This is a genomic window from Methanoregula sp., from assembly GCF_049690535.1.
Lineage (GTDB): Archaea > Halobacteriota > Methanomicrobia > Methanomicrobiales > Methanospirillaceae > Methanoregula.
In genome coordinates, this window is record NZ_JBAVMX010000111.1 from 53,355 (window position 1) to 158,898 (window position 105,544).

The window sequence follows — 105,544 nt, forward strand, 5'->3', positions numbered from 1 at the left end:
GTTATACTCCCCCCGTTCCGGACTCCCCTCTGTTCACAAAACCGGTTTCATGATCGAACTGTAGTGGAACCGGCCTAAAAAAAGATGCGACCTGCCGGTGAAGAATCTTACCGGAAAAACATGTGCAAAAATGCATGGGCCCGTCGAGATTCGAACTCGAGATCTTCGCCGTGTGAAGGCGACGTCATAGCCAACTAGACCACGAGCCCTCATGCATCGACCGGGAATTGAACCCGGGCTATAGGCTTGGAAGGCCTAAGTCATACCACTAGACCATCGATGCACTGTGCTCTACAATTTTGGCGGGGAGGTGTATTAATGCTTACTTATCCCGGTCTGATCACAGTTTCCGACCCTGATCGTACATTGTGTTGGTTTTTCCCTCGTTTGGGGGTACCCTTTTCTCCTTTTTAGTATCTGGTAGCGAAAATGCACCTCCCCGCACCGTGGGAAATTCAAAATGAAAAAAAGCCCGAAAAACGTTCGTGCAAAAAAATGTTAGTTCAGTATCCGTGAAGTTCGATCTCAATTTTTTCAAGAGCGGCAATCCGCTTCTCTGTCGCCGGGTGTGTCGAGAAGAGTTCCATGATCCGGTTGCCCGAGAGCGCCGGGATGATGAAAAATGCATTCGCACCCTCGACTTTTGCCTTTGCCTGAGGGGGCACAATTTCCATTCTGCCGGTGATCTTGTTTAAAGCCGAAATAAGCGCCCGGGGATTTCTCGTGATAAGCGCGCTTCCCCGGTCTGCCGCAAACTCGCGGTACCGGGAGAGCGCAAGCATCAGAAGGGTGCTCAGCGCGTAGACAATGATCGAGACAATCCAGACAATGATCCACCCCGAACCTCCCTCACGATCATTGCCCCCAAAGAGCGCAGAGAAGAAGAAACTCTGCATGATCATCGAAGCGATCATCGCGATGAAACTCGCCATGGTCATCGTGAGAATGTCACGGTTCTTTACATGCGAGAGCTCGTGGGCGAGCACTGCCTCCAGCTCATCCTGTGTCAGGAGGCGCATGATCGAATCGGTGCAGCAGACCACCGCGTGCTTCGGGCTCCTTCCCGTAGCAAACGCGTTTGGCACCGGGCTCTGCATGACGGCAATCTTTGGCATAGGCAGATCGGCCTCATGGCACAATTTCTCTACTGTATGGCGAAGTTCCGGGTATTCGTCATCTGTTATGATGCGCGCACCCGTACTCCAGAGTACCAGCTTGTCCGAGAAGAAATACTGGACAAGTCCCATGACAACCGCCAGACCGACAATCAGCAGGATGCTGACGCTGGGGAAGAACACCACCAGCACGGTCATGAACACGAGGTAGAGGAGGAACAGTAAAAATCCTGTCAATAATACCCGGGCTGTCAGGCCCCAGTCTCTTTTCCATTCCATAATTGGTATTTTTTTGCTGCCTGCACTCTTAAATCATTCGAAAAAGACAGCAGAAGACTCCTGTATTCCCTCGATTTCACAGGTTACCGGCCCCGGAATTTTTGCACCCTCTCCGCTTTTGTGCGTTCCATCCCCGGCCCAGCATTCAAAGCAGAAACTATTTTTCGGCAGAACACCGGACGGGTACAATATGGACGAAGTCGATTCCGAGGCTCTGGCTGACGTGGCATACGGTATCTTCGATCACCTTCTCACCAGAAGACTCCAGACGCAGGGCAAGTATCTCTGTGCGCTCGTTGAAGGAGGCGTTGACTTCACTGCAGACCTGAACGATAGCTTCGGGCAGCTCACCAGCGAATACCCGCAGCTTGCCGAGGCGCTCCTTGCACGTTTTGGTTCTGTCAATACGATCTACCGGATGCTCTGCGAGGGTGAAGGTGTCCTCCCCTCAAAGACGACGCAGATGTACTGGATTGTTCAGGATGCACCGGGCAGCGCACCCGAGGCCATTGAAGATGAGCATGCCGGCAAGTGGCTGATCTTCCAGGAGCCCGATGTGGCAGATGACGCATGGAAGAAGGTGCGTGATGCAACCGTCGCACACGATTTGGGCATCTCGGCAAAAGTCAGCACGGCAAAACCCAACCCTGACTCCCGGGACAGCCGCAGGGTCATTTACGTCTATACCAAGGATTGGGCAGATGAGCCGGATGTGATGCGGGTCCGGGAGAACCTCCGCACATTAGGGTTTGTTGACCGGATCGGGTACAAGCGCAACATCGAGACGTTTGCCGGCGAATATGCACAGAAAGGCAAACGTGTCACGTACTATTCGTCCTGATTTCTCTATTATAAAAAACCAAAAAAAGAAAAACAGTATTGAAAAATTCAATTACGCTTTTCGTTCCTTGTTTTTCGGGCGCAGGTTCTTGTAACCGCACTTGCGGCATGTTGTTGCGCGGATTGCATTGCGTGCATTGCAATGCATACATACCTTCACGTTGAGTAAACGGGCTTCGGCTTCTGGGAACTTTGCCATGAATATACACTCCTGTCTGCCCTTATAACAATGTTCTTCGATCTTTTAACCGTTTCGCGTAACCCCGTAATAATTTCAGGCTGGCCTTTTCACAAACCAGTCCCGGAACGCAGTAAGTGCGCGGGCGCGATGGGAGATGGCGCTCTTCTCTTCAAGCGGGATCTCGGCAAGGGTCTGTCCTCCGACCTCGAAGATCGGATCATACCCGAATCCCCCGGTGCCCCGGGGCGCTGTTATGATCCTGCCATCAATTGTTCCGGTGAACACTTCAATACCGGTTTCATCAGCAAATGCGATCGCGGTGGTGAACCTGGCATTACGGTCCGGGACATTATCCATCAGCCTGAGGATGCCGGTGTTGCCAATTGATTGGAGCACGTATGCCGCGTACGGCCCCGGGAACCCGTTGAGTGCATCGATGGAGAATGCAGTGTCATCAACGATAAGCGGCATATGCAGGTGATTGTATGCATACCGCGCTTTCTCCCGTGCGATCTCTGTTACATCATCGGACCGGAGTTCCGGGATGTCGAGTGCCACATGCCTGACTTCAAGAGTTCCGCCAAAAAATGCTGCGACCTCTTGTGCTTTGTGCACATTGCTGGTGACGATCGTCAGACTCCGGCTCACAGGTATCTCCCCCGGAGTTCAATCTCCTGCTCCCGGGCCAGCACCTCGTCTGAGCCGGAAAACGTTTCCGCGTACCCTTGGGCAAATGCCGCACTGAATACGCCGGCCTCTTTCGGGTTGGTACTTTTAAGTGTCTGGAACATGACGTGGAGATCAACGCCCCTCTGCTCGATCTCCGAGGTCACCTGCGATAAGCCGAAATCGATCAGCACGCACCTGCCGTCACCTTCGCGCAGGATTATATTACTGGTTGTGAGGTCCCCGTGCATGATGCCGACCGCGTGCAGCCGACCGACAATTCGTCCGGCCTCATTGCAGTGTGCCTCAGTGAGTGCTCCTGTAAGAAGCGTGCCGGCCACCTGATCCATGACAATGGAGTCGTGGGTGACATCGCGTATGACCGGTGTGGGGACGCCCCCCTTCCGTGCCATGTGTATGAGCCGGGTCTCGGCCCGTGTCCTTTCCGCGATCAGTTTTTTGTCGAGAGCGGGCACCCGGTACCGTTTGGATACCCGTTGCTTGATCGCGGTCCCGTCGCTGAAAGAGACAAGGGCCTCTGCCCCCCGTTTCTGCCCGGTGTTGCCATATTGTCCGTGGTCCGGTGCATGCGTGACTTCGTATTTCCAGGTGACCTCGACCTCGTCCGAGCGGAAGGACGGGTTGACCTGAGAATCCTCAATGGCAAGCGACTGGCTGCTCTCGAGCATCAGTTTTCCTGTATAAGCAATCATCGCGCCGTTGTCCCCAAGGTACTTTCGCTCGGGCACAAAGAACTGTGCCCCCCGCTCCTCGCACATGACACGAAGCATCTCCTGCAGCCGAGTGTTTGCCCCCACGCCACCGACAAGGAGCACTTCGTCTTTTCCGGTGAGCGAGAGCGCTCGTTCTGTTACCTCGACGCACATCGCAAATGCCGTCTCCTGCAGGCTGCAACAGACATCGGGCAGCGGTTCTTTTGCATCCTTTGCCGCGGAGACCAGTCCCGAGAATGCGAGATCCATGCCCTTGACCGTATAGGGAAGTTCAAAATAATGACCGGCTTTTGCCTGCGCCTCGATCAGGGGCCCCCCGGGATGCGGGAGATCTTTTGCCCGGGCAAACTTATCAAGCGCGTTTCCTATACCGATGTCCAGCGTCTCCCCAAAAATGCGGTATCTCCCGTTGAGATACCCGATCACCTGTGTGTTTGCTCCGCTCGCGTACAGCACGACTGGGTCCCGGCAGCCGGTTGCCCAGCACCCGATCTCTATATGGGCAACGCAGTGGTTCACGCCAACAAGCGGGACGTCAAGCGCAAGTGCAAGGGATCGCGCTGCGGTCGCAACCGTCCGCAGGCATGGCCCAAGTCCCGGCCCTTGCGAGAAGGCAATCCCGGTGACCTTCTCCGGTTCCTGCAGAACCGCAGAGATAACATCTTTTATCACTGATGCATGGTGCTGTGCCGCCTCGCGCGGGTGGATGCCGCCATGGGCGGGAGAGTACGGGCGCGAGCACAGTGAGATAAGATCCCGGTCAAAAAGAGCAGCACTGAGGTTCCAGGCTGTCCCCTCAATGCCAAGTATCTGCCCAAATGTAGGCATCAGTGTTTATTTCTTGAATTCGGTGTATCCGCACTTTCCGCACGCAACACGATCCTTGTGGTCGGCCATCATGACACCGGGGCCACAGCGGGGGCAGTACTTCTTTGCCGTGGTAACCTTTTCACCTTCGACCTTGAAGAATGCACTGCGTGAAGGCCCTTTTGCCGCTGCTTTCTTTGCCGCTGCCGCCATGGTTATGCCGCTCCTTCCTCTTTGGGCTTTGGCATGCCGCGTGCTGACAGGTACGGGCGTTCAGTCTTCTTCTTTGCGTCTTCAGTATCGTACACGCGTGCTTTTCCGGTGACTACGGTCTTGCCGAAATTGCTTTTCAGACTGTCGAGTACAACCTGTGGCTCTTTTGCATTGAGCAGGGCGCACAGTTTGCCGATAATCTGCATGCGGGAGGGTGTAGCACCATCGTATGTGAGAGTAAACTGAATCTCTCTTCGTGATAAAAGTTCATTCCTTTTATCGCTCTCGATTTCAAAGTCCATCGATATCCTGTAATTATTGGGAACCGTGTTATTTAAAACCAGAACCCTACATGAGAAAACGGCAGAATAAATCTAAAAAATCAAATAAAGGCAAAATATTCTGTTTTTTTATTGTTATGCGCCGACCCGGACAAACTGCATAAGAAGTTCGTTTGCGGCAGTTTTTGCACCGGCATCTATTGTGCGGAGCACGACACCTTTGTGCGGCTGGCCATAGAGCACGACGGCACCTTCCGGCGCAGCGATTACCAGTGGGATCACGGCGAGGTCTTCCTCTCCGTTTACCATGATGGTAACGGGGGAATGGTCAACCGCGTAGCTGAGTGCTTTAACCAGATCATCGGTGATGGTGCCAGGCGGATTATCCACACGGATACATTCACCGGAGAGCTCCGGCATCCGGCTGCACGGTGAACGCATCGTCTGGCCATCCACCACGGCGATTGCGGGAGTGATCCCGTTTTTCTGGAGGTTATGGGTCACAACATCCCCCACCGAATAAACCACACGCCCGGCAAGTTCCGGGAGCACCGTGCTGAAATCCCGGTGGAGTATTCCGAAAGGGTCCTTGAAGAGCTTGCGCGACTCTTTGGGGAGCACGAGCATTCTAGCGGACCTTCAGCGCGTACCGTCCGGGAAGATTGATATTCATCCGTTTTGCTACGTCTGAATTCTCCGGGTCGATGATGACAAGATAGCCCGACCAGTCATCGCTTAAATTTGCCGTTCCGCAGATCACGCAGTTCTCGCCTTCAACCACCCGGTGGCAGTCCCGGCAGACCTTGCCCTGTTTTTTCTTATTCATCGGCGGCATGTTCTTTCCTCTTGCCTTTGGCCTTCTCCGGTTTATCCTTCGGTGTGCCTGTAGTACCGGCTGCAGCTCGTTCCTTCTCTTTTTCGATCTCCTCTTCAAGCCAGAGTGCTGTACCGAGGCCGGCCTGCCGCATGGTGAGCCCGATCTTGCTGTCCCGTGGCTCGCGCTCGTTTAAGGAGAGCGTCACTACGCGGACCCTGACCGTGTCGCCGACACCGATGAATCGTTTGGATTCCTGGCAGATGAGGCGGGCGTTCTTCTCATCGAAATTTATGTACTCATCCGAGATCTGGCTCACGTGCAGCATGGCATCAATGGGCCCGAGACTCACAAATGCCCCGAAACTCGTGGTCTCCACGACAAGGCCCTCGATAACTTCCTGCAGGGCAAGCCTGAGTACGAGCCCCTCAAACTTGACATCGTAATACACACCGCCATCGCCGGGTACGATCTCGCCTTCGCCGACGTGCTCTACCCTTGTCACAGCAATGAAAATCCCGAGTTCCTTATCGATGCTTCCTTCGAGTTGCTCCTGAAGGACATCTAAAAGAACCTTGTCCAGTTTTTCGCCAAGCCGGGTGGGGGGCACCCTGACTTTGTCTTCCAGCATCATCTTGTAATACATAACCCACCTACCTTCGCAATATCTCTAGTTTTTTCTGTTTTCTCATGGATATAACTCCGATACCCTTCATGAGTAGTGCATCCCTGACCCGGCGGTCGTTGGTCGCAACCAGGCAGTCGTTGGCTGATGCCCAGGCAATTACCTGTTCATCTACCGGAACCGATGAAACGGTACCTCCCGCAATCGTGCACTGTCCCGCAAGCGCAAGGCCGAGCCGCGCGGCAGCCCCGTCATTGCCCTTTGCCCGGGACAACCCGGTGAGTTCCTGCACCACACCGGGAAGAACCACCGGTTCGAAGTTGCCGAGCAGTTCACGGATCTCACTGAAGAGATCGATCCTGAACTGTGCCGGCATCATGAGTGCGTTTGCATCCAGCAGAACTTTCACTCGCTCAGGATACCCATCCCGATTAACCGCCAGCGTGCTCCCACCTGCCGGCTGATAGCGATCCGGGCTCCCTGCTCTGCACAGACCGGACGCTTCAGCTGAACTTCGACTGCCTCTTTCTTGGTGCTTGTGACCACGCCCACAGTGACCGCGGTACCAACGGAGAGCATGAGCGGCTCATTGAATTTCAGGGGTTCGATGACAAGTTCACTCGTTGCACCTACGACTCTTTCCATCAGGGTAACCTGGCACTTGATCTTTTCCCAGACCGGGGGCAGTTTGCCCACATGGCCGACGACCTGACCGGCCAGAGCATCGCTCTTGGTGAGCGCCGGATCAAGTTTTGTTCCGACGCCGAGAAGCCCGCCCGGGGTAGCTTCTTTTACGGTATCTGCACCGGCATTGATTGACGTAACCTCAGTGGTGATTGGTATCCACTTGATCCGGTTCTCGACCTGCGTCTGCCTGCCGGGCCGGATCTCAATAGCGTCGCCTTCGCGGAGGATGCCCCGGATAAGAGATCCCCCGACAACGCCACCTTTTACCTCCTTCCAGTTACAGCCGGGTTTGTTGATATCAAAGGAACGGGCAACGAGCATCACCGGCTCGGCGGCAGGGTCGCGCACCGGCTCTGGGATGGTCTGGTCCAGTGCCTGCACCAGCGCTCCCATATTGATCCCTTTCTGGGCCGAGACCGGGATGATGGGGGCGTTCTCGGCTACGGTTCCTTTCACGAACGCCTTGATCTGCTGGTAGTTGTCCATCGCCTCTTTCTGGGAGACAACATCGATCTTATTCTGGACGATTACGATCTTCTTGATACCGACAAGTCCCAGTGCCATGAGGTGCTCTTTCGTCTGTGGCTGCGGGCATTTCTCTGTGGTGGAGATGACCAGCATCGCCCCGTCCATCAGTGCTGAACCTGACAACATCGTCGCCATCAGCGTTTCGTGCCCGGGAGCATCCACAAAAGAGATGGACCGGAACGGTGTTCCGGTTCCACCGCATACCGGGCAGACCGGCTTTGTTGAGTAAGCGTCCGGGCCTTCGCAGTGTCCGCACTTGTAGAATGTTGCATCCGCATAGCCCAGCCGGATGGAGATACCCCGCCGCACCTCTTCGCTGTGCCGGTCTGTCCAGGTACCGGTGAGCGCATTAACAAGCGTGGTTTTCCCGTGGTCCACATGGCCCACAACCCCGATATTCACACTGGGTATTGTCACATCATGCAAATGAAATCGAACCTCCTTATCCTATTACTAATGGGCATACTTATACATAACCTGTAACGGCCGGTTTTACCGCATTATGATATTTTTAACCGGGTCCGTGTTTGTGCGAAGGGAAAAAAGCCCCATAGCCGAGAATAAAAAGTTGAGGGGGATTAGCCCCCGCCTTCGCAGCTCTGGTCAATATTTTTCAGAGCTTCCTGGAGTCCCGTTCCCCCGGCAAACTCCCGTTCACGCCGGATCACTTCTTTTGCGTCTTCTGTTATGGTGGTAACTGAATCTTTTACGTGTTCTGCGGGGATCAGCTGGTCGGTACGATAGAGAAGGTGCGTACTGTCCAGTTCGGCAAAACTGTTTCCCTGTACCTGTTCCATCCGGACCACAGCACCGGTGGTTCCGGTACGCGGGTACCGCACCCTCATCCCAAGGGCGATCTCTTCAGTAAGCATACATGAGAATGAGTCTGTTCCTAGTATAGAAATACTATGTCCGTCATGACTCAAACCGGGGTGTCCATGTGTCATGCAAAGATATTTTTTATTGGATTACACGTTTGGGATTACACAAAATCAAGGATGGCGAACCTACTATTTTTCCTGACTCTGGTGGACTTTAAAAATATTAATTAATGGTCAGGCCCTGCATGACTGCGGATTCGGGCACGTCAAACGTCGTCCCGGTGGTTCCCACAATCTGGTATTTCCCGTTGGCCTTCACATCGTAGGGATTACCGGTTGTGGAATAGGGCACGACAAATTCCCCGTTCACGCTCTGCTGGCTGTAGGTAAAGTTCCTGCCGGTGTTTGTCACGAGTGAGATCTCGATTATACCGGATCCCTTTATGTGGGCGCCTTTGACGTATTCAAAGATCTTCACGTACTTCACATCGATCGTATTCGAATTGAACACATTTGTCGACGATTCATGGACAAGACGATAGTGCTGCAGGGCAGGAACATCCGTGATCGGCAGCACGACGGAGGCACTGAGTACTTCCGCATGATATCCGGCCGGGGCGTTCTGGTTATACTGTGCTGCCCGGGTTGCGGCAGCAGATACGTTCATCGCCGCGGCATTGGTGAGAACCGGGTACGATGCATGCGTGATACTCTGATCTGCATACTCGACATAGTATGCCGAGCTTGCCGTTGTCATGGATCCATCGAAATTATGGAGCCGTGAAACCATCGTATCGTAGTAGGGCTGTTCGTTTAAGAGAGCGGATTGATAACTGCTGGAATCCGTCTGGCTTGGGACGAGGAACGTCATCTGGTACGGTGAAGCCGCTGCAGTGGAATTAAACCATGTTGCTATTGCCCAGAATTTTCCGGTGTCCATCTCGATATCAGTGATCACATACCGGGTTCCGTCATGATCAAGGATCGTGTTGGCAGTTGATTCGTTTGTCGCCATGAAATATGCAGCAGCGCCATCGGGACCGCTCACTCCCGCCTGGAACGGGTTGGCGTTGGGGATTCTCTGGGCGATGTACGTGATCATATGGCCGTAGTCCCACCACGACATGACCCCATAGGATGAATTGGGATACGTGAAACTATTTTTGTCATAAATCGTGTAATAATCGACCCCGGTTGCCGGCGTATTGTTTTGCATCCATACAAGGGAGTCCCTCCAGTCCTGGTTCATGGAGAGGGGATCTCCGGATGCATTGACATAACTGTACGATACGGAGGTATACACAAACAGGATGCCAAGACCTGCGGTTATGATAATGAGTCCAATAAGGAAATAATTCGTGGCAGACGGAGCCGTGTTTTTCTTCGGTGCTTTTTTCTGTTTTTTACCTTTTGGTGCCTTATCGTCAGCACTTTCGTTGGAGTTTTCTGGTGTTGACTCAAGTGCGATGCCTTGTGTGAGACGGACAAGATCATTCCATCCCTGTTCGAAGGCAAAACTGATACAGATTGCTGAAAGCAGCGCAACATTAACCGCCAGATAATACTCATACCGGATGTGCTGACAGGTTGAGTAGAATATGACTGCCGTCCATACCAGCGCAAAGATGTCGTGGGGACGATCCTCCCGGAAGGCGTTATACAGGATAACCAGTATGCCGCCGAGCAGGAGAATAAGCCCATAGTTAAATGTGGTCCACGCTGCTGCAATTGACCAGCCGCGGGCCTCCTCAACCGTATCGGTCACCGGTGCCTGCCCGAAAAACTGGATGGCAGCACTGATGAGCTGGTTAAAGAACTGTGGGCTCACTACAGCTAAAATTGCCGAACCAATTACTGCCAGACAGAGGAGTGATATGGGGTAATAATAGTGTGCCTTTTCCTTGAGATACCGGGCGAGAAGGTACAGAACTGCTGTTCCTGCAATTACAGCGATGTAGGCGTAAATATGCCCGATGGAATACGTTGAGAGGTCGATTCCCGGGCTTTTAAACCCGAAAAGGAGAAGTCCGATAATCGCGATAGCAAAAACAATGGTATTTGCCACGAGCAGGTATTCGCCCGATCTGTCGCGGTAAACGATGATGACAAACTGGATGACGGTGAATAGGACAACGATGAGGGCAAATACGATCATCGTCGGCATCAACAGCAGGCCAAGCACATATGCAATTCCGGCAATGACTGACAACAGCGCAGTCCTTTTCCAGGTCGCAATATTTTTCAGATCGATGTCAGCCTCTCTTTCTGAATAGAGGATATGGATGTAGAACAGGCAGAACAGCGTCGAGAAGAGTACTTCGCCGATATGATGATCGAAATACCCGTACAGCGACCGGTAAAAGTACTGTCCTGATACCACCGCGGTAAAACCGGATGCCAGAATGCCGGTCTTCCAGTCCCCGCAGAATTTCCCGACATAGTACATCAGCACGACCGTTACGGCCGCCATGATGGGCGGTACAAGAAGACAGATGCCGATAATCTCGGGACGTGTTGCTGCACCTGCGATCAGGCAGGCAAATCCGGAGATATAGATAAAAAGCGGCCCCCAATACACTGTTGAACCCACCGGATACTGGGTCATCGGGTCAAACCAGGTATACGTGAAATGATTGGCGAGGAGCTGTTCGACCTGGCGCAGGTTGTAGAGCGGGTCATCGCTGCCAACCATCAGGAGAATGTCGGTATGATTCCCTGATAGGAGCAGGGGAATCAGGCGTATCCAGGTGGAAAAAATGACGAAGAACGCCACTATGCCGGCAATATAAAGATTACGGCGATTCATAAAATCCAGTTGTACCATATACCTAACCCATCCTGCCTACTAGGTCAATTTCGGGAGCATTAATAAATTTGTGTGTAACAAAAATTAGTGCAAATTTCCCAACAAATCCTCGAACTGCCGGGCTTTCTCTTTCCAGCTGTATTTTTCAAGGTTAATCTGGAATGTTGCAGGGTTATCCATCAGGGTTTTGACCTGTGCAACAAATTCGTCCCGTGTCCTGTAGACAAAAAGGTTCGGGCCCCCGATACGGGCAACATCGGGTATCGGGCGCATGACGATCGGTTTTCCACAGGCTGAGTACTCAAAGAACTTATTGGGCAGGGCAATATCTCCCCACTGGGGCGGTGCCAGGGGGATCGTGCAGATGTCCATACAGGCGATGTACCGTGGGAGTTCCGCATATGGTTTTGTGCCGGTAAACATAACGTGATCGGCTACCCCCAGATTCCCGGCAAGACCCCGGAGTTCCCGTTCATAATCCGTAAACAGCGAGCCGCCCACAACCAAAAGACGCGTGTTTTTCCGGTACCGGATCAGGGTGGGGAGTGCCCGGATCATTTCATCGATTGCATACCAGCGCTCGATACTCCCCGAGAAACCAATAACAAAATCGTCTGTCCCCATCCCCAGTTCCCGCCGCGTCTCTGAACCGTCCTGCGGCACGAAAAGTTCCGTATTGACACCATTTGTGATCAGATCTGCGGAAAACCCCAGTCTCTTGAGTTTATCGACAAGCGAGGGGGAGACAGTTGTGATCCTGTTACTTCTGGCGAGATTTCTCCTGGTGATCTCCCACACACCTTTCCTGATGCACTGCGCAATACACCGGTTTTTGAAGTATGCCGCTGCAGAATCCGGGAACCAGTCCTTGAGATCGAAAACGACCGGTACCCGATATTTCTTTGCCGCAGAAATGACCGCAGCCCCGGCAAGGACATGGGCCGCAACGACAACATCAATCTGGTTGTCCCGGATGATCTTGTTGAAGATATAGTAATGATAGGGCGTGTTAAGCGTATAATGGAGGAGCGGGTTTTTTACTGAAAATTGAGTTGCCTCTTCCACAATAAGCCGGGTAGGGCGGGTTTCACCCCTGCTGACATGGAAATGCGCCACATGCACCTCATGGCGTCGGGCAAGTTCCTCAAAGATATAATGGTGACGGGAGGGGATGGGATGGTGGATGTAATCCTGTGTTGAGACAAGGAGAATTTTCATGGGTACCTCGTGTTTGCCGGGTCTGATGGTAAAAAAATTATGAGTCCACTATGGAGTCACCGGGACTTCCTTGTTGCGAGAGCAGATGGCAGATCCCGTATCCTTGCCGGTGCACCCACTGCAAGTTTGTGCGCCGGTACATCCCGGGTCACAATCGCACCTGCAGCTACCAGTGCGCCCTCCCCGATATGGATGTTGGGAAGGATGGTGGCATTGGCACCTATGGCAGCGTGATGGTCGATCACCGGCCCCACAAGCCCGCCAATCCCTGATGGCGGATACCGGTCGTTGGTCAGCACTGTATTCGGGCCGATAAAGACATGATCCCCGATTGTGGTATTGGTGGGGATGTATACCATGCTCTGGAGGCTGACATCGCTGCCCAGTCGGGTGTTCCCTTCAATAACAACTGAAGTACCGATAGAGACATGGTCCCCGATCCGGGTCTTTTCACGTATTATGACATTATGCCCGGACTGGAACCGATCCCCGATGATCACATCGCAGTAGATGATGGTGCCTGACCGGAGCACCGCATCCTTTCCAATCGTCGTACCGACAAATCCGGTTTTTCCGATATTTTCCCGGGATGGAAACCCCAGCGTCACCGGTTCAAATACCTGCAGGCCTTCTCCCGTTTTGTTGATCCCGTATTCGATCATTCTACCGTCACGCTCTTTGCAAGGTTTCTTGGTTTGTCAATGTCCCTCTCGAGTGCCACGGCAGTCTGGTAGGCTAGGATCTGGAGAGCCACGAGGCTTGTGAGCACTTGGACAAAGAGATGTGTCTTTGGCAGGGGGATAAACCGGTCGACAATGTCGGGTAGTTCCTGGTCTCCTTCGCACCCGAGCGCGATCACCGGTGCCCCCCGGGCCTTGATCTCCTTGATATTGGAGACCATCACTCCATACGTCTCTCCGGGCATGCAGATAACAATGACCGGGGTTTCCGGTGAAAGGAGAGCGAAGGGTCCGTGTTTTAACTCCCCTGCTGCATAGCCTTCTGCATGGATGTAGGAGATCTCCTTCATCTTGAGGGCACCTTCCAGTGCGATGGGATAAAACGGGCCCCTCCCGATGTAAAAAATACTCTGTGCGCCCCTGCACAACTCAACCGCATCTGTCAGGTCCATGAGGAGTACCGCTTCAATTGCCTGGTGCGCATGCTGAAGAATATCCTCGTACCTGCCTTCTGAACGGGTATCAATGATCTGCATGAGAACTGCCAGCTGGGCAATAAACGATTTGGTAGCTGCGACACTGATCTCGGGGCCTGCACGCATAAAGAGCGTGGCATCGGCAATCCTGCTGGCGGAACTGCCAAGGACATTTGTTATGGCCAGGGTCTGGCAGTTGTGAATCCGTGCCTCCCTGATGGCAGTCAGCGTATCGGCGGTCTCTCCCGACTGGGTGATCCCGATTACGAGACCCTCAACGGGTGGGGGGAAATACCTGAATTCCGAGGCAAAATCCACGCGTGCAGGTATCCCACAGGACTCTTCGAGAAGGTATTTGAAGATAAGCCCGGCATGGTACGATGAACCGCAGGCAACAATGCTTACAGATGAGGACTGACAGACAAATTCAGGGAGAACGTTTTTGTCGACAGCTAGCAGGGTGTTGAAGAATGCCTGTGGCTGTTCGTAGATCTCCTTGAGCATATAATGGGCAAATCCGCCTTTCCTGACATCTTCCGGCGACCAGTCAATAAGTTCAACAGCGCGGCTTACCGGTTTGGCATCCTGGTAAATGTCCACGCTGTCTCTTTTCAGGCAGGCAATATCCCCGTCTTCGAGGAAGATAGCACGCTCAGTATACTCGATTATAGGGGTCATGTCCGATGCGGCAAAATATTCCTTGTCACCTATCCCCAGCACCAGTGGACTGCCTTTCCGTGCGGCGATCAGGCAGTCTTCCCCGGATGCAATAACCAGCAGTGCATACGATCCTGCAAGGTGCGGAAGTACATTCATGACTGCGGAGAGCAGATCCGCCGTTTTTGCAAACTCTTCCTCTATGAGATGGACCACGACTTCAGTATCGGTTTCGGACCGGAAGATGTGTCCTCTTGCAGCCAGCTCTTTTTTTAATTCCGTAAAATTTTCGATGATCCCATTGTGAACCAAGGCGATCCGGTTGTTGCAGTCTGTATGCGGGTGGGCATTTACATCATTTGGGATCCCGTGAGTTGCCCACCGTGTGTGACCGATGCCGATGGTACCGTGCAACCGGATCCTGCCGGAGTATTCGGAGATACGGCCTTTGTGCTTGTCGATTTCAATGTGGCTTTGAAGCGTTGCTATCCCAAACGAGTCATACCCCCGGTACTCAAGTTTTTTCAAACCCTCGAGGATCAAGGGTGCAGCCTGTCGCCTGCCAATGTATCCGACAATTCCGCACACGTCATATCACCAGGGAATTGTCAGGAATTATGCGGGAGATTACCGTCTGGTTTCCTTCCAGCGTGGCATTGTTCCCGATTATGCAGTTCTGGAACCGGGAAAATGAACCGCTTTTCACATTGTCCCCAAGAATAGCGCCGAACTCCGAGCGTGTTGGTGCCCCCTCGATGTCCAAGATACCCCCTGCAGTACCCGTTGAGGTATGATCGGCCAGCATACAGCGTTCACCAATGACTGAATCCACAATGCGGGAGTGCGATGAGACTGTGGTGTCATCCATCACGATCGCATTCCCTATCAGGCTCAGTGGTTCTATAGTGACCCGGGACCCGATGCTGGTGTCGGGCAGGATACAACAGTTCGGTCCGATAGTACAATCGTTCCCGATAATGACCGGACCTGAGATCACCGTATTCGGGCCAATGGTCGTCCCCTTGCCTATGTGGACCGGGCCGTTTATCGTGGCATGACGGCTTGATGTGCCATCTCTCTCCGCAGGGAGATGTTTAAGGAGGCGCAGGTTGAGTTTGAGCAGATCCCAAGGATAGATCGCGTCCTGCCAGTCATCAGCGGTGACTGCGTTTATCCTGGTACCGGCTTCTATCATGCAGGAGATGGCATCTGTGATATCGTTTCCCCTCACGTACCGGAAGAAGTCTTTGTTTAACGAATATATCCCGGTACTGACAAGGAAACTGGGTGCATGGTCCGGCTTTTCCACAATACTGTCGATCTGTCCGTCCCGTATGGTCACCACACCAAAATTCGAGGGGCTGGGGTGTTCTTTTACAAGGATAGCGTTTTTGATATCCTTGATCTTTGCCACCGATTGGGCATCGATATAATTATCGCCGGGTAAGAGCAGGAAGTCTCCCGCAATTCGGGCCTCTGCCTGCAGGAGTGCATGGGCTGTGCCGAGCTGTTTTTCCTGAACAACCACTTCAATGGGCAGGTCGAGCTGGTTTAAAAACCGGGTCACCTGTTCCTTACGATATCCGACAACGACGATGATGTCACGGATGCCGTTTTTTACGAGTGCATCAATCGTGTACGCGATGATGGGGCGGTTTGCCACCGGGATCATCGCTTTTGGCCGGCTCCACGTGAGCGGGCGGACCCGTTTTCCCTCTCCTGCCGCAAGAATAACTGCCTGCATATCATCACCTACCGGATAGTTGCGTTCTCGCCAAAATTTCCCTCAATGGAAGAGTTAGGCGCGAAATTTGCGTTGCTGCCGATCACCGAACCAACGTTGACCGAACAGTTGATCCCAAACCTCACGTTGTCCCCGATAACTGCACCGAACTTGGTGTGTCGGGTATCCCTTCCGCCAACTCTGACCGGGGCATGGTCATGCCTGAGGTTCGCAATTTTCGTACCTGCACCGAAGTTGCATCCGCTACCGATAACAGAATCCCCAACATAGTTGAAGTGGGGGATCTTTGTCCCTGCCATCACAATGGAATTTTTGAGTTCCGTACAATGTCCGATATGGCAATCGTCACCGATGCTCGTTGCTCCCCGGATGTACGCGTGGGGACCGATCCGGCAGTTGTTCCCTATGATGCAGGGCCCCTCGATATAGGTCCCTGATTTCACCACCGTGTCCTTACCGACAACAACGGGGCCTGACAGGTGTACACCCTCCTCTATGGTTCCGTGATTTTCTGAGGAGAGTTCGGAAAGGAGTGCCGCGTTTGCGTCGAGTAAATCCCAGGGATAACCGATATCCATCCACCTCGAGAGGGGAACTGCCCGGAGCCGGTGCTCTCCGATCAGCATCTGGAGGGCATCGGTCAGTTCGAGTTCTCCGCGTGACGAGAGCCCGACCTGTGCCAGCCGATCAAAAATTTCCGGGGTAAACAAGTATGCACCGGCATTTATGATATTGGATTTGGGCTGCTTTGACTTTTCTTCAAGGGCTGTCACCAGATCATTTTCCACCAGAACCACCCCGAAATCCCCCGGGTGATCGGTTGTGCTCGTGCTCATACAGGGGGCCGGCGTCCGGATAATGCGGGCAATGTCTGTGCTCGTAAGGATCATGTCCCCGTTCATGACAAGGAATGGCCCGGTGATGAAATCCTGTGCCGAAAGGAGCGCATCGGCAGTACCCATCTGCTGGCGCTGCGGGGCGTACGAGATATGTACCCCAAAACGTTTCCCGTCGCCGAAATGTCCCCTGACTTCCCGCTCACCGTATCCGACTACAAAGACGAAGTTCGTTATGCCGGTATCTTTGGCTGCCAGCACGAGGTGCTCCATCATCGGGCGGTTTGCCACCGGGAGCATCACTTTCGGGCGCCGGGCGGTGAGGGGACGCATGCGTTTTCCTTCACCGGCCGCCAGCACAACGCATTCCATAGGTACAGCTCATCCTGCAATATTTAAGCAGTTTTCCCCTGCTGAATAAGAGTTTTTGCAGTTTCGAGCAGTTCCTTTGCCCGCGTCTGGCTTTTCCCCTCGGCTGTAATCCGGATCTTGGGCTCGGTCCCGCTGGCCCGGATAAGGTACCACCCGTCTTCCTGTGCCACCCGGATCCCATCAGTTGGGTTTCCTGCGCCAAGTTTTGTTACAATCTCCCGTGCATTATCCATCGGAAGCGATTCACGGAGGATCGGGTAAACCGGCATGGCATCCAGACGCTCAGCAACATCGCAGCCCGATGCAATTTCGCAGAAAAGGGCTGCGGCAAAGGGGCCATCAGGGCAGTATGAGTGGTGAGGGAAGATCCAGGCGCCGCTCGGCTCTCCCCCGAAATCACCCCACGAGATCAGTTCTTCGGACACAAATGCATCCCCCACCGGAGTGCGGTGAACCTCTGCGATCTCATCGATAATCATGGAGGCGTCGCTCGTTGTGACCACTTTTTTTGCACCAAGATGCTCGGCAAAGAGCATGAGCAGGTGGTCGCCGTCAATATACCGGCCCCTGTTGTCAAATGCCATCATCCGGTCCGCATCGCCATCATGGACAACTGCACAGTCGGCCCCGGTCTTTTTTACCATCTCTCCTACGTATCCCAGGTATTCTTTAAGGGGTTCTGACGGCCGGGCAAAATGCCCTGCCGGGTCACAGGTGAGACAGACCGGTTTTACACCGGCCTCTGTCAGAAGGCCGGGTGTCAGCACAGAGCCGGCGCCGTTTCCGCAATCGACGACAACTGAAATCCCCGGTTCGATGGAGACTGCATCAAGGATCGCTTTTTTATGGGGTGTGAGTGCGTCGAAGGCACATTCTTGGCCCTGGTGGCGCCAGTCCGTCCAGTGAGGTCCTTTGAGGAATGCCTCTGTATCTTTCTGCTGGGCCTGCGTGAACGAGGAGCCATTCGGGTTAAAAAGTTTGATCCCATTGTAATCCTCGGGATTGTGGGAGGCAGTGATCATGCACCCGGCCGTTGCGGTGCGGGCGCTGTACGCGACAGACGGAGTAGGGGCGACCCCGGTGAAGCGGGCACGTCCTCCTGCACCAAGAATGCCGGCAATTATGGCACGGGCAAGAGCCGGGCTTGTGGTCCGCGTGTCGGTTCCCACCACGCAATCGGGGAACCGTTCCCCCATGACCGCACCGACAGCAAGTGCGGTTTCCACGAGCGACCGGTCAAACCGCTGACGGATACCCGATGACCCAAAAAGCATGCATCATGGTGGGCGTTTTGTATAAAAAGAGTTTTAGTGCAGCAGTGATGGGTCCGGAACAGAGCCCGGCGTCTGCTGCCCGTACGGGCACCAGTGCTCCCGCTGCTGGAGGCGGGAGACCCCGGCGGTGGATGGCCCGAGAAAAACAATACGTTTTTTCTCTGCCCATTCTGCCATGAGATCCCCTGTCCCCGGTGCAATCAAACCCTCGTTGTTGACCACGAGGACATCAGCCTCGTCAATAGTTGTGGTGACTGATGACCCGAGGGCATGCTCCAGTGCCGGCATGTTCCCGATGCAGAAGACCCGGCAGCCGTTGAGTTCCCCGGCCAGTTCGTGCACGCAGGCAGCGTGCGATGCCGGAGGGCAGGCCCGGCGCACGCGGGTGAGGCAGAAGAATGCCGTGGCAACGTTGATGATGGCACACGCGGCGCTGCGGACGTTCGGGGCCTCAAGCGGCGTCCCGAACATAAATGAGATCTTTGTCATGGCCCGGATCGGATCGTCTGTTACAAATTCCGCGGTCCTGCCCCCGAATGATGCGATCATGCAGGCGCCCCGCTCGTACTCGCAGGTTATTGCGTCTGGATCGACATCAAGATGGACTCCCGTGTCCTCGCAGCCACTGTTTGTGAGGATCTCTTCAAGCCTGTTTACCGAATCCGTGACAATATCCATTAGAAACCACCGTCTTTTTGCATGAGCACGACCCGAGCGGGCGCACCATCAAGGCCGGCCAGTCGCAGGGGCAGGGCTGCCATTTCGTAATCTCCTTCAAGTACCCCGGAAAGGTCGAGGAGTTCGATAATGATGCAGCCGTGGCCGAGAAGTTCCCGGTGCACCGATCCGTCGCACACAAACGCTTCAATTGAGAACGAGTCGATCCCGACAGAGAGGACGCCGTTTGCGCTGAGCAGTCCCGCTGCATCCGATGAGAGGTGCGGGTAATCTTCCCGGAACCGGTGTTCTGCTGAGAACTTCGTTTTCAGGAGGATACGTTTCGAGGTACCGAGCCTGCCGCTGAGGTCAGCTGACGTAATCTCACTGCCGGCACTGCTCACGTCAATGACCCGGCACGGGCCGATCACATGATCCAACGGGATGGTGTCGATAGTATCCCCGGTTTTCAGGTAATGGACCGGGGCATCGATATGGGTGCCCGAATGGCTGTTCATGACAAGATCGCTAATCAGGTACAGTCCTGCATCCCGCTGGGAGAACTGCGGCGGCATATCCCCGGGGTACGAGACGGTTTTGTCTGAAAGCGGGCGCGTGATATCAATAATTTTCATAGTCCTCTCAGTTCTCCCATCCATGTTCTCCGATGAGCGGCACAAACCTGACGCCCCCGTGAAGTTCCTGCGTGAACCGGTCCTGGTGTTTTTCGAGTACGACCAGTTCTTGGATTGCGCGATCGCCGACCGGCGCAACCAGCCGTCCCCCTTCTGCAAGCTGCTCTTTGAGTGGGCCTGGTATTTTCGGGGTTGCAGCAGTGACAATGATGCCGTCGTACGGGGCACCCGGAGGATACCCAAGTGTGCCATCCCCAAGAACGATCTCAACGTTATCTGCACTGACTGCCACAAGGTTGGCGCGTGCCAGCGCTGCAACCTCTTCAACACGTTCGATTGTAATCACCTTTCGCACAAGCGCCGAAAGGATAGCCGCTTGATATCCGCTCCCCGCCCCGATCTCAAGCACGGTGCCTGTGGGTTTCGGGTGGAGCAGGGTGGTCATGAGCGCCACGATATACGGCTGTGAGATCGTCTGCCCGTTCCCGATCGGCAGTGGCGCATCCGCGTACGCATCCCGGTCGTAAGGCGCCGGGATAAAAAGATGGCGTGGCACGTCCCGCATCGCAGCAAGGACGCACTTATCACGGATACCCCGGGCTTCGATCTGCTGCACCACCATAATGTGCCGTTCGTCCGATCGGGGATATGCGGAAGTCATAACGTGATTGTTTGACTCAGAACCCTGCTTTCTCTGCCACATCTATGGTGGCATCGATCTGTTTTTGGAGCGCCTCGGGAAGGCCGGCGATCTTGACATCAAGGAATCCCCTGATGATCGTCGCGGTTGCCTCGTCCTCGGAGAGCCCCCGGGCCATCAGGTACTCTATCTCATCCTGCGCGAGTTTTCCTACAGCCGCCTCGTGCGAAAGCTCAGTCCCGACAACTCTCCCGTCGATCTCCGGAATGGCGTAGATCATCCCGTCTTTGAGGATCAGGCCTTTGCATTCGAGGTGGCCCCGGGTACCTGCGGTCTTCCCGATGATCTGGCCCCGGGAGATGATCGTCCCGCCCTTGGTGATCGCCCGGGTCAAAAGCTCTGCGCTTGCGCCCTTCCCTTCAAGGATCGCCCGCGACCCCACATCGATATACGATGTCGGGGAGGCAATGGCAATCGTGGAGAACCGGGCAACGGAATTCTCGCCTTTTAAGGTAGCGGTCGGGTACATCTGGACTTTCTTTACCGGCTGCATGCAGACATAGTTTGAGAGGAAGACTCCATTCTCTTCAACAATGGATGCACTCCGGGGGAAGACCTCGACGTTCTCGTTCCATGTGTGGATCATGGTAAAGCTGATCTTCGCATCTTTTTTGATGTAAAACTCGGAGACCCCGTAGTGCTTTGCCCCTTCTCCGATATGCCCGCTGCTTGCACAGCCCGAGATCATGTGGAGTTCGGCGCCCTCTTCGGCGATGATGATGTTATGCACGTGCTGGATGGTCTCGCGGCCGAGATACAGGCAGGCCTGGATCGGGAGGATGTTCTTTGACCCTTTGTGGGCGATGATCACGTAGCCCTTCGGATCGGGCTGTTCCGCGACGTATTTTGTGATCTCGTCCTTGTCCTTTGCAACCGCCTTCCAGAGATAATCCTTGAGCCAGGCGTGCTTTTCCATTGCCTTTTTAAACGAAAGGACCTCGATGCCCTCCTGTCGGCACTCGGACTCTACGATGTTCTGGTCCACCTGGAGGTAGCTGCCGCACCGGTTCTCAAGGTTAAAATCGATACCCGATTGGACGATCCGTTCCTGGTCGTCCTTTGCGATCCCTGGCGCGTTCAGTTGCGACGACATTCCCGGCACTCCGTGTATCCTCTCTGTTTGATGTCCTTTAAGATCTCCCGGGGGTTCCCGTGGCAGGTGATCATGCCGTCGCACATCACGTGCCCCTTGTCTGCGTCAACATAATCGAGAATAAATCCCGTGTGGGTGATCACAAGACCGCTTTTCTCCCGTTTTGCCATGCGCTTGTCTTTTTCGAGCAGGTCCCCAATGGCCTTCCCGATGAGCGAGATATTTTCGAGGTCGACCCCGCTCTCGGGTTCATCGAGCATGACAAACCCTGGGTTCTGGATCATGAGCTGGAGGACCTCGCTCCTCTTGATCTCCCCGCCGGAAAATCCCTTGTTGATGTCCCGTTCGAGAAACCCGCCCATGTGTACGGAATCTGCAAGGGCCGGAAGATCGACCGTCTTGTCATGCGAGATTGCGGTGAGGAGCTTACCCAGTTTGAGCCCCGAGATCGTGGGGGGGCGCTGGAAGAGCATCCCGATCCCACGCTTGGATCGTTCGTCGGCGTGCATCGCGGTCACATCCTCTCCGTTGAAGGTGATTGTCCCCTGCGTAATTTTATAACCGGAGAATCCCATCAGCGTCATCAAGAGCGTGGTCTTCCCGGAGCCGTTCGGGCCCATGAGCACATGGGTCTCCCCGGCGTCGATGTGGAGGTTGATGCCATGCAGCACCTCTTTCTCACCGACATTCACATGCAGATCTCTGACATCCAGCATACCGAATCGAATAGTGTATGTCGATGGCTGCATTAAACGCTTTTTACCGTACCATTGGCACGGGGGAGTCGAAGAGAACGGCCCCCTCATTTCCCCAAGGGACTTGATGGAATAGTTATAATGACGCGACAAGGGATCGGGATAACCAAGTAATGTGTTCTTTATCTTGCCCGGTACACCGGTATCATAAAGTGGCGTGATTTGGTGCGGCAGGAAAAAGTCAGGGACAAGGCAGGAAAGGCCCGGGTCCGGAAGGGCTCGAAGGATGCAAAAGAGTCTCTGCTTTCCCGTGAAACTCCTGAGATCGAGCCGTATCTCAACCGGATTATCTGCGGGGATGCAGCAGAGATTCTTGCCGATATCCCCTCAGTGAGCGTCGACCTCGTCATCACCTCCCCGCCGTACAACTTCGGCCACGCATATGCTCATGATCCTCACGACGACACCCATGAGTGGAACGAATACTTCGCCACCCTCAACCGGGTCTGGACCGAGTGCTTCCGGGTGCTCAGGCCCGGTGGCAGGATGGCAGTCAATGTCCAACCGCTCTTCTCGGACTATGTCCCGACCCACCATATCATCTCGAACCAGCTTGCGGGGCTTGGTCTCCTTTGGAAATCAGAGTTTCTCTGGGAGAAGAACAATTACAACGCGAAGTACACCGCGTGGGGGAGCTGGAAGTCGCCGTCCATGCCCTACATCAAGTACACGTGGGAGTTTGTCGAGGTCTTTGACAAGGAGACCCACAAAAAAGCGGGCCGCCGTGAGGACATCGACATTACTGCCGATGAGTTCAAGGAATGGGTGATCGGCCGCTGGACGATCCCTCCCGAGCACCATATGAAAGAGTTCGATCACCCTGCAATGTTTCCCGAGGAACTGCCACGCCGGCTCATGAAACTCTTCTCATACAAAAACGATATTGTGCTTGACCCTTTCAACGGTGCGGGAACGACCACGCTCGTTGCTGCTAAACAGGGTCGCCGGTTTATCGGGATCGATATCTCCCGACAGTACTGCGATACGGCGATCCGGCGGTTGCAGGCAGCGACGGGTTCTTGTCTTCCGATGCCGGATCCCGAAGTGTGATGCCGGTTTCTGATGCCCGGGAACGGATACGCCGATTACACGCTCATTATTGCGGCATGTTCGCTTTCACCCATGCATAGGTGCCTTTCCTGTCGTATGCATGCAAGATGATGTAATTGTAGATACCGGCATAGGCATTACCCTGTGCCACCTCCTGCCGGTACGTGGAAAGCTCTGCGTTATACGCAGATACCATCGCGTTATGGGAGGAGACAAGCCCGTTGTACCCGCCGATATTTCCAGAGCCCCGCAATGATTGCATCCGGCCTTCGAGCTCTGAGATCTGGTCCTGTTTTGCCGTCAGATCGGAAGCGAGGGGCTGAACCTGCGTATTCGTACTGAGTATCTTCTGCTCCGAAAGGGTGGACATATCGTGGATGTATGCGGTCTCTGCCCCGCTGGTGTACAGGGTGGTCCCGTTCCCGATAGGGATGACCAGCGGCTCAGAGGTAAGCCGGACGCCCCCTTCCAGTTCATCGGGAGGGATGCCTGCGTAGGACAGATTGGTTGCTTCGAGGTAGGCATACCCGGTATCCTTGTATAGCGAATCAGTGGAGCCGACCCCGACCGCCATATGTGATTCCGGGGAGAAGAGAAGGAGCGACACCTTGTATCCCTCACGGGAGAGGAGACCGGCAAGGAGTACGCTCTTGTCATCGCAGTCTCCCGCACCCTCAACAACGGTTTCGATCGGGTACTTGGTTGGGTTATCGGGAGTGGTCTCGTAGGTGAGGGACTGGGTATACGCGGCCATCAGTTCGAGGTACTCATCGCTCGAAAGCCCCTCATCATCACGGATCTTGCGAAACTGCGCGATGAGGTTGGCATACAGCTGCTCCTGGGCGGGATCATTAACCATTTCCCGGTAACTGTCCGTCACCCAGACGTTTTCAGTCACGTTACCGTAGATGGAGACCGATTTATCCGTGGATTTTGCCGCGTTATAGACCGCTGCATCAACCGGCACGGTGATGGTGATCTGATTCTTTTCAAAAGGGAAGGTATGAGCAGCCGTTATTGGTGCAGTATCATCGGATCCTACGACGATGTGAGGGACAACGACTGCCTGTCGGGTAGCGTAAAGGTACCCGGCTGCAATGGCGATAACCAGCAGCAGGAAGACGATGACAATGAGGAATCGTTCGGTTCGGGTCATGGTACTGTTACAGGAGTGTTCCGATATCGCAGATGGAGTTTATAATTGCCGCAGGAAGAATAGTGCTTTTTTCGCATACATCTTTTCTGAACTTGCCGGTTCTGACAAGGACGCCCCGTATTCCGGCTCCTTGTGCCCCTCCGATGTCGGTCTGGATATCGTCACCGATCATTACGACTTCTTGAGCGGCAAGTCCCATATCATGCAGCGCAAGCTCGAAAAATGCCTTTGCGGGTTTTCCGATGATCGTCGCGGTCTTTCCGGTTGCAGATTCAAGTGCCGTGACAAACGGCCCGGCTGAAAGCGAGAGCCCGTCCGGAGCCATCCAGTACCGGTCTTTTTCGAGTGCAATGAGGTCTGCCCCCCCCATCAGGCAGCGGAAGGCATGGTTCATGGAAGCATATGTTACCTTGTCCCCCGCATCCCCGACAATCACGTAATCAACGGCTGTTGAGCCGTCATCGGTGCAGGTACCTTCAAAGTCCCGGTCCACATCCCCGGTCGTCAGGAGGTATGCCCGGTGTTTCCCGGTCTCCTGCATGAACCGGATTGCGGCGAGCGGCGGGGTAAAAATTGCGCGTTCGGGAATATCAAACCCGAGTTGTCCGAGTCTCGCTGCTATGGTCGCGCGGCATTTTCGTGTCGAGTTGGAGACGCACCGGAACAGGTAGCCCTCTTCTGTGAGGAATGACAGTGCTTCCAGGGCCCCCGGAATAGCGGTGTCCCCGGTATAAAGTACTCCGTCAAGATCGATGAGAAATCCTTTCACATCCCCAAGATCCATCCTGTTCCCCCCATTCAGATCTTCCAGCCGTTACAGAACGCGTCCATTATTGCGCTGCAGAGCGTGCGGTTTTTGCTCATTTTCTTTTCTGCCTCTTCGGTCATCGCCAGCTGCTCATCATGACCGAGGTCATTTGCCCAGTATGCAATCACAGGGACGGTCACCTCAGGGTGGAACTGGACGCCGAGTGCATGGCCGAGCAAAAACGCCTGGTTGGGGACGATCCTGCCCGTTGCAAGGAGTTCTGCCCCTTTTGGGAGATCGAAGGTTTCCCTGTGCCAGTGGTAGACCTCAAACGATCCCGGGAAAAGCCGCTGCCATGCCGGTGCGCAACCGTGGATTGTCCGCCAGCCCAGTTCTCTCTCGTGGGGATAGACCTTTTCTCCGCACGCGGCTGCGATCATCTGGGCGCCAAGACAGATGCCGAGCACGGTTGAGCCCCGGGAGACTGCCTTTCTCACCAGTGCTTTTTCAGGAGAAAGAAACGGGTACATGCTCTCATCGTTGACGCTCATCTGGCCGCCAAGGACAATGAGCCGGTCGGGCGGATCATCCGGAAGCGTATCACCTTCGTAAAGCCTGAGGATCCGGAAGGGCTCGTTTCGGGCCTCGAGGTAGTGCCCGATAGAACCCGCGGGTTCGTGTTCCCCATGCTGGAGGATCGTGATCATCTGAAAAATGGTGCGCGTGGCAGCATGATGAGGGTTCGCATCACTTTCACCCCCCGCGGCCGGTCTTTAACCATCCGGTCCCCGGATTTTCTGTACAGATGACCGTCATGCAGGCAGAAGTCAGGATCGGGGCGCTCTGGCGGCAGCGGATGGATGCACTGCGGGAGTACGACGTTGTCCGCGACGGGAACGTCTTTCGTGCGGGACTTGCCGGAAGCTGCGTTTTCTCATCAGAATACGACAAGGCCCGTGTCCTGCTCGGCAATCTTGTCGCCCGGTATGACGGTGTTGCATTCGACTCCCTTTTCCCGGGCACGGAGATCACAAATGACGGTGGTTCCTGCACCGCGCTTGAGAGCTGTCACACCCTGTCCGCAACCACTGTCGACAGGGAACGCCTGTCGCAGGAAATGTATTCCGATCTCACTCTCGTGCGCGGGGTGGGTGCTGTATCAGAACGGCACCTGAAAGCGCGGGGTTACCGGACGATCGGGGACCTTGCAGGGCACCCGAAGTTCCGGTCGGCAGCCCGGCAGGTGCTCGAGCGGCTGACCCGTGCGGATCCCCATGATATCATGGACCTTGTCGGCAGCCGGCATGCAAAATCCCACCCGTTTGCCCTTGGGATTGCCGGTTCGTTTGAGCCCGAGGATTACGTGTTTCTCGATATAGAAACGCTCGGGCTCTTTTCCCGGCCGATCATCCTCTTTGGTGTCGGCACCATCGAGCATGAGAATCTTGTTGTCCGCCAGTACCTGCTGCGCGATATCTGCGAGGAGGCTGCTGCCCTCACTGCGACCGTGGAGCAGGTATCGGGGGATCACCCGGCACTTGTGACTTTCAACGGTAAAGCGTTCGATCTCCCGTACGTGCAGGACCGGCTTGCTTACTATGGCCTTGGTGCGATATCCCGAATTCCTCATTTTGACGTGCTGCACTTTTCACGGCGCCGGTGGAAGGGGCAGTTTCCTTCATGTCGGCTCTCTGCACTTGAATCAGAGATCCTTGGGATTGCCCGGGTGGACGATGTTCCCGGCCAGATGGTGCCGGAGTTTTACGAGACCTACCTGAAAACAAAGAACTGCGGCCCTCTCGTCCCGATAGTTGACCACAACCGGCAGGATGTGGTCTCGCTTGCTCTTCTCTTCTTTTACCTGCTGGGGGAGACCTGTGGCCATCGCTGATGTGATCCGGCTCCTAAGGACAAACCCGGTGTACCGCAGCCGGGTAACCTGCCATCAGGTTTTGGACCCGGAACCGGCCCGGTACGGCACGCTTAACGATCCGCTCCCCGGGGCGCTTGATGCTTACCTCTCCAATAACAACATACGGCTGTACTCCCACCAGTGCGAGGCGATCAATGCTCTCCGTTCCGGGAAAAATGTGATCATTACGACACCCACTGCCAGCGGCAAGACCCTTGCGTTCAATATCCCGGTGTTTGCCGGTCTCGCTGCCAATCCCGATGCCCGGGCACTCTACCTGTACCCGACAAAGGCACTCTCAAACGACCAGTATGCAACGCTCAAAGTGATGGAGAAGTTCACCGGCATACCGGCAAAACCGGCGATCTACGATGGTGACACGCCGCAGTCGAAACGGGCGGCCATCCGGGAGAACTCCCGGATTGTTATATCCAACCCCCACGAGATCCACCAGGTTCTGTCGTGGCACGCGAAGTGGAGCCCGTTTTTCTCGAACCTGAAGTTTATTGTGCTCGATGAGGCCCACCGGTACCGGGGGGTCTTCGGGTCCCAGATCGCGCTCCTGATCCGGCGGCTCCTGCGGGTCGCACGATTCTACGGCTCCGACCCGCAGTTTGTCCTCTCGACTGCAACCCTTGCAAACCCGGAGGAATTTGCCGGGCGTCTCGTGGGCCGGCCGTTTGCCCTTGTCGATAACGATGGATCCCCTCACGGCACCCGGCATTTTGTCCTCTACAATCCCTTCTACGATGGGATCGGGGAACGTTCAGCCCACCAGGAGACAAAAGATCTCCTGCTTTCCTGCGTCAAAGGAGATCTCCAGACGCTGTGCTTTACCGGTTCGCGGAAGATGGCGGAGCTCGTCACCATCTGGACCCGGGAAGATGCCCGGCGCAGCTCCGTGCGACTCGCAGAAAGTATTTCTGCGTACCGGGCTGGCTACCTGCCTGAGGAGCGGCGCACAATCGAGCGGCAGCTCAAGAACGGGGAGATACGCGGCGTGGTCTCAACGAATGCACTCGAACTCGGCATCGACATCGGCTCGCTCGATGCGGTTGTCATCGATGGTTACCCGGGTACAATGATGTCAACCCGGCAACAGGCAGGACGTGCCGGGCGAAAAGGCGGGGAGTCGCTTGCCGTGCTCGTAGCGCAGGCCAACCCTCTCGACCAGTACTTCATGCACCACCCGGATCAGTTCTTCTCCCGCTCGCACGAGCACGCGATTATCGATACCGAAAATCCCTACATCGTCTCGGGTCACCTGCTCTGCGCCGCGGCAGAACTGCCCCTCCGTGAAGATACTGATGCCGGGTTTTTCGGGGGATCGTTTGCACCCCTTCTTGCGGAGCTGGCGAAAAACAGCCTGATAACAAAGACGCCACGCGGGTGGGTGTATTCCGGCCGGGGCCGGGCAGCCGATGCGGTGAGGCTCGATGGCATGGCGGCCGAGAGTTTCCGGATCGTATGCCACGGCCAGCTGCTTGAGACCATGGACCGGGCGCAGGCCTATCGGGAGGCACACAAGGGAGCGATTATGCTCCACCAGGGTGAGACCTACGTGGTCAACGAGATGGACCTTGAGACCCACACGGTCCGGGTGACCGAAACGGATGTCGATTACTACACGCAGCCGTTAAAATCGGTGGACCTCCGCGTCATCGAAACGCTGGAGACCCGGGACGTAAATGGCGTGAAATGTGCGTTTGGCGATGTCGAAGTGACCGAGCAGTACACCGCGTACAAGATCAAGAAGGGCGATATGATCCTTGGTGTCGAGCCGCTCAACCTCCCGCCGCTCACGTTCCGGACAAAAGCATTCTGGTTCATCCTGCCGGACCCGGTTGCTACCGCCGTCTCCGCTGCCGGCCTCGATCTCGCCGGCGGGCTGCACGGCGCGGAGCACGCGCTCATCGCGCTCATGCCTCTCCATGTCATGTGCGACCGCTGGGATATCGGGGGATTATCGACTCCCGCATTCGGTGAAAATGGCGAGCCGACAATTTTCGTGTATGACGGATACGAAGGGGGCATCGGCCTTGCAGAAAAAGCGTTCGGTCTCCTTCCTGCCCTCTTTATGAGCGCGTACGAACTTGTGCGCGACTGCCCGTGCGAAAAAGGCTGCCCGTCCTGCATCTATTCCCCAAAGTGCGGGAACGACAATGTCCCGCTCGACAAGGAAGCGACAGCAGAAATTCTCTGCGGACTGTCACGGGTGCCGGAAAAATGTGATGGGATCGGAAGTGTGGCCGGGCCGGAACCTGCCCTGCCGTAGATCTTTTGTATTAGTCCACGAGCACGACCCGGATCTCGGGTTCAGGCTCGTCATCTTCGAAGATAAACAGATCATCAATCGTCGTGTGCAGGGCCTTTGCGACATCGTGCGCCAGCTTGAGGGACGGGTTGTACTTCCCTTGTTCAAGAAAGACGATCGTCTCGCGCCGCACACTTACTTTTTTTGCAAGGTCGTCCTGCGTCAGGGACTGACGGGTGCGGTATTCCTTTATCCTTGTCTGCATATGGGTTCACGTTCCATACGTGTTATTTATTTCTAACACTCTCGGAATATTAAAGTTATCTATTTCTAACATTAACGGGTGAAAAAATTCGGCACGATCAGCCCGTGACGTGATCTTAATGACCGATGGCATCGCAGGTACCGTTACGCATGCCCCGAGTTCCACCGTTCAAGGAGATCATCGCCCGCTCTCCGCTTGTCTTTGTGATTGGCGTCGCTGGTGACAGCGGGTCGGGGAAGACGACGTTTACAAATGCCATCCGCCAGATCTTCGGCCCTGACCTTGTCGCCACCATCACGCTCGATGATTATCATAAGTACGACCGGGAAGAACGGAAACGTCTCGACATCACCCCGCTCCACCCGGATGCGAACAACCTCGCGCAGCTCGAAATGGACGTTGCCCGGTTAAAGGAAGGGTACGCGATCACAAAACCGGTCTACAACCACGAGTCCGGAACTTTCGATCCCCCGGTCCCGTTTGTCTCAAAGAAGATCATCATCCTCGAAGGGCTCCACACATTCTTTACGCCCCGGCTCCGGGAACTCATTGACTTCTCTGTCTTTGTCGACCCGGACCGGGAGATCAAGTACGCGTGGAAACGGCAGCGGGACACTAAAAAGCGTGGGTATTCCCCGGCCGAAGTAGCAGAAGAGATTGAACGGCGCGAAAAAGACTATGAAGAATTTATCGCGCCGCAGCGGTGCCTTGCGGATGCTGTCATCCGCATCAGTGCATCCTGGTACGGAAAGGAGAAAGGGCAAACGGAGAATATCTACCGGATCTCCCTCCTCCAGCACCGGATGAGCAGGGTGATTGCCGATGCAGACCTCACAATCGACCTCAATTCGCTTCTCCTGTTCCACGACCGGGACTTTTCTATCGAGTTCTCGACTGAGGCAGTTGCCTGCGAGCGGATGCGGGCGCTCACCTTCGATGGCGAGATGAACTACGAAACGGTCCGGAAACTGGAGAAAAGCATTGAGCAGCAGACCGGCGTCCACCCGATCGCAATCTTCGAGAACCGCAAAACCATCGCCGCGACCGATCTCGTCCAGCTCATCCTCTCGTGGCGGATCATCCACCGGCGGATTTTTTTGCAGGACCGCAGCTGATATTCCCGGTCAGGTGTGGAATCTCCCTGGAGTGCGGATGTGAAAAAAGATTTTAGTCAGCGAGTGCCGACTTTACTGCTAAAAAGACCGGTCCCCTGACATCGATCTTCTTCTTATTGTCGGTGATTGCCCGCATCGCGTAATCTTCAATCTTCAGGTTGATATCGCTCGGGTGCTTGGCCATCTTGACCTGCACGAGTGTCCCTTTCCCGCACCGGGCGGCCTGCTCGATCTCCGATGCCGCAAACGCGGACGCCGCGGCAAGGTAGGAGATCCCGGTCGCGATGCCGTTTGTCCTTACATCCTTCCACTTCTCTACATCGGGCACGCCGAGGATATTTCCCTCGTGGACAAAGATCTCGTTTGCGCACGCCGGCCCGCAGAGTTTCGCGTTAGCTTCTGTCTCTTCGATTGTCACTTTCACGTGCGTGCCAAAGAGCGTGCCGTCCCATGCCTCAAAAGAGCAGGGCCCCTGTGCCGTGGCATTTGTTGTGGCGACCCGGGCAATCGCGAGTGCGAGCGTCTTTCCTTCCACAGTGACCGGCTCCTCCCTGAGGTGCACGGCCCGTGCGGTCTCACGGTCGGTCAGCGGCCGGGGGAAGAACTGGGGATACGAGAGCTGCCGTACATCGTTTGAATTATACGCGATCATCGCAAGGCGTTCGACGCCAAGGCCGAGGTTCATGACCGGGACACCGATGCCGTACTCTCCGAGCGCGGAGGGGGAGTACATGCCAAAGGTCGCGACCTCGACCCAGCCGTGGACCGGGTGCTTCGCGTAGACTTCGGTCTGTGAGTCTGGCATGTAATACTTGGAGCGCTTGTCATCGGGCTGGAACCGGAAGTCCTCGTACCCGAACGCTGAAAGGAGCGCCTCGCTTACGGCCTTGCCATCGTCGATGGTGACATCCTCGCCCGCAACCACGCAGGACGCGGAGTGGTAGGTCATGAGCCGGGTCGGGCCTTCAGCCTGCTCGCGCCGGAAGCAGCGGTCGACCGAGAAGAGACGGATGGGCAGCGGAGTCTTCTCCCAGATCGAGCCGAGCGTCATGAACCAGCCGCTTGTCATGTGGCTCCGGAGCGTGCTGCGCGAGGACTCGGGAACGAGCGATTTGAATTCGGGGAAGACCGAGTCGAGGATGTGCACCACGTTCCCGTCATCGGTGTCGAGCACTTTTGCGAGCTCGTGCGTGAGTTCATCGCCGTCGATCTCCGACTTCTTGTACGCGTGGAGGGTCTCCCTTAGTTTCTCCTCGGTCGCAGTTGGCATCTGTTTTTTGAGGATCTCGTTGATGGCGTCGAGCTGCGCCCGGGCGATCCCGACATTCGGGCGTGGGAGACCGCCGATGTAGAAGACCCGGTCCAAAACGGCCATTGCTTCGGGGCCGAACTGCCGGTAGATGTCGCTTTCTTCGACGATCACCGGGTTCTCGATCTCATCAAATCCCAAAGAGAGATAAATTTCCCGTAACCGGTTGATGGTCTCGAAGATCGGGTGCGGCTGTGCCCGTTTGTACTGAAGGCGGGGGTATTTTTTGTCTTCGCACGGCGGGGTGACGACTGACGGGCCTTCGTGCCACGCCCCCTCAAAGTTTGCATGCGATTTTTCTTTCCATTCCTGCGGGTTGAATTTCAAGTTTCCTCACGCTCCAGGCAGATGACCCTGCTTAAGGGATTTTCATCCCGGATCTTATAATCGCACGATGCAGTAATTTTTTCGGCAAATGCCCGCACCTGTGCATGCTCCGGCATGTTGTTTCGTTGCAAACGATTTCTACTGTATCCCAGATACATGTATCCTTTTACCTCGACAAATGTTGCTCCCGCGTCCTGGAGGATCCTCGCGTACCCATCAGGATTTATATCGTTGTGCCCTGCCACGAGCGTGATCCGCACGGCAGAACGTTTTGTGGAAAGCTGACCGAGGCTTTCTTTGATCCGGCTCCAGAACCCATCAGCATCACCCATGGGCCGGCAGGTCTTTTCATATGTCTCCAGGTCTGGCGCATCGAGCGATACGTACTGCTGGAATGGCCGGCACCGGGCGAGCACGTCCGGGTTCGTGCCGTTGCTCACGACAAACGTGGTGTAGCCGTTCGCGTTGAAGAGATCAACCAGTTCCGGGAGCCGGCTGTACAGCGTGGGCTCCCCCGAGAGGGAAATCGCCACGTGCTTTGGTGCGAGCGCCTCTTTCCAGCGTTCTTCGGTAACGGTGTTGTCGAGCACCGCGTTGTAGCCGGCAAGCGCCTTTTTCTGGAGCTTGTGCACGCCGGCGAGAATAGTTTCGGGCGGGCATTCCTCAACTTCCGCCATCTCGTGCTCGAACGATCTCCAGCAGAAGAGGCAGCGCTGGTTGCAGCGCAGGGTGGGGGTCATCTGGACACAGCGGTGGCTGTCGATCCCGTAGAACTGGTGCTTGTAGCACATCTCTCCTCCCGTGAGCGCCCGCTTGCACCAGAGACAGGGCTTGAGTGCGGCAGTGGATGTAGGCGAAAAAAAGAGGTATCCCTGTTTATTCAGGGCTTTACATGGTTCGGATGGCATCGATCCCGAGCGTCTCAAGCGATTCTTTTAAGGTATTCTGCACGGCTTTCACAAGAGTAAGCCGGCGGTCCCTGACCTTGCCCTCGCTCTTTAAGACCGGCTCATAGTGGTAGAACGAGTTGAAAGTGTCGGCGAGCTCGTGGGTATAAGTGGCGAGAATGTGCGGGCGGAGTTCTGTAACCACTTTCTCTATGACACCGGGGAACTTTGCGATCTTCTTTGCGAGCGCGATCTCCTGCTCGGTTTCGAGGTCGTAGCACTCGATAAATGTGCCGGCCTTTTCAAGGATGCTGCATGCACGGGCGTGGGCATACTGGATGTAGGGGCCGCTCTGGCGCTCGAAATCGAGGGCTTCCTTCCAGTCAAAGACCGTGCTCTTCTCGGGCGAGATCTTCACGATGTCGTACCGGATGCCGGCAAGGGCGACAGACTTTGCGATACTTTTGCGGTTTTCTTCGTCGAGTTCCGGCCTGCGGGTCGTGACCTCGTCAAAGGCACGCTTTGTGACTTCTTCGATCAAGTCGTCGGCCGAGACAAATTTTCCCGCCCGGGTGCTCATCGAGCCTTCGGGCAGCGAGACAAACTCGAAGTTCACGATCTCCGGGGCTTTCTCACCGAGGAGTTTTAGCGTGCACTGGAGTTGTGCTCCGATCAGCTTGTGGTCGGCGCCGAGCACATCGATAGCGCGGTCAAAATTCACACTTTTCCAGGTATGGAAAGCAAGGTCCCTGGCCGCGTAGACCGAGGTGCCATCGCTCCGCCGGATCACGTACTTGTTGGTAAAGCCGAACTCCGCAAGGTCGAGCGCGAGGAGGGTATCCTCGTGACGTGCCTGTGGGAGTTTCTCGATCTTCCCGATGACCCTCTTCGTGTCGCCGTTCCTGACAAAGTCGCTCTCCCAGACAAACCGGTCGTGCTTCACGTTGAGGTTCTTTAACGTGACCGCGAACCCGTCAAGGCAGCGGGCTACTTCGTTCCGGAATTTTTTTACCGTTTCAGCATCGCCGCTCTCCACCAGCTGCATCAGTTTGTCAACCTGCTGCGTGACGCCGGGGTCCTTCTCGATCTCCCGATTGGCCTCGATATAGATTCGGGCGATATGGGCATCCTCTTTCTCACCCTCGTGTTGCGCATGTTCGAGGTGGTCGAAGCCCCAGGTCACAATCGCGATCTGCCGGCCCATATCGTTTACGTAATACTCGACTTCGAGCCGGTAGCCGGCCTTCCTGAACGCCCGGGCGAGCGTGTCGCCAATGATTGAGTTCCGGATGTGCCCTACGTGGAGCGGACCGTTCGGGTTCGCGCTCGTGTGTTCGAGCACGATCCGGGTCTCCTTTGCCGGGAGCGAGCCGTAACCGGGCCGTGTCGCCGCTTTCACGGCCGCACCCACGTAGGCACTGCCGAAGACGAAGTTGATATACGGCCCTTTTGCCTCGACTGTGATCCCCTGCTCTGCGAGGTCTTTGTTGTTTTTAAGCGCTACAACAATATCCTGCGCTATTTTTACCGGGGCCTGTTTCTTCTGCTTTGCAAGGCCGAACGCGACGGTCGAGGCGACGTCAGCATGCTCCCCGCCATCGATGAGCTGGACATCCTCGGTGCCCGCACATTCGATCAGTGCTTTTTTTATTATTGTCGTGGTGTCAAAAACCATTTAGTATCCCGTCCTGTACCGGAGAATGGCCGCAATTCCGCCGAATGCCGAGAAGAGGATCGACCCCTCCTCGAAGTCGTCCGAGATCAGCTCAACTTTCGCACTTGAAGCATCGGCGAGCTTTGCCAGTTCTTCGATAATATCGATCTCCTCGTCGAGCACGAGCGGCGCTGTGCACTTCGGGCACGAGCCGAACTCAATGTCGCGGACGGTTTTTCCTACCGGCATGCTCACGGTCCGCTCCTCGGTGTAATCGCAGCTCTGGCATTTTATCTTAAGCCGGGACTTTCGGAGGTTCGAGGAGAGGAGGAGCGTGTCGACTGAACCGAGTTCGAGGTTTTTCCTGATGCTCTCCTCCCCGTATGCAGCAAGGCCGTTATTGTCCTTTACCAGTTCTTTTAAGAACTTCTCCATGAGGGACTTCTCTTTGATGACCGTCATGCCCGAGAGCGCGTCCTTTGCGGCATCCACAAGTTCGGGGAGGCCGTCCTCGTTCGTGTAGGCTACATCAAAGAGGCCGATGATCTTTTTCTGGACCTCGTGGTGGAGGAAGTTCCCTGCCTCGAACTCCTCTTTTGTCGGGCTCGGGCCGCCGATTAAAAGACCCTTGAAGCGCTTGAAAAAGTCTTTTTCCCCAAGGAAGATCGCGCTTGACCGCTCGCCGACTTTCGTGTAGAACTCGTTAATGGCGATCTCACGGAGCCGGCCGAACCGTGCCGCCGACTGGCCGCCTTTGCGCATTTTACCGGGAACAGTTGAGGTTGAACCGCCGATGGGTTCGATTCGGTTGCCGCGTAAAAATCCCCAGTACGCCTCCCGCCGGTCAAGTACCAGCAGGCCGTAGACGTACTTCTCCTCGAGCATCTGCTTGAGCGGCTCGAGCTCAAAGTTCGAGCTGCACCGGTACATGTAAAGGTTGAGGGGCTCGGGAGGTTCGATGACCGTGCACTGGAGATCGGTGCGATCACCGTAGAGTTTGACCGTGCCACAGAAGACCGCCATGCCCTTCTCGGGCGGACGCTTGTAGTACTTGAGCCGTGAGAGGATGGAGGAGATGGCGCTCTGGACGTTTGTCCGGGTCTGCTTGCTCTTGATGTTCGCGCACTGGCCGTACTCGTCCTTTAACTGGCCGGTCACATCGTAGATCTGCTTATCGGGGGGGATGTAGAGCGTGATAAGCTCTGTGCCGTCTCCCTCCTGTGCCTCCAGTTTTTCGAGCGTCTTTTTGAACTCGTAGCGCTTGCGCGCGTCGTCCATCTCCACGGGTTCTGTCATGTGCGGAATTCAGCCTCTTTTCTAAAGCTAGTACCTATTCACGTTTGCGTACCATAAATTTGCGCCCATAGTGCTATGAGCCGGGCATCGACATCCGGGTTGATCCCGTGGTCGCCGTTGAACTCTGTGAATGTTTTTGGCTCGTTTGCCGTTGCAAAGAGGGATTTACCCTGGGCAAACGGGATGATCGGATCGGTCGCGTTATGGAACATCCAGACCGGGCGCGGGGAGATTGTCGGTAGATAAGTACTCGGCTCAAGCGATGTGGCAAACCGCAGGATATCCCCGGTCCCGCCCTGCTCAGCCACTGAATCCCTGATCCCCCAGTCGGAGGTGGAGATCCCCACGTACCCGGCAAAGTTCTTGTCAACTCCTGCTGCTACGGCCGCATACCGCCCGCCGTTACTCCCCCCGACCGCGTAGATCGGGACACCGAACCGGGCGGTAAGCATGGCCTGGGCTGACGAGATGTCGCAGATGGTCAGGTAATATTCGGGCCACTCCTTGTTCTCGAAGAGCGTATAGTCCGTCTGTGGGTTGAGCGGGTACCCGGTAGTCTCCCCACCCCGGCCCCGGTAGTCGAGGAACATGAAGGCGTAACCGGCCTCGGCATAGGTTACCATCCGTTCCGCGTGGCCTGAAATTTTCTCCCCGGCGCCCGGTAAATAGAGCATCACGGCCTTTGGATGTGCCGGTGTACTCAGGTACGTGACCACGTCGCCTGTCTGCGTGTGCAGGATAATTTTTGATTCGGTATAGGTCTGGTTTGAGAAGAGCACCGTCTCGTTTGTCGTGACCGGTGCGCAGGTTACCGAGAGGACACCGTTATTATCCACAGAATATGAGGGGGTTGCAGTGCTGCTGGTACAGCCGGCGAATGCGGCAAGCACCACGAGGCAGGCAAGTCCGGCGGCGATGAACGGGACGCGCATCACTCATCATCCCTGCCGCACCGGTGGATCAGGCAGATCGTCTTTGCATCGCAGATAGTGCCGTTTTCTACCATTGCGTCCATCTCGTCTTTTGTGACATCTATCACTTCGATGACCTCGTCAGCATCTTTTTTGAACTCGCTTGAAGGCACAAGGCCCCGGGCCTCAAAGAGCCAGATCTTCTCGTCCGTGAACCCGGGTGTGGTGTAGATGAAGCCCTTCGGTGTCATCGTTGTTGCCGCAACGCCAGCTTCTTCGATGAGCTCGCGGTGCGCGGTCGCTGCCGGGTCCTCGCCGTCTTCCATTGTCCCGGCCGGTGCCTCATAAATGTACTGGCCAATTGCGTACCGGTACTGGCGCAGGAGCTTATACCCGGTTGGAGTGACCGGCAGGATCGCAACCGCGCCTCGCGGGTGCACGATCACTTTTTCCTGTTCGAGGCCGTTTGGGAGCATCACCTTCGTATTTTCTATCCACAGGCGCCTGCCCCGGAAGATCTCCATTACTCCACCTCGTACGGGATCGGGTCTTTCATACCGAGTGTACGAAACGCCTCGCGCCGGAAATGGCACGAGCCGCAGGTGCCGCAGGCCTTATCCTCGTTCTGGTAGCACGACCATGTGTGCTCGTAGGGAACATGGAGGTCTTTACCGACCCGGAGGATATCGGTCTTGGTCATGTGGATGAATGGTGTGAAGAGTTCGATATGCGAGCTCTCTTTTGTCCCGAGTTCGATCACACGCCTGAATGCATCGATGAATGCCGGCCGGCAGTCGGGGTATCCGGAATAATCGAGTGCCTGCACGCCGATAAAGATTGCATCTGCTTCGTTTGCCTCGGCAAAACTGGTCGCGATTGCGAGCAGGTTCGCGTTCCGGAACGGCACATAGGTATTGGGAACATGCGCCCGGGCCGGATCAAACCGGTCGACTGCGATCGTTCTGTCGGTCAGGCTGCTCGCCCCGAACTGCGCGAAATACCGCAGGTCGATTTCGGTAAATACCTGTGCCCCAAGCAGCCCGGCAATCTTTTTCGCGCAGGCCCGTTCCTTCTTCTCTGTGCGCTGACTGTAATTTGCGTGGAGGGCGAGGATATCGTAACCTTTGCTCTTTGCCAGATAGGCAAGGGTGGACGAGTCCATCCCCCCGGATATAAGACAGACCGCCTTCATCATTTCACCCCGAGCACCTTGTGCAGCTGGATCTGGAACCGCACGGGCAGGTTGTTTGCAAGGATAAAGTCCACGAGCGGCTGGTAATCCGTGCCATAGACCGGGGAAAAGAAACACTCGCCGGCAATCGTATGGTGCTCCATCACATCCCTGGCATACCGGCAGTCCTCTTCGTTTGCGACAACAAATTTCACGCTGTCCTCAGGCCGGATTGCAGCGAGCAGCGACAGGTCGCTTTCCTCGCCGGATGACGGACACTTCACATCCATGCAGATGGATGCATACGGCTGGACTGCGGCAAATGCGATCGTACCGTTTGTCTCGATATCGATTGCCGTGCCACGTCTTGCAAGGGATGGGAGCAGGCGGGCGAGTTCATCGATCTGGAGCAGTGGTTCACCGCCTGTGATACAAATCGAGCGCGGGTTCTCGCGCCAGCACTGGTCGAGGATCGCCTCGCAGCTCATCTCCGTTCCCTCTCCTTGCGCGTATGCAGTGTCGCACCAGCGGCAGTGGAGGTTGCAGCCCGCGAGCCGGATAAAGAGGCAGGGTTTTCCCTGGTTTCTTCCCTCCCCCTGGAGGCTTGAAAAAATCTCTGCGATCTTCATTCAACGATCTCGGCAAAACAGTTCGGCGATTCCCAGACCCGGAGCCGTGTTACGTGCGCCGCGATCTGCCCGGCCTTACAGAGTGCTTCAATATCGTCCCTGAAGACTCTCGCGAGCAGTTCACTTGTCGGGTCGCCCGGGGTCGTGAGCACGTGCTGGAACTTCTCAATGGCAGCGACCATCGGGTCGTCGCGGTTGAGGATGATCTGGTGGTCGTACTTTCCGATGACCTGCTTGATCACGTTGTAATCGATCAGGATCCCGGTTGTCGCGTCGGGTTCTCCCTCAACCCAGACCTCGACTTTCCAGCGGTGGCCGTGGAGGTTCGCGCACTTCCCCTTATAGTGGAGCAGCCGGTGGCTGGCATCGATCTGGACTTCCTTATAGATCGCGACGGTCATGGTTGCTAAATATTGGCCGGATGAGGATATAATATTATTACGAGTGAGGGATAATAGTACAAGACAGGCAGGTGGAATGCCACAATTTATAAATCGGTTCCCCGCTTTACTATATATCTCAGTGTGGGTTATCGATAACCACGAAAACAACTGAAATGAGGCTCTTTAATGGGACAGGGTAAATTTGCAGCCAGAAAACTGGTTCGGGACTCAAAAAAATTCCGGTGGAGCGACAAGAATTACGCCCGCCGTGAACTCAACCTCGATGTGAAGTCGGATCCGCTCGAAGGCGCTCCACAGGCGAGAGGTATCGTGCTCGAGAAAGTCGGTGTTGAGGCCAAGCAGCCCAACTCGGCGATCAGGAAATGCGTTCGCGTGCAGCTCATCAAGAACGGCCGGCAGGTCACCGCGTTTGCGGTTGGCGACGGTGCGATCAACTTTATCGATGAGCACGACGAGGTCGAGATCGAAGGTATCGGCGGCCGTCTGGGCCGGTCCATGGGAGATATTCCCGGGGTCCGGTACGTCGTCACCAGCGTGAACAATGTCTGCCTCCATGAAATGGTTATTGGCAGGAAGGAGAAACCGCGCAGGTGATCGTGATGGCAGAAGCAGATGTAAAAGCAAAGACCGAAACAAAACCTGAAGCTGCAACCGAGGCAAAGCCCCTGGCAAAGAAACTGCTCTTCAACAAGTGGGACGTCTCCGAGGTCAAGGTTACCGACCCGAGCCTTATCCGGTACGTGAATCTCACCCCCCAGATCATCCCCCACTCCTGCGGCAAGTACTCCCGCCAGGAGTTCAATAAGGCCAATATGATGATCGTAGAAAGGCTGATCAACGGCCTGATGCAGACCGAGAATAACACCGGCAAGAAGCAGCTGGCAATAGGGATTGTGCGGGATGCATTCGAGCTCATCAACAAGAAGACCAAGAGAAACCCGATTGAAGTCCTTGTCGAGGCAATCGGGAATGCTGGTCCCCGGGAAGAGACAGTCCGCCTGAAATACGGTGGCATCAATGTCCCGAAATCTGTCGACACATCCCCCATGCGCCGTGTCGATTCCGCTATCGGGTTCATTGCCGAGGCAGTCCTGAAGTCCTCGCACAACACCAAGAAGCCCGCGAGCGCGATCCTTGCCGATGAACTGATTGCCGCATCAAAAGGCGACGCAAAGTGTTACTCGGTTGGGAAAAAGGAAGAAAAAGAGCGGATCGCAAAATCCGCCCGGTAAACATCTTTTTTTGAGGTTATTTTCATGGCACGAGGCAAAAAAACGGTTGAGCGCGTAGTAGAGCTCATGAAGGACCCCAAGCATATCAGAAACATCGGTATCGTGGCACACATCGATCACGGTAAAACCACCCTGTCCGATAACCTGCTTGCGGGTGCCGGTATTATTTCTGAGGAACTTGCGGGTAAGCAGCTCTTCATGGATTCGGATGCAGAAGAGCAGGCCCGTGGTATCACCATCGATGCGTCAAACGTCTCGATGGTTCACGAGTACGATGGCCAGGACTATTTAATCAACATGATCGATACGCCGGGCCACGTGGACTTCGGCGGCGACGTGACACGTGCGATGCGTGCGGTCGACGGCGCGGTCGTGCTCGTGGATGCGGTCGAAGGCACGATGCCCCAGACCGAGACCGTGCTCCGGCAGGCATTAAAGGAGCAGGTCCGCCCCGTCCTCTTCATTAACAAGGTGGACCGGCTGGTAAACGAGCTCAAGGTTGATGAGACCGAGATGCAGATCCGGCTCGGGAAAGTCATCGACAAGGTCAACAAGCTCATCAAAGGCATGAACGAGGAGTCGTATAACAACGGCTGGAAACTCGATGCATCGGAGGGCACGGTCGCTTTCGGCTCCGCGCTCTACAACTGGGCAGTCTCGGTGCCGTACATGAAGAAGGGCGGCGTCTCGTTCAAGGACGTGTTCGAGAAGTGCCGTGCCGGCGATATGAAGTATCTCGCGAAGAACAGCCCGCTCTACGAAGTCGTGCTCGACATGGTCGTGCACCACCTTCCGGACCCGCTTGTCGCACAGAAACGCCGTATCCCGGTTATCTGGCACGGCGACAAGGAGTCCAAGGAAGGAAAGGCGATGATGGACTGCGACGCGACCGGTCCTGTCGGGCTGATGGTCACCGATATCTCGTTTGACCCCCACGCGGGCGAAGTTGCCACAGGGCGTCTCTTCTCCGGCAGCCTCAAGCGTGGTGACAGCCTCTACGTCATGGGTTCAGCGAAAAAAGAGAACCGGCTCCAGCAGGTCGGTATCTTCATGGGCCCGAAGCGTGTCGAGGTCGAGGAGATTGTCGCGGGGAACATCGCGGCAGTTACCGGTCTCCGGGATGCGATGGTCGGCTCCACGGTCACTACCCTCATGGAGATGGCGCCGTTTGAGTCGCTCAAGCACTACAGCGAACCGGTCATGACCGTTGCGGTCGAGGCAAAGAACATGAAGGACCTGCCAAAGCTCGTCGAAGTGCTCCGGCAGGTCGCAAAGGAAGACCCGACGCTCGGTATCGCCATCAACGAAGAGACGGGCGAGCACCTGATCTCCGGTATGGGCGAGCTGCACCTCGAGATCGTCACGGGCCGTATCAAGCGTGACAAGGGTGTCGAGATCGTCACCTCCGAGCCGATCGTGGTGTACCGTGAAACCGTCACGGGCAAGGTCGAGAATGTCGAAGGCAAGTCCCCGAACCGGCACAACCGGTTCTACTTTACCCTCGAGCCCCTTCCCGATGAGATTGTCGCCCTGATTAAATCCGGCGATGTATCGATGAACCAGCCGGCCATCGAGCGCCGTGACGTGCTCTTAAATGCCGGCATGGGCAAGGACGAGGCAAAGAACGTCAAGCATATCAAGGGCACGAACATGCTCTTCGATATGACGAAAGGTATCCAGTACCTTAACGAGACGATGGAACTGATCATCGAGGGTATCAATGAGGCACTTGCCGGTGGCCCGCTTGCCGATGAGCCGGTCCAGAACCTCAAGATGACGCTGACCGATGTCAAACTGCACGAGGATGCGATCCACCGTGGCCCGGCACAGGTCATCCCGGCGGTGCGTGGCGCGATCAAGGGCGGTATGCTCATCGCTGGCGACTCACTCCTCGAGCCGGTCCAGAAGATCCAGATCACGGTCCCGATGGACCAGATGGGTGCTGCAACCTCCCAGATCCAGGGCCGGCGCGGCCAGGTCTTTGATATGCAGAGCGAGGGCGACACGATCACAGTGGTCGGGAAAGCCCCGGTCGCCGAGCTCTTCGGGTTTGCCGGTGACATCCGGTCCGCGACCGAAGGCCGTGCAATGTGGAATACCGAGTTCTCGGGATTCGAGCTGGTCCCCAACAGCATGGTAAAAGAAGTCGTCGTCGCTATCCGCAAGAGGAAAGGCCTCAAGGAACAGATGCCGACCCCGGCGGACTACCTGTCCGTCTAATTTTTTTAATTTTACCCGGTCCCTTTTTTTAGAATTGCTCTCCAAGCTAGCTAACCGCTTGGTTCCATGATCAGACCCGCGCCATTCTGGTAATATATATCGCGATATTGCCGACGTTGTAATCAGGCCCTGCCGGACATTCCAGTCTTTCTGGACCCGACACGTGGCCGGAGGCGTTACCACCCCATGACCAATCTCGGCGATGTCGTCCGGCAGGTTGAGGCGGCCCTGTGCGATCCCCGCTGTCCCCCGAGCCCCCACGAGCGAGAAGTGTATGTCCGTATCCTTCACATGGTCTGCACCGGCGCAGTTGAGGCAAAGGGGAGCAGGTAAACAGGATTTTCATGGCCTGACCTGGACCGGAGAGAACAGGAGAGCCGGATCCGGCCACGATAACGCCGGGAACTGTGGTTTTTTACCCGGCTCCCGGCGGCCCCGTGGCATCTTTTGGTATCCCGGATCGTGCCGGTCTTCCCTTTTTCCGTGTATAATATCGATCCGGAATACCGGCAGCCCGTTTTGTACCTGTTCTGTACACCTTCTAACCGTCAGGTTCAATCAGACCACCCCGGCTATTTGTAATTTATATATTACATCCCGGGAAATGTCTGGTTGCAGGCTCACAACGGGCCCTGACCAACCATAAAACCGGAGATGATGAACCTATGAATGCCAGAACATTCCTGATTCCCTGCATCTGTGCCGTGCTCCTCATCGCACTGGTGCTTCCCGCCGGTGCGGATGACACCGCACAGGTAACAACCGTAGCGCCGACAGACAACGTAACCGTGGCAAGTCCGCCTGCCTTTGATCCGTTTGGTGCGATCGAAGGCATCATTGGGCTTCGGCACGAAGACCGAAACCTCACGCAGGACATTAATGCTAATGATCAGCAGATACACCAGAACTGGTGGGACAACATCAACATCTTCAGTTCGATCCTCGGGAACCGCGAGGCCGTCCGGTCCGACCAGCAGGCCGATCTTGCGAACCGGACGCAGGATATCGGGTACCGTGAGGATATCCATGCTGAACGGCAGGACATGAGAAATGATTCGGGCAACCAGAGTGCAGACCAGCAGCAAATCGCGGGGTATCGGGCCGACATCAGCCAGGACCGGCAGGACATAAATACCACACACGAGGATATCCGTGATGAGCGTAACGCGAGCGCGGAAGACCGGGCTGTCATCCACGAAAACCAGCAGCAGGATCTCTCCCTCAGGCAGGACAACAATGCCACGCGACAGGATATCGCTGCCAACCGGGAGCAGATTCGTGACGACCGGCAACAGGTCCACACTGGCCGGCAGGGTGATGGATCGTCTTAATTCTTTTTTTCATCCCGTGCATAAGAGCAAAGATCCGACACGGGTACCGTTGCTCCCGTACATCCATTGTTTCGGAATCCTTTAACTCATCCATGGGAATACATATGGAGTGAGTGGATACGGTGCGGCATCATTGTCTTCTTCACTGCATCGTGCTGGTCTGCCTTGCCGGCGTTCTAATAACATGGGCAGCCCTACCCGTGATGGCGGAGACTGGGGCCGGCTACTGGAATTTTTCCGCATCAGCACCTGTGGAGCCGGGACCGCAAAACCAGACCGGCCATCCGGCGCCGGACATAAATGAGACCATCCTTCCGGGAGACCCGCTCTACGGTCTCAAGCTCTCGTTTGAGCACCTCGACCAGTCGTTTACCGCTAACACCACGGTCCGTGTCGAAAAACAGATGCATTACACGGAAAACCGGCTTGTAGAGGCAGAACAGGCTTTTCGTGCGAACCGGACCGGGGTAGCAGAACAGGCCCTCGGGCAGTACTTACGGGATCTTGATGCAACCCTCAGGACGATTGCCAGCATTAATGCGAGTTCTCCCGACAACGCCCGTGCAAAGGAGGTGGCGGCGCGACACCTTGCTACCCTCAACCGGACCATCGCCCGGTACCCCGGCCGCGTGGATCTCCTTACAGCTTATAACCACACGAGCGAGCTTGCCGGAAAAAAACCGGTGATTGTGAAAAGTGAGACCGGTCTCCGCACTGCCGGGAACAACACCGCAATTAATACCCCAACCGTAAAAGGGCAGAACCTTACTGTGGAGCACCGGCAAAATGCAACAAATTCAACGAATCATACGGCCGCAGGAGAAACCCGGCTGCTGGCAACAAACCTTACCGCGCCTGCCGGAACGGAGGGGAAGACCTGATGCGCCGGTCCCCTTGTGCAGCCTGCATCCTCCTCCTGCTGATTCTCCTGCCGGCCGCGACCCTGGCCGCTGACACGACCCAGGACTATTCCATTGCTTACCTCATCGCCCTCCACAAGGACGGTTCGGCAGTCTGGAACATCGAGTACCGGATCCCTCTGCACACTCCCCAAGACGACGCAGCGTTCGAGCAGAATGCCAATACCTCGTCCATCCTCTCGGAGGCAAGCATCCGGGATCTCATGGCGCAGTCCGCTGCAGAAGACGCAAACGTGACCGGCCGTCTCATGGAAATAGATAATTTTGTCCGGGTCAGTTCGATCCAGAGTATGCCCACGGGGACGTACGGCGTGATCCGGTACACCTTCCTCTGGACCAACTTCACAGAGACCGGCGATGAAATCACGATGGGCGATGTTTTTGTCGGCGGGCTGTACCTGCCGGTGGGCGCGTCGCTGATCGTTCAGCCACCCCCGGGATATGCTGTCACCTCTGCCGGGCCGGCACCGGAGATCGTCAACGGGAACCTAGTCTGGTACGGTCCGGCCTCATTTGACGCCGGCGAGCCCTCGGTTACGCTTGCTCGCGAAGGAATGCCATTTTCCACCCTCATTTTGGTCGGTGTCGCTGTTCTTGTCGCGGGTGTCATTGCCTTCCTTATCATGCGGAGGAAAAAAGAGGATGAGTTCCCGTCTCCTGACGACGAGCAGCAGCTCCTCGGGCCGAAATCACCCCCGGCCGCTGCGGCAGGCCCCGAACTCGGGGACGCGGAAGGGCGGATCCTTGTCCTGATCACAGAATCGGGCGGGGAATGTTACCAGTCCGATATCGTGGAGAAACTCGGCCTGCCTAAGTCCACCGTGAGTGCAGCCATCAACAGCCTGCACATGCGCGGGCTGGTGCAGAAAATAAAGAAAGGGCGGGAGAACCTTATCCGGCGCGTGCCGGAAGAATAATCTCCCCGCCCCGGCTACCTTTTTTTTGTTTTTTCACTTGTCCGCATCCCAAAAACAGCGTGCGGCACCCCGGGGTTCAGGCCCGCACACGGCTCCTGTTTTTTCGCGCGTCGGCTGTTGCCCGGCAATTTCCTGCAAACTATTTGGCTCCGGCACGGCGTTTGACTTTCGGTCTTCACGCCGGCACCGTACTTTATCCAATGGTTTTTCCGGTTCTGTACTGACTTCTGGACGGTTTTGGACAGTTCTGAACCCTTAAACATTCGCGGGCTTTAAGCACGGGCGCCCGCGACCATTCTTTTGTAAAACCAAAAAAGGTGAGACAAAGATGGTCAAGTACTTTAAGACCCTTGCCTGCCTGTGCCTTCTTGTTGTTCTCGGCGTTCCTGCCGTGAGCGCATGGAGCACCGGGCAGTCGTGGAGCGACAACCCGGAGCACATTTCCGCCATGCAGGCGTATGTTGCATATTCCGGTGAACAGTACAATGCAAAGATGGCCGGCGCTATCCAGTACATCAACGGCCTCAATGGGACTACCACATCCGGGACCCTCCAGACCGATGAGCAGCAATTCATTTCGACCGTTGCATCCGTACAGAACATAACTACATCGGACGCGATAACGCAGGCCGAACAGACCGAAAAAACCCAGATCGCACAGTTCCGCACGGATCTTGTTGCTGCCTACACAGCAGATAACGGGAACCTTAACGATCTTCGGGCCGCTGTTAACAGTTCAGTTAGTGCGGATCAGTCTACTATCCAGTCCCTTGAAAGCACCTACTGGACGGCAAGCGAGAAGTCACGGCTCGACGAGTTCACGTACTACGACGGCTACCGGACGTCCACCCTTGCAAACCTTACTGCAAAGGGCGTGGATGTCACATCGGCCCAGCTGATAGAGACCCAGATCCAGGCCCTTGAGCCCAGCCTCAAGGTGGCGCTCGATTCCCATAACGATGCGCAGATCGACGACGTCAACCGGCAGCTGGGCTCGCTCTCGAGCCAGTTCTGGACTGCGGTCAGCAGCCTTGACTGGCAGGCCCGGGAGAAGAGCCGGCTTTCTTGGTTTGACAACCGCACCGCCCAGATGCAATCGGATATCGCAAACCTCTCCGCCCAGCACATCGACACATCGCAGGCAGAGAGCGTATTAGACCAGTTCCAGGCACAGCGCGATCCGCTCAAGGCTGCGTACGACAACCACGACCAGCAGAACCTTGACACACTTATTACCCAGCTCAACACCCTTTCAAAGCAGTTCTATGACCTGACCCATGGTGATGTCTGGTGGCAGACCCACGAGACCGCAGCTCTCGGGCAGTTCGACAACACCACGGCAAAGATGAACGACCAACTTGCAAACCTCTCTGCAAAAGGTGAAGATGTAACACAGGCGCAGGGCATCCTTGACCAGATCGTTGCGGAACGGCCCTCCCTAAAAGCCGCGTACGACAACCAGGACAGCACGGCCTTGAAGACGGTCGATGCCCAGCTCAAAGACTACTACTCGCAGTACACGGCAGCCGTAAAGACAATCAACGGCCTGCAGGCACAGGAAACAAAGCGGCTTGCAGAGTTTGACAAGAACGTTGCTTCTTGGCAGTCAACGCTTGCCACCCTCAAGTCCAATGGTGTTGACGTGAGCCAGGCAGAGGGCATCCTTGACCAGATCTCGGCCGAGCGCACACCCCTTGTAACAGCATACACAAACGACGACAGTTCGGCGCTCGACAGCCTCAATGCCCAGCTCAAGACGCTCGACTCACAGCTCGAGACCCTGATCAAAGGCTACGAGCACCCCCTCTCAGGGAACGGCACAGTAACGACAAACCCGATCCATAACGGGAACAGGACACACTCCTCCTCATCAGCAGTGGGGGCAGTAATTTAGAGGTTTCGGGGATGACCCCCTGCCTCACAATTTACGGAGAGAAATTATGACGAAACTTGCAATTATCGGAACCGGCATCTGTTCAGTCTGCCTGATTGCCTTCCTGCTCATCGCAGGTTGCACACAGGCCGGAGGAGACAACTCAGCACAGACCCCGATACCCACCGCGACCCCGCAGATCACTGCAACACCCGCATCAGCCGACCAGGGATCGGCATCCGCCGACTCCGGTGCGTTTATCGATGACTCACAGGATGTACCGACACCCGCTGACCAGAGCCAGGTGACTCTTGCTCCTGATGAAACCGTTGTCGCGGGCAGCGGTGCGGCAGGGACCAATCTTACCACGGATAGTGCCGATCTCGGGGACATAATGCCCTAAACACCGGCACCGCCACCATTTTTTTTATTTTTTGCCTGCTGCCTTTTTAAAAAAAGGCCTTGGTTTACGGTGTTCCCCTTTGTCCTCAAGACTGATGCAGATCGTGCAGCCGCACCGGGGACAGGTCGCGAGGATCACATCCTCTGCCTGCCTGTGGTCCGGATCTTCAAGCGCCCGACTTATCGGGTACCAGGTATTTTCGGTAAATTTCTGCGCACACCGGGGGCATGACACACCAAGGGTAAGGATGTCGACCATCATGGCCGTGCTCCCGGGATCTTTGCGGGATATTCATTTCCCGACAAAGCTCCCCATGGGGTCTTAACGCCCCGGCCGGGGAGGAAGAGATCCGCCTGAATGGCCGGCACCATTACCTGACTGATCGGCCGTTCTGTGCCGGCCTGTTCCCGTCGGGCCTCTCTCCGCATCTTTTTCCTGAGGCTTTTTACCTGGTCTGTCGCGGCTCTCCCGATGCAGCGGGAGGTAGCGGCAATATTGAGTGCTGCATTGACGTCCGCATGTATCACGGCCCCACATGCGGGGCATTCAAAGCGCTTGCGCACCCGGTGCCCGGTGCACCCGCACTTGCTGCACATCTTTGACGTATTTGCCGGGTCCACGTACGCGACCGGGATCCCCCGGGCCGCTGCACGTCTCTCGACAAGCCGCAGGAGGTGGGGAAACGAGGAGTTCTGGAACGAGAACTCATATTCGCATGTCCTGTTCTTCCGCAACGCGGCATGGTGGCTGAAGAGTTTTTCAAATTTTATTCCCGCACTTGCGGATTCTGCAAACGAGACCACCTGTCGCGCGATTACGACAAGGGCTGACCTGAACTTTTTTTGGTCCCGGGTCTTCATTTTTTTGAGTTTCCACATCTTTCCTTCCCTGAACAGTTTTGTGCAGTCCTTTGTCTGCGAGGTCTGCGTGCCGGCAGGACGTTTTCCCAGTTTCAGTACATGCCCGCTGGAGGGATCGGCTGCCACAACGGCAAAGCCGGTCGTGTTGAGATCAATGCCAATCCACCGGGCGTTCGTGACGAGTGTTGTGTGAATACGGTTCACCTTGAGTACGGATGTGTGTTCATCGTGTCGGGAGCTGCGTCGCGTGCCCGGGCTTTTCTCATATCCCTGATGACCTCCTTGGCAGTGCGGTACGCGTCCAGCGGGTGGAGGAAAACCCGGTGCCGGAGATAGAGATAATAGAAGTGCAGGATTTCCCCCGGGGGGAGTGGCGTTCCCTCAGGGATACACTTCCCGTGGCGCACGGCTTCAAGGACATCTTCGGCCGGTCCCTGTGCCATAACCTCGGTCCAGGCTGTCCCGAGCATCGGGCCGGCATGGGCGTCGCTGCCGGCGACTTCCGGGATGTGCGTGGTATTCCTGACCTTCTGGCTGGCCCCGGGTTCTGTTGCGTTCAATGCTTCGACCGCGTCAAACCCGAGTGTGGCATAGTCTGAAAAGCCCAGACGCGTGTGTGGGTGCGGCGCGATCGAGAGGCCGGCGTCGTTTCGTATATGGGAGAGGATGTGTCTGATGGAGAATTCCTGCGGGACAGCAGAGATGCCAAGTGCTATCCAGTGTTTCTGTACGGCGATATCCCCGCCTTCAATACCCGGGATCACAAGAAGGCCGAACTCGCGGGTGAGCCTTCGTGCCTCTATCCAGGGAAAGAGCCGGCCATGATCGGTGATGGCTATGGTATCCAGGCCGGCATTTTTTGCGCATTTTACCATGACCCGGGGAGAGTGCACACCGTCCACGGACCGGTTCGTGTGGATGTGGAAATCGGCCTTCATGGCGGCACTTCGACAGGATCCGGGTGATCAGGAATGTATGTGGCATGCCGGGATGATGATGGTGCCGGCGCGGTGTACAGGAATGCGGCGCATCCCGGGTCAGCGGGGCAGGCGGCCTGTACAGGCAGGGGCAGCGAAGGTACCGGGGAACGTGCATGGTTCATCACACCTGCGGGCATGAGCCGTACCTCCTTTATTGTCACTGCCGGCAGTGCCGCATGCTCTGGGTCTCCCCGGGGGTGCGTCTGCTGGTTTTTTTGAGAAAGCGACACAATAGAATTGGAATAATCTCTATATAAGTGTTCTTAAAGTATTGTGATCGGCTGCCCGGAAGGAACCTGTGCGTGGTGCTGGTGAAATTTCACGCGGACCGGGAGGAAACGGGGGGCGACTCTTCCCTGAAGGTGCGAACCGGCTGCCGGTTCATGGAGCAATTTCAAATCCGGGCGTCGTTATCCCACGCGATTAGCGTGAAATATTTTTTAAAAATCTTTATCGTCTTATGGAAAGAATGTTGGCCTGATGACCGCAGATGCAAAAAAATCCAGCCCCCGGCGATACTGGGGGTACTTCCTGATTATCGCCGGCCTGCTGATCGGCTTTGGCGCCGGCCTCCTCACGGGGTACCCGGGCTCGGGCTTCCTCATCGGCACCGGGCTTGGTTTTCTCGGGGCCACCTTCATTAACCCCGTGGAGCGGGTGGACGGTGTTGCTGTTGTGCAGGCATCAACCCCCCGGTCGCGCTATGTGTTTGCGCTCACCGGGATCGTGCTGGTTGTCTTTGGCATGGGGATTGTCTTTGCTCTCTGGCCGTACATCATCGCCATATTGATCATCCTGGCGGGTTTTCTCGTCCTCTTCCACGGTTTTGCAAAACCCTACTACATTGCCCTGAAAAAATGAAGGGATCCCAAAGGATCAAAAAAAATACGAGCGCCCCGATTGTCTGCTATACATTCCATGCAATCAGTCCGGGCGATACTTCCCGAGGGAAAAACGGTGTACAACGAGAACTTCCCCCGATGGGAGCAAGCGTATATAGTTGGAAATGTAAAATGAATTTGACATTTATGAAGGGTACATATCTCCTCATCGGATGCGTCTGCATCCTTGCACTCGCGGTTATGCCTGCACAGGCATTAACGGCAAAGGCACTTACCATAAACCTTGATCAAAGTGGTAATGCCCAGGTGGATTTCCAGTACGACCTTTCGTTCACGGAACAGATCGCGGTATTTGCGAATGTTGCTAACCCGTCAGCGGAACTCAAAACCGCGCTTGAGAACAATCTCAACCGTCAGGTCACCGTTGTAAAGGCAGACAGCTCCTCTGCTGAGGTCATTATTCCGTCATTTGCGACGATCAGCCAGTCCAACGGGGCAGAGACAATGACGACACCGGGCTTCTCGTTTGCGAACGCCCAGAATGATATCAAGCAGTACTGGTGGTCCTCGCTTGTCTCGGTCGACCTGTCCCCCGAAGTGACGACAATCACGTTCCCTGATGGTTACCAGGCAGTGTATGACAACCAGATCAGCTTCCCTTCCGTATCGCACCAGATTGCGACATAAACCGGCTTTTCCCTTCTTTTCCCTGCTAACCACAGGGATAATGGCAGAACCGGGAAGAAAAATACATTCTCTTTTTTACGGTGCAGAATCTTTTACCGGCAATACCCTGTTGAATATATGGATCCAGCCAGGCAGCTTTTTGGTGGCGTGTTGTCCCAAAGGATCGTGGACTTGATCCCGGACCGGTATAGGAGAGGCATGACTGCATTCCGAAGATCTCCCGGACCTCGGAAATTTCCTGCATGGATAATCCCTCCAATAAATATACATTTTTAAAAAAACTCTATACACAAAGTGAAAACTATATTGCCAAGAACCTCCTATCTTCACATCGCCAGTGCCGGGAGGATCACTTCCGGTTGAAATGCAATAGTAGTGGACATGTGAATTATGCCAACCCGTGTCTTTATTGTAGAGGATGATGAGATCATATCCCACCTGATCCGGCAGTTCCTCACCCTTAAGGGCTATATCATCGCCGGTTTTGCGGAATCCGGGGATGAAGTGCTTTCAAAAATCCCCGGGACCCCTTGCGATGTGATCCTGATGGATATCGGTCTTAAGGGAGATGCTGACGGCATAACCGTTGCCCGTATTCTCAGTTCAAAGATCCGGATCCCGATCATCTTTGTGACCGGCCAATACGATGATCATATCCTGCAACGTGCAAAAACCTCGAACACCTACGGATACATCATAAAACCATTTTCATCAAACGACCTTATTTCCAACATTGAGATCGCACTTTTCAACCACCGGCTCCGGGAAGAACAGCCGCGGGAACCAAAACATGCAACAGTCAGGGAGACCCTACCGGATGCTATCGTAAAACCGGCTGTGCCGCAAAAAGGCCTGCTGTCGGTCCACAATCACACAAGGCAGGAAGGGCTGAAACCTCTTTACGATGAAGGGTTTTATCACCGGTCCAAGGGTAATTATCAGCGTGCCCTGCAGTGCTTTATCGAGATCCTGGAATATGATCCGGATGATGCATTTATCTGGGCGGAAAAAGGCGATGTCCTCCAGAACCTTGGAAGGACAGGCGAGGCGCTTGTCGCCATTGATACAGCACTCCGGATCGATCCGGCAAACGAATATGCCCTCTGCAAGAAAAGCCGGGTACTCTGCAGTGTTGGGAGGCATGCGGATGCCCTGGTTGTGATAGAGGTCGCACTTGGAATCACCCGCGATAACCTCGCACTCCTTGTTGAAAAAGGGGCGGTTCTGCATGAACTGGGAAGAAATGAGGAAGCGATCAAAATCCTTGATTCTACGATTGAACTGGACCGGAAGTCAGCGTACGCTCTCGGGGCGAAAGGACGGGTCATGGCGGCCTTGGGCAGGAACAAAGAGGCACTGGCATCATTTGGCAGGGCGTTGAATATCGAACCAAAAAATATCTCGCTCTGGATGGATTTCATACGGATTTTCGAACAGAAAAAAAATTACTCTACGGCCCTGAATATCGTCCAGATGGCGATGGAGAAAAACCCGGAAAATCAGGTTCTGGTCATGAAGCGGGACAACCTGTTAAGCAAGACTATCCCGGTTTCATAACGTGCCCGCCCGTTTATCGGATTTTATTGCGTGAATGTAACCTCACGGGATCGTCAGCCTCAAAACCGGCACGCGCGGATACCCCCTTTTAGCCTACGACTGGAATATACCCCCTCCGGGACGTCACGAACATAAAAAAGTCCAGAACCGAACGATTCGTGCAGAAACACACGCGCCATCAGGCACGAAAATAATTAAAAATACCCGAGGTCGTCGAGCACTTTTTTTACGACAATAAACCCGTTCCCGCCGTGCCGCTCTGCGTCAACGAACACGGCGCCGACCAGGGTTTCGGTCACCATGTCGTTTTGTCTGATCCCCGTCATCCACACCTCTTCCTGTGTCGTCACCCTGCCACCTTGGACATAGCGTATGAGCTGGTGTTTCTCGGCAAAGGATCGGGTCCTGTCGCGCTTCACGTCTTCGGGTTTTGACACCGTGACTTCTCCGGTGTCCTGAGTCATTTCTTCGTAGAGCCGGCAGGTGACGACGGCGTCGAGGACCGCATCGCCCACGGCCGCGAGCGGTTCGGTGCAGCCTTTCTTTGGTGCCGGCGGTTCCCCCGCCCGGCTGGTCATGGCATCTTCGAGGATCTTTTCGTTATGGAACCTGTACCCGATCAGGTCCTGCAGATCGTCTGGAAAAGAACTTTTATCCATACTGCCCACCCCCCACTCGTATAGGAAATTCGGTGCGGGTATGTTATGCGTTCATAAATATGAATCTTGTTTAATAATTCCCGGGATTTTGGCGAACGGTAGAGTACCTGGCAGGTTCTGGCAGCGTATCCGGGGGATCCTTACCTGAATATAATCCAGATGCAGTCTGGAATATTCTCCCGGTAGTGTCGGGACAATTGTCCGATCAGATGCGTGACACAACGCTTATCCCCGTTTCTCCTCTATATCCTCTTATGAAACCTGGTTGTCTGCTTACAAGGATCTTTTTTGTGTTTGCGCTTCTCGCTCTTGTCGCCACTGCCGCCGCCAATCCGAACGTCGTTCAGGTTTTTGTCCACCCTGGCAGCGGGACTATCTGCGTTGATTCCACCTGCCAGGTTGCCGTGGGGTCGCTCTCCGGGTACAGCAGCTCGCAGTTTGCTAATATCGCCGGGGGACGGGATCATACGATCAAGGTCTACGATACCGACGGCTACCAGGATTATACCGACCAGTTCTACATGGACTACAATGGCGATGACGTGACCCTGCAGGTCTACCTTGATCCTCTCACCACCGGAACACCCACGCCCGCGACCACCTCACCGCAGACCGGCACGGTGCGGGTCTATGTCTCACCCGGCCTCGGGCAGGTCTGCATCGACAACCGAGAATGCGACACGAGCACCGGTGCGTCCTCATCCACCTGGAATGTGGACTTCGACGATGTCATGGCAGGTACCTCCCACACGATCACCGTGACCGCAGACGGCTACCAGAGTGCCACCACGCAGATCACGGTCCTGCCGGATCAGGTAAACGAAGCCGATGTCACCCTCCAGCCACTTTCCACGGCAACGGAAACGGATAGTACTACACCGGCACCCCTGGCAACCCGGGCCGGGCTTGATGCGGTACCCGTCATTGGGGCACTTGGCGGGAGTGGTATAGTCTTCCTGTTCCGGAAGAACGGAAACTAATCTTTTTTAGGCAGTGTGCCTCAGACAAGCGGGGGCAAATGCGCCCGCAGATTCTTACAGGAAAATACTGGCAAAAAATTTCTTCGAAAAAGAGTGAATATCCCTACTCCTGCTTTTTCTCTTCCATCTGTGCAGGTGCCGCGGCTTTCCTGCCCCGGTTCCAGCGGTACACCCCGTACCCGATCCCCCCGAGGATGATGAGTGGGAGGAGCGTGAACAAACCGATGATCAGAAGATCGATCATGCCAAGGAACCCGGCGATACCATCATTGATCGTGGCGACAAAGTCGTGGCCAGCCTGACCGCCGACCGGCTCCGGTTCCTGGAGGTAGACTGTTATCGTCGAGATATCTATACGGTTGTTGAGGTAGTTCAGCCTCCCGTTCAGCTCGTCGAGTTGCGTCTGGACCGCATCGATCTGCTCCTGCACCGCAATGATGTCCTCAACCTTCGTGCTCTGCTTCATGATCACGTTATACTGGGCCAGCTGATTCGTGTACGAGGTCTTCTGCGCCTGGAGGTCGACGTATTGTTCCGTGACGTCCTGCCTGCTCGTGGAGATCGACTTGACCGTCCCGAGAGCCTTGACACCCGCGATGGCGGTATCGAACCCGGCCTGCGGGACCCGGATGATGACCGTACCGGTCAGCCTGCTGCCATAGTTTTGTATATTTGTCGAAGAGAGGTACCCGCCCTGCGCAACCGCGAGGTCTTTGAGAGCATCGGCAGTGGCGGTCACATCGCTGACTTCAAGGGTCACATCCGCGGTGCTGATGATCTTTGTGTCTGTTCCTGTACCTCCCACATCCGATGATACCGATGTGGGCACGGGTGCAATTGCCGCCCCGCCGCTACCCGACACAATGATATTCTCATTTGCGAGACTGTACCCTTTTGAGACGGGAGAACCGACAGTCACACCCTGGGAAGAATGCGTATTTGCAAACGTACCCGATGAGAGTACCATGTACCCGACGGCACCAGCGAGCAGGATGCATACCACAATGATTATAGGGATTTTATATTTCATACACAGTCCATCGTTGTAAAAAATATAAATACACGTCGTAAACTACGAATATTTTCGTAGTTATGGCGCCACGATGCCGGTATTTACGGTCCACTGGCTCACGGGATAAAAATATGTGGCGGGGGTCTTGTTTCAGCGGATCTTAGCATTTTGCCCGGTCTTTGCAGAAGTGTAAAGATCCAGAACTGCAATCCCTCCAACCGTTGCCACCACAAACGTAACGATAAACACTGCGAGATAATAGAGGAGGCCAAGAGCAATCCACGCGTCAGTGGGATGCGAGGTGATCATCCCGGGGGGCCAGGTCATCCATGGATCATTATAACCGTGTGCTGCCTGGACGAGCAGGTACGTAAGGAACACACCGGATACGACAACTCCAAGGAAGATGGCGCAGGCAGCTACCTCAATTAATGTCTTTTTCATCATGGCAAACGATCCCACGACTGCCTCCCTGAGGGTCTTGTGCTCGAGAACGATCAAGGGCACGACAAACGGTGTCAGGATGAACAGGAGCAGATTGATCGCGGAATAGATCAGGGTCCACATGAACCCCATGGGATATATCCATAACAGCAGCGATCGTCCTCCATAGCCCGGAACCTCAGTAAAGATGTACGGATCCATAGTCAGGTTGAAGGGGAACTGGTTGAGAATGCCGGGAAAAATAGATGGCCCGAAGAAATTGAGCCAGGAACAGGAGCTTACATGGCAGACGGGAAAATAAGACCAAATTCTGAAAAGCAGCATGCCTGCGAGTGCCAGAACAACAGACCACAGGAAGAGTGCTTTTAAGTATTTTTTTGCCCCGGCAAGTTCCACAAAAAACGAGGTAGAACCTTCTTTCTTTGACGGGATGCTCAGGACAAGGCCCGCCAGTAAGAACACGAGAAAGAACAGTGTTGCGAACTCGAGTAAAAAGTCCAGGGCATAACTCACGATTATATCAGGTTGCATGATATGTCCGATGTAGAAGAGTGCTGCCTGTCCAAGGGTGTTTCCAACCATCACCAGCCCGGCAAAGAGTGTAAACCAAAGAAGCTGCCGGTTTTGGTTCAGTGTTCTCATCCCTGAAATGGCTGCTCCTATCCCCCGACGAATAGTTCCCGATCCTCCTCCCCCGCCATCCGGGAGTCCCTCAAAGGTGGATTCCGAAGGTATACCTATACCTGTCTGCAGGGCATGTACTGCCGGCGGTTTCCGGCACAGGCCGAACCGGTGTTCAATAATTTCAGAGATCCGGGTCATTCCTTATCCCCCCGGATCTTTGCAAGCAGTTCCTCTGCCATCTTTGTCGGGTCAGCAGTTTTCTCAATTTTGATCCCGAGTTCAGAAGCGAAATCCCAGATGAATTCGATACACTGGGTGAATTCATCGCAAGCCTTACAGTCGCCGTCATGTTCGTACCAGACCTGCATGCCATGCTTCTCCGAGACAAAAATATATGCATTTGTCTGGAACGGGATGGACCGCCCGAACAGGACGCCCCGTTCCACATCGATCTTTTCGATCTGGATCCGGTTTGCCTGCGCCATCTCCCGGAGCGATGCTTCGATCTTCTCGTCCATGAACCGGATAGCCTGCGACACACCCTGCCGGGTGATTCCCTGCTGGTTCGCAATGGAGATATTGGACATCCCGCTGCGCCGCATCTTCCAGAACCCGAACTGCTTCTCGTTCATTGGCAGGAACATGTGTAAACATATTGATGTTTACAATATAAAAGTTGTGCACGTTTTCCGGCCGATATATTATGCCGGTTTACTCCAATGCTATCCGCTCAAACTCCTGGACCGGATCTTCCCGGCAAGGATCCATTCTATTCGATACTGGTACAAATCTCAGAGAATATACGGGAAACCAGTATCATTTCACCCCGACTCGCCTGCAAATGACCTGACAAAAAAGTATTTTTTATTCTTCGCACTTGAACTCGATATCGTCATTCATGTGCTCGTACCCCCAGTCACAGAGCTGGTCGAGGATCGGGATGAGGGATTGTGCGGTTTTTGTGAGCGAATACTCCACTTTCGGCGGTACCTGCGCGTAAACTTTCCTCCTGACAAGGCCGTCTTTCTCCAGTTCGCGGAGCTCTTTTGTCAGCATCCTCTGGGTGATCCTGGGCGTTACCTTGTCCACGATCTGGTTAAATCGCAATGTCCCGTCCTTGAGCTGGTAGATGACAAGCGGCTTCCATTTACCCCCAATTACATCGAGGGTAGCCTCAATTCCCCAGCTGTATTTGTATTTCTTCGGCGTGGTCTTCATTAGTATCAAACCTGTCAGTATGTGACATATTTGTTTGTATACGCTATTTATGTCATATCTTCTTTATATATACTAAAGTGTCATGGGCGATACCAAAGAATCTGAACCATCAGGAGGTAGGGAATGAAGGTATTACTAGTAAACGGAAGTCCTCACAAGAAAGGGTGCACTCATACTGCTCTGGCAGAAATAGCAACAACTCTTAAAAAAGAATGTATCGATGCCGAAATTTTCTGGATCGGGATAAAACCGCTTGCCGGCTGTACTGCCTGCAAGTCATGTGCCAAGAACGGGCGCTGCATGTTTGATGACACGGTCAACGAGTTCCTCGACCTTGCGGAGGGTGCTGACGGATTCATCTTCGGATCTCCAGTGCATTTTGCCGCAGCATCCGGTGCGGTCACCTCGTTCATGGACCGCGTATTTTACACGAACTTACAGTCCGGCAGGCAGACGTTTTACCTGAAGCCGGCAGCTGCAGTGATCTCAGCCCGTCGGGCAGGGACAACGGCCACCTTCGACCAGCTCAACAAGTATTTCACCGTCTCTGAAATGCCTGTCATCTCATCCCGTTACTGGAACATGGTCCATGGGGCACAGCCGGACGATGTGAAGAAGGATCTTGAAGGACTGCAGACAATGCGCATCCTTGCACGGAACATGGCGTTCTTCTTGAAGTGCAAAGAGGCGGGTATTAAGGCCGGGGTGCATCTCCCGGTGCGGGAAAAACCAGTTTTCACGAACTTTATCCGGGAGTGAATTGTCTGACGGAAGGATAGGGTCTGAGATCAGAAAACCGGGTGAATGAACGATGTTATACAGGAAAATGCCCAAAAACGGGGACAAACTTTCCATTCTCGGGTTCGGATGTATGCGTCTTCCCGTGAAAGCGGATGGATCGATCGATGAAGAGAGAGCGATAAAGCAGGTGCGCTATGCCATCGACCACGGCGTAAACTATGTCGACACGGCCTGGCCCTATCACATGGGACAGAGCGAGCCGTTCGTGGGTCGTGCCCTTGCGGACGGGTACCGTGAGAAAGTAAAACTCGCGACAAAACTCCCCTCATGGCTTATCGGGAGCCGGGAGGATATGGATAAATTCCTGAATGCCCAACTCGCGAAACTCAAAACCGACCACATAGACTATTATCTTGTCCATGCCCTTGTTGGCGACGTGTGGGACACGGTTGAAAAACTGGGTGTGGCCGATTTCCTCAACAAAGCCAAAGCAGACGGCCGCATCAGGCACGCAGGTTTCTCCTTCCACGGCGCAGGAACGGATTTCAACCGGATCGTGGACGCCTATCCTTGGGACTTCTGCCAGATCCAGTACAACTACCTGGACGAGAAGAACCAGGCAGGGACCGAAGGGCTGAAATACGCTGCGTCAAAAGGCCTCGGCGTCATCGTTATGGAGCCCCTCCGGGGAGGGAACCTGACGAGAACCGTGCCTCCCGCGGTACAAAAGATCTGGGACGAGGCCCCGACAAAGAGGACCGCCGCGGAATGGGCGCTCCGCTGGATCTGGAACCATCCTGAGGTCACGGTCGTCCTCTCCGGAATGAATGACGAGGCGCACATCCGGGAGAATCTTGCCATTGCAGGCAATGCACACCCGGATTCACTGACGGAAATGGAACTGCAGCTGGTAAAACGAGTGGAGAACACGTACCGTGAACTCATGAAAGTCAGCTGCACCGGCTGCCGGTACTGCATGCCCTGCCCGTCAGGTGTAAACATCCCGTTGTGTTTCGAGGAGTACAACAATCTGTACCTGGCCGACAATCCCGACGGGGAAAAATTCATGTATGCCGCACGGCTGGGCGGCGCTGTCGCGCTTGGGACACCTGAGTTTGCATCCCTGTGCATCCAGTGCGGGGAGTGTCGGGAAAAATGCCCCCAGCACATCGATATACCCCTGGTGCTCGAAGCCGTTGCAAAAGAGCTTGAAGGGCCCGGCTTTGAGGAGAGAGTTGCCATGGCACGGCAGCTCTTCAAACAGACATAAACGCGGGAACGATTTGTCGTGGCAAAAAGCAAAGGAGGAACCGTATGGATACGTCAAATGTTTCACGTGAGCGTGTCATCTTCCCGAAAGGTGAAAGGATTACCAATGATCATTTCACTGGGGGCAGTATGGCTTGAAGTGCTGGTTCCGGCCGGCAGCCCATTCAACTGCCGGTTCTGATAGGTTGATGGGACATCGTTAGAAAAAATCGGATAAACAATAATTTTTCATGATGTAATAATTTGTAGTAATTCCCCCAAGTCCCGCGATCCTATCAAAACCTAACTACGTTCACAGTTTTATTTTCCGGAATGCATACGTCCCGATGAGGATCATCGCGAGGGAAAATATGCTGATAACAAGAAGATCGACACCGAGGTTGAACCGGTGCAACCCGATGAGCGTCCCCCGCAATCCGTCCACGGTATAGGTCGCAGGGTTGAGCAGCACGAAAGGAGTGAGCCATCCCGGAAGATTCTCGATGGGAAAGAGAGCCCCGGAGAGAAAGAACATCGGGAATATCAGGAAGCTGCTGATGAGCTGGAACCCTTCGGGGCTCTCCATCTGCGAGCCGATGATAAGACCGATGCTGACAAGCCCGACCGTTGTTACGAATAAAAAAATGCACGCGATGACAACCGAAACAACAGAGAACGTGATCCCGGTGAGCACGCCGGTCACCGTGAATGCATAGCCGATCACGAGCAGGATGGCCGACTGCAGGAGCGTATCCGTGGAGCCCCCGAGGACCTTGCCGATAAAAATGGAAGTCCTTGACATCGGGGATACGAGAACTTCTTTTAAGAAATCGATTTTTTTATCCCAGACAATATACACACCGAAAAAAACCGCCGAGAACAAGAGCGACTGGACAAGGATTCCCGGGTACAGGAACGTCAAGTAATCCACTCCCCCAAACGATAACACGGACCCCAGGCCTCCGCCTATAATCAGGAGCCAGAGTATAGGGTTGATGATGGATGCAACGATCCGGGATCTCTCACGCTGGAAAACCTTGAATTCGCGGTACCAGAGTGCATAGATTCCTTTGAGGTCGCTCATTTTCTCAGTCTCGCCTGCATTGCTTTCTCGGCCCAGCCGCCTTCAGGTGCCCCTTCCCGGATCGCCCTGCCGGTATAGTGAATAAACACATCCTCAAGGGTCAGCGGGCGGACCTCGACGGATTCCACCGGGCCTGTACGGCTAAGGACGTCCTGAAGGTGAAGGCTCGCATCCCTGACCGTCACACTGACGCCCTCATCATCCGTTTGAATATCGTTGATATAGTCCAGCCCCGCAAGCGATTCCCGGTTGAAGTTTTTGATCCGTATGCGGATGATGTCGCCGCCAAGATCTTTTTTCAGCTGGTCAGGAGAGCCAAGCGCAGCGATCTTCCCGCGGTCGATTATCGCAAGCCTGTTGCAGAGCCGGTCTGCCTCGTCCATATAGTGCGTGGTAATGATGATGGTGATCTTCTTCTCCGTTGAGAGTTTTTTGATGTACTCCCAGATGTGCTCCCGGGTCTGGGGGTCGAGGCCGAGTGTCGGCTCATCCAGGAATAAAATCTCAGGGTGATGCATCAGGCCCCGGGCAATCTCAAGCCGTCTCCTCATCCCCCCGGAATATTTCTTGACCATATCGTCTTTTCTGGCAGTGAGGTCAACGAGCCGGAGAACCTCCGCGATTCGTTCCTCTCGTAATGCAGAATCCATATCGTAGAGGAGCCCGTGGAGCTTTAAGTTCTCGTAGCCGGTCAGCATCTCATCTGAACTCGGGTCTTGGAAGACGATGCCGATAGATTTCCTGACCCGGTCGGGCTCGCGTATGATATCAAAATTATTCACGAGCGCAGTGCCCGAAGTCGGCGGTATTAAGGTGGTCAGCATCAGGAGGGTTGTCGACTTTCCGGCACCATTCGGGCCAAGGAGGCCAAATACTTCTCCCTTTTCGATCGTCAGGTCAAGGGAATCAACTGCGGTAAGTTTACCAAATTTCTTTGTCAGGTTTTTGATCTCAATGATCTGCATATGTTCACAGTAACCCTGTTGTTCCTGAAAAACCCGGAGATTCCAGATCCGTCCTGACGTTAAAATATGATTAACTGTATTGGCTTTCGCTCAGGTTACCCGACTCTGAATATCCCCGCTGCTCCCAGTAGCCCTGGTAGTTGGGATTGTCGGAGAGTTCAATCTCATCGATCCACTTGATCCACTTATATCCCCATTTGTCCTCAGCCACAAGCCGTAACGGAAAGCCGTTTGCGGCAGGAAGGGTCACATTGTTCATCTTATACGCGATGATGATGTCATTGTCCATGACGTAGCTGAGCGGGAATGATGTCGTATAACCGTCAGTGGCATGGAAGATCACCGTATTTGCCCGCGGATCAACACCCGCTTCATTGATGAGATCCCGGACAAGCACACCTTCCCAGAGGATCTTCGCAGACCAGCCTTCGACACAGTCGAGCGTGACAACCTTGGAGTAATGCTGGTGGTTGTCGAGGATTTCCCGGTACGTCAGATTTTCCGTCTTCAGGGTAAGGCCGGTGACCATGAGCTGGTAATCGGATTCGTTTATGTACTGGGTGCCGGCGATTGCATTCTCGCTGACATCACTGATGGACGAGAGATCCTGGCCCTGGTAGGACCGGACTTCAACGGCAGCGAGGCCGGTGGTCGTACCTGAAGACGCGCCGGACCGGAACACCGGGCTCAGGAAAATTACACCAAGCACAACGAGTACGACCGCGATGAAGAGGGCGATCACACGGTACGAGGGAACATTCATTGCACGTTACCTGCACCTGTGATCTCATTAAGATTGGGATTGGGACATTGATGCGCCGGCAGTTGATGGAGAACTGGTAACGAGGGGAAATGTCCGTTAATACCCGGGAAAGCGCCAGAATTTTCGTTTAAATATCCGAAACGAATCGAAGGTATTAACGGTCTTAATTATAATTATACAGTAATGGATGCGCGAGCAGAGCCGACACCATTTGACCAGAGGCTCTTTTTGATCTTTATCGTCACGTTTGCGACGATGACTATGTTCGAATTTGCAAGCGAATTCCTCTATCCCTACCCGCCCGACTGGCGCTCGAACATTATAACAAGCCTCTTTACGAGCGGACTTTCCGTCATCATTGCTTACTTTCCCCTCAAGGCCTATTATGACAGGAACACCCGGCTCCACGCCGAGATGGAACAACGCCATCACGTGGAGATGGAGTTGCGGGAGCGCGAGAAGCGCCTGGTAAGAACCTTTGACCAGTCCCCGGTGGGATCCGCAATCATCTCTCCCGATCTCCGGTTTATCCAGGTGAATCCGGCCCTGTGCGCAATAACGGGATACACACCGGATGAGTGCCAAGCCCTGCCCTTCTCATCCATCGTTGCTCCCGCTGAAAAAACCGAAATTATTACCTGCGCTGAGGATCTCAAACGCGGTGCGATCGATCTGGATGAACGCGATATGCAGCTGGTCCGGAAGGATGGGACGAAGGTCTGGGTCCGCCAGTCTGTCAGCCTCATCCGCGATGAAGAGGGCGTCCCACTCTATTTCCTTCCGATATTCGTGGATATCAACGATCTCAAGATGGCGGAGGACGCCCTCCAGAAAACAAACAAAAAACTTTCGATGCTCTCGACGATCACCCGGCATGACATCAAGAACAAGCTGACGGGCCTTGTCGGGTACCTGCAGCTCGTCAGTAACGAAGTGCCCGACGACCCGCCCCTCCGTGAGCATATCACGAAACTGGGGGAATGCTGCAATGCCATCGAACGGCAGATTGAGTTTACCCGGTATTACGAGGAACTGGGGACCGTGAATGCGGGATGGTACGACGTGCAGAAGGGTGTTCTGGACATGGCTGGCCAGTTATCCCTGCAGGGCATTACCCTTGACCCGGGAAAAACCGGGGTTTCGATCTACGCAGACCCGTTGATCAACAAAGTCTATTATAACCTGATGGAAAACTCGGTCCGACACGGCGGGCATGTCACGAAGATTACGTTTGCCGCAGACGAATCGGAAAAAGGCCTTGTGATCAGCTGTTCCGATGACGGCATCGGGATTCCACAAGGGGAAAAAGAGAACATCTTCCTCCGGGGACACGGGAGTAATTCCGGCCTTGGCCTGTTTTTGATCCGGGAGATTCTCGCGACAACCGGGATCACCATAACAGCGACCGGGACACCCGGTACCGGTGCACGCTTTGAGATCCTGGTCCCAAAAGGGGCCTACCGGCTTTCCGCTGCGTGATCTTTCATAACCGTTTTTTTGATTTAACGAGAATTCCACAAAAAAAATTCTCTGCCCGCAGCGGGGATTAAAAAAGGATGAGACTGCTGCTTATACGACAGCAGCGGGAGTAACCGTTGTGGTTGCGGTGGCCCGGTGCGCGTGCGCAGCCGTCCGGTAGCCCTTCACGATCTCGGCAAACTGCGTATTGAGCGTCGCAAGATCCTCGTTTGCGGCCTTGATCGCACTCTCGTCACGGCTGGTGAGCGCCGCGTTCAGCGCTGTGCCTTCCTGCTGGATCTGAGTTTCGACTGCCTGTGCCTGCGAGACATCAATACCTTTTGCAGTCAGGTTCGAAAGCACGCCGGTCCGGCGCTGGTCGTTTGTCGCAAACTCGTCCATGCGGGCAGTCTGGCGGTCTGTCCACCATGTGTTCTCAAGGGTCTGGAGTGTCGCTGCCTGTGCCATGACCGAGGCGTTGACGCTCGCGGCAAGGGCTTTTCCGGTACCGTTGTATTCTTTGAGATCGCCCTTTGCTGAGGTCATAAAGCTCGTGCGATCCGTCTTCATCTGCGTTTCAGCTGCCTGGATCTGGTCGGCGGTGGTCATCGACTGCACCGATGAGACGGTGCCGGTGAACTGTGATTCGATGGATGAAAGCGAGCTTGTCCCGGCACCGTTGCTGATCGTACCGATATAGCTGATCGCCCCGTCCATCTGCGCCTGTCCTTTTGCCCCGGCATACGCCACGTGGGCCTGCATCGCGGTGATGTGTTCAGGGTTGGTATTCCACGAAGTTCCGTTTACGGGAGCGGCTGCAACCGGCATGACGCCAAGAACGAGGCAGATCATGCAGAGGCTGCCGACAAGGATAATCTGTGTGTGTTTCATTTTTTCACCTGAGTATTGTATGCGTATGATGGTCCCCGCCCTTTGGGGAACGCATCTGTCTCTGATGTTGCCGGCCCGGCGGTATATAATTCCAAGATGCCCGGAGTACGGCCATTGAACCCACAGGTTAGACCACGTACCCGAAAAGAGCGGTTTTTGGCTCTGGTAAAAAGAGAGGGGGTTCACCCGGTAAAAGAACGTCAGCGGCACCCTTTGCCGACAACAAAGGCTGTATACCCACCCGGGAAATATAATAGATCATGCAATACACAATTGTCCTCGAACCCAACGAGCGCGGCGGATTTGCCGCACGCTGCGTTGAGCTCCCGGGGACTGTTTGCCAGGGTGCAAACAAAGGTGAAGCACTCGCCCGGCTCAAAGAGGCGATCGGGCAGGTGCAGCAGGCCCAGCAGGCCGACCTGCACCGCACGATCCAGTCTCTTTCGTCTGAGATCATCAGGATCGACGTCGCCGAAGCCGCGTAACCCAAGTTTTGGCACAAAAGGGGGATTTCCCCCACAAAAATTTATAAAATTTTTTCGAGAATTTCGCCTGCATCCCGCACAAGAAAAGAACATTTTGTGTGGAAGAGATCTTTTTCCCGTGCAGCGGCAAGCTCTTTTGGATCTGACAGGTTGCATCCGATCAGGTCAGTACAGTTAACTGAGTGGTTCCGGCGCAGGAACTCGGTGATGAACTCGTTTGCCACCGCATAGGTCTTCTCTTTGCCGCGAAGGTCATCGATCTCAGTCCGGCCGTACTTCATCCCGATCACCATGAGCGCACCGGTAACCGCCCCGCAGGTGTTCCCGGTGTGCGCCATCCCGCCGCCAAGCCCGCAGGAGAGCTTAAGCGCCACGTCGCGATCGATGTCGAAATCCCCGGCGAATGCAGCGCAGACTGCCTGCGAGCAGGAATACCCGCCATTAAAAATGGCGGCCGCCTCGTCAGCCCGTGTCAGAGTCATACTACCGGGGTTGTCGCTTGAAGGCGATAGGCGTATTGGTGTGTCAGGCATCACCGGGGTTCCTGAAACGGTGGCCTGCGGCAGGGCGGGATCTACCTTTTTTTGTGGAGCGGCTAACACTGTACCATCCAGCCGCGCTTTTGTGCGCAAGGAAGTACCATGGCCTTTACCTTTGCCCGGAGGATCCAGCATGCCCCGGCCTCGTTTCTCGGGGAACTTTTCAGGGTCTCTGCCGATCCCTCGATCATCTCGTTTGCCGGTGGGCTCCCATCGTCCGGGCTGATCGATACGGATGGCATTGCAGCTGCCGCACGGGACGTTTTTACTGCAGATCCCCGGTCAGCCCTGCAGTATTCGACAACTGATGGCTACCTCCCGCTGCGGGAGTACATCGCGGAGCGGTACCGGCGGCGGCTCGGCATCCCCGCGACTGCTGACGAGATCCAGATCGTGAACGGATCGCAGCAGTGCCTCGATCTCTTCGCGAAGATCTTCTTGAACCCCGGCGACCGGGTGGGCATGGAACGGCCGGGATACCTCGGGGCGATAGAAGCGTTCTCACTCTACGAGCCGGTCTTTGAGGCAGTGCCTCTCGACCCTGACGGGCCGGACCCCGTGGCTTTTACAAAGATGACAAAGGAGACACCGGTAAAATTCTTCTACGGCATCCCCAACTCCCAGAACCCTTCGGGCTGCACGTACTCACAGGACCGGAGAGAGGAGATCGCAGAGTGCCTTGACGGCACGGATACAGTCTTTTACGAGGACGACGCGTTCGGGGAACTCTTCTTTGACGGGAAGCCCCGGCTCCCGGTAAAACATTACCTCCCCGGCCAGTCGGTCATCTCCGGGTCTTTCTCAAAGATCACCGCCCCGGGCATGCGGATCGGGTGGATGTATGCCCCAACGGAGATCCTGAGTGCGTTCAACACCGCAAAACAGGCTGCCGACCTGCACTCAAACTTCCTCTGCCAGCAGATCCTTGCCCGGTACCTCCAGACAAACGACCTCGATACCCATATAAAAAAGATCGTTTCCGTCTACAGCAGGCAGTGCCGGCTCATGTGCGACCTCTTCGACGACCTGATGCCCCGGCTTTCCCACACGACACCCGAGGGAGGCATGTTCCTTACCGCAACGCTCCCCGTAGGACTTTCTGCAATGCAGGTTTTCCGCGAAGGGATCGGACACAAGGTCGCGGTGCTTCCCGGGATGCCGTTTTTTGTCGATGGCGGCGGCGAAGATACGATCCGTCTCAACTTCTCCAATGCCGGCGAGGACCAGATCAATGAGGGCATGCACCGGCTTGCCGGGGTTATAAACGGGCTTTCCCGGATATAACAGCAGCCCTGTGCAGGAAACACGGCCAACCCGTATTTTGCGCCGTATTTTCAGAGATGCTCATTAAATCCCTCTTTTATTTATGCATCATCTGCCAGAACTACTATTACAGGAAGAGATAGTGTGATAAAGAAACTCCTTATATTTGTGCTGGTACTGACGCTCTGTATGATCGTCGTTGCCCCTCTTGCGGCGGGTGCCGGTGCGTCCGGCACCATTCCGCTGGAACCGGGCCCGGTTATCATCGACACCACCACGGATACCACGGCACCGACCCTGACAGAACCGATCACAGAGCCAACGACTGAAGTGACCATCACGGTTAGCCCGGTGGGGAGCGAAAAAGGCTGGATCGACGTATACGGGAATGTCGACGGCGCCACCGTATATTTTGACGGTAACGCCAAAGGCACGATCACCGGGGGCATCCTGTCGGTGGCAGTTGCGAGTATGGGCACCCCGATACAAACAATAACCGTTTCAAAATCCGGCTACACGCAATGGGCGGGCGGACTCTCCCACATGCCGTCGGCAAACGAGCATGTCGCAGTTTACGCGACCATCAACCCGCTGACCACTATCCCGACAACCATCCCGCCGGTAACGACCGGGTCGATCTATACCCAGTCAAACCCGAACGGCGCAGCCATCTACCTGAACGGGAACTTCCAAGGGTATGCTCCATTGAGTATCCCGGATCTGTACCCGGGCACCTACTCGATGAAAGCCACCCTGAGCGGGTACACCCCGGATACAGCGATCATTAACGTGTATGCCGGGCAGACAGCGACCTATTACCCGGTCCTCATCCTGTCACCCCAGCCCCGGCAGACCGGCACGGTCTATGTGACATCGAACCCGAATTATGCTTCGGTGAGCGTCGATGGAACGTATTACGGGAAGACCCCCCTGACCCTTTCCCTGTACCCGGGCAGTCACAAGATCGCAATCAGCCTCGCGGGCTACAACGATTACACAACATACGTCGGGGTCGCGGCCGGCCAGTCCCAGAACCTGCCAGTCACGCTCTCGACTGCGATCTTCGGGTCGTTCACCCTTACGTCAGTGCCGGGAGCAACAGTGTACATGGACAGCGCAGTAGTGGGTACCACGAACTCTGCAGGGAACTTCAGGCAGACCGGCATCACATCGGGCAACCACCTCTTCAAGGTGACCGCATCCGGGTACAATGACTGGATGAACACTGTCTACATCGAAGCAAACACCGTAACCTCGATCTCGGCGTCCCTGACACCAAAGGGCTCCAGCCCAACGCCTGTCCCGCCGACAGGTGGCCTTGCGATCGCCTCGTCTCCCACAAATGCGGCGGTCTATGTTGACGATCTGCCCCGGGGGAACACCCCGCTCACCGTGACAGATCTTGTACCGGGCGATCACGTGGTCCGCCTCTCCTCTGATGGCTACCTTGATTATACCACGACGACGACCGTAACTTCAGGGCAGACCGCACCGCTTGCAGTCACGCTCACCGTGGCTCCCACACCGACATCGACCAGTTCCCCGGCCCCAACGCCGGTGCTTGTCGTCGGAGTACTCGCAGCTGCCCTTCTGATTGAAGGGTATATGAGGAGGCGATCCTGATATGGCACAGGCATATTCACATTCAACAAAACTCTGGGTAACTGCCCTTGTTGCAGTCATCATTATTGCCGGGCTCACAGCGCTTGCGTACACCAGCTCGGATGCAGCACTCAAAAGTACCGCACAGTTCGGCCTTAAATCGACAGCCGGCGTCATGGCAACGCAGATCAATGCAAGCGAGATCCAAGGGCTCATACCCGGCGATGAAAACTCGATGCAGTACCTTGCCATCGCACAGAAACTCCGCACGATGCGCAGTATGAACGACCACATCATCAACGCGTACATCATCACGGTGAACACGACCGATAAGTCGGCAACGTTCCTCGTCGATGACCTGTACCCGGTGGACCCATCAGGTTCCGCACGGATCGGCCAGGCAGATACCTCGCCGGACAAGATGCAGATCTTCGCCGCCCTCTCGGGCCCGACAGTATCACCCCAGCCGTACTCCGATTCATGGGGTTCGTTCATGTCCGCTTACGCCCCGATCGATGACTCCCTTAATGACTCGAATGGCAACACCGTTGCGGTTCTCGGCATCGATGTGGCAGCAGGCGATTACGTGACCTCGACCTCACAGGGTACATGGATCATCGTGACCGGCGTGGTTTCCATCATCATCGTGCTCGGTGCGCTCTACGTCTTTGGCCGCAAACCTGAGGATGCGCCGAAGATCCCCTGATCGGATCTTTTTTTTTACATAACCTTTTTTTTCGCGCCGGGCAGACCGGGTACGGCATGAAACTGAAACCGCCATTATTGATCCTCGCCGTTCTTGCGTGTGCCCTGATCTTCTCTGTCGGGTGCACACAGACAGCCGGGACGTCTGCTTCCCCATCGGCGACCGTGACGACACCGGGCGCCGGTTCTCCGGTAACAACACAGGCTGCAACCCTTGCATCTTGGGACAAAGTACGGCTCGAAACGACGATGGGCAATATCACGATCGCGCTCGACCCAGATATGCCAATCACCGCAGGCAACTTCGAAAATCTAACCAAAAGCGGGTTCTATAATGGCGTCACCTTCCACCGCGTGATCGCCGGGTTCATGATCCAGGCAGGCGACCCGACCGGCACCGGCAGAGGCGGGCCCGGCTACACCATCCCCGATGAATTCACGGCCCACAACCACAATATCAGGGGCTCGGTCGCAATGGCAAACAAGGGAGTCCCGGACTCGGGGAGCTCGCAGTTCTTCATCAACCTCGTGGATAACACCCGCCTCGATACAGGGTACCCGGTCTTTGGGACCGTGACCGACGGAATGGCTGTGGTGGATGCAATCGGGAACGTCACCACCGATGAAAACAACCGGCCGCTCACGAACGTGACGATCCTGCACGCAGAGATGGTGTGAAAAGACACCTGCCGGACGCGGAGCAGTATTTTTGCCGCAGGGCATTGTGGGCCGGACGGGAAATTCCCGCACCGGGAGCCCTTCCCCTCTTTTCGCACAACAAAGAATATCTTTCACATGCAATACTTCCCTTGTAACCATGACACCAGCACAGGAACCCGGAAAACGGGTACGGCTCGAAACGAACATGGGCAACATAACGATCGCTCTCGATCCCGACATGCCGATCACCGCAGGCAACTTTGAAACGCTCGCAAAGAAAGGATACTATGACGGCGTCATCTTCCACCGCGTGATCGCGGGGTTCATGCTCCAGGGTGGCGACCCGACCGGTACCGGCAGGGGCGGCCCGGGGTACGTGATCAAGGACGAGTTTACGGCCCACAATAAAAATGACCGGGGCACCCTCTCGATGGCAAACGCCGGCCCGAACACCGGGGGTTCGCAGTTCTTCATCAACCTTGTCAACAACAACTTCCTCGACGACAAACACCCGGTCTTCGGGAAGGTCGTGGGAGGCATGGATGTCGTGGACAAGATCGGGAAGACAAAAACCGACAGGGATGACCGTCCAAAAGAGAATGTCACGATCCTCCACGCAGTCGTAGAGTAAGTGATCCGGGGAAAAGATCCGGTAGTATTCTTTTTTTGTGGGTTTTATCACCGGCTCGTTGACCGGTTGAAAGTTCATTTGCAGGTGTCCGGTAGAAACCAGCACCTCAGGTAAGCCGGTACCCCCCATCTGGCACAACCATCTCAAACCGTGCGCCTTTGCCCGTTTCACCCGTCTCTTTAATCGTAATGCCCGTGGTAGCAAGAATCTCCCGGATCAAAAACAAGCCAAAGCCGGTATTCTTCCCGTACCCCCGTTCGAAGATGAGCACTTTTTCGTGCACCGGGATCCCGGCTCCATCGTCTTCGCAAACGATAACAAGCCCGTTTCCAGATTTGTGGGACGAGAGCCGGATGGTCTTCATTGCCTTCCCGCCATACCGCAGGGCATTGTCAACAAGGTTGAAAAACACTTTCTGGAGCAGGGGGTCGGCAATAATTTCGATGTTGTCAGGAAGACCAGTAACGTTCAGCTCTGTGCCGGAAAGATCCAATCCCTTGATGCCAAGATCGATACACTTCTTTACGTTCTGCCAGGACGGGGTGCTCACCCCCAGGTCCTCATATTCCTTAGTGAACTCTATCTGGCGCTGAATATTGTGTGCCACAACCTCTTCCTTATCGATGATTTTTTTCAGATCCGGGTCCTGCACGGTCATCTTTGAGAGGTCAATATACTGAAGCAGCGCCGTGAGCTGGTTTTTGATATCATGGCGGGTGATGCCCGAAAGGAGATTTAACTTCTTATTGACGAGCCTGATCGCTTCCTCCGCCTTTTTTCGTGCTCTTACATCCCGGACAACGGCAAGGATTACGTTTTTTCCCTGGATGGTGACGACATGGGTGTTGACTTCCACCGGTATAATGGTACCATCCTTTGTCATGTGGCCTGTTTCGAAGCTCACCATTCCCCGCGTCCGCTGGTCTTCAAAGATCTTTTCCAGCGGAGGATTGTGGTATTCCGGGGCGATATCAAGCGGGGATTTTTCCAGCAGTTCTTCTTTGGTATACCCAAGCATCCGGCAGGCGACATCGTTGACATCGGTGAACCTGCCAGGAGTGCCATTTTTGAGAATTTCGTGGAGATAGATCGCATCGGTGGAATTATTAAAGATATCGCGGAACTTCTGCTCGCTCGCTTTAAGTGCCTCCTGTGCCCGCCGCCGTTCGGTCACGTCCTGGATGATTGAATGAAGGTACCGGTGGCCCTCCTGCGTGATGGGGGCGCTGAAGACTTCGACGTCCCGGATCTCCCCGCTTTTTTTCCGGTGCCGGAACTGGAACACCGCTCCCTCATCCACCCTCGCATGAGCCATATCCTTTAGAGTAACGTCAGGATCCTGGATGTTGATCTCCGTGATATTGAGCCCGGCAAATTCTTCCCTGCTGTACCCATAGTAACGACTGGCAGCGGCATTTGCATCCACAAGCCTGCCGGTCTCCGGGTCAACAATGAACATAACGGTATTGTTGATCTCGAAGAGATCCCGGTACCGTTTCTCGCTTTCCTTGAGCGCTTCTTCTGCCTCCCTGCGTTTCGTGATATCGCGGAGGATAACAAGGCCGCCGGGCTTGTTGTTGTACCAGATGAGAGCGACCGTAGATTCAACCGGAACCGGTGTACCGTCCATCATCAGGTATACAATCTCTTCGAGACCGACCGGTTTGTGCTCTTTTACCACAATCCGGGCCCGTTCATATACCTCTGCATGGTACTTCGGGTCAATCCGGTCAAAGAGCGATGTCCCGAGCAGCTGGTCTGCCGATGTGGCTCCCATAAGCCGGACCATGGCCGGGTTGACATAGACAAAATGCTCAGCGACGGAAATATAGAGGGCATCGGGTGCGGATTCAACCATTCCCTGGAAATTTTCTTCATTCTCCCGGAGCTGGCGTTCGCTTCGGGCAAGCTCGTTATACTGCCCCCGCAGTTCCTCTTCGGCAGCGGTGATCTGTTCATACGCAGCCTGGAGTTCTCCTTCTGTATTCTTGGACTCCGTGATATCCCGGAATATGCCCTCAACCCCGGCATAGTTCCCGTTGGCATCGTAATAGGCATGGCTGCTTGTAGAGACCGTAATGAGTGCCCCGTCCTTTCGTTTCAGCAGGGTCTCCCGGTTAAAGACAGCGCCACCTTTTTTCAATGCAGCAAGGAGATCTTCCCGCTGTGCCGGATCCGCATAATACTCTGTGGCCAGCCTGCCAATCATCTCGCCTGCATCCGCGTATCCGAGAAGCCCTGCCCCAGAGGGGCTGATCATCACGAGGGTCCCGTGCGTGTCCGTGCGGTAAAAGACATCCTGTATATTTTCAAGGATGGCCCGGTATTTTTCCTCTGATGCGGCGAGCTCTTTCTGGTTGGCGGCGAGGGAGTCGTACTGCCCCCGCAGTTCCTCTTCGGCGGCAGTGAGCTGTTCATTTGCTGCCTCAAGCTCGATCTCGGTCTGCTTGCGTTCGGTAATATCGTGAATGATGCCAAAGACCACCCGCTTTTTCGAGTCATACGTGGCGATGGAATGGATATCCCGCAGTGTCCCGTCGGAGGGCTGCCGTATCCTGAAGTCCAGATCATAGGGCTCGCCACTCCTGATGAGGGCGTAGAGCGCATCGTCCATTGCCCGCCGGTACTCCGGCAGGGGGATCTTCTGGACCGCGATAATCGGCATCTCGATCTCTTTTACACCATAAATGGCAGCGGCATTCTCTGAGGCCGTCATTATTCCGGCGTCAAGGTGGTATTCCCAGTGGCCGACATGGGCCACCACTTCCGCCCGCTTTAACCGAAACTCGCTCTCTGCGAGGAGCCTGTACTGTTCCGCCACAATCTCTTCTGCTTTTTTCCTCTCGGTGATGTCCCGGATGGACTCGATCGAGCCGGAGATCTGCCCGTTCTGGTCGTAGAGCGGGCTCGCTTTTCCCCAGAGTGTCCGCGGTTCTCCCCGCAGGTGGGGGAGCACCGTCTCGGCAGCAAGCATCGTACCGTCCCGGACAATATGGGAATATCCGGTGCTCAGATCCCCGGGTGGCGAGAAGACCCGGTCGATCAGCATCGATCTTGGATCCCCGTAAAACGGAACTGCATACTCGTAGTTTCCCTTTCCCATCATGTCGGACGCCGCAATACCGGTCATCTCCTCAAGGGCATGGTTCCACGCGATGACAGTTCCGGCCTTGTCGATAGCAAACGTAGCATCGGGAAGGAAGTTGATAATATCAGAGAGTCTTTTCTCCGATTCGATACGGGAACGTTCAGCAGTACGCCGAGCCACTGCCTGCCGGATCTTGTGGGCGAGCTCGGCAAACTGCGCCCTTGGATCACCCCCTTTCTGGATATAAAAGTCCGTGCCGTTGTTAATGGCATCAATGACTACTTCTTCACGGCCCCGGCCGGTAAAAAGGATGAAAGGGATGCTGCCAAACCCGGCCCGGACAACTTTGAGAAATCCGATGCCGTCCATCCCCGGCATCTGGAAATCTGACACAACGGCATCGTACACACGGTCCCGCAGGGCGTCAAGCCCCTCTTGTGCAGATAGTTTTGTATCGATAGAAAATTCTCCGGTGGCCTCCAGGAAAACTTTTGCAACGTCGAGGAGGTTTGGTTCATCATCGACATAGAGTACGTGATACATCCAGTGCCCCGGCTCCTATTCGGTAATTGACTGACGGGGAATATAAATGAGTGGGTACTGGTTTCCCCTTTTTGATTACCCGTGTGGGCAATTCTCTACCCGGAGGGGTCCCAAAGCAACACCTATGTGCCGGGCCGGAGAGAGTATACACGAAGGAAGCGAGCATGAAAAAAATACCCGTCAAAGAAGATCCTGATCTCGAAGAACATTCCACGGGGATCATCAGGCACCACCTCGCCCGCCGGCCCCGGGCAAAAAAAATGTGGGAACTCCTGACCGGGGATCCCGAAGTGCAGGCCAGCTGGCGGATGGCAAACTATGTCGCTGCGACGAAACTGGGGATGAACGACCATGGCAGAACCCATGTCACGGTCGCCACCGCATCAGCGCTCACCATGCTTGACCTGCTGGACGATTCGCCGTTCGTGCCCGACATCATCACCGGCAAATTCGGAGACCGGGACGACGCGGCGCTCGTGGTGCTGACCGCGATGCTCTGCCACGATCTCGGGAACATGGTGCACCGCGAGGACCACGCGGACCTCGGTTTAGTGCTCGTGATGCCCATCCTCGACCGGCTCCTGCCGCAGATCTATAAAGATCCGGCACAACGCACCGCGATCCGGTCGTTTATCCTCTCTGCCATGTACACCCATCATGGGGTGCCGCGGCCGATCACCATCGAAGCGGCTCTTGTCTGCATCGCGGATTCGACCGATATGACCAAGGGCCGGGGCCGGGTCGCGTTTGAATCGGGAAGCATCACGATCCACTCGGTCTCAGCGCTTGCTATCGAAAAAGTTGAGATCAAAAAAGGGAGCGAAAAGCCCATCGGCCTTGTGATCCACATGTCCAGTTCGGCCGGGATCTTCCAGGTGCAGGAGATCCTTGCACCCAAGGTGCGGGCCGGGCCGCTTGCGGACGCGGTCGACGTGATAGCGGTGACAACAGAAGGGGCACATGCAGCAGGGCAGGCGATTGTCTCCGGGATCCGGATGCAGGGCGTAAAATTCGTACCCTATACAAAGGGGGATAGCAGCGACCGCCGGACCGCCCCAAGTCAAAAAAAGCGGCGCCGATGAGAGTGCCGGGGGATCTCACCTTTTATGCCGACGGGTTGCCAGTGACGTGGGGACGGAGCGTGCCGATGAAATTTTCGACAGCAATACGTGCCTGTTTGTGGTCCTTTGATGAGACGGCCGCACACCCGGCACCGGGGAAATGCCCTTTTGCCTCGTCGGGTTTTGCACCGACCGTGTCGCACTTGTTGAGGAAGACAACAAACGGGATCTTCTCGGCACCAATCGAAGTATAGAGGTGCTCCACGAACTCATCGACGGGGGATGTTGCATCCACGAGCAGGATTGCCCCGTCCATGCCTTTCCCGATGATCTCCCGGGCAAACTCGAAACGCTCCTGCCCGGGGGTTCCGTACAGGTAGACTCTTTTTTCGCCGAGCTGCACCCGGCCGTAATCGAGAGCGATGGTCGTGGTGCCACCCGAACACTCGGCCTCGATGTGCTTTGCCTGCGGGTCGAGCGTCTGGATCAGCGTGGATTTCCCCGCCCCGAATGCACCAAAAACGACTATCTTGTACTTTTCGTCTGCCATTATTGTACGATAGGGGTGGGGGGTGTTTACTGTTTCGGTCTGTCAGGATGAACCATGAGGGCCACAACAGTTCTCTCCATTACCATCACCTGAGAGGGGGAGGGGGTGTTTCGGGCAAGGAGATTCCGGCTCCAAAAGAGATCGCAGGTGCTCTCTTCCGGCACAACAAAAACCACCATGATTCCGAGGCAGGTAAAAATCATTGCACAATAAATCCTGCAGGATTAATAAATTTTATTAACACACACTCCAAATAAAATTGAGAGGTTAACTAATGAGCATCAATAACATCGACACCAAGCAGATGATTGAGTACAAAAAGGAGATCCAGAAGACACCGGTGAATGCAAAGTTCACCGCGAAGATCGAAGGCGACTGGCTTTTCCAAGAAGGCGGCCCGCAGTTCCAGTCGGTGGTCAAGGTAAAGGATGGCACTTACACGATGGAAGCCAGCCACCCGAACTTTACCGGGCCTGCAAGCCGTCCCGGCCCGATGGCATTTGGCCTCTTCTGGTTTGCCGCCTGTTTCTCAAGCACCCTTGTCACCGAGGCCTCGTTAAGAAACATCAAGCTTACCAGCGTGAAGACTCGGGTCGAGGCCGATCTCGATTATACCGCCCAGTTCGATCTCGGCAAAAATCCTCTCGTGAATGCATTCCGCGTCTTTATGGACGTTAAGGGCGATGTAACCGAAGCCCAGCTCAAGGATCTCAAGGAATATTCCCTGACGCACTGCATGGGCATGTTCACCATCCAGCATGCCATCGCATTGAAGGCAGAAGTCAAAAAAATCTGAAATCATCGACAAGGCAGGTTGTACAACAATGACAGATTACACGGAGATGTGGACGTCACTCGGTCTTGATGTGGACGGCCATAACGCACTGCTCGCAGGTCTCGGGAAAGCCTACACCGATATTTTCCTTTCCCAGAAAGACCGCCCCGAGGGAATGAAGTACTTTGATTTTGTGATGAGCGAAGTCCACGGGCTGCGCATCAAGGAGATTGTGGATGCAAAAGCGCAGGGCCGCACTGTTATCGGCTCGTACTGCGTCTTTGTTCCCGAAGAACTCGTCCTTGCCGTGGACGGTGTGGCAGTCGGGTTGTGCGCCGGTGCGGAATTGGGCTTTGAAGCGGCTGAGGCACTCCTTCCGCGGAACACATGCTCGCTTATCAAGTCCATGTTCGGGTTCAAACTTGGGAAGCTCTGCCCCTACGTGGAGTCGTGCGATGTCATCGTCGGGGAGAATACCTGCGACGGCAAGAAGAAGGCGTATGAGATCTTCCGGCCACTCGTAAAGGATCTCTATGTCATGGATCTCCCGCAAACAAAGAGTGAGATGGGAAGGCAGTTACTCAAAGAGGAATACCGCAAGTTTATTGCAAAACTCGAAAAGGAGAGCGGGAAGAAGGTAACCGTCCAGTCCCTCAAGAAAGGAATTGAGATCGTCAATGCAAAGCGCAGGGCGATGATCCGGCTCGCCGCGATCCGGGCCGCAGACCCTGCACCGATATCGGGACTTGACGCCCTCCTCATTAACCAGGTCTTCTTCCACGATGATCCTGTCCGGTTTACCGACTCGGTCAACAAGCTCTGTGACGAGCTCGAAGAACGCGTGAAGAATCACAAGGGTGTCTTCCCCAAGGGGACAACACGTGTCATTGTCTCGGGGTGCCCAATGGCTGTCCCGAACTGGAAGCTGCCGCTGCTCATTGAGACAAGCAATGCCGTTATCGTGGGCGAGGAATCCTGCGTGGGCGAACGCGGCACCCGGTGGCTGACCGAAATAAAGGGCAACACCGTGGAAGAACTGCTCGATGCTATTACCGACCGGTATTTCAATGTCGACTGTGCAGTATTTACCCCGAACCCCTCAAGGATGAACTATTTAAAGGAGATGACCGAAAAACTCCATGCAGATGGGGTCATCCACTACAGCCTTCAGTTCTGCCAGCCATATATCATCGAGAGCGGACCTGTAGAAAAGGAACTGGAGAAATCGCACATCCCTACCCTGCGCCTTGAGACTGATTACAGCCAGGAAGACGCCGGGCAGCTCAAGACACGTATCGAGGCATTTAACGAACGCCTGAAGAGAACATGATATACGCAGGAATCGATATCGGATCGCGTACAATCAAGTTTGCCGTGCTCGAAAATGGCAAACTCGTTTTTTCCCGCAAGTCAGTTACCTCCCACGATCCGCTGGGGACTGCACGGGAGCTCATGGCCGGTGTGGCGTTTGATCGCATCACCGCAACCGGGTACGGGCGGCACCTTATCAAAGGGCACCTTGCCTGCCCGGTGGTAAGCGAGATCACCGCCTTTGTTCTGGGCGCCCGCTTTTTTTCAGACGACTGCGGATCCGTCCTTGATATCGGCGGACAGGACACCAAGGCCATTTCGCTGGACGACAAAGGCAATTTGTGTAAATTCGAGATGAACGACCGGTGTGCTGCGGGGACCGGCCGTTTCCTTGAGGTCATGGCGACCGCTCTCGGTTTTACGCTGGAAGAATTTTCTGCCGCAGCGCTTTCGGCAAAGAGGGCGGAAAAGATCAACAATATGTGTACCGTATTTGCAGAATCCGAGGTCGTATCCCTCATCTCCCAGGGTGCGGACCGCAACGAAGTGGCCCTTGGGATTCACAAAGCCATCGTGAGCCGGTCCGCTGGCCTTTTAAAACGGGTTGCACCAACGGGGAAAATATTTTTTGCCGGAGGTGTTGCCTTGAACGGCTGCGCACGGGCCCTTCTCGAAAGCGAGATGGGCGTACCTGTTTTTGTACCACCCGATCCCCAGATTGTCGGTGCGATCGGGGCTGCGCTCTCTGCATCAGAAGATATTTAGGATCATACCAGGGTTGTGTAGTACTATGGAGCTCCATGCCCCCCATCACCGGAGTCATGCTTATCAGGGAAGAGGATCAGGGCCGGATCCGTCACGGGTCCGGAAGATCGCAGAGGAGTACTATCGCTCCGGCCAGTTCTACTGTTCCGAAGCTATCGTAAAGTCCATCAACGACGAGTTCGGGCTCGGCTACCCGGAAGAGGTCGTGCGGCTCGCTTCCGGCTTTCCTATCGGGATGGGCGGTGCCGGCTGCTCCTGCGGTGCGGTGACCGGAGGCGTAATGGCCATCGGGATGGTCTTTGGCAGGGACCAGCCAAAGGATCCCCGGATTGACCGGTGTCTCTGCCTCTCCCGGGAACTGCACAACTTCTTTGCCCGTCAGCATGGCTGTCTCTGCTGCCGCTCCCTGATCCGCGGCATGGTCCTGAAATCACCCGAACATATGCAGCAATGTGTTGCTTTCACCGGTGAAGTTGCAGAAGAGACCGCAAAGATCATCCTGCGGGAACGGGATGACCCTGCGAGAGCAGACTGCCCGGCACCGTCAGACCAACATTAACGGAAGGATCCCTTATGCGAGCAGAAACAATGACCTTTTTTGATGCGGTAGTCCCGGATGCATCAGCAGCGATCAGGAGCATACGCGAACAGGGGAAAAAGTTTGTCGGGATCTATTGCGTGTTTGCACCACAGGAACTCATCGTTGCCGCAGATGCGGTGCCGGTGACCCTCTGTTCCACCCGGGAGGAACCCATCGCAGATGGCGAGAAGTACCTGCCCCGGAACTTCTGCCCGCTCATCAAGTCCTCCTACGGGTTTGCAATAACCGGGAAGTGTGCGTTCTTTAACAACTCCGAGTTTATTATCGGAGAGACCACCTGCGACGGCAAGAAGAAGATGTTTGAGCTCATGGAGACATTCAAGCCGACCGTTGTTCTCGAACTCCCGCAGAGTGCAAAGGGGGAAACTCAGAAGCAGTACTGGCGCTCGGAAGTGGCCCGGTGTAAAAAGGAGATCGAGAAACGCATTGGCGTTACCATTACCGATGCGAAGATGAAAGCAGCAATTACGGAGCTCAACGAACAGCGGGCCCTGATGCGGGAACTGGCCTCCATGAACATGGCAATCCCGGCCCCGCTCTCCGGGATGGACCTGCTCAAGGTGATGTGGGCCCGCAACTTCATGTTCGATCGACCTGCCTTCAACCAGCAGCTCAGGGACCTGATTACCGAACTTAAGGAAATGAAGGAAAAGGGCGAGGGTGCGTTCCCGAAGACTGCGAGAAGGATCATCGTCACCGGCGTCCCCACGGGTATTGGTGCAGAGAAGGTTTTAAAGATCATCGAGGAGTCCGGCGCTGCAATTATTTACGTCGAGAACTGCTCCGGCATGAAGCAGTTCCTTTGCGATGTCGCAACCACCGGCTCACCGCTCGAAGCGATCGCCGACAAGTATCTCAAGACCCCCTGCTCCTGCATGAGCCCGAACACCGACAGGCTCGAACTTTTGGCAAAACTCGCGAAGGAGTACCATGCGGACGGTGTTGTTGACATCACGTGGATCGGCTGCCATACCTACAACGTCGAGTCCCGCGTGCTCAGGGACTACCTTGCCAGTCACGGGAACGTGCCCTTCCTCCAGATCGAGACCGATTACTCACCGGGAGACACGGGCCAGATCAGGACCCGGATCGAGGCATTCATTGAGATGGCAAAACGGAAGTAATTCCTGTTTAGATCTTTTTATACACCGACACCATCAGCGCTGCACCCCGACAACCAAAAAACACCGCGCAGCCGCTCGTGACCGGTAACACTCGTGGGAACGGCCCTGCATGACCCCGGTTCAAAAGAACAGTACCCGCTGGTGGCCTGCCTGCCCTCCTTTCGGGGATGAAAAGAGCAGGTTCCCCAGTTCCGGCATGCCGATGTCAAGCACGGCATTCAGTTTCGGGTTCTTTGTTACCTCACGCAGGTGCAGCGAGGGCTGGAATGCAAAGAACTGGAGGTTATCGCTGCCGGCGACGAGATTTATTATCTCCTGAAGGTTGAACGAGGGCGTCCCCTTCTCCAACTGGTGACTGCCGGAAAGGCCGTAAACTCCGTCCTCGATAAAGATCACCCGGGTCACGATACCCTGTGCAGCAGCGGCGACGCCAAGCGAGATCGCGCCAAGTGCATTTTCGGTGCCGTACGGGGTACTGGTGATGAGAATTGTCAGAGGCGGAAAAAGACCCGTCTCTTCTGATGAGAACGAGGGAGATGTATCCTTTTTCATGTGAATGGATGCAACATTTTCCCCGAGGATGACATGGTTGCGACGGAACCGGTGGATCATCTCCGTGAGACTGCGGATCCGAAACGGCCTGATCGTGCAGGCCGAGACCACCTGCCCTTTGCCGTCATCCCACGTGCTGTACCCCCGTGATGCGGCGTACTTCGAACAGGCGATCATCTGGCATTGCAGCCCGCGTTTTGCTGCTTTTTCGCTGATAGCCTCAAGCCCGCTGCCGATATTCTCGGATTCCGTCGGGTTCTGGCCACTGTGGCTCACGTGGACGCCGTCAAGATAGGCGTACAGGTCGACTGACGCGTGGACATCGAGGGCTGCGGCAAGGCACCGTACCGCAGAGACTGCTGACCGGTGCATGTACGGCGATTCGAGCTGGAGATACCCGATCGTGCTCGGCATCGGCTGTTCGTGCTGCCGTGCGATCTGTGCCACATCGTTCCAGAATGACTGCTGGCCGCTGACCCCGAGGCGGTTGTGATCGATCACCTGATCGTAGTGTTTCATCTTCAGGCCTTCGATCGAAATGCCCCGGCGTTCAAGTTCCTCCCGGTCACAGATGATCCTGACGGACGGCAGAGAAAGGATGATCTCCCAGATCCGCAGGGTCTCGGGTTCATGAAGGCTGTAGAGAGCATCCCCGGTCAGGAGAAAAACAAAAATCCCTTCCCCGCTGTCCCGGGTATGGTGCAGGAGGTTCTCGGGGTTGAGGTTGACAAAGAAAAATTTCAGGCATCCCTCGACCCAGGATAGCCGCTCCTGCGTGATGGCCCCTCCAAAAAGAAAAAAATGTGAGGTCATTGCGTGTCTCTCACTTAACGTTATACGAACCTGATTATTATGAGTTTTGTTCGCGATGTGTCAGAAGAAGAGGTTTGTTATGTTCCGGAATGGAGATTCTTCTGCGAGGACCGGGCTGGCGGGTACTGAAGGGAAGGGGAGATTAAAAAAATTATCACGAGTTGTTCTCTTCCATCTTCTCGCGGACTTCATCGATATGCATCACAATATCAAATGCCGGGCCGGTGAGGCAATAGCCCTGCTTGTCGAGGGCATACACCGGGAACTTCGCAAGCTCATCCGGTACCGGCTGGGCGGTGAGCTTCTTGAAATTGATCAGGTCGCGGGGATTGAGACCGATTTTTTCGCAGATCTCCTTGAGCTCTTTTATCCAGCGTTTTAAGTCCCGCACGTCCGCTCCGTCCCACTTGAAGATTTGGTATATCTTCATGTAGGCATCCCGCTCGAGAATGATATGGGTAGAGGTCTTGTCGGATTTGAGGTAAAAATCAAGGAAGGTCCGGACATCCTTGATCTGCTGGGCATTCTCGTAGGAAATCGCCCGGCATTCCTTGATAAGTTCCTTGAACTCTTCCGGAGCGAGGCTCTGGGTCAGAGTCCCGATCTCTGTGGAGAGTTCCTTGAGATTCTCCTCGGCATCTTTGAGCTCACTGATCATATCCTCGAATTTGGTGTTGAGCTCCACCCCGAAGAATGCCTCCATGTATTCGGACTGCTTTGGCATAGATGTACAATACTTGGTAATCGTATAGTATAATCGTTAGTACATTGACAATGTCTATCCACTCGTACGACTAACACATCAACAGTACTATGCCACGCCGAAGCCAATCGGTCAACCAGGACCTCTATACTAGAGGCGGGATCATCACAGAACGCGACCCCGATTTCTGTATCGTGCGGCTCCGCATGCCGGCCGGCATGATCACGCCCGCCCAGATGAAAGGGCTGGGGGAGATCGCAGCCCGGCACGGGATCGAGAGCCTCCACCTCACCACGCGACAGACCATGGAGCTCCCGCACGTCGACCCTTCAATACTCGAGGAGCTGGTCGATGATCTTGAGGCAAATGGCACGCCGCTCGGTGCCGAACGGGAAGAAATCGTGAATGTGACCTCTTGCCTCGGGAACCGGCACTGCAAGTTTGGCATCATCGACAGCGTGGGTCTTGCAGAAGAGATCGATAAGAAATTCTTCGGGAAGGAATTGCCCGTGAAAGTGCGGATTGCAATATCAGCCTGCCCGAACGGCTGCGAGAGCGAGCGGCTCAACGAGATCGGGATCACCGGCATCCAGAAGCCGATCCGGGATCCCGGGCTCTGTACCGGCTGTGGTACCTGCACTTACTACTGCCGGGAGAAAGCGATCGATGTTCAGGATGGTCTCGTTGTCGTTACCACTGCCAAATGCATGGAGTGCGGGTTTTGCATCCTTCCCTGTCCGTTCCACATTATCCAGGGCGCCCCACCGGAGTACCGCATCACCGTGGGAGGTCACCGTGGCCGGCACCCGTTAATCGGCCGGCACCTTGTCGATGTGAAATTGCCGGAGGACGTGATCCGGGTCGTGGACAAGATCGTCTACTGGATTTACCGGCAGGCCTCGACCGGGTCGCTCCTTCCGGAACAGTTGGAAGAACTTGATTTTGAGAAGTTCAAGAAAGAGATCAATTCGATAGTGCAGTGACACCGCGGATCATGTCCAGTCGTTGTGGATCGGAACCTTTCGGAAGAAGAACCCGATTGGGAGCGGGAAGTCAGTACCCGCAGGTCTTATCCCCTTCACTGCCCCATTGTCACAAGTGGCACTCTCATTTGTGCCTAGGAGAGTAAACTATGACAATGGTCTGGAGTAGGCACCTATCCAATCAGATTCGAGAGATCGGATATGATATCGCTGCAGAAAAAATGGCAGTCGTCTCTTCGGATACGACCCTCAGGTATTATGCACCGGTATCGTATTCGCTCTATAACATGCTTGCCCACGCAACCTTCCCTGAGCGGCTTTACAAAGGGATGGTTGAAGGGAAGATTCCCCTGGTAAGCGGGCCAGCCCTGAAGCGTACGTAACGCGAGGAACCGGGTGAGTTCTTTTGGGACTCATCGTCAGATTTTTTTTTAGGTTTCTGGTGAGAGTCACTCCCTTTTTTTGATCCTGTACATATTCACCGGGCCGCTTTTCAGGCACAATCCTTATCTCCTTCTCCGGCACATTGCCGCGTAAGGCTCCCATCCGGGTGCCCGGGAGAACAGTATGAACATGGTCTGGGACAGGCACGTATCCAACCGGATCCGCGAGATCGGATACGATGTTAAAACGCGGACAATGGCAATCGTATTTGCGGACAAGACCACTAATTTCCATGCACCGGTACCTTACCCGCTCTACGCCTCGATCTTTCACGCAACCTTTCCTGAACGGCTCTACCGGCAGGCCATTGAGGGGCAGGTTCCCTTAGTCAGCCGGTCCTGAAACACGGATAAACGAAAAACGCCGGAAACGAGAGAACGATCCCGTACGTCCGGATCCGTTTCCCGGGTAGTCCGGTGATTATCCTTCATGCGGCGGAGCGGACGCTGATGATAAGAAACGGATTTTAAAAAAAAATAGTGAACGAACCTGATGTGATCAGTAACTGATCGTCCGCATGGCGCGGAGAGTATCAGGTTCCATCTTGCGGAAGTAGGACTTGGGGTGGCCGCAGGAGGGGCACTTCCAGTCAGCAGGAAGATCGGCAAACGCCGTGCCGGCCTTGATCGGCTCTTTTGCCATGACCTTCCCCTCGTACTCTTCAAGTCTGTCCGTGTTTACCAGAATCGTGTTGTTGAACGCCTTGGTCTCTCCGACAGCCGGGTCATAGATATGACCGCACATCATGCACACATACTTGTCCATTGTGATAACCTCGTGTATTGCCTGCACTCAGGTATGTAACCTATTATCATTCACCCCATATTAGCGTATTGAATTTTAATTGAGCACGACCTGTCCGGCCTCTTTTTTCTGGCTCATCCGGACCCCCGGATTTTTGTCAAAAGAACCAAATCAGACCATGACCAAACCTCTAACAATGGCAGAGCACAGGGAAGCGGGCGAACCACCGCTCATCTACCTCAACCACGCGGCGACGAGCTGGCCAAAACCGCCGGAAGTCCTTGCAGAAGTTGCCCGGTGCCTGCAGACGCCCTTTTTCGAGCACGGCCGGTCGACGGCCGGAGGAGCAATGGATTATCCCTCGGCAACCCGGGATGCCATTGCCGGTCTTCTCCACGCAGAGGAGCCCAACCATTTTATCTTCACCGGGAGCGCAACGGATTCCCTCAACCTGCTCATCCACGGGTTTGTGAAAAAAGAGAAAGCGCCGTTCCACGCGATCACAACAGAACTGGAGCACAACTCCGTGCTTCGCCCTCTGCATACTCTTGCCGGGGAAGGGCGCCTCTCGCTTTCCATTGTTCCGTGCCAGGGCGGGTATGTCACGCTTCAGGAGATCAAAAAGGCAATCCGGCCCGAGACCCGGCTCGTGGTGATGACGCATGGGAGCAATGTGCTCGGCTCCCTGCAGAATGTACGGCCCGTTGCGGAGTACTGTGCATCAAACGAAATCTTCCTCATCGTTGATGGATCCCAGACTGTTGGACAGATTCCAATCAATCTTTCAGAAATCCCTGCAGGTGCGTTTGTCTTCACCGGGCACAAGGCGCTCTTCGGGCTCCCCGGTATCGGGGGATTCTACCTTGATGATCCAGAGGCTGTCACCTCGGTCCGGCAGGGAGGGACCGGCATGGATTCCCACACCCTTACCCATCCGCAGGATATGCCGCAGAAGTTCGAGGCCGGGACCCCGAACTATCCCGGCATTGCCTCGCTCCTTGCCGGCATCCGTTTCATCGAACATCGGGGACAGGACGCAATCACCAATAAGTGCAGGGGCCTTACCGTGCTCTTTACAAGCGAACTTAAAAAAAGCCCGGAGATCTCCCTCTACACCCCGGCTCCCGATCTCCCGGTCATATCGTTCAACATCGGGGGACTCGGCAACGACGAGGCCGGGTACATCCTTGCAAAAGCGTACAACATTATCACCCGTACCGGCCTCCACTGCGCCCCTCTCGTCCACGATCGGATCGATGGCGGGAAAGGCTGCGTGCGGGTAAGTTTCTCTCACTTCACAACGCCCGCTGAGTGCCGGACGGCAGCAGAAGCAGTGAGGGAGGTGGCCGAAGGTGCGGGTCGTTAAATCCGTCCAGAACAAGGTCTGTGTCGATGGCTCCCTGATGAAAGAATATATGCTCGACGAGCCGCTCACGCCTGCCTTCCTCGCGTTTCTCCGATTATTCGGGACCGTCAGGGAATATCCCCACATGAAGCACCCGTACTTTTCCTTTGAGCAGGAACATTTCATCTCTGTCAAGGGATTTTCCGGTGACTCAAGCGTGGAAGTGCGGTACAGGAAGGAGTATTCTGACCTGACTGCGGACTACTTCCATCTCCTTCTTTTTTATTTCCATGAAGGTGAGCAGGGTATCATGAAGATGCATGGGATCGAAGAATCCATCCGGGAGAGGATGAAGATCCGGCTTCCCAAATGAAGCGGGTCGAAATGATCGACTGTCATTTTCACGGGCAATCTTTACCCGTGATAACGTGACAACGTTACTGGCAGCAGCAGGATTTTCCGGGAATTTTCCCTGAACACAACCTGCACGGCCTTTTATATTCCGGTTGCAAAAAAACAACCCCGAACGAGAAGCGGATCTCAAAAAAGGAGGTGGGGGAAGTGATCCCTCACCGCGTGTGTGATAGATGTTTTTTTATTATTTTTTCATGTACAGGTGGCCATAAACGGTCTCGCCTTTCCGCTTGGGGTGGCGCTCGCCGAGGTCACCGATGTAATCGACGAATTTTGACTTGGTGCCGTCAACATCGAGTTCGATGTCCCCGACCGGCTTGTAGCCGGGCATCATGACATTGATGGTGCCATAGACATAGATCTCGCCTTTGACCATCTGCCCGCCGACACGGCGGTTGGCATTGCCCTTGAGGATGATGGTGCCGCCCTCCATGTGGGTACCGAGATGGATGTCGACATTGCCCTCAACTATCAGCGTGCCACCGGTCATAAATGTTGCGACATCGGAGCCCGCATTGCCCTTCACGCGGAGGACACCGCCGCTCATGCCTCTCCAGTCGCCACGGTATGCAGCGCCGAGATAATTTCCGGCATTGCCGTTGATGGTAAACTCGCCGCCCGCCATTGCAAGGCCGCAGAAGGAGTGGACATCTCCATTAACGGTGAGTTTTCCGCCCTTCATCCAGCTGCCGGTGTACATATCGCAGGCCGAGTTGACGACCACTTCGCCGGCCGTCATCTTGGCGCCGATATACTTCATCTTCGTGCAGTCGCCGTTGATGACAATCTTCGTGTCTGCTGCTGTTGCTCCTGCCTCCCCGGTAACGGTAAAGAAGTCGCCCAGCGTCAGGATCTCTTTTCCCTGGAAAACGGGAAGCTTTGCAATCTCGTCGGCCTTCTTGCCGGCAAATGTGTCAGGGTTTACCTTCTCCAGTTCCAGATAGAGTTCCGGTTGCGTTTTTATTGTTAGTGTAACCGTGTTCATTCTTTTCACCTCACGCCTGGGTCGCATCCACAGAGAGGATATGCTGATGCGGTGCATAACTCTCGGGGACCGGGTAGTTTTTCTCGCTCAGACTGTAGTAGCGGAGGAACTTTTCCTTGATATCATGCATGACCTGCTTGTTCTCCGGTACCTTTACATCCACCCAGAAGGTCTCCTTGTGACCCATATCGATAACTTTACCGTCCTCGACACAGATCTTCCCGTTCTTGAAGAGGTAGGCGACCTGGGCAAATGCCTTCTCGATCTCGGGACCGCTTGACGGGAACTTGTCGGGGTTGATGTTGTAGATAGCGATGTCGGCGGTCATGCCGGGTTTTAAGCCGCCGTAGTCCTTTGAAAGGCCAAGGCACTTGGCCGGACCTGCACGGGTCATGGCTGCCAGCTCGTAGAGCGTGATCTCACGGTCGATGTTTGCAAGGGTAGTCGCACTGATGACCTTGTCGGCTTTCTTAAAGGTGTTGAGGCGTTCGTCACGGACCTTCTTACTCATCAGCCACGAGTAGACCCTCGGGTAGCGGGTGAATGGTCCCGCGTTCGGGTGGTCGGTCGTGATGAAGCAGCGCATCGGATCCTTTGCATAGAGCGCAATTTCAAGCCCGACTGCCCACTGGCTGGCAAAGACGGCGTTGTTCGGATCGTAGATGAATGGTACGACACCTGCTGCAGTCTCGAGTTCAACGTCAACGTTGAACCACTTGAGGTGGTTGAGGGACTGGAGGTGGTGCTCGAACGGGCCGTCCGCCGTCATTGTGGTGGTCTCGTCAAGGGTGACGTTACCGGTATCGATCGTGAGGTTCTTCTGCCTGTTAACGTAGTCCATTACTTCCTTTGCACCGGACTCGAAGTCTCCCCAGTTCGTTCCCTTGTAGGAGTGGAACTGAATGTGGGTGGAGTGCAGAACCTGCTCGCGGCCGAAGTTGTTCTTTGCCTTGATGCCTTCTGCGAGCTTCAGGGAGTCGATCGTGGTCGTGTAGTTACCGGGGTTGCCAAGGTTGTTCTGGTGGAGGTGCATCGAGTGCGGGAGGCCGAGGTATTCGTTTGCCTCGATCGTCCCCTTGATGATCTCTGCAGGAGTGATATCGAAGTAGGGAACCTTGTCGTGAATGGAAAGACAGTTCAATCCCCATGCCCAGGCTTCGGTGCCGCCGGGGTTGACGACCTTGACACCGTATCCCTTGGTCTGGCGGAGAATCCATGCGATATACGCAGCGGTGTTCTCGACTTCATGGTTCTTGAGGTATTCGAGGATGAACCAGTTGTTGCCAAAGACGGGGAGTGCTGCCTCATCGATGATGGGAGTGTCGTGGATCTCCTCGTGCACGTGCCGGGCATACAGCGGGGGCATTGCGGCTTCCATCGCGAAGGTGAACCCCATGCGGGCGTACTCGTAACCGGTTTTAAAGACAGTCGGGATCGACTTTCCGCCTTCGATGCGGGTGATGCCGGCGGTCTTGTGGGAGTCGAAATGTTTGTCTTCAGGCCGGTACCAGCGGCCGGCATTGACCTTGGGGCCGGCAACATGGGCGTGAACCTCGAGTGCACCGGCCATAACGGTCTTGCCCTTTGCATCGATGACCTTTGCGCCGGATCCTACATTGTCGACAATTTTGCCGTCCTTGACGGCAACATCTGCCTTGTCGCCCTTGATGCCCTGAACCGGGTCAAAGACGTGGCCGTTTTTGATGATATATTCAGACATTTACTGACCCCCCGTTGCAAGGAGTTCATCAACACGGTGGTTGATCTTCGTCAAGAGTTCCTCGTCCGTGAGTACACCCTCTGGCGGGTCGACAACCTTACGGGTCTCAATCGGGACGTTGTCCATACGATATGCACAGCCACCGACTTCGACACCGACAAGAGCGACCGGGATGTGGATGTCCGAGATCTCGGTGGTGCAGTTGATGTGCGGGTCGATGGTGACGGTGGGCTTCCTAGAACTGCTGATCATCGCGTTTACCGGGAAGTGCGCCCCGGGGTCGGTGGCGATGTAGAAACAGGCCTCGACCTCGTTGCGATTTAAGAGGTCGACCGAGGTCGTCTCACCGGTCTGATGGCGGGCCTGGTCTCTCCGTGAGAGGTCGACAGCATACGGGAACCCGTACTGCCAGCCGAGCACCTGGCCGGAACCGGTAACGTTCCAGTGGCCCCGCATTGCCATGATCGCGAATTTCGTGTAGTCGTTCATGTCGCGGGTGAAGTTGATCGCTTCATCGATGTTGTGGTTCCTTCCCATCGTGTGGGTGAGGCCCATGCCAAAGAAGATGACACAGAAGCGGCCGCGTTTTAAGTCCTCGACAACCTCGATGATCTTCTCTTTGGGGACACCGCCAACAACGTCGGGAATCGCTTCGCCGCGGGCTGCGCATCTGAAGGCGTCTAGTACCTCGTAGTCAAAGCCCTGCTGGATCTGGATAAACCCATCAGCGCACTTGGCGGTATCGGTGTACCGACAGTCAACACAGTAGATCTTCCGGCCCTTGTGGCCCTTAGTGGTAAAGAAACCACGCGGGAAGATCGAGTACCGGGACATGTGGCGCGGGTGGGCGTGTGCCGGGTTGCAGCCCCAGAAGATGACGCGGTCGGCACGGTTCTTGACTTCACCAAGCGTACAGCTCGGGACACCGACATCCTCGATGGCAATGAGAGACGAGCCGTGGCAGACGGTTGCACAGTTATCGACAATACCCCCGACTTTCTCGGCAATTTCGTGGCCAATGGACATGGCCTGGCAGCTCGTTGATGCCCAGCCGTACATCAGGGTCTTTCTGGACTTGACGAGCATCTTTGCTGTCCAGTCAATCGCCTCATCGTAAGTGATCTCTTTGTAGGAGCCGTCAGCCTGCCTCATCCGCGGGCGCTTGACGCGGCCCGGGAGCCGCTGGTGGTTAAACTTCTCGGCGCCGATTGCGCACGCATTCTTGACACCGAGGATCGTCTTGTTGTCATCAGATACGGTGATGATCAGGTCATCGCACAGGGTACCACAGAATGGGCAGATAACATCAGTTACTTCTTTTGGCATTGATCGTCACTTCCTTATGAGGCCGCAGGCGTCCTGCAATACCTCGACTGCTCCCATAATGCGTTCGTTCGCGGCGATCTCGACATCGACCGGGAATCCCTTGAAGCACGGCTCGCCGGTTGAGAAGGTATAGGCCGGGACGATCCGGTTCGCCCAGGGACCCATAGGAATATGGGCAAGGCCCGGGACAAGGTCCTCACGAGTCTCGACGGCTTTTACAATCACGCTGCCGACAGAACTCGTGACCTTGACATTGGTGTTCTTCCATACCCCGAGTTTCTTCATGTCATCGGGGTGCATATGCATGACCGTGCAGGCGTCAAAATATTTCTGCGATGTTTTGCCTGCCTCCATGCCGACGCCCTGCTGGATCGTCCGGCACGTGATCATGTTGAGGGTAATTTTCTTTTCTGGCATTGAATCACCTAACATCAGGTCCTGGCCGGGATCCCGGTTGCACCTTTTCCGGAGAGACTGATCACACCATACGGGCATGCCTCAACGCATACGCCGCATCCCGCACAAAGTTCCGCCTTGACATCAAGGCTCACCGCATTACCATCCTGCACCTGGTATATCTTCTCCCGGGTGACAGGATCGAGCGTAAAAAGCTCGAGTGCGTTGACCGGACAGGCAGCCACACAATTGCCGCAGCCGGTACAGCGTTCCATGTTTACATGTACTGCAAAAGCCATGCACATCACACACAAATTAAAGACAAAATTTCTTCGATAAAATTTGTCTAATCCCAAAGTTGATCAAGAGCAGTAATTAAAGATTGCTTATTTCACAAACGGTATAGTGCAATAAATTAACAGTTAATTTTCATTTTTATAAGTAGTTAACATGCGACCTGTTTTTTTTTAGTATATTGACAACCGGCGAGAGAAAAATCACGTTCTAGTCCACGGATAATACCCGGATAATTTCTATAAACAAAATAAAATACACACTGTTTTTTTTAATTGCCCTGATTGTTTCGGACGCGCAAAAAATGGCTGGCCGGATCATTTCAGACATACAGCTGCACCGCACGGTACAGTCTGTTCACAAAAGGATAAAGATGCCGGATTTGTGTGCGGTAGCTGCGGGACGATACCGCAAGAGCCGATGCCGGCCCGGTCCTTGTGTCAGGTGGAACGCTTGTGATTTTTGTGCCCGGACCGTTGTTCATGGTTTCTGGCCAAAAAACTTTTTATCCAGAAAAGCAGGATTCATGTAAGATTTACCGGTACAAGTTCTGAATGGAGTGAGACCTGATGGGAAAGACCATACGAGACCGTGCGGCAAACCGGAGCGGTAAAGGTTTTGCAGGACAGAAAGGACACGGAGACTACGAGGATCCCTGGAGCGGGGAAAACCCGGAACAGGACCCCTTCCGCGATGTAAGGGACATCTATGAAGACCCGCCGGAGTCAGCCGGCGATGATTACGTCTGGCCTGACAGCGAGGACAGAGACGACGACTGAATCCCCGGGTCCTGCCTGAAAGCAGGCAGGGTCTGCCGGTCTTGGGTCGGCGGGGTCATCCCGGGAGCCCGGCTGGACACGACAGGATGCCCGTTGTTTCATTTTTTTTATCCCGGCCCTGAGGCTCTCCATCATAGATAAGACCCTGACAGATCCGCAATGACACGGTGGGGGATCAGCCCGGGGGGCGCTTTAACCAAACACGTACGTCGTCCCGACCGTGTTTAAGATGCACTTCCCCGGCATCGCTTCAAAGAACCGGTTGATCGCGTCCCAGCCGGTGCAGTGCATCGGTACCACGTAATCGGGGTCGATCTTCTTCATCCCTTCGATCGTGGGCTGGATCACCTTTGCAAACGCCGGCCCGGTGAGATGGAATCCTCCAAGCACCGCATGGACGTGATCGATCCCGGTGATCTTTTTCGCGTACTCCACGGTGTTGATGATCCCGGCATGGGCGCAGCCGCTGAGCACGACAAGGCCCTTGCCTTTCACGTTGATAACGAGCGCTTGGTCGTCGAGGATCGGGTCGGGTGCCCAGCTGCCATTGACCCACATCTCCATGCCCGGCATCCCTTTCTCGAATGATGTCTTCCGCTCTACTTCCCCAGTCACGAGCAGGTGGCCGGCGGCAAGCGTAGACGGCCCGCTGCGCTGCAGGATATCAGCCCCGGCTTTTTTGAGTTCGATCGCATCGAGCCGGGGGAGATCGGCGGTTCCTTTCGGGCCGTTCATCCGCCGCTTCAGGAATGCATCCGGGTGGGCAATGAGCGGGACCTGCCTGCCTGCACCGCAGAAGACGGATGCAAGGCCGCCGGTATGATCGAAGTGCCCGTGGCTTAAGGCCACGGCTTCTATGGTGGCAATGTCGATGCCCAGCTGCCGGGCGTTCCATGCCATGCACTCCCGGGAGATGCCGGTGTCGAGCAGGACCGTGTGCTCCTTTTTCCCGGCAAAAACCCGAACGAGGCATGAGAGGCCATGTTCGGCCATGATATGGCGGCAGGGGTCAAACGGCAGGCGGCGGTCCACGGGTGTCGCGGGCGGCACGAAAATATCAATATAGTTGTCGACGAGGACGGTCACTTCCACCCGGTCGGCAGGTTTTAACAGGTGTTCTGTCAATTGTCTCATCCCCACACCGTAATCTGCGTTAATCAATAAGAAGGAGCGCCATCAGCTCCGGGTGCCCTTTGACCGGGAACCGGATCGGCATCCCCGCTTTCTCCGCAGTCTTTACCATGTTGACACCCACGGCATGTTCGGGAATCCGGGCCTGCGTTGGGTGAAGACAGATGCCGGCCTTCACGTTGCAGGTCTCGCAGAGCCGGCACGAGCCGTTGATGAACGCGAGGGCGAACGGGTTGCCCGCGTTAAAAGCGGTCCGTTCCAGTTCGAGCATCATGGGGGCAAACGACCCGGTGCCGTTGAAATGATCCTTCCAGAACTTTGTGGCCTGCTCTTTTTTGTCTGCCGGAGCGTCCGGATCGAGCCAGTACTTGTAGATCGAGCAGATCACATCGGGCTTTGCTTCTGCCGGTGAGATGAATTTCACGAGCAGGGCGTACCGGTACTCGGCAAGGATCTTCCGGAACTCATCCGGGGTCGGGACGTACGGCGGGCAAGTGAGTTTCTTCCCATAGCCGATGCAGCCGGCCCGGCACTTTAAGGTCACGCGGTTTTCAATAATCACATCAGATATGGGGATCACTTTTGCTTCCTTTGCCCCGAGTTCTCCTGCCTTTTTTACGAGAAATCCGAAATTACCGGTATCATCTTTTCCTTTACTCATCTTTGTCACCTGAATCTCTGGAATGAATACTGCTGACATACAAATGCCTCCTCTCCCGGGTCAGCACGTATGATGACACAGTCCTGTGCTCCCAGGTCGGGTCTGCCGGGAGATGCTGGCCGTGTCCTGGTGTGTACCCAGACCCTGACGGGCAATCCGGGATTTTTCGGTGTCGGGCATTTTTACATCTCCTGTTTTGTCACAGTCCCTGATCTCAAATAACATACTCATTAGAATGTATAAATACTGTGTGGTTTGTATTTCGTCCCTATGCAATGTTTTTTTATGGGTGCGTGGTGAAGTGAATACGAAGAGCAATGCCGAAGGTTGTCCCCGAATACAAGGAGGATGCGAAGCGCCGCATCGTCGAGGCTGCGATGGACGTGATTGCCGAACGCGGCTGCGATGGTATGACCATCGATGACGTTGCAAAAAAAATCGGGGTGACCAAAGGCGCGGTCTACTGGTACTTTGCGAGCAAGGAAGATCTCATCACTGCGGTTTTAAATGCCATCCAGGTAGAGATCCGGCAGGTCACCTACGAATCGTTTTACAATAAACCAACAGAAGAGATCCTGGCAGGGATTTTTGACCGTTTTGCCATTGCCGATGCAAAGAAGCGGGCAGTTTTTTTTGGGATGTTTGCACTTGCAAACAGGAATTCCGAAGTGCGGCATGCAACCAGGGAATATTACGATGGCCTTGTCGCAACGTTCGAAGACGTGATCATCCGGGAGAAGAAACTGAATTTTATCCAGACCCAGGCCGACCCGCACCACCTTGCACTGATGCTTGCCGCCCTATACTCGGGGCTCCAGAATTATGACATGGTCTGGCTGCACCAGAACGAGATCTCGGACCTCTGGAAGGAAGGCGTCCGGATCCTTTTAAAATCCACCTATTCCGGGACATACGGCGAGAAAATGCCGTAAGGGTGCAGCTGGATGCCACTACCGGCAGGCCAGTACGTACTCATCCGTCCCAGTACCATGTCCGGGATGAAGTGGTATTCCGGACCAGCGACCCCGTCATCCACCAGCGGTCATCCTGTCACGGGCAGTGGCAGAGGCCATCATCAGGTGTTGCAGTCCGGGTAACGGTCACCGACACAAAAGGCTCCATGGGGCAGTTGCAGATAATCTTTGGTTGTGGTATCGTGGGGACCGTACTTTCGTTACCCTCGCCGGGGGTTACGGTGGGACTGATGAGTGGTGTTGCCGGTGGCGGTACAGCCTTTGGCCCGGGAGCGCTCACGCAGGCGCTCGCCAGAAGGGTGATCAGGACAAGGACAGCGAACAGCGACGCTGCCATGAGCGGTGTTTTATTCATGGGCATATGCATGAGATTGCATGAAACGGGCAATAATGATTGCTTTAATTACGAAAATATTCGCAGTTATCACATTGTGCAGGGAAGTGCCCGGGTTTTGGGGAACCGATATTCAAAAAAAGTGTATCAATCCGTCTGTGCACGCTCAAGGTAGAACACATCAGTTGCATAGTTGTGAATGGTGCCGCTTGTTGTGGCATTGTCGACATCTGCCTGCTCGTAACTGCTGACAAGATGCTCTGGGAGTGTCCCGTACTGCGGGACGAGTGTGTAATCCCGAACAATGCTCGGAGCGCCGGAGGTCCCTGCGAAACTCACCTTGACAAGGTAATGCGTATCACTCAGTTTCGTCCAGGTGCCCGAGCCATTAATCGGCGCAACCGGGATCGCCAGGTTTCCGGATGTCGACACGATATTCCCCTGATTGTAGATAACATCACCAGTTGGATAAAACTGGAATTCGTACCCGGTGACACCATCGGCGTACTGCCGGATCCACCGGTGGAGGATCGGATCGGGCGCTGCCGTGGTCGCGGTAGTTGCAACAATCGTTGTCGGGGCTGCGGTCAGCGGCTGATCCGAGCACGCCATTTTCTCTGGGTCCCAATAACAATGCGTGGCAGTCGGGGTAACGGTCACCGTGACATAGATGATCTGGGGGGTTGGCGTGGCTGATGTATCCGAAGACCCCGAATTCGTGCACCCGGCCGCGAGGATCGTCACGACACAGACAATCAGGAGCGCGAAAATAATGGATTTCTTCATATCACCCTGATTCTATTGGGACACGATAATTATTGCTGTTTGATCTTCGGGATATCGCATTCCTGCGGCCCGTCGCTCTCCCGGTGAATAGTTAGGCACCCGGCCCGGGGGGTCGGATCGTCGGATTGCGTGAAGGCGTCGCTCCCGGACGCGTGTACTGTCCCTGTGTTTCATTCTAACCCCGGGGTTTGACGAATGCACCCCGGCATTCAAACCACAAACCCCGGCAATTTTTCCATTATATAACCAGCCACCGCAAACATCCATTTTGCAGAAAGCACCGTAAGGAGAGAATGAAACGATGACTGAAATGGAAGAAGTTGTACACCAGATTGAAGCCGTCCTTGATGATGATGAGTATCCCGCGACTCTGGATGAACTCCTTGCTATGAGAAGGATCCTCGCAGAGATCACCGCGTATTGCACGGACGCAAAGGACGCCTGCCCGCAGCTGCCCGGTACAGCCGCAGCTGTGAAACACCGATTTTTTCCTGATGTGGTCTTTAACAGCCTGCGGGACTATGAGAAGCGCCGCCATGCACCCGGCATGTTCCGGCAGGCTGCCGGCACGTCCTGCATGACCATGTGATGGCGGGACGCACCCCCGGGGATGTAACCCGGGTCTTTTCGGGGGACTCCCCCAATGAACTCTCATGGGAACCGGGGATAAAACCCGGGAGCCGGGTAAGTCCTTTATAGTTGGGAGAGTATCCGGAACCGGCATTTCATGACGCTCGCCGGTTTTGTACATGAGCACCCGTACCGCAGTTCTTTCGGGTTCCTGCTCGTCGTCACAGTCGTGGTTCTTATCGTGGGCCTGCTCAATGAACGGTTCCTCATGGGGAGCCTCGTACAGGTCGCCGTCGTCGATCTTCTCCTTGCCATCATCGGGATCTTCCTCTTAACACGCCTTAACTGGTGGGGAACTGCAGGGTACACGGCGGGCATCCGGCTCTCACACGTTCCCCTGTTTATCCTCCCCGTTACAGTCGGCCTTGTATCGCTCGGCCAGGGAATCCGGGTGACCGCTCCCCTTGTCATCCTCGCATTCGCTGCCCTGACGCTTCTTGTCGGCTTTGCGGAAGAGACCTTTTTCCGCGGCCTGATACTGACCTCGCTTCTCCCGGCAGGGACGATACGTGCAGTCGCCTTGAGTTCCTTTTTCTTTGCGGCACCGCACCTTCTCAATGTCATCGGCGGCACCTGGGACCCGGCCTTTACCATCGTTGACAGTATCGCTGCATTCGGCCTCGGTGTCACATTTGCCGCGATCCGGTTGCGGACAGGGAGCATCTGGCCCCTTGTCGGCATTCACGCCCTCTTTGATTTTACGTCGCTTGTTGCCCTCGGGGGAGTCGAAGTGCCGGCGCAGTCACCCCAGACCCTGCTCGCGTCAGTTGTTGTCGGCATCGTCTTTGTACTCTATGGCCTGTTCCTGCTCCGAAACGATTTGAGCAGCGGGACGCCGGCTGCGAATGCCTGAAGCACGCCAGTACAAAACGGTTCCGTTGCACAGGTGGCCGGTATAAAATTTTACCAGGGCCGCGGGGGTTCCCGGTTAACAACGCACCAGTACCCCCTGACGTGAGACTGCTTTTAAGTAAGAATTAAGAATTATTCGGGTGTCCCGGGTAACAGGGAATAGGTTACCTGCCTAAGGGGAGTTTATCCATAAGATTTACCGATACATATACAAACTATAGTAAGATGGAGGGATTCCCGTTATGGTAAACTGCAAAAAAATCCCGTACCTGATCACCAATATCGCAGAACAAAATAAGAATGTACTAGGCACTTGGTGGTGAACGCCGTGGAACTCTTTGACAATCCAAAACACAGGACCTATTTTATCATTGCACTCCTCGTCATCTCATCCGTATTCATGTTCTGGATCCGGATCATTCCGTTGCAGAACCTCGGGAGTGGCGATGTATTCAGCCTCGTGCAGCCCGATGATCCGGTCTATGCCCTTCGCCAGATCGATCTGACACTGGCAAATTTCCCCAACTACGCATGGTTTGATCCGATGACCCAGTACCCCGTGGGTTCAACGGTGTACTGGGGACCGCTCCTGACATATCTCTGTTCCATAGCGGCAATCCTGGTCCATGCAACAACGCCATCTGCGATTATAACCGTGGCCCTTTTTATCCCGGTCCTCGAAGCGGTCGCGATGGTTCCGGTTATGTACTGGCTGGGCAAAACGGTCGCCGACTGGAAGACCGGCCTGTTTGCTGCATTCATGATAGCCACGGTATCAGGACAGTTCTTCTTCCGTTCCATGTACGGATCCCTGTACCATCATATCGGTGAAACCCTGTTCAGTACGCTCTTCTGCCTCCTCTATCTCTATACCTTAATCAGGGCAAAGAAGACCAAAATCGTGCTTTCTGACCTCTCGACGTATAAGGAAATTCTCTTTTTTGCCATCCTTACAGGTATTGCATTCTTTGCAGGTGTGCTCAACATTGAGACCATCATCGTCTTTGCCCTCATTGCTGCGGTCTTCACCTTTGTCCAAGCCGTGGTCAATCACCACCGGTCCATCTCGAACCTGTATCTCGCCCTTGTCAACACGGTTGTTTTTGGAGTGGTCATACTTGGATTGATCCTGTTTGGCTTCAAGGCTCAGGGGCTGGGTCTCGCTGTTTATAGCGCGGGGCCGGTCATTTCGTACGGCCTTCTCATTGCAGCCACCATCTTTCTCTGGCTCTGGTCAGACTACCTCAACGGCAGGAAAAAATACTATTACATTGCATCACTCGCGGCTGTCGCCGTCCTGTTTTCAGCGGCACTTGCACTCCTGTTTCCCGCATTGTTCTTGGATTTCACGAACGGCCTTGCAGGATTTTTTGGTCAGGCACCCATTATCACCACCGTTTCAGAAGATATCCCCTGGAGCCTCGCCCGGGCATGGTCGACGTTCAACTACGGGCTCATCCTTGCAGCCGGTGGTATCCTGATCCTGCTCTGGCAGACCTATAAAAAAGAAGAGCAGGGCGAGGTTTTTGTCCTCATCTGGTCTGTTGTCATGCTGATCTGTACCGTGCAGCGGATCAAGTACGAGTATTATTTTGCCGCTAATGTTGCCCTTCTCGCAGCCCTGTGCCTCGGCAGTGCATGGGAACTTGGAGCGGGACCGGTAATAAATGGACTGCGATCCTGGTTCGGGAAAAGTCAGCCGGGAGAGAGAACACGCGAAGCAATAGGCGGCCCGGTAAAACAGGAAAAACAAAAAAAAGGCGGCAAGGCTGCAAAAGCAAAGAAGGACCCGCACGTACAAAGCGACGTACCATCGATAGTAATTTTCTTTGCCGCGGTCATACTTGCGGCACTCTTTATCATCACTTCAGTCATGGCAAATTATGCCATGTCTTCAAATGATACGGGTGCGATGAATCCGGATTGGCGAGAGGCGCTTGGATGGATAGCCAATAATACTCCGGACCCCGGGGTGAATTATTATGAGATCTATAATCCGCAGACGTTTACGTACCCAAGCGGGTCATACGGGGTGATGTCGTGGTGGGATTACGGTCACCTGATCACATATATTGCCCACCGGATACCCAATGCGAACCCGTTCCAGGCAGGTGTGACCGGTCCGGATGGGGCTGCCGCGTATTTCATGGAAACAAACGAATCAGCTGCCAACACGATCCTGGATCACGACGGGACCCGGTACGTGGTTACCGATGTCGAGATGGATACCGGAAAATTCTGGGCAATGGCGACATGGTACAGCCTGACAAATGCAAGCGCAACTCCCGGATCCTACCAACTGGCGCTGCTTATGCCAGATCCATCAGATCCCAGCGAATACCAGTCAGTGGAGCTGAATGAGCCGCTGTATTACCGCACGATGATCTCACGGCTCCACAACTTTGATGGCTCGATGGCCACTCCGGATTCTGCATATTACGTTGAATATTCGGACCCGTCGGTTACCCGGACATCGCTCCCGGTCATGACCAATGCAAAGACCATGAATGCATCCGATGCGATAAGCGCTGCCGTACAATACAACGGGCAGGCACAGCCCGGATATCATGCTGCTGCGCTCAGCGTGCAGCTTTCATCACCGATCACCGTTATTCCGGCGCTGCAGCACTACCGCCTCGTCCACGAGTCGCCCACGACTGAGTTCAGCACCAATACAACGGATATAAAATACGTGAAGGTCTTCGAGTATGTCAAAGGCGCTAGGATCAAAGGATCCGGTATCATCGAAGTTCCGCTGGTTACAAACACCGGCAGGAACTTCACGTACCGTCAGGAGAGCATAAACGGGGAATTTGTCGTACCATATTCGACGACCGGCACCACGACCGATGTAAGGGCTAACGGGCTCTACCGGATCGAAGGCACGAGTACTACCTTTGACGTGCCGGAATCAGCGGTCGAACAGGGTCTGACCATTACCTGATCTTTTTTTGCATCGAACGTCCCGTTCCCGCTCAAGGGTTAATCCATATCCTTGCGATCCTGTCGGAATCCATAGAGTATATGATTTATTTTTCCGATTCGTTTTTTACAATGCATATTTAAATATATAATATTTACTAACTATATTTAAATTATTATAAATACTTTATTTAAAAGCCACTGAAAATATTTTTATCTTGAGGAATTATAATCTCAATTACAAAAATAAATCTGCTGTTGTTACTATGGAAAAACAAATCCCGGAATTCCGGGAAGAAAGCAAAGAAGAGAATCGTATATCTTCCACGGTAATGTATTCAGCCGACGATGTGGAGCAGATCAAGAAAGAGTACGACGCCAAACTGTCAGCACTTGAGTCCAGGATCAATGTGATGGATAAACTGTCAGCACTTGAATCCAAGATTCAGGTAATAGAGACTGCGGTCCTTCCCAAATCCTCTGCGGGACGACATTTTCATGCACCCAAACCGCGTCCCCTAGACTCCTCACTTGAGAGCGCTACCCCCCGGCAGCTGCTCGAACTGTTCGGGGCCTCCCTTAAAAAAGGGCCCAGAAAACCGGATTTCCGCACACTTACCGTTGCCTGGGGCGTATTATTCTCTTCCTTGTTTTTATCCACCATGGAGGTTCAGAGCGAGCTCCATAGTAAGATCAGCCCGGAGAACCAGGCGATGCTCCGTGAATTTGTCAAAGCCGATTGTGCACGGGGAGGCAGGTTCGTTTTTAATGTGATAAAAAAAGGAGGGCACATTGACAGGTCTGCACTCATCATGATCGCGGACCTTCAGGACCTGGCGGGAATTACGCAGGACGGCGTGCCTGCGATTCACCTGCTCACCAGGGCCTGCGACAAAAACATACGTCCCTGCCTTATCGAGAGGGCAGGGAAACAACTGCTCTCCAGTGTATTTGACCGCGACGGATTGCCCGTCTTTTTTGTTATCCTTGGTCTGGCCAATCTCAGCATATTTGACATTGATGCGATAGAGAGGGTGTTCTCAAAGGATGATCTCCGGGAGATCATGGTCCAAAACAGGACAGGAAGAAACGGTCTCGAGGCATTTACCGAGATCGCGACACGGATGCGGGAGCACCTGAATCTCCAGCACAAAATGTTTGCCACCTCTCGTCCCGAAGTAACTGCCACCAGTGAGGATGTTTGCGAACCATCGGAAAATATCCTTATCCCGGATGAGAATGGCGAAGGTATGCCGGTAGATAAGAAGACCGGGTGTTCGGAGGAACCGGGTGACGACAGCAAATCTGTTGTCCGTCAAAAAGACGCGTCATCACCGACAGCCTCCGGGGATATCAGGAATAAAAACATAAAAATCCTCATTGTCGATGACATTGAGATCATCCGGGACCTGTTACTCCAGCAGCTCAACGATCTCGGGTATGAGAACTGCATCCTGGCAAAATCCGGCGATGAAGCAGTGAAGATTGCCGAGGAAGCCAGACCCTATCTCATATTCATGGACATTACCATGCCGGGAAAACTGGACGGGATTGCTGCGGCACGCGAAATAAAGAAACGCTTGGATACAAGGATTATTTTTCTTACCGGTGGCTGCAACAAAGATACTCTTGATCAGGCTAGGGATCTAGATCCGGATGGATATATCCTCAAACCATTCTCTGAAACAAAACTCCGCGTTGCATTAAAATTATTGAATTGAGGATTTTTGACCGGATGCATTCCCGGCTGCCGGGTCACCACCCTTTCATCACGGTGGTCTCACCCCCTTCTATTATCTGGTACTGGGTGTATCAGTGTACTGATACACTATGTTTGAGGACATCATTGGCTGGATCATCCTTGCCGTCATCATCATTATCGTCATCTACCTCATCCTTCGGACCATCGGGATCTACAACCGGTTCTATACCCTGAAAAATTCGTCGGAAGCGACGCTCGGGCAGATACGGGTCGCGATGAAAAAGCGGCTGGACATGATCGACCAGCTCCTCGGTGCGGTCAAGAGTTATGCAAAATTCGAGCAGGACACTTTTACAAAAGTCACTGCCATGCGGGCCGCAGTTGCAACCGCCGGGCCCGGGGACCTCGACAAGGTCGAGGAACAGTCTCGTTCGATCTTCGGGCGCCTGCTTGCCGTTGCCGAGAACTACCCGGACCTCAAGACGTCCCAGACAGTCACAGAGCTCATGGGTTCAGTCAAAAGCCTCGAAGAAGAGATCGGTCGGCAGCGCTATACCTACAACAACATCTCGCAGCAGTTCAACACGATGATGGACACGATCCCGTCAAACTTTGTCGGGAGCATCGCCCATCTCAAAAAACTTGAGTACCTGCAGTTCGAAGATGCCATTGCGACTCCCCCGAAGATCGAGTTCTAAAGGAGAGAAAACACCGTGGGCGAAACAAAACAGCTGGCAGCGCTTGTCATTGCGACGCTTGTCATCGGGATTGTCGGGCTCGTTCTCGTTGCCCTCATCCCTCCCCTTTTTGAGGGCGACCTTGTCGTCAATTCCTACCAGGCGACCCTGTACCAGAACGGTACGCTCCATGAGCAGTATACCTATAACGTAGAGAATTCCGGGGAGTACCGGATGCTGTACCGGAGCTGGGAAGCGCCGCTCGAGTTTACCAGTGTGAATAGTTCCTCCATCCAACTGGTCTCGATCGATGCACCGGCGGGTACCGTGGGGTATGCAAAAGATGATTCGGGCAATGTGTTCGTCACGGGCCCGTCGTCCTCCGGTTCTTTGAAATCCCAGGTCGGCTCTCTTGCCGATACCGATGAGATCGGGATCTTTGACCCGTCATATTTTGCCGCGGGGACGTATACGGTGGGATACACGTACGTGGTCCACCCCCCGGTTGAATCTGATGGAACAAACGACCACCTCAACCTGATGCTTGCCGGCGCAAGCCACATCCCGTACCATTCGGTCGAGATCACGGTCCCTGCCGATAATGTGGAGCAGCTCTATGCCTATCCCCCGATGCTTGATACGGTAAAGTCCGGTGATACCTATGTTATTACCGGGAGTGCCGCCGCAAACGAGAACGTCGCGGTGGAGGTCCTGACCACATCCGGCGGCCTTAGCCAAGTCCCGGGCTTCAGGCACGAGGTTCCAGGCCTTGCGGGAAGCACCGCGTGGGGAAATTTCTGGTACAACCTGCCGTACTCGGTCGCATGGTTCCTCAACGACCTCGCAAAAGTGGCGGTGCTGCTCGTGCCGTTCCTGTTCATCGTCATCTACAACCGGTACGGGCGGGAGAAGCAGTTCACCGTCCCTGCGTATCTCAGCACGGTTCCGAACCCGACCCTCAAGCCATGGCAGGTGAACCTGCTTTTCAAGGACGCTGCACTCGAATTTGACCAGGACGGGTTCTATGCGACCCTGCTCGACCTGCACCGGAAAAAACTGATCGCGATGACAGAGAAAACAGGAGGAGAGGGTATCGAGATCCGGATCCTCTCACCTGCCACCACCGATCCCTATGAACAGCGGGTCATTGCCTTTATCCAGCAGCTCTCCGAGAATGGTGTGCTGGATACCGGGAAGATCGGCGAACTGGCACGGAGCGCACAGATACAGTATGCGGCAGAAGAAAAGGCCGTACGGTTCCAGCGCATGCTCACGGACATCACCACTCGTGCGGATGCAGCGCTCCCCGTGAAGTACATCGTGGACGGGAGCGAACACGTCATCCCGCTCTTGTTCGTCTGCCTTGCTGCCTTCGGGATCACCGTGATCATTGCCCTTGTAGCATCCATGCAGGCCGCCATTTTATACCCGGCAGCCGTGCTCTGGGGGCTTGTCGTTCTGCAGGCAGGTATCGCGTTTCTCGTGGTCCCGCCCACGCTGTTTGGCCACTGGAAAGATGATCATTTCAAGGAAAAACTCGAATGGGACGCGTTTTCCCACTTCCTTTCCGACATGGCCATGATCCAGAAATACGCGCCCGAAGACCTCTCCATGTGGGGCGACTGGCTGGTCTACGGCACCGCCCTTGGTGTCGGGAAAAATGTTGAACATGCCATGAAATCGCTCAATATCCATATCGCCGACACGGGCGTACCGATCGGGGCTGTCGCGATGGGCTCTGCATTTATTCCCCTCATGATGTTCATGCCGCCAAGTCGCTCCGGCGGCGGGTTTGCCGGTGGCGGTGGCTTTGGGGGAAGAGGCGGGGGAGGCTTTGGAGGCGGCGGCGGGTTCGGCGGCGGCGGGGCCCACGGAAGGTAGAGCAGCCTGGTGCCCAGGGGAACAAAAACACATTTTCCGGCTGCCAAGAGCGGTATCTGGGGCCGCTGTACTTTTTTTTGTAAATGCCGTAAAATCTGAAATCCTAGAAAAGTCTCCTGCCGGGAATGGATTTATAAGCTACGCAATATACAACCTACTAAAAAGGAGATAGTAGTATGGATCTTTTGACGGTAGTTGTCGGGATTGTCCAGTTGATCATCGCGGTCATCTTTGCGGTGGTGGCACTGTATATCGGGTTCTCTGTCTTTGGCAAGGTCACCAGAGAAGTTGCTGAGCAGAAG

General features: G+C 54.9%; 111 protein-coding genes and 2 tRNA genes. 47 read left to right on the top strand and 66 right to left on the bottom strand.

Annotation, left to right across the window (positions count from 1 at the left end):
- Positions 1-135: 135 nt before the first annotated feature.
- The 3 genes from WCE46_RS08460 to htpX all read right to left on the bottom strand — a co-directional run bounded on the left by WCE46_RS08460 (position 136) and on the right by htpX (position 1,394).
- Positions 136-209, bottom strand: a tRNA-Val gene (locus WCE46_RS08460).
- Positions 210-212: 3 nt separating this feature from the next.
- Positions 213-283, bottom strand: a tRNA-Gly gene (locus WCE46_RS08465).
- 220 nt (positions 284-503) lie between these two features.
- Positions 504-1,394, bottom strand: coding sequence for a zinc metalloprotease HtpX (gene htpX, locus WCE46_RS08470; protein WP_424733258.1), 891 nt, complete (start codon positions 1,392-1,394; stop codon positions 504-506).
- 190 nt (positions 1,395-1,584) lie between these two features.
- Between htpX and WCE46_RS08475 the strand changes: the two genes are divergently transcribed.
- Positions 1,585-2,235, top strand: a complete 651-nt coding sequence (locus WCE46_RS08475) for a putative phosphothreonine lyase domain-containg protein (RefSeq protein WP_424733259.1) — start codon at positions 1,585-1,587, stop codon at positions 2,233-2,235.
- Positions 2,236-2,286: 51 nt separating this feature from the next.
- Here the strand turns inward: WCE46_RS08475 and WCE46_RS08480 are convergent, their stop codons facing one another.
- From WCE46_RS08480 to WCE46_RS08590, 23 genes are all read right to left on the bottom strand, one after another.
- A complete protein-coding gene (locus WCE46_RS08480; RefSeq protein WP_424733260.1) occupies positions 2,287-2,433 on the bottom strand; it encodes a 50S ribosomal protein L40e in 147 nt (48 codons plus the stop codon).
- A 75-nt stretch (positions 2,434-2,508) separates the two neighbouring features.
- Positions 2,509-3,063 (bottom strand): RdgB/HAM1 family non-canonical purine NTP pyrophosphatase, encoded by a 555-nt coding sequence (gene rdgB, locus WCE46_RS08485; RefSeq protein ID WP_424733261.1) that lies wholly within the window; start codon positions 3,061-3,063, stop codon positions 2,509-2,511.
- Positions 3,060-4,643, bottom strand: a complete 1,584-nt coding sequence (locus tag WCE46_RS08490) for a bifunctional N(6)-L-threonylcarbamoyladenine synthase/serine/threonine protein kinase (RefSeq protein ID WP_424733262.1) — start codon at positions 4,641-4,643, stop codon at positions 3,060-3,062. The genes rdgB and WCE46_RS08490 overlap by 4 nt, the downstream gene beginning before the upstream one ends.
- Before the next feature lie 6 nt (positions 4,644-4,649).
- Positions 4,650-4,835 carry a 30S ribosomal protein S27ae gene (locus WCE46_RS08495; RefSeq protein ID WP_424733263.1) on the bottom strand — a complete coding sequence of 62 codons (186 nt, stop codon included), beginning with the start codon at positions 4,833-4,835 and terminating at the stop codon, positions 4,650-4,652.
- A 2-nt stretch (positions 4,836-4,837) separates the two neighbouring features.
- The gene (locus WCE46_RS08500; protein WP_424733264.1) at positions 4,838-5,137 is read right to left on the bottom strand and encodes a 30S ribosomal protein S24e; all 300 of its coding nucleotides are present in this window, start codon (positions 5,135-5,137) and stop codon (positions 4,838-4,840) included.
- Between the two features lie 114 nt (positions 5,138-5,251).
- Positions 5,252-5,743, bottom strand: coding sequence for a GTP-dependent dephospho-CoA kinase family protein (locus tag WCE46_RS08505; RefSeq protein ID WP_424733265.1), 492 nt, complete (start codon positions 5,741-5,743; stop codon positions 5,252-5,254).
- A 1-nt stretch (position 5,744) separates the two neighbouring features.
- The gene (spt4, locus tag WCE46_RS08510) at positions 5,745-5,951 is read right to left on the bottom strand and encodes a transcription elongation factor subunit Spt4 (protein WP_424733266.1); all 207 of its coding nucleotides are present in this window, start codon (positions 5,949-5,951) and stop codon (positions 5,745-5,747) included.
- Complete coding sequence (locus tag WCE46_RS08515; RefSeq protein WP_424733267.1) at positions 5,935-6,576, bottom strand: DNA-directed RNA polymerase; 642 nt, start codon at positions 6,574-6,576, stop codon at positions 5,935-5,937. The genes spt4 and WCE46_RS08515 overlap by 17 nt, the downstream gene beginning before the upstream one ends.
- 7 nt (positions 6,577-6,583) lie before the next feature.
- Positions 6,584-6,964: a PIN domain-containing protein gene (locus WCE46_RS08520; protein WP_424733268.1), complete on the bottom strand. Its 381-nt coding sequence runs from the start codon at positions 6,962-6,964 to the stop codon at positions 6,584-6,586.
- Positions 6,961-8,196 (bottom strand): translation initiation factor IF-2 subunit gamma, encoded by a 1,236-nt coding sequence (locus WCE46_RS08525; RefSeq protein WP_424733269.1) that lies wholly within the window; start codon positions 8,194-8,196, stop codon positions 6,961-6,963. The genes WCE46_RS08520 and WCE46_RS08525 overlap by 4 nt, the downstream gene beginning before the upstream one ends.
- 152 nt (positions 8,197-8,348) lie before the next feature.
- Positions 8,349-8,642, bottom strand: coding sequence for a DUF2098 domain-containing protein (locus tag WCE46_RS08530; protein WP_424733270.1), 294 nt, complete (start codon positions 8,640-8,642; stop codon positions 8,349-8,351).
- Between the two features lie 172 nt (positions 8,643-8,814).
- Positions 8,815-11,415, bottom strand: coding sequence for an oligosaccharyl transferase, archaeosortase A system-associated (locus WCE46_RS08535; protein WP_424733271.1), 2,601 nt, complete (start codon positions 11,413-11,415; stop codon positions 8,815-8,817).
- A gap of 66 nt (positions 11,416-11,481) precedes the next feature.
- Entirely contained in the window at positions 11,482-12,615 is a 1,134-nt protein-coding gene (locus WCE46_RS08540; RefSeq protein WP_424733272.1) for a glycosyltransferase, read from the bottom strand.
- A gap of 56 nt (positions 12,616-12,671) precedes the next feature.
- Entirely contained in the window at positions 12,672-13,277 is a 606-nt protein-coding gene (locus WCE46_RS08545) for a DapH/DapD/GlmU-related protein (RefSeq protein ID WP_424733273.1), read from the bottom strand.
- A complete protein-coding gene (gene glmS / locus WCE46_RS08550; RefSeq protein WP_424733274.1) occupies positions 13,274-15,016 on the bottom strand; it encodes a glutamine--fructose-6-phosphate transaminase (isomerizing) in 1,743 nt (580 codons plus the stop codon). Before glmS ends, WCE46_RS08545 begins: the two co-directional genes overlap by 4 nt.
- A 1-nt stretch (position 15,017) precedes the next feature.
- A complete protein-coding gene (gene glmU / locus WCE46_RS08555) occupies positions 15,018-16,172 on the bottom strand; it encodes a bifunctional sugar-1-phosphate nucleotidylyltransferase/acetyltransferase (RefSeq protein ID WP_424733275.1) in 1,155 nt (384 codons plus the stop codon).
- 8 nt (positions 16,173-16,180) lie between these two features.
- The gene (gene glmU / locus WCE46_RS08560) at positions 16,181-17,380 is read right to left on the bottom strand and encodes a bifunctional sugar-1-phosphate nucleotidylyltransferase/acetyltransferase (protein WP_424733276.1); all 1,200 of its coding nucleotides are present in this window, start codon (positions 17,378-17,380) and stop codon (positions 16,181-16,183) included.
- A 23-nt stretch (positions 17,381-17,403) separates the two neighbouring features.
- The gene (locus tag WCE46_RS08565) at positions 17,404-18,654 is read right to left on the bottom strand and encodes a phosphopentomutase/phosphoglucosamine mutase (RefSeq protein ID WP_424733277.1); all 1,251 of its coding nucleotides are present in this window, start codon (positions 18,652-18,654) and stop codon (positions 17,404-17,406) included.
- Between the two features lie 33 nt (positions 18,655-18,687).
- On the bottom strand, positions 18,688-19,332 hold the full coding sequence (locus tag WCE46_RS08570) for a hypothetical protein (RefSeq protein WP_424733278.1): 645 nt from the start codon (positions 19,330-19,332) through the stop codon (positions 18,688-18,690).
- On the bottom strand, positions 19,332-19,946 hold the full coding sequence (locus WCE46_RS08575; protein ID WP_424733279.1) for a cyclase family protein: 615 nt from the start codon (positions 19,944-19,946) through the stop codon (positions 19,332-19,334). Before WCE46_RS08575 ends, WCE46_RS08570 begins: the two co-directional genes overlap by 1 nt.
- A gap of 7 nt (positions 19,947-19,953) precedes the next feature.
- On the bottom strand, positions 19,954-20,568 hold the full coding sequence (locus WCE46_RS08580) for a protein-L-isoaspartate(D-aspartate) O-methyltransferase (RefSeq protein ID WP_424733280.1): 615 nt from the start codon (positions 20,566-20,568) through the stop codon (positions 19,954-19,956).
- A gap of 55 nt (positions 20,569-20,623) precedes the next feature.
- Positions 20,624-21,739 (bottom strand): SufD family Fe-S cluster assembly protein, encoded by a 1,116-nt coding sequence (locus tag WCE46_RS08585; RefSeq protein ID WP_424733281.1) that lies wholly within the window; start codon positions 21,737-21,739, stop codon positions 20,624-20,626.
- Positions 21,724-22,455 (bottom strand): ABC transporter ATP-binding protein, encoded by a 732-nt coding sequence (locus WCE46_RS08590; RefSeq protein WP_424733282.1) that lies wholly within the window; start codon positions 22,453-22,455, stop codon positions 21,724-21,726. The genes WCE46_RS08585 and WCE46_RS08590 overlap by 16 nt, the downstream gene beginning before the upstream one ends.
- 204 nt (positions 22,456-22,659) lie before the next feature.
- Here WCE46_RS08590 and WCE46_RS08595 point away from each other — a divergent pair, with 204 nt between their 5' ends.
- Positions 22,660-23,544 (top strand): DNA-methyltransferase, encoded by an 885-nt coding sequence (locus WCE46_RS08595; protein ID WP_424733368.1) that lies wholly within the window; start codon positions 22,660-22,662, stop codon positions 23,542-23,544.
- 46 nt (positions 23,545-23,590) lie between these two features.
- On the opposite strand, the gene WCE46_RS08600 is transcribed toward WCE46_RS08595, so the two are convergent.
- From WCE46_RS08600 to WCE46_RS08610, 3 genes are read right to left on the bottom strand one after another with little or no spacing between them, the layout of a single operon-like run.
- Positions 23,591-24,700: a hypothetical protein gene (locus WCE46_RS08600; RefSeq protein WP_424733283.1), complete on the bottom strand. Its 1,110-nt coding sequence runs from the start codon at positions 24,698-24,700 to the stop codon at positions 23,591-23,593.
- A gap of 7 nt (positions 24,701-24,707) precedes the next feature.
- A complete protein-coding gene (locus WCE46_RS08605) occupies positions 24,708-25,484 on the bottom strand; it encodes a TIGR01458 family HAD-type hydrolase (RefSeq protein ID WP_424733284.1) in 777 nt (258 codons plus the stop codon).
- A gap of 14 nt (positions 25,485-25,498) precedes the next feature.
- Positions 25,499-26,155: a type 1 glutamine amidotransferase gene (locus WCE46_RS08610; protein ID WP_424733285.1), complete on the bottom strand. Its 657-nt coding sequence runs from the start codon at positions 26,153-26,155 to the stop codon at positions 25,499-25,501.
- A gap of 98 nt (positions 26,156-26,253) precedes the next feature.
- Between WCE46_RS08610 and WCE46_RS08615 the strand changes: the two genes are divergently transcribed.
- Together WCE46_RS08615 and WCE46_RS08620 are read left to right on the top strand one after the other, a co-directional pair.
- Positions 26,254-27,339: a ribonuclease H-like domain-containing protein gene (locus WCE46_RS08615; RefSeq protein ID WP_424733286.1), complete on the top strand. Its 1,086-nt coding sequence runs from the start codon at positions 26,254-26,256 to the stop codon at positions 27,337-27,339.
- Positions 27,326-29,635 carry a DEAD/DEAH box helicase gene (locus tag WCE46_RS08620; RefSeq protein WP_424733287.1) on the top strand — a complete coding sequence of 770 codons (2,310 nt, stop codon included), beginning with the start codon at positions 27,326-27,328 and terminating at the stop codon, positions 29,633-29,635. Before WCE46_RS08615 ends, WCE46_RS08620 begins: the two co-directional genes overlap by 14 nt.
- 10 nt (positions 29,636-29,645) lie before the next feature.
- On the opposite strand, the gene WCE46_RS08625 is transcribed toward WCE46_RS08620, so the two are convergent.
- Positions 29,646-29,879, bottom strand: coding sequence for a helix-turn-helix transcriptional regulator (locus tag WCE46_RS08625; RefSeq protein WP_424733288.1), 234 nt, complete (start codon positions 29,877-29,879; stop codon positions 29,646-29,648).
- A gap of 149 nt (positions 29,880-30,028) precedes the next feature.
- Between WCE46_RS08625 and WCE46_RS08630 the strand changes: the two genes are divergently transcribed.
- The gene (locus WCE46_RS08630) at positions 30,029-30,994 is read left to right on the top strand and encodes a phosphoribulokinase (protein WP_424733289.1); all 966 of its coding nucleotides are present in this window, start codon (positions 30,029-30,031) and stop codon (positions 30,992-30,994) included.
- A gap of 52 nt (positions 30,995-31,046) precedes the next feature.
- Here WCE46_RS08630 and sepS read toward each other — a convergent pair whose 3' ends face one another.
- The 9 genes from sepS to WCE46_RS08675 are packed head-to-tail and all read right to left on the bottom strand — an operon-like array spanning position 31,047 to position 39,579.
- A complete protein-coding gene (sepS, locus tag WCE46_RS08635; RefSeq protein ID WP_424733290.1) occupies positions 31,047-32,630 on the bottom strand; it encodes an O-phosphoserine--tRNA ligase in 1,584 nt (527 codons plus the stop codon).
- Positions 32,627-33,538 (bottom strand): 4-demethylwyosine synthase TYW1, encoded by a 912-nt coding sequence (gene twy1, locus WCE46_RS08640; protein ID WP_424733291.1) that lies wholly within the window; start codon positions 33,536-33,538, stop codon positions 32,627-32,629. The genes sepS and twy1 overlap by 4 nt, the downstream gene beginning before the upstream one ends.
- The gene (gene argS / locus WCE46_RS08645) at positions 33,519-35,192 is read right to left on the bottom strand and encodes an arginine--tRNA ligase (protein ID WP_424733292.1); all 1,674 of its coding nucleotides are present in this window, start codon (positions 35,190-35,192) and stop codon (positions 33,519-33,521) included. Before argS ends, twy1 begins: the two co-directional genes overlap by 20 nt.
- On the bottom strand, positions 35,193-36,467 hold the full coding sequence (gene prf1, locus WCE46_RS08650) for a peptide chain release factor aRF-1 (protein WP_424733293.1): 1,275 nt from the start codon (positions 36,465-36,467) through the stop codon (positions 35,193-35,195).
- Between the two features lie 38 nt (positions 36,468-36,505).
- Complete coding sequence (locus WCE46_RS08655; RefSeq protein ID WP_424733294.1) at positions 36,506-37,399, bottom strand: alpha/beta hydrolase; 894 nt, start codon at positions 37,397-37,399, stop codon at positions 36,506-36,508.
- Positions 37,399-37,902 carry an NUDIX hydrolase gene (locus WCE46_RS08660; RefSeq protein WP_424733296.1) on the bottom strand — a complete coding sequence of 168 codons (504 nt, stop codon included), beginning with the start codon at positions 37,900-37,902 and terminating at the stop codon, positions 37,399-37,401. Before WCE46_RS08660 ends, WCE46_RS08655 begins: the two co-directional genes overlap by 1 nt.
- On the bottom strand, positions 37,902-38,570 hold the full coding sequence (gene queC, locus WCE46_RS08665; RefSeq protein WP_424733369.1) for a 7-cyano-7-deazaguanine synthase QueC: 669 nt from the start codon (positions 38,568-38,570) through the stop codon (positions 37,902-37,904). The genes WCE46_RS08660 and queC overlap by 1 nt, the downstream gene beginning before the upstream one ends.
- Positions 38,570-39,178: a 7-carboxy-7-deazaguanine synthase QueE gene (locus tag WCE46_RS08670; protein WP_424733297.1), complete on the bottom strand. Its 609-nt coding sequence runs from the start codon at positions 39,176-39,178 to the stop codon at positions 38,570-38,572. Before WCE46_RS08670 ends, queC begins: the two co-directional genes overlap by 1 nt.
- Positions 39,175-39,579 carry a 6-carboxytetrahydropterin synthase gene (locus tag WCE46_RS08675; protein ID WP_424733298.1) on the bottom strand — a complete coding sequence of 135 codons (405 nt, stop codon included), beginning with the start codon at positions 39,577-39,579 and terminating at the stop codon, positions 39,175-39,177. Before WCE46_RS08675 ends, WCE46_RS08670 begins: the two co-directional genes overlap by 4 nt.
- 168 nt (positions 39,580-39,747) lie before the next feature.
- Between WCE46_RS08675 and WCE46_RS08680 the strand changes: the two genes are divergently transcribed.
- From WCE46_RS08680 to WCE46_RS08720, 9 genes are all read left to right on the top strand, one after another.
- Positions 39,748-40,176 (top strand): 30S ribosomal protein S12, encoded by a 429-nt coding sequence (locus WCE46_RS08680; RefSeq protein ID WP_011991275.1) that lies wholly within the window; start codon positions 39,748-39,750, stop codon positions 40,174-40,176.
- Positions 40,177-40,181: 5 nt separating this feature from the next.
- On the top strand, positions 40,182-40,814 hold the full coding sequence (locus WCE46_RS08685) for a 30S ribosomal protein S7 (RefSeq protein ID WP_424733299.1): 633 nt from the start codon (positions 40,182-40,184) through the stop codon (positions 40,812-40,814).
- 24 nt (positions 40,815-40,838) lie between these two features.
- Positions 40,839-43,034 (top strand): elongation factor EF-2, encoded by a 2,196-nt coding sequence (locus WCE46_RS08690; protein ID WP_424733300.1) that lies wholly within the window; start codon positions 40,839-40,841, stop codon positions 43,032-43,034.
- Positions 43,035-43,220: 186 nt separating this feature from the next.
- Positions 43,221-43,367: a hypothetical protein gene (locus WCE46_RS08695; RefSeq protein ID WP_424733301.1), complete on the top strand. Its 147-nt coding sequence runs from the start codon at positions 43,221-43,223 to the stop codon at positions 43,365-43,367.
- 332 nt (positions 43,368-43,699) lie between these two features.
- Positions 43,700-44,365: a hypothetical protein gene (locus tag WCE46_RS08700; protein WP_424733302.1), complete on the top strand. Its 666-nt coding sequence runs from the start codon at positions 43,700-43,702 to the stop codon at positions 44,363-44,365.
- A 203-nt stretch (positions 44,366-44,568) separates the two neighbouring features.
- A complete protein-coding gene (locus WCE46_RS08705) occupies positions 44,569-45,246 on the top strand; it encodes a DUF5667 domain-containing protein (protein ID WP_424733303.1) in 678 nt (225 codons plus the stop codon).
- Positions 45,246-46,202 (top strand): helix-turn-helix transcriptional regulator, encoded by a 957-nt coding sequence (locus WCE46_RS08710; protein WP_424733304.1) that lies wholly within the window; start codon positions 45,246-45,248, stop codon positions 46,200-46,202. The genes WCE46_RS08705 and WCE46_RS08710 overlap by 1 nt, the downstream gene beginning before the upstream one ends.
- Positions 46,203-46,530: 328 nt before the next feature.
- Positions 46,531-48,096 (top strand): hypothetical protein, encoded by a 1,566-nt coding sequence (locus WCE46_RS08715; RefSeq protein WP_424733305.1) that lies wholly within the window; start codon positions 46,531-46,533, stop codon positions 48,094-48,096.
- 46 nt (positions 48,097-48,142) lie between these two features.
- Entirely contained in the window at positions 48,143-48,478 is a 336-nt protein-coding gene (locus WCE46_RS08720) for a hypothetical protein (RefSeq protein ID WP_424733306.1), read from the top strand.
- Between the two features lie 24 nt (positions 48,479-48,502).
- On the opposite strand, the gene WCE46_RS08725 is transcribed toward WCE46_RS08720, so the two are convergent.
- From WCE46_RS08725 to WCE46_RS08735, 3 genes are read right to left on the bottom strand one after another with little or no spacing between them, the layout of a single operon-like run.
- Positions 48,503-48,739, bottom strand: a complete 237-nt coding sequence (locus WCE46_RS08725; protein WP_424733307.1) for a hypothetical protein — start codon at positions 48,737-48,739, stop codon at positions 48,503-48,505.
- On the bottom strand, positions 48,736-49,542 hold the full coding sequence (locus WCE46_RS08730; protein ID WP_424733308.1) for a transposase: 807 nt from the start codon (positions 49,540-49,542) through the stop codon (positions 48,736-48,738). The genes WCE46_RS08725 and WCE46_RS08730 overlap by 4 nt, the downstream gene beginning before the upstream one ends.
- On the bottom strand, positions 49,539-50,276 hold the full coding sequence (locus WCE46_RS08735) for a PHP domain-containing protein (RefSeq protein WP_424733309.1): 738 nt from the start codon (positions 50,274-50,276) through the stop codon (positions 49,539-49,541). The genes WCE46_RS08730 and WCE46_RS08735 overlap by 4 nt, the downstream gene beginning before the upstream one ends.
- Before the next feature lie 39 nt (positions 50,277-50,315).
- Between WCE46_RS08735 and WCE46_RS08740 the strand changes: the two genes are divergently transcribed.
- The 4 genes from WCE46_RS08740 to WCE46_RS08755 all read left to right on the top strand — a co-directional run bounded on the left by WCE46_RS08740 (position 50,316) and on the right by WCE46_RS08755 (position 53,404).
- Positions 50,316-50,537 (top strand): hypothetical protein, encoded by a 222-nt coding sequence (locus tag WCE46_RS08740; RefSeq protein WP_424733310.1) that lies wholly within the window; start codon positions 50,316-50,318, stop codon positions 50,535-50,537.
- A 261-nt stretch (positions 50,538-50,798) separates the two neighbouring features.
- Positions 50,799-51,179: a hypothetical protein gene (locus tag WCE46_RS08745; RefSeq protein WP_424733311.1), complete on the top strand. Its 381-nt coding sequence runs from the start codon at positions 50,799-50,801 to the stop codon at positions 51,177-51,179.
- Between the two features lie 167 nt (positions 51,180-51,346).
- The gene (locus tag WCE46_RS08750) at positions 51,347-51,847 is read left to right on the top strand and encodes a hypothetical protein (protein WP_424733312.1); all 501 of its coding nucleotides are present in this window, start codon (positions 51,347-51,349) and stop codon (positions 51,845-51,847) included.
- Between the two features lie 390 nt (positions 51,848-52,237).
- Positions 52,238-53,404: a tetratricopeptide repeat protein gene (locus tag WCE46_RS08755; protein ID WP_424733313.1), complete on the top strand. Its 1,167-nt coding sequence runs from the start codon at positions 52,238-52,240 to the stop codon at positions 53,402-53,404.
- Between the two features lie 194 nt (positions 53,405-53,598).
- On the opposite strand, the gene WCE46_RS08760 is transcribed toward WCE46_RS08755, so the two are convergent.
- Complete coding sequence (locus WCE46_RS08760; protein WP_424733314.1) at positions 53,599-54,063, bottom strand: ribonuclease III domain-containing protein; 465 nt, start codon at positions 54,061-54,063, stop codon at positions 53,599-53,601.
- 254 nt (positions 54,064-54,317) lie between these two features.
- Between WCE46_RS08760 and WCE46_RS08765 the strand changes: the two genes are divergently transcribed.
- Entirely contained in the window at positions 54,318-55,043 is a 726-nt protein-coding gene (locus WCE46_RS08765) for a PEGA domain-containing protein (protein ID WP_424733315.1), read from the top strand.
- Positions 55,044-55,146: 103 nt separating this feature from the next.
- Here WCE46_RS08765 and WCE46_RS08770 read toward each other — a convergent pair whose 3' ends face one another.
- The 4 genes from WCE46_RS08770 to WCE46_RS08785 all read right to left on the bottom strand — a co-directional run bounded on the left by WCE46_RS08770 (position 55,147) and on the right by WCE46_RS08785 (position 58,341).
- Positions 55,147-56,073, bottom strand: coding sequence for a DUF4349 domain-containing protein (locus WCE46_RS08770; protein ID WP_424733316.1), 927 nt, complete (start codon positions 56,071-56,073; stop codon positions 55,147-55,149).
- Between the two features lie 132 nt (positions 56,074-56,205).
- Entirely contained in the window at positions 56,206-57,321 is a 1,116-nt protein-coding gene (locus tag WCE46_RS08775) for a hypothetical protein (protein ID WP_424733317.1), read from the bottom strand.
- Positions 57,318-57,767, bottom strand: coding sequence for a hypothetical protein (locus WCE46_RS08780; protein ID WP_424733318.1), 450 nt, complete (start codon positions 57,765-57,767; stop codon positions 57,318-57,320). Before WCE46_RS08780 ends, WCE46_RS08775 begins: the two co-directional genes overlap by 4 nt.
- Before the next feature lie 220 nt (positions 57,768-57,987).
- Complete coding sequence (locus WCE46_RS08785) at positions 57,988-58,341, bottom strand: winged helix-turn-helix transcriptional regulator (protein ID WP_424733319.1); 354 nt, start codon at positions 58,339-58,341, stop codon at positions 57,988-57,990.
- A 123-nt stretch (positions 58,342-58,464) separates the two neighbouring features.
- On the opposite strand from WCE46_RS08785, the gene WCE46_RS08790 reads away from it, so the two are divergent.
- Positions 58,465-59,100 (top strand): flavodoxin family protein, encoded by a 636-nt coding sequence (locus tag WCE46_RS08790; protein WP_424733320.1) that lies wholly within the window; start codon positions 58,465-58,467, stop codon positions 59,098-59,100.
- Positions 59,101-59,152: 52 nt separating this feature from the next.
- On the top strand, positions 59,153-60,352 hold the full coding sequence (locus WCE46_RS08795) for an aldo/keto reductase (protein WP_424733321.1): 1,200 nt from the start codon (positions 59,153-59,155) through the stop codon (positions 60,350-60,352).
- A 291-nt stretch (positions 60,353-60,643) separates the two neighbouring features.
- Here WCE46_RS08795 and WCE46_RS08800 read toward each other — a convergent pair whose 3' ends face one another.
- From WCE46_RS08800 to WCE46_RS08810, 3 genes are all read right to left on the bottom strand, one after another.
- The gene (locus WCE46_RS08800) at positions 60,644-61,414 is read right to left on the bottom strand and encodes an ABC transporter permease (RefSeq protein WP_424733322.1); all 771 of its coding nucleotides are present in this window, start codon (positions 61,412-61,414) and stop codon (positions 60,644-60,646) included.
- On the bottom strand, positions 61,411-62,379 hold the full coding sequence (locus WCE46_RS08805) for an ATP-binding cassette domain-containing protein (RefSeq protein WP_424733323.1): 969 nt from the start codon (positions 62,377-62,379) through the stop codon (positions 61,411-61,413). The genes WCE46_RS08800 and WCE46_RS08805 overlap by 4 nt, the downstream gene beginning before the upstream one ends.
- 70 nt (positions 62,380-62,449) lie before the next feature.
- Positions 62,450-63,142 (bottom strand): molybdopterin-dependent oxidoreductase, encoded by a 693-nt coding sequence (locus WCE46_RS08810; RefSeq protein WP_424733324.1) that lies wholly within the window; start codon positions 63,140-63,142, stop codon positions 62,450-62,452.
- Positions 63,143-63,325: 183 nt separating this feature from the next.
- Here WCE46_RS08810 and WCE46_RS08815 point away from each other — a divergent pair, with 183 nt between their 5' ends.
- Positions 63,326-64,621: a PAS domain S-box protein gene (locus tag WCE46_RS08815; RefSeq protein ID WP_424733325.1), complete on the top strand. Its 1,296-nt coding sequence runs from the start codon at positions 63,326-63,328 to the stop codon at positions 64,619-64,621.
- 90 nt (positions 64,622-64,711) lie between these two features.
- Here WCE46_RS08815 and WCE46_RS08820 read toward each other — a convergent pair whose 3' ends face one another.
- A complete protein-coding gene (locus WCE46_RS08820) occupies positions 64,712-65,491 on the bottom strand; it encodes a hypothetical protein (RefSeq protein ID WP_424733326.1) in 780 nt (259 codons plus the stop codon).
- Between the two features lie 260 nt (positions 65,492-65,751).
- Between WCE46_RS08820 and WCE46_RS08825 the strand changes: the two genes are divergently transcribed.
- Positions 65,752-65,976, top strand: coding sequence for a type II toxin-antitoxin system HicB family antitoxin (locus WCE46_RS08825; protein ID WP_424733327.1), 225 nt, complete (start codon positions 65,752-65,754; stop codon positions 65,974-65,976).
- Between the two features lie 41 nt (positions 65,977-66,017).
- On the opposite strand, the gene WCE46_RS08830 is transcribed toward WCE46_RS08825, so the two are convergent.
- Positions 66,018-66,458, bottom strand: coding sequence for a C-GCAxxG-C-C family protein (locus tag WCE46_RS08830; RefSeq protein ID WP_424733328.1), 441 nt, complete (start codon positions 66,456-66,458; stop codon positions 66,018-66,020).
- A 159-nt stretch (positions 66,459-66,617) separates the two neighbouring features.
- Here WCE46_RS08830 and WCE46_RS08835 point away from each other — a divergent pair, with 159 nt between their 5' ends.
- The 5 genes from WCE46_RS08835 to WCE46_RS08855 all read left to right on the top strand — a co-directional run bounded on the left by WCE46_RS08835 (position 66,618) and on the right by WCE46_RS08855 (position 71,376).
- A complete protein-coding gene (locus tag WCE46_RS08835) occupies positions 66,618-67,799 on the top strand; it encodes a PLP-dependent aminotransferase family protein (RefSeq protein WP_424733329.1) in 1,182 nt (393 codons plus the stop codon).
- 123 nt (positions 67,800-67,922) lie between these two features.
- Positions 67,923-69,401 (top strand): PEGA domain-containing protein, encoded by a 1,479-nt coding sequence (locus tag WCE46_RS08840; protein ID WP_424733330.1) that lies wholly within the window; start codon positions 67,923-67,925, stop codon positions 69,399-69,401.
- A gap of 1 nt (position 69,402) precedes the next feature.
- Positions 69,403-70,086: a hypothetical protein gene (locus WCE46_RS08845; RefSeq protein WP_424733331.1), complete on the top strand. Its 684-nt coding sequence runs from the start codon at positions 69,403-69,405 to the stop codon at positions 70,084-70,086.
- 56 nt (positions 70,087-70,142) lie between these two features.
- Positions 70,143-70,763, top strand: a complete 621-nt coding sequence (locus tag WCE46_RS08850; protein ID WP_424733332.1) for a peptidylprolyl isomerase — start codon at positions 70,143-70,145, stop codon at positions 70,761-70,763.
- Positions 70,764-70,902: 139 nt separating this feature from the next.
- Positions 70,903-71,376: a peptidylprolyl isomerase gene (locus tag WCE46_RS08855; RefSeq protein WP_424733333.1), complete on the top strand. Its 474-nt coding sequence runs from the start codon at positions 70,903-70,905 to the stop codon at positions 71,374-71,376.
- Positions 71,377-71,482: 106 nt separating this feature from the next.
- Here the strand turns inward: WCE46_RS08855 and WCE46_RS08860 are convergent, their stop codons facing one another.
- Positions 71,483-75,007 (bottom strand): PAS domain S-box protein, encoded by a 3,525-nt coding sequence (locus WCE46_RS08860; RefSeq protein ID WP_424733334.1) that lies wholly within the window; start codon positions 75,005-75,007, stop codon positions 71,483-71,485.
- A gap of 164 nt (positions 75,008-75,171) precedes the next feature.
- Between WCE46_RS08860 and WCE46_RS08865 the strand changes: the two genes are divergently transcribed.
- Entirely contained in the window at positions 75,172-76,089 is a 918-nt protein-coding gene (locus tag WCE46_RS08865) for an HD domain-containing protein (protein WP_424733335.1), read from the top strand.
- Positions 76,090-76,111: 22 nt separating this feature from the next.
- Here the strand turns inward: WCE46_RS08865 and WCE46_RS08870 are convergent, their stop codons facing one another.
- The gene (locus WCE46_RS08870) at positions 76,112-76,618 is read right to left on the bottom strand and encodes a GTP-binding protein (RefSeq protein WP_424733336.1); all 507 of its coding nucleotides are present in this window, start codon (positions 76,616-76,618) and stop codon (positions 76,112-76,114) included.
- A 274-nt stretch (positions 76,619-76,892) separates the two neighbouring features.
- Between WCE46_RS08870 and WCE46_RS08875 the strand changes: the two genes are divergently transcribed.
- The 5 genes from WCE46_RS08875 to WCE46_RS08895 are packed head-to-tail and all read left to right on the top strand — an operon-like array spanning position 76,893 to position 81,194.
- Positions 76,893-77,414 (top strand): OsmC family protein, encoded by a 522-nt coding sequence (locus WCE46_RS08875; RefSeq protein ID WP_424733337.1) that lies wholly within the window; start codon positions 76,893-76,895, stop codon positions 77,412-77,414.
- A 28-nt stretch (positions 77,415-77,442) separates the two neighbouring features.
- On the top strand, positions 77,443-78,723 hold the full coding sequence (locus WCE46_RS08880; RefSeq protein ID WP_424733338.1) for a double-cubane-cluster-containing anaerobic reductase: 1,281 nt from the start codon (positions 77,443-77,445) through the stop codon (positions 78,721-78,723).
- Positions 78,720-79,469, top strand: a complete 750-nt coding sequence (locus WCE46_RS08885) for an acyl-CoA dehydratase activase (RefSeq protein WP_424733339.1) — start codon at positions 78,720-78,722, stop codon at positions 79,467-79,469. Before WCE46_RS08880 ends, WCE46_RS08885 begins: the two co-directional genes overlap by 4 nt.
- A gap of 25 nt (positions 79,470-79,494) precedes the next feature.
- The gene (locus WCE46_RS08890; protein WP_424733340.1) at positions 79,495-80,028 is read left to right on the top strand and encodes a C-GCAxxG-C-C family protein; all 534 of its coding nucleotides are present in this window, start codon (positions 79,495-79,497) and stop codon (positions 80,026-80,028) included.
- 14 nt (positions 80,029-80,042) lie between these two features.
- The gene (locus WCE46_RS08895; RefSeq protein ID WP_424733341.1) at positions 80,043-81,194 is read left to right on the top strand and encodes a double-cubane-cluster-containing anaerobic reductase; all 1,152 of its coding nucleotides are present in this window, start codon (positions 80,043-80,045) and stop codon (positions 81,192-81,194) included.
- A gap of 120 nt (positions 81,195-81,314) precedes the next feature.
- On the opposite strand, the gene WCE46_RS08900 is transcribed toward WCE46_RS08895, so the two are convergent.
- Positions 81,315-82,559, bottom strand: coding sequence for a DsrE family protein (locus tag WCE46_RS08900; RefSeq protein ID WP_424733342.1), 1,245 nt, complete (start codon positions 82,557-82,559; stop codon positions 81,315-81,317).
- A gap of 154 nt (positions 82,560-82,713) precedes the next feature.
- Positions 82,714-83,283 carry a hypothetical protein gene (locus WCE46_RS08905; protein ID WP_424733343.1) on the bottom strand — a complete coding sequence of 190 codons (570 nt, stop codon included), beginning with the start codon at positions 83,281-83,283 and terminating at the stop codon, positions 82,714-82,716.
- Between the two features lie 89 nt (positions 83,284-83,372).
- Here WCE46_RS08905 and WCE46_RS08910 point away from each other — a divergent pair, with 89 nt between their 5' ends.
- The 3 genes from WCE46_RS08910 to WCE46_RS08920 all read left to right on the top strand — a co-directional run bounded on the left by WCE46_RS08910 (position 83,373) and on the right by WCE46_RS08920 (position 85,031).
- Positions 83,373-84,245: a 4Fe-4S dicluster domain-containing protein gene (locus tag WCE46_RS08910; RefSeq protein WP_424733344.1), complete on the top strand. Its 873-nt coding sequence runs from the start codon at positions 83,373-83,375 to the stop codon at positions 84,243-84,245.
- A 221-nt stretch (positions 84,246-84,466) separates the two neighbouring features.
- Positions 84,467-84,628: a hypothetical protein gene (locus tag WCE46_RS08915; RefSeq protein ID WP_424733345.1), complete on the top strand. Its 162-nt coding sequence runs from the start codon at positions 84,467-84,469 to the stop codon at positions 84,626-84,628.
- Between the two features lie 184 nt (positions 84,629-84,812).
- Positions 84,813-85,031, top strand: coding sequence for a KTSC domain-containing protein (locus WCE46_RS08920; RefSeq protein WP_424733346.1), 219 nt, complete (start codon positions 84,813-84,815; stop codon positions 85,029-85,031).
- 156 nt (positions 85,032-85,187) lie between these two features.
- Here the strand turns inward: WCE46_RS08920 and WCE46_RS08925 are convergent, their stop codons facing one another.
- Entirely contained in the window at positions 85,188-85,454 is a 267-nt protein-coding gene (locus WCE46_RS08925; RefSeq protein WP_424733347.1) for a rubredoxin, read from the bottom strand.
- Positions 85,455-85,611: 157 nt separating this feature from the next.
- Here WCE46_RS08925 and WCE46_RS08930 point away from each other — a divergent pair, with 157 nt between their 5' ends.
- Both WCE46_RS08930 and WCE46_RS08935 read left to right on the top strand, forming a co-directional pair.
- On the top strand, positions 85,612-86,799 hold the full coding sequence (locus WCE46_RS08930) for an aminotransferase class V-fold PLP-dependent enzyme (RefSeq protein WP_424733348.1): 1,188 nt from the start codon (positions 85,612-85,614) through the stop codon (positions 86,797-86,799).
- Positions 86,786-87,151 carry a hypothetical protein gene (locus WCE46_RS08935; RefSeq protein ID WP_424733349.1) on the top strand — a complete coding sequence of 122 codons (366 nt, stop codon included), beginning with the start codon at positions 86,786-86,788 and terminating at the stop codon, positions 87,149-87,151. The genes WCE46_RS08930 and WCE46_RS08935 overlap by 14 nt, the downstream gene beginning before the upstream one ends.
- Positions 87,152-87,376: 225 nt before the next feature.
- Here the strand turns inward: WCE46_RS08935 and WCE46_RS08940 are convergent, their stop codons facing one another.
- From WCE46_RS08940 to WCE46_RS08960, 5 genes are read right to left on the bottom strand one after another with little or no spacing between them, the layout of a single operon-like run.
- Complete coding sequence (locus tag WCE46_RS08940; RefSeq protein ID WP_424733350.1) at positions 87,377-88,177, bottom strand: formylmethanofuran dehydrogenase subunit C; 801 nt, start codon at positions 88,175-88,177, stop codon at positions 87,377-87,379.
- Between the two features lie 10 nt (positions 88,178-88,187).
- Positions 88,188-89,897 (bottom strand): formylmethanofuran dehydrogenase subunit A, encoded by a 1,710-nt coding sequence (locus tag WCE46_RS08945; protein WP_424733351.1) that lies wholly within the window; start codon positions 89,895-89,897, stop codon positions 88,188-88,190.
- On the bottom strand, positions 89,898-91,223 hold the full coding sequence (locus WCE46_RS08950) for a formylmethanofuran dehydrogenase subunit B (protein WP_424733352.1): 1,326 nt from the start codon (positions 91,221-91,223) through the stop codon (positions 89,898-89,900).
- 6 nt (positions 91,224-91,229) lie between these two features.
- Complete coding sequence (locus WCE46_RS08955) at positions 91,230-91,640, bottom strand: molybdopterin dinucleotide binding domain-containing protein (protein WP_424733353.1); 411 nt, start codon at positions 91,638-91,640, stop codon at positions 91,230-91,232.
- Positions 91,641-91,654: 14 nt separating this feature from the next.
- On the bottom strand, positions 91,655-91,918 hold the full coding sequence (locus WCE46_RS08960; RefSeq protein WP_424733354.1) for a 4Fe-4S binding protein: 264 nt from the start codon (positions 91,916-91,918) through the stop codon (positions 91,655-91,657).
- A 564-nt stretch (positions 91,919-92,482) separates the two neighbouring features.
- On the opposite strand from WCE46_RS08960, the gene WCE46_RS08965 reads away from it, so the two are divergent.
- Complete coding sequence (locus tag WCE46_RS08965) at positions 92,483-92,692, top strand: hypothetical protein (protein ID WP_424733355.1); 210 nt, start codon at positions 92,483-92,485, stop codon at positions 92,690-92,692.
- A 192-nt stretch (positions 92,693-92,884) separates the two neighbouring features.
- On the opposite strand, the gene WCE46_RS08970 is transcribed toward WCE46_RS08965, so the two are convergent.
- Positions 92,885-93,826 carry an MBL fold metallo-hydrolase gene (locus tag WCE46_RS08970; RefSeq protein ID WP_424733356.1) on the bottom strand — a complete coding sequence of 314 codons (942 nt, stop codon included), beginning with the start codon at positions 93,824-93,826 and terminating at the stop codon, positions 92,885-92,887.
- Between the two features lie 19 nt (positions 93,827-93,845).
- Positions 93,846-94,484: a DUF2284 domain-containing protein gene (locus tag WCE46_RS08975; RefSeq protein WP_424733371.1), complete on the bottom strand. Its 639-nt coding sequence runs from the start codon at positions 94,482-94,484 to the stop codon at positions 93,846-93,848.
- Between the two features lie 317 nt (positions 94,485-94,801).
- Between WCE46_RS08975 and WCE46_RS08980 the strand changes: the two genes are divergently transcribed.
- Positions 94,802-95,416, top strand: coding sequence for a TetR/AcrR family transcriptional regulator (locus tag WCE46_RS08980; RefSeq protein WP_424733357.1), 615 nt, complete (start codon positions 94,802-94,804; stop codon positions 95,414-95,416).
- 118 nt (positions 95,417-95,534) lie between these two features.
- Here the strand turns inward: WCE46_RS08980 and WCE46_RS08985 are convergent, their stop codons facing one another.
- Both WCE46_RS08985 and WCE46_RS08990 read right to left on the bottom strand, forming a co-directional pair.
- Positions 95,535-95,813 (bottom strand): hypothetical protein, encoded by a 279-nt coding sequence (locus WCE46_RS08985; RefSeq protein ID WP_424733358.1) that lies wholly within the window; start codon positions 95,811-95,813, stop codon positions 95,535-95,537.
- A gap of 126 nt (positions 95,814-95,939) precedes the next feature.
- The gene (locus WCE46_RS08990; protein ID WP_424733359.1) at positions 95,940-96,578 is read right to left on the bottom strand and encodes a hypothetical protein; all 639 of its coding nucleotides are present in this window, start codon (positions 96,576-96,578) and stop codon (positions 95,940-95,942) included.
- 301 nt (positions 96,579-96,879) lie between these two features.
- Here WCE46_RS08990 and WCE46_RS08995 point away from each other — a divergent pair, with 301 nt between their 5' ends.
- From WCE46_RS08995 to WCE46_RS09020, 6 genes are all read left to right on the top strand, one after another.
- The gene (locus WCE46_RS08995) at positions 96,880-97,167 is read left to right on the top strand and encodes a hypothetical protein (protein ID WP_424733360.1); all 288 of its coding nucleotides are present in this window, start codon (positions 96,880-96,882) and stop codon (positions 97,165-97,167) included.
- 138 nt (positions 97,168-97,305) lie between these two features.
- Positions 97,306-98,061, top strand: a complete 756-nt coding sequence (locus WCE46_RS09000) for a lysostaphin resistance A-like protein (protein WP_424733361.1) — start codon at positions 97,306-97,308, stop codon at positions 98,059-98,061.
- A gap of 327 nt (positions 98,062-98,388) precedes the next feature.
- Positions 98,389-101,004, top strand: coding sequence for an oligosaccharyl transferase, archaeosortase A system-associated (locus WCE46_RS09005; RefSeq protein ID WP_424733362.1), 2,616 nt, complete (start codon positions 98,389-98,391; stop codon positions 101,002-101,004).
- Between the two features lie 244 nt (positions 101,005-101,248).
- Positions 101,249-102,703: a response regulator gene (locus WCE46_RS09010; protein ID WP_424733363.1), complete on the top strand. Its 1,455-nt coding sequence runs from the start codon at positions 101,249-101,251 to the stop codon at positions 102,701-102,703.
- Between the two features lie 109 nt (positions 102,704-102,812).
- Entirely contained in the window at positions 102,813-103,382 is a 570-nt protein-coding gene (locus tag WCE46_RS09015) for a LemA family protein (protein ID WP_424733364.1), read from the top strand.
- A gap of 15 nt (positions 103,383-103,397) precedes the next feature.
- The gene (locus tag WCE46_RS09020; RefSeq protein ID WP_424733365.1) at positions 103,398-105,242 is read left to right on the top strand and encodes a DUF2207 family protein; all 1,845 of its coding nucleotides are present in this window, start codon (positions 103,398-103,400) and stop codon (positions 105,240-105,242) included.
- Positions 105,243-105,544: the final 302 nt, after the last annotated feature.

What these genes read in the sequence shown, in the direction of transcription:
- WCE46_RS08835 (WP_424733329.1), top strand. Translation starts at nt 66,618, where the DNA reads ATGGCCTTTACCTTTGCCCGGAGGATCCAGCATGCCCCGGCCTCGTTT.
- WCE46_RS08690 (WP_424733300.1), top strand. Translation starts at nt 40,839, where the DNA reads ATGGCACGAGGCAAAAAAACGGTTGAGCGCGTAGTAGAGCTCATGAAG.
- WCE46_RS08980 (WP_424733357.1), top strand. Translation starts at nt 94,802, where the DNA reads ATGCCGAAGGTTGTCCCCGAATACAAGGAGGATGCGAAGCGCCGCATC.
- WCE46_RS08575 (WP_424733279.1), bottom strand. Translation starts at nt 19,946, where the DNA reads ATGAAAATTATTGATATCACGCGCCCGCTTTCAGACAAAACCGTCTCG.
- WCE46_RS08670 (WP_424733297.1), bottom strand. Translation starts at nt 39,178, where the DNA reads ATGAAGATCGCAGAGATTTTTTCAAGCCTCCAGGGGGAGGGAAGAAAC.
- WCE46_RS08660 (WP_424733296.1), bottom strand. Translation starts at nt 37,902, where the DNA reads ATGGAGATCTTCCGGGGCAGGCGCCTGTGGATAGAAAATACGAAGGTG.
- WCE46_RS08900 (WP_424733342.1), bottom strand. Translation starts at nt 82,559, where the DNA reads ATGACCTCACATTTTTTTCTTTTTGGAGGGGCCATCACGCAGGAGCGG.
- WCE46_RS08800 (WP_424733322.1), bottom strand. Translation starts at nt 61,414, where the DNA reads ATGAGCGACCTCAAAGGAATCTATGCACTCTGGTACCGCGAATTCAAG.
- WCE46_RS08775 (WP_424733317.1), bottom strand. Translation starts at nt 57,321, where the DNA reads ATGACCCGGATCTCTGAAATTATTGAACACCGGTTCGGCCTGTGCCGG.
- WCE46_RS08990 (WP_424733359.1), bottom strand. Translation starts at nt 96,578, where the DNA reads ATGAAGAAATCCATTATTTTCGCGCTCCTGATTGTCTGTGTCGTGACG.
- WCE46_RS08865 (WP_424733335.1), top strand. Translation starts at nt 75,172, where the DNA reads ATGAAAAAAATACCCGTCAAAGAAGATCCTGATCTCGAAGAACATTCC.
- WCE46_RS08515 (WP_424733267.1), bottom strand. Translation starts at nt 6,576, where the DNA reads ATGTATTACAAGATGATGCTGGAAGACAAAGTCAGGGTGCCCCCCACC.
- WCE46_RS08480 (WP_424733260.1), bottom strand. Translation starts at nt 2,433, where the DNA reads ATGGCAAAGTTCCCAGAAGCCGAAGCCCGTTTACTCAACGTGAAGGTA.
- WCE46_RS08710 (WP_424733304.1), top strand. Translation starts at nt 45,246, where the DNA reads ATGCGCCGGTCCCCTTGTGCAGCCTGCATCCTCCTCCTGCTGATTCTC.
- WCE46_RS08695 (WP_424733301.1), top strand. Translation starts at nt 43,221, where the DNA reads ATGACCAATCTCGGCGATGTCGTCCGGCAGGTTGAGGCGGCCCTGTGC.
- WCE46_RS08675 (WP_424733298.1), bottom strand. Translation starts at nt 39,579, where the DNA reads ATGACCGTCGCGATCTATAAGGAAGTCCAGATCGATGCCAGCCACCGG.
- WCE46_RS08715 (WP_424733305.1), top strand. Translation starts at nt 46,531, where the DNA reads ATGGTCAAGTACTTTAAGACCCTTGCCTGCCTGTGCCTTCTTGTTGTT.
- WCE46_RS08745 (WP_424733311.1), top strand. Translation starts at nt 50,799, where the DNA reads ATGACCGCAGATGCAAAAAAATCCAGCCCCCGGCGATACTGGGGGTAC.
- WCE46_RS08750 (WP_424733312.1), top strand. Translation starts at nt 51,347, where the DNA reads ATGAAGGGTACATATCTCCTCATCGGATGCGTCTGCATCCTTGCACTC.
- WCE46_RS08655 (WP_424733294.1), bottom strand. Translation starts at nt 37,399, where the DNA reads ATGCGCGTCCCGTTCATCGCCGCCGGACTTGCCTGCCTCGTGGTGCTT.
- WCE46_RS08805 (WP_424733323.1), bottom strand. Translation starts at nt 62,379, where the DNA reads ATGCAGATCATTGAGATCAAAAACCTGACAAAGAAATTTGGTAAACTT.
- WCE46_RS08565 (WP_424733277.1), bottom strand. Translation starts at nt 18,654, where the DNA reads ATGCTTTTTGGGTCATCGGGTATCCGTCAGCGGTTTGACCGGTCGCTC.
- WCE46_RS08700 (WP_424733302.1), top strand. Translation starts at nt 43,700, where the DNA reads ATGAATGCCAGAACATTCCTGATTCCCTGCATCTGTGCCGTGCTCCTC.
- WCE46_RS09000 (WP_424733361.1), top strand. Translation starts at nt 97,306, where the DNA reads ATGACGCTCGCCGGTTTTGTACATGAGCACCCGTACCGCAGTTCTTTC.
- WCE46_RS08965 (WP_424733355.1), top strand. Translation starts at nt 92,483, where the DNA reads ATGGGAAAGACCATACGAGACCGTGCGGCAAACCGGAGCGGTAAAGGT.
- WCE46_RS08860 (WP_424733334.1), bottom strand. Translation starts at nt 75,007, where the DNA reads ATGTATCACGTACTCTATGTCGATGATGAACCAAACCTCCTCGACGTT.
- WCE46_RS08505 (WP_424733265.1), bottom strand. Translation starts at nt 5,743, where the DNA reads ATGCTCGTGCTCCCCAAAGAGTCGCGCAAGCTCTTCAAGGACCCTTTC.
- WCE46_RS08590 (WP_424733282.1), bottom strand. Translation starts at nt 22,455, where the DNA reads ATGCTGGATGTCAGAGATCTGCATGTGAATGTCGGTGAGAAAGAGGTG.
- WCE46_RS08490 (WP_424733262.1), bottom strand. Translation starts at nt 4,643, where the DNA reads ATGCCTACATTTGGGCAGATACTTGGCATTGAGGGGACAGCCTGGAAC.
- WCE46_RS08905 (WP_424733343.1), bottom strand. Translation starts at nt 83,283, where the DNA reads ATGCCAAAGCAGTCCGAATACATGGAGGCATTCTTCGGGGTGGAGCTC.
- WCE46_RS08770 (WP_424733316.1), bottom strand. Translation starts at nt 56,073, where the DNA reads ATGAAATATAAAATCCCTATAATCATTGTGGTATGCATCCTGCTCGCT.
- WCE46_RS08825 (WP_424733327.1), top strand. Translation starts at nt 65,752, where the DNA reads ATGCAATACACAATTGTCCTCGAACCCAACGAGCGCGGCGGATTTGCC.
- WCE46_RS08765 (WP_424733315.1), top strand. Translation starts at nt 54,318, where the DNA reads ATGAAACCTGGTTGTCTGCTTACAAGGATCTTTTTTGTGTTTGCGCTT.
- WCE46_RS08535 (WP_424733271.1), bottom strand. Translation starts at nt 11,415, where the DNA reads ATGGTACAACTGGATTTTATGAATCGCCGTAATCTTTATATTGCCGGC.
- argS (WP_424733292.1), bottom strand. Translation starts at nt 35,192, where the DNA reads ATGGTTTTTGACACCACGACAATAATAAAAAAAGCACTGATCGAATGT.
- WCE46_RS09015 (WP_424733364.1), top strand. Translation starts at nt 102,813, where the DNA reads ATGTTTGAGGACATCATTGGCTGGATCATCCTTGCCGTCATCATCATT.
- WCE46_RS08845 (WP_424733331.1), top strand. Translation starts at nt 69,403, where the DNA reads ATGGCACAGGCATATTCACATTCAACAAAACTCTGGGTAACTGCCCTT.
- WCE46_RS08925 (WP_424733347.1), bottom strand. Translation starts at nt 85,454, where the DNA reads ATGGACAAGTATGTGTGCATGATGTGCGGTCATATCTATGACCCGGCT.
- WCE46_RS08630 (WP_424733289.1), top strand. Translation starts at nt 30,029, where the DNA reads ATGCCCCGAGTTCCACCGTTCAAGGAGATCATCGCCCGCTCTCCGCTT.
- WCE46_RS08930 (WP_424733348.1), top strand. Translation starts at nt 85,612, where the DNA reads ATGACCAAACCTCTAACAATGGCAGAGCACAGGGAAGCGGGCGAACCA.
- WCE46_RS08625 (WP_424733288.1), bottom strand. Translation starts at nt 29,879, where the DNA reads ATGCAGACAAGGATAAAGGAATACCGCACCCGTCAGTCCCTGACGCAG.
- twy1 (WP_424733291.1), bottom strand. Translation starts at nt 33,538, where the DNA reads ATGCCATCCGAACCATGTAAAGCCCTGAATAAACAGGGATACCTCTTT.
- WCE46_RS08855 (WP_424733333.1), top strand. Translation starts at nt 70,903, where the DNA reads ATGACACCAGCACAGGAACCCGGAAAACGGGTACGGCTCGAAACGAAC.
- WCE46_RS08830 (WP_424733328.1), bottom strand. Translation starts at nt 66,458, where the DNA reads ATGACTCTGACACGGGCTGACGAGGCGGCCGCCATTTTTAATGGCGGG.
- WCE46_RS08495 (WP_424733263.1), bottom strand. Translation starts at nt 4,835, where the DNA reads ATGGCGGCAGCGGCAAAGAAAGCAGCGGCAAAAGGGCCTTCACGCAGT.
- WCE46_RS08920 (WP_424733346.1), top strand. Translation starts at nt 84,813, where the DNA reads ATGAACATGGTCTGGGACAGGCACGTATCCAACCGGATCCGCGAGATC.
- WCE46_RS08890 (WP_424733340.1), top strand. Translation starts at nt 79,495, where the DNA reads ATGGAGCTCCATGCCCCCCATCACCGGAGTCATGCTTATCAGGGAAGA.
- WCE46_RS08610 (WP_424733285.1), bottom strand. Translation starts at nt 26,155, where the DNA reads ATGATCACGATCCTCCAGCATGGGGAACACGAACCCGCGGGTTCTATC.
- WCE46_RS08880 (WP_424733338.1), top strand. Translation starts at nt 77,443, where the DNA reads ATGACAGATTACACGGAGATGTGGACGTCACTCGGTCTTGATGTGGAC.
- WCE46_RS08790 (WP_424733320.1), top strand. Translation starts at nt 58,465, where the DNA reads ATGAAGGTATTACTAGTAAACGGAAGTCCTCACAAGAAAGGGTGCACT.
- WCE46_RS08910 (WP_424733344.1), top strand. Translation starts at nt 83,373, where the DNA reads ATGCCACGCCGAAGCCAATCGGTCAACCAGGACCTCTATACTAGAGGC.
- WCE46_RS08780 (WP_424733318.1), bottom strand. Translation starts at nt 57,767, where the DNA reads ATGTTCCTGCCAATGAACGAGAAGCAGTTCGGGTTCTGGAAGATGCGG.
- WCE46_RS09010 (WP_424733363.1), top strand. Translation starts at nt 101,249, where the DNA reads ATGGAAAAACAAATCCCGGAATTCCGGGAAGAAAGCAAAGAAGAGAAT.
- WCE46_RS08885 (WP_424733339.1), top strand. Translation starts at nt 78,720, where the DNA reads ATGATATACGCAGGAATCGATATCGGATCGCGTACAATCAAGTTTGCC.
- WCE46_RS08870 (WP_424733336.1), bottom strand. Translation starts at nt 76,618, where the DNA reads ATGGCAGACGAAAAGTACAAGATAGTCGTTTTTGGTGCATTCGGGGCG.
- WCE46_RS08570 (WP_424733278.1), bottom strand. Translation starts at nt 19,332, where the DNA reads ATGGATATTGTCACGGATTCGGTAAACAGGCTTGAAGAGATCCTCACA.
- WCE46_RS08795 (WP_424733321.1), top strand. Translation starts at nt 59,153, where the DNA reads ATGTTATACAGGAAAATGCCCAAAAACGGGGACAAACTTTCCATTCTC.
- WCE46_RS08600 (WP_424733283.1), bottom strand. Translation starts at nt 24,700, where the DNA reads ATGACCCGAACCGAACGATTCCTCATTGTCATCGTCTTCCTGCTGCTG.
- WCE46_RS08500 (WP_424733264.1), bottom strand. Translation starts at nt 5,137, where the DNA reads ATGGACTTTGAAATCGAGAGCGATAAAAGGAATGAACTTTTATCACGA.
- WCE46_RS08955 (WP_424733353.1), bottom strand. Translation starts at nt 91,640, where the DNA reads ATGCCAGAAAAGAAAATTACCCTCAACATGATCACGTGCCGGACGATC.
- WCE46_RS08755 (WP_424733313.1), top strand. Translation starts at nt 52,238, where the DNA reads ATGCCAACCCGTGTCTTTATTGTAGAGGATGATGAGATCATATCCCAC.
- WCE46_RS08735 (WP_424733309.1), bottom strand. Translation starts at nt 50,276, where the DNA reads ATGAAGGCCGATTTCCACATCCACACGAACCGGTCCGTGGACGGTGTG.
- prf1 (WP_424733293.1), bottom strand. Translation starts at nt 36,467, where the DNA reads ATGACAGAACCCGTGGAGATGGACGACGCGCGCAAGCGCTACGAGTTC.
- WCE46_RS08605 (WP_424733284.1), bottom strand. Translation starts at nt 25,484, where the DNA reads ATGGATCTTGGGGATGTGAAAGGATTTCTCATCGATCTTGACGGAGTA.
- glmU (WP_424733275.1), bottom strand. Translation starts at nt 16,172, where the DNA reads ATGCAGGCAGTTATTCTTGCGGCAGGAGAGGGAAAACGGGTCCGCCCG.
- WCE46_RS08580 (WP_424733280.1), bottom strand. Translation starts at nt 20,568, where the DNA reads ATGGTGGTGCAGCAGATCGAAGCCCGGGGTATCCGTGATAAGTGCGTC.
- WCE46_RS08950 (WP_424733352.1), bottom strand. Translation starts at nt 91,223, where the DNA reads ATGCCAAAAGAAGTAACTGATGTTATCTGCCCATTCTGTGGTACCCTG.
- WCE46_RS08685 (WP_424733299.1), top strand. Translation starts at nt 40,182, where the DNA reads ATGGCAGAAGCAGATGTAAAAGCAAAGACCGAAACAAAACCTGAAGCT.
- glmU (WP_424733276.1), bottom strand. Translation starts at nt 17,380, where the DNA reads ATGGAATGCGTTGTGCTGGCGGCCGGTGAAGGAAAACGCATGCGTCCC.
- WCE46_RS08850 (WP_424733332.1), top strand. Translation starts at nt 70,143, where the DNA reads ATGAAACTGAAACCGCCATTATTGATCCTCGCCGTTCTTGCGTGTGCC.
- WCE46_RS08995 (WP_424733360.1), top strand. Translation starts at nt 96,880, where the DNA reads ATGACTGAAATGGAAGAAGTTGTACACCAGATTGAAGCCGTCCTTGAT.
- WCE46_RS08820 (WP_424733326.1), bottom strand. Translation starts at nt 65,491, where the DNA reads ATGAAACACACACAGATTATCCTTGTCGGCAGCCTCTGCATGATCTGC.
- WCE46_RS08545 (WP_424733273.1), bottom strand. Translation starts at nt 13,277, where the DNA reads ATGATCGAATACGGGATCAACAAAACGGGAGAAGGCCTGCAGGTATTT.
- WCE46_RS08705 (WP_424733303.1), top strand. Translation starts at nt 44,569, where the DNA reads ATGGCGGAGACTGGGGCCGGCTACTGGAATTTTTCCGCATCAGCACCT.
- WCE46_RS08815 (WP_424733325.1), top strand. Translation starts at nt 63,326, where the DNA reads ATGGATGCGCGAGCAGAGCCGACACCATTTGACCAGAGGCTCTTTTTG.
- WCE46_RS08540 (WP_424733272.1), bottom strand. Translation starts at nt 12,615, where the DNA reads ATGAAAATTCTCCTTGTCTCAACACAGGATTACATCCACCATCCCATC.
- WCE46_RS08875 (WP_424733337.1), top strand. Translation starts at nt 76,893, where the DNA reads ATGAGCATCAATAACATCGACACCAAGCAGATGATTGAGTACAAAAAG.
- WCE46_RS08810 (WP_424733324.1), bottom strand. Translation starts at nt 63,142, where the DNA reads ATGAATGTTCCCTCGTACCGTGTGATCGCCCTCTTCATCGCGGTCGTA.
- WCE46_RS08475 (WP_424733259.1), top strand. Translation starts at nt 1,585, where the DNA reads ATGGACGAAGTCGATTCCGAGGCTCTGGCTGACGTGGCATACGGTATC.
- WCE46_RS08985 (WP_424733358.1), bottom strand. Translation starts at nt 95,813, where the DNA reads ATGAATAAAACACCGCTCATGGCAGCGTCGCTGTTCGCTGTCCTTGTC.
- WCE46_RS08530 (WP_424733270.1), bottom strand. Translation starts at nt 8,642, where the DNA reads ATGCTTACTGAAGAGATCGCCCTTGGGATGAGGGTGCGGTACCCGCGT.
- WCE46_RS08945 (WP_424733351.1), bottom strand. Translation starts at nt 89,897, where the DNA reads ATGTCTGAATATATCATCAAAAACGGCCACGTCTTTGACCCGGTTCAG.
- WCE46_RS08680 (WP_011991275.1), top strand. Translation starts at nt 39,748, where the DNA reads ATGGGACAGGGTAAATTTGCAGCCAGAAAACTGGTTCGGGACTCAAAA.
- WCE46_RS08585 (WP_424733281.1), bottom strand. Translation starts at nt 21,739, where the DNA reads ATGTCGTCGCAACTGAACGCGCCAGGGATCGCAAAGGACGACCAGGAA.
- queC (WP_424733369.1), bottom strand. Translation starts at nt 38,570, where the DNA reads ATGAAGGCGGTCTGTCTTATATCCGGGGGGATGGACTCGTCCACCCTT.
- WCE46_RS08970 (WP_424733356.1), bottom strand. Translation starts at nt 93,826, where the DNA reads ATGAGACAATTGACAGAACACCTGTTAAAACCTGCCGACCGGGTGGAA.
- WCE46_RS08615 (WP_424733286.1), top strand. Translation starts at nt 26,254, where the DNA reads ATGACCGTCATGCAGGCAGAAGTCAGGATCGGGGCGCTCTGGCGGCAG.
- WCE46_RS08915 (WP_424733345.1), top strand. Translation starts at nt 84,467, where the DNA reads ATGGCAGTCGTCTCTTCGGATACGACCCTCAGGTATTATGCACCGGTA.
- WCE46_RS08960 (WP_424733354.1), bottom strand. Translation starts at nt 91,918, where the DNA reads ATGGCTTTTGCAGTACATGTAAACATGGAACGCTGTACCGGCTGCGGC.
- WCE46_RS08760 (WP_424733314.1), bottom strand. Translation starts at nt 54,063, where the DNA reads ATGGATAAAAGTTCTTTTCCAGACGATCTGCAGGACCTGATCGGGTAC.
- WCE46_RS08940 (WP_424733350.1), bottom strand. Translation starts at nt 88,177, where the DNA reads ATGAACACGGTTACACTAACAATAAAAACGCAACCGGAACTCTATCTG.
- WCE46_RS08720 (WP_424733306.1), top strand. Translation starts at nt 48,143, where the DNA reads ATGACGAAACTTGCAATTATCGGAACCGGCATCTGTTCAGTCTGCCTG.
- WCE46_RS08975 (WP_424733371.1), bottom strand. Translation starts at nt 94,484, where the DNA reads ATGAGTAAAGGAAAAGATGATACCGGTAATTTCGGATTTCTCGTAAAA.
- WCE46_RS08725 (WP_424733307.1), bottom strand. Translation starts at nt 48,739, where the DNA reads ATGATGGTCGACATCCTTACCCTTGGTGTGTCATGCCCCCGGTGTGCG.
- htpX (WP_424733258.1), bottom strand. Translation starts at nt 1,394, where the DNA reads ATGGAATGGAAAAGAGACTGGGGCCTGACAGCCCGGGTATTATTGACA.
- WCE46_RS08895 (WP_424733341.1), top strand. Translation starts at nt 80,043, where the DNA reads ATGCGAGCAGAAACAATGACCTTTTTTGATGCGGTAGTCCCGGATGCA.
- WCE46_RS08785 (WP_424733319.1), bottom strand. Translation starts at nt 58,341, where the DNA reads ATGAAGACCACGCCGAAGAAATACAAATACAGCTGGGGAATTGAGGCT.
- spt4 (WP_424733266.1), bottom strand. Translation starts at nt 5,951, where the DNA reads ATGCCGCCGATGAATAAGAAAAAACAGGGCAAGGTCTGCCGGGACTGC.